The sequence below is a fragment of the Pygmaiobacter massiliensis genome (genome assembly GCF_900199435.1).
Classification (GTDB): Bacteria; Bacillota; Clostridia; order Oscillospirales; family Ruminococcaceae; genus Pygmaiobacter; species Pygmaiobacter massiliensis.
This window is the reverse complement of record NZ_OAML01000003.1, coordinates 1-115,343: the sequence shown is the minus strand read 5'-3', so window position 1 is coordinate 115,343 and position 115,343 is coordinate 1. Positions and strand designations below refer to the sequence as shown.

Below are 115,343 nucleotides of genomic sequence, written 5' to 3'. Positions count from 1 at the left end.
GAAAATTTTCACTGTGCTGACGGCGGTATTTTTGCCCCCCACCCTGATTGCCGGGTGGTACGGCATGAACTTTTCACTGCCGGAGTACGGTTGGTCGTTTGGGTACGGCTACGTGGCATTGCTTACTTTGGCAGTTTGCCTATGCTCGGTGCTTTGGTTTAAACATAAACACTGGTTTTAGCTGTTTATTCATTTTTCCATGCATCTCAACATAAACTCTTTTTGGAAGAGTTAGGTGATGAAAATGTTTTGGTGCATTACAAAAAAACAAACGCGCCGTTTGTTCGCCGGGCTTGCCGGGGCGGTAGCGCTCGCCATTGTGCTGCCCGTTGCGCTGCAAGAGCCACAGGCAGTCGCGGTAAGCCGACAGGAGTGGGGCCTATCGTTCCAAGAAGGCAACGCTGAACCCACGCCCAACCGTTCCGCCGAGGAGCTGCGCCCTTACAATGCGTTTTACCGCGGTGATACCAGCAAAAAGCGACTGTACCTTACTTTTGATGCCGGATATGAAAATGGAAACACTGCGCCGATTTTGGATGCTTTGAAAAAGCACAATGCTCAGGGTGCGTTTTTTGTGGTGGCCAGCTATATCAAAGAAAACCCTGAGCTGATTGCGCGCATGGTGGCCGAAGGTCACATCGTTGGCAACCACAGCTACCATCATCCCGATATGAGCCAAAAAAATAAAGAAGGATTCGTAAAAGAACTAACCGATCTCGAAGCCGTTTTTACAGAGGCCACCGGCCAGCAGATGCAAAAATTCTACCGTCCGCCGATGGGGAAATTCAGTGAAGAAAACTTGACCTGGGCCAATGAACTGGGTTACCGCACCATCTTATGGAGCCTTGCCTATGTAGACTGGAACACTGATAACCAGCCCTCTGCAGAAAAGGCATTCAGCAAGCTGCTGCCGCGCACCCACGACGGGGCCATCGTGCTGCTGCACTCTACCAGTGCCACCAACGCACAGATACTGGATGAACTGCTGACAAAATGGGAGGAGATGGGTTACACCTTTGGCAGCCTTACGGAATTGGGGCAAGCGGCCCCGGCAGAAAATGCGGCGGCGAATCAAACTACACCCGCCGCGTAGGCGCAGCACAAGGGTTGCGGCCTGGCTCGCCTCAGAAGGGCTTTTGCTTTTGCTTTGCATTGCACTGGCAGGCACGGCGGCAGAATTGCTTTATGTTCGCTTTGCGAGCGCTTCACCCGGCAGCACACCGCTGCCCGAACCACCTTACCCATTGCAAACTGCCCCGCCTTATACCATTGCGCTCGACGCCGGCCACGGCGGTATGGATACTGGTGCACAGTCGCTTATTGATGAGGTGATTGTTTGCGACAAAACTGTGGCGGCACTTTATACGCTGCTTTCTACGGACCCCACCTTTACCCCGATACTTACCCGTACCCCAGAGGAAGATCCGCCCATCAAAGACCGGGCTGAAACCGCTACGCTGGCACAAGCCTCTTTGCTCATCAGCGTCCACGCCAACCAGGACGGCAGTCGGCAATCTCATGGGTTCGAATGCTTCCCCACTCCTCCCGGCCGTTTATATTCTGCCGAGTCGCTGCATTTTGCGCAGTGCATCGTCAACAATATGGCATCCGCAGGGCATCGCCTGCGCGGAGAAACCGGTATTCGGTTTGCCTACTATAACGGCAAAAGCAAAAAAATCGTCGACAGCACTGACACCAAGGTGCGCAGCCAAAAGAGCTTCGGCATTGTAGAAAAGGTCGGCTGCCCGGCTGTGCTGGTAGAGCAATGCTTCATCACCAATTACAGCGACGTGGAGAACTGGGCTTCCGACGAAGGCTGTGCCCGTGCAGCGCGGATTTATTATGAAGCGATATGCACTTATTTTGGCACTACACCGCTGCCGAAAACTTAATTGCCAAAATCAACAGACGCGAGAGGGTGCTCTTGCGTCTGTTCTTTTTATTCGGTTTCATACTAAGCTCCTGCGTACCGTTTCAGCTTGTCCTGTTTCATTATTTTTCTTTTACAATAACACGCCTGCGGAAGAGCTGCCGCAGGCGTGTTATTTATAAAGGTACATCAATATTATTTTTTGCTGAGCTTTTGGTGCCAAGTATTAATAGTTACAACGGTCACGCGAAACTTTTTCTTCCCACCAGCCAAACGCGACGCGGCCAGAGGTGAAAACACCGGGGCTTTCCGGATTGGATAAAAAGATGAGAAGCGAGCCGCCGGGAGGAAAAATCAGCTTGCCGTTTTCAGATTCTACCAAGGTAGTTTCAGGTTGCCCACGCCGCACAAATGCCATGGTGCCACCAATGGGGTTGCCGGTTACCTCTCTGGCAAGCTGTAGCTGTACATGGGGCTGCGGTACGGGGTAGATTGCTGTGTTGGAGGGCGTCACAAATTCAGAGTCTTCCGGCGTACCCGGTGCTGAAGCATTAAACCAAAACTGCGCCCGAAAGTTGGAGTCCGAAATGTCAGTCACGGTCCAAACGTTCACAAAAAGATTCACGCCCGAATCGGGCGGATTGTAAAGCTGTGCCCACGCAGAAGTCGCTTCTCCACCTATCTCGTTGCCAAAGGTCAGATTGTCTGCGTAGCCCATAAAATAGCGCCCTTTGACCGATTCATACAGCTCCATCGGAACAATGACTTCTTTGGGCAAGCAGCAAAATCCCCGATCAAAATTTTCGTAATGCATATAATTCCCTTCTTTATGCTATAAAGAGTGCCGCCGTTGTGCTGCGGTCTGGTTCATGTTATTCCGCCCTGTTCCCTTTTGCTATTTGGCCGCTAGCAGTGGATACGCGCCTTGCGACAGTTTGGCCAGACACGAAAAAGAAAAAGCCTCGGGTAAACCGAAGCTTTTTCTTTTAAGGATATATTTCGCAGTTATAGCATTGCCACAAACGGTGCCGCAACTGTGCAGAAAATCGGGTTGAAGATATCCAGCACAATCAACGCAAACGGTGTAAACACAATCCATGCAACGTTGGCGGGGCCATACTCGGCGATAACCGCACGCATGTTTGCCATTGCGTTCGGGCCAGAGCCAAGGCCGATGCCGACATGTGCCGCAGCCATAACAGCAGCGTTGTAGTCGCGCCCGCAGAGCATAAAGGTAGCCAGCCAGACCCACAGGAACATGAGAATGATCTGTGCTGCGAGGATGATGATAAAGGCACCGGCGACAGACGCAAGCTTTGTTACGTCGATGGTCATCATGGTCATCGCAATAAAGAGGTCAAGTGTAACCGAGTTGATGGTGTCTACTTCTGCTTCATTGATTTCGTAGGTGGTATGGTCGAGGATATTGCGGATAATAACGCCGCCGAGCATACAGCCAACAAAATACGGGAACTCGATAGCGGGAATTTTGCCCGCGAGAATTGCTATGTAAGAGCCAAGGCCGGCAGAGATAACCACGAGGCAGACACTGCCCATCATGCTTTTGGCGTTGAGCGGAACAATTTCATTTTCGCTGCTCTTGCTCATATCCACTTCGTTTTTATTCGCAGTAAGACGATATTTGCGAATGAGGAAACGAGATGCCGGGCCACCAATGAGGCTGGCGAAGATCATGCCGAAGGTAGCGCCCATAACGCTGATAACGGTAGCGTTTGCAGCGCCCATCTGCTCATACAGCGGAGCAATTGCACCAGAGGTGCCAACGCCGCCCATCAAAGAAAGCGAGCCGAGGCCAAGACCCAGCAGCGGGTGCAGGCCAAGCAGCTTTGCCAGACCAACGCCCAGCACGTCCTGCGCAAGAATTGAACCGAGTGTCGTTATCATAATGCCAATCAGCAGCTTGCCACCGGCATTTTTTATCAGCCTTGCCGATGCCGTAAGGCCAATGGCGGTGAAAAAGATGTCCATGAAGAACTCTTTTAGAATTTTTACATCAAAAGCAATTGAAACAATACCGGCATTTCTGAGTACCGAAAGCAAAATGCTGATAATCAGCCCGCAAACGATAACCCCGGGGATGCAATAGGTTTGCAAAAATTTGACCCGCTTGACCAACCAACGGCCAAGCAGAACTACGCCCGCCGCAATGGCGCAGCTTTGCATTACGTCAAAAGAAATCTCTAACATACAATCACTCCTTGGTTTAAAACCTTTCCTCAAAACATAAAACACGCTGGTAAAAAGCTTTCAGCTTGCACCCCCATTCGTTTGTGTACCGGGAACCTGTGTTATGGTGATTTCAGTATAATCAATCAGTTTAGAAAGTACAGCTTTAGTAACTAATTAGCGCGTTATGTAACTAAAGTAACAAAACTGCCAAATTATCTTTTGAATATTCGCACAATTTTAAGCACATTGCATTGTACGAGGTTTCCAAAGGCGTTGAATTGCAATCCTTTTTGTTGCTAATTTGGTCGTTTTGTCATGGTTTTCCAAGGTCTTAGCACAAACAAAAAGGCACACGCCTATAAAAAGCATGTGCCTTTTCTGATTCATTTTGTAGCCTAATCGTATGTGCGCAGCAAAGCATTCCCCGCCTCTTTTGCCTGCCTGTAAAAATGCTGCCAGCTCTTTTATTTGCCCTCCAGTTTTTTCTGCACCTCACGGTTTAGCTTGTCGCGCCGCTTTTCGGTGTAGGTTGTGGCATTGCGCAAAAGTTCATCGCAAAACGAAGCAACATCGTCGCCAGTCACCTCAAGTGCGGTTTTCCTTTCCGCTGCGCCTGTTTCAAACAATTCCAACAGCCCCTCTTGTAATGCCACCATATCATAGCCGCTTCCACCACCGGCGTAGCTCCACATATATTCGCACATTTTTTCATATACGAAATTGAAATCTTCGGGCAAAGCTTTGATTCTCGCTAACTGTGCCTTGTATTCTGCCTTGTCTTTTTTGATATTTTTAAGAGAATCAATTCCCTCTGCCATAATATCCATGGTTTTCTTCATCAGTTTCGCCATTCTTATGCCTCCTGCTTTAGGTGGTTTATTGTATCAGATAAAAAGTCCCATCTTTCCCAAAAGTGTTCCAGTTCCTTTCGGCCCGCTTGGTTAAGGGTATAAAATTTGCGTGGCGGCCCCATGTCTGACGGTTTTTTTTCGATATTCAGGAGCTGGCTTTTTTCAAGCCGAACCAAGATGGTATAAACCGTGCCTTCTGCAACATCGGTAAATCCGAGAGTGTTTAAAGCTTTCGTAATTTCGTAACCATAGGTTTCTCTCCGGCCGATAATTTCCAGCACACAGCCTTCTAAGATTCCTTTTAGCATTTCGGTTATGTTATCCAAAATTCCCGCTCCTTTCGTGTTGAGCAAAGCAGTACATCGTAATACTTACTACCTGTATATAGTATAACTAAGTAGTGCTGTCTGTCAATAGAAAAAATAGGAAAGTAAAAAGCCATAGACGAGTAATCTTCTCTTCCATGGCTTTTGTAGTAATTGCTTTTTGCTGGGATATGTCGTTAACGATTTGCTATTTCAGGTCTTCCAATTTACGCTTGGCTTTTTTCAAAATCTTATGCCCGGCGCTGTTGATGTGTTTTCGTTCTATATGCCAAAACAAGTCTGGGCAAAAGAAAAATGTCAGGCATCTCACAAACTTTTGATGCCTGGCATTTTTTGATACACGCTCTCGCGGATTTTACTTTTTGAGTATTCTCTTTAAGTTATTCGGGTCGAGCAATAAATTTACGGTTTCAAATTTCCTTTTATAAAAAACGGCCCAGTTATTAAAAACGCAAGGCAATTCTTTTGCTTTTTGCAACGTATCTACTGGGACCAAAGAAAGAGGCACACTGTTAACTTCACAATACTGTTTCAGCATTTCGATGTTTTGAAGAATGTAAGGGCACTGCATGTCGTAGTAAATCGTCAGCTCGTTGTTTTCAATGGTTTCGACTTTTGCATTTGGCGCAAAACTGGGCATGGTGCCATCAAAGGAAAGAGCCAGCAGCTCATAGCCATTCGGGGTCGCATCCACAACTTCGAAACCAAACTTTTTTGCAAAGGATTGATCGGTAAGCCAGGCTTTTTGCTTTTTTGCGCCGAGCATACAAATGCCGGACTTCCCCTTTGCTTTGGCGTCCGCCACGCAATACTGCAGCATTGCTTTGCCATAGCCTTTGCCTTTATAGCTGCCAGCAGCCCATAGGCAATAAATATAATAGTAGTTATCGCCCGTGATGGGCACCCACGCAGTTTCGAGCGGTGCATATTCAATAAAAACCGCGGCCTTGGCGTCGAGTTTTCTAAAAACATGTCCCTCTTTTAGACGATCCGAAAGCCATTGCCGCTTTGCCTCTACGCCGGGGTGCAGCTTTTTGCTGCGGATAATGCAGCACAAATGCTCGCTGGCAAGATTCTCGGGTGTCAGGTTTACAAAATTAGGATTGAAATCTTCCATTCGGCTACCTCACAAGCATTTTCACTTAAAATTCAGTTGATTTGCCAGCAGAATATAGAAACGATTGATTAGCTTTATTTTATCACACAAAATGAAAAAAGCCATATGTGAGAAAATCGGCTTTTTGATACAGCTGGCTCGGTGCAAAAACTGTTTGGGTCGCCTTAAATCTTTATCGGCAAGGTTTACGTTTTTACTTTAGGAAGCGCTTATCCTATAGTCGATTCGATTTTATCATAAAATTTTTTTAGTTCTTTTAGCAGCGCTTTTGGATTATCCACATTAACTTCGTGCTTTGCGTTTTGGATAAACACCAGCTCGGAGGTACTCAGCTTTTGGGCTAACTGAATTGCCGCTTTTTTGTTTGCATGGTCTTTCGTGCCACAAACTATAAGAGATTTACACATAATATCAGACAAGTGACTGGTAAAATCCAAATCTGCCATGGAGCTGGTTAAACTTATAAAATCATTTTTTGTAAAACCCATATCAGCAAAAAGAGAATTTGGCATAAACCGAAATATTACGTTTTGCAGTTTCAGTAAAATTTTAGGCATTTTATACTGTGTCCCTATTAATGCCAACGAGTTCACTTTATCGGGAAAATCCATTGCGTAGTTTAAAGCAAGAATCCCCCCTAGGGAAAGCCCGCACAAATTCAGAGGCTTCGAAAAGCTGTTGCAATACGCTCGAAAGGCATCATACAGCTTTTCATAGGTTACCTCTTGCTGCTTTAATAATGCTTGCAGATTGGGGCAGTGTGCCTGTTTATTTGCAAAATCCCCAACCACGCTGTCCCAGCTTTTTGCCGTCTGACCCAATCCATGGACGAAAATATATTGCAATGTTCCAACTCCTGTTACATAAATGATTTTGCATATATCATATCATGACAATAAAAAATCGCCAATCTTTCGATTGACGATTTTTTTGGTGCGGATGACAGGACTTGAACCTGCAAGCCTCGCGGCATTAGAGCCTAAATCTAACGTGTCTGCCAATTCCACCACATCCGCATACGACCTATATTTTATCAGTTTTATACCCTGTTTGTCAACTAAACTTTGTTTGACGTAGCCGCTTTTTTTCGCTATACTGTTAACACATCTAATTTTGCCGAAAGGGGCGTTTTGTATGGCGGCACCGCGCAACGCGAACATTAAACAAACCATTTTGGCAACCGCACTGCAGTTGCTGCAAACCACCTCATTTGCCGATATTTCCCTTGCGCAAATCGCGCAGGCTGCCGGCATCAGCAAGGGAACGCTTTATTATTATTACAACAGCAAAGACGATATTCTTTGCGACATTACCGAAAGTTACCTTACCCACCTTGCAGGCGACCTGTTGAGCTGGGTGGATAATAAAGAAAAAGACACCCGGCCCGAGCGTCTTTTCAACTATGTATTGCGCCGCGGCGCGGCCTCTACGTTTGGCAATCTGCGGCTTTATCTCATCGGTGCGGCCGTTTCTGGTGATACTTTGGTGCGTGACCGATTTGTAGAACGATACGATTATTTTCAGACCACACTGACTGCTAAAATTGCAGAGCGCCTGCCCAATGCGGACAGCAATTATTTGGCCTGGCTGCTGCTGACAACAATGGATGGCATGCTGGTACAGGTGCAGCTTCGCTCTCCCGGGTTTGACTTTGATTCTTTTGTAAATAAAACAGTACAGATGCTGCAACAGACCGTTGCACTGATGGTACCGCAAAAATAAAGGACAGCAACCGGCGTTTTGCCGTGCTGTCCTTTTGTTTTTTCTGTTATTCAGCGTTTGCCGATGCCAGGGGTTGCATCTTTAAAACCAGATTCCAGCTGGCCGAGCATACCGATGCTTTTACCGGTACCAATGGCTACACAGTTAATCGGGTCATCTGCAACGCGCGCACCTACCTTGAGCGCTTTGGCAAGGTATACGTCAAGTCCGCGCAGCATCGAGCCGCCACCCGTCAGCAGCAGGCCCTGCTCGAAAATATCGCCTGCAAGCTCGGGCGGGGTTTTTTCCAGCACCTGATGCACAGCTTTCCCCAATTGCTCAATACAAAGGGTAATCGGCTCATACAGGTCTTCGGTCGTAACGGTTTGCCGGCGGGGCAAGCCGGTTTCTACACAGCGGCCTTTGACCTCTGCCGTTTCGGAAAAGCCGATTTCCGGGGTAGCGCACCCAATCTGTCGTTTGAGCTGCTCTGCGGATTTTTCGCCAATGACAAGGCCAAACTTTTGCCGGATGCAGCGTACAATTTCACGGTCCAGCGCATTGCCTGCAATTTTCACCGAGGTTGATTTGACCTTACCGCCCAACGAGATTACCGCAATGTCGGTGGTGCCGCCGCCAATATCGACGACGATATTGCCGCGCGGGCGCATAATATCAAGACCCGAGCCAATCGCTGCTGCGATGGGTTCGTCAATCAGAAAAATCTGACGGGCACCGGCAGCAAGCACCGCCTCTACCGCGGCATCGCTTTCAATACCGGTAAGCACCGCGGGCACGCAAACTGCCACGCGCGGCTTTACGATTTGAGAATCGCACACTTTGGTGATAAAGCGCTTAATCAACTCTTTGGTAAGCATATAATCCGAAATAACGCCGTCTTTGAGCGGGCGTACAGCCGAAATGTGTGCCGGGGTGCGGCCAATCATGCGATAGGCTTCCTCCCCCACGGCCAGAACGCGGTCTGTTTTGGTATCCACCGCAACCACGGTGGGCTCGTTAAGAACAATGCCTTTTCCCTCGATATAAACAATCACACTTGTGGTACCCAAGTCGATACCGATATCATTCTGAGCCAAAATACTTCTTCCTTTCAGTCGGCCGCGCCGGCTTTTTCCTTTACAGTGTAGGCAAAACAAAGGGTATCTACCGCTTTTGCGCCTGCAAGCTCCAGCATTTTTGCACATTCTGCGAGCGTCGCGCCGGTTGTTACGATATCATCGATGAGAAGTACCCGTTTGCCGGCGACCCTCTCTGGGCGTTTGACGCGGAACGCACCCAGTAGGTTTGCTGCGCGGCCCTCCCGCGGCAGGTCATGCTGATACCTGGTTTCGCATTCTTTTACAAGTATATCATTCTCAACCGGGATTGCAAGTATTGCACCCACGGTTTTTGCAAGCAGTGCGGGCACGTTATAACCGCGCCTTGCAAGGCTTTTACGGGATGTCGGCACCGGTACAATTACATCGAACCGCACACCGGGAAACTGCTCTTTTGCGCACTGCGCCATCTCGTTTGCCACCAGTGGCGCAAGGCTGCGCATCCCTTGGAATTTCAGCCGCTGCATCACCCGTTTGGCCACGCCTTCATACCGGCAGCAAGCGGCAAGCGAATCAATGGCACGGCAGCCTGCTTGGCGTGAAAGCAACGCGCTTTCCTCTTCGGTTAAATGGGGCAGCACTTCAACACAGCGCTCGCAGGGGCCGGAAAAGCCGATGACCCGGCCACACCACGGGCAGCGCTGCGGAAACAGCAGATTGCCCACCATCCAGTAAATTCTGTGCATCTACTCCGCCCCTTTCGCTCCGGTCAGCATACGGAATCATCTGCAAGCAATGCGGCAAGGCAGGAGTACCGCAGCATTCTGCGGTCGTTTTCTACCATGCCGCCAAAGGTGGACTTGCTGCCGCAAACCACCAAAAGCTGTTTTGCACGGGTCACGCCGGTATAGATGAGATTGCGGTAGCAAAGCCGTGTGGGGGTATCCCCCGCTGTTGGCAGCACCACCGCCGCAAACTCGCTACCCTGGCTTTTATGAATCGTGACCGCATATGCAATCTCAAGTTCTCGCAGCGCATCGCCGCTGTAAACATAGGTTTTATCATCAATCCGCACCGTCAATGTCTGGGCACGCGGATCTGCCTTTAAAATAATGCCGAGGTCACCGTTAAAGGCACCGGTATTATTCTCGCCGTCGTCCCGGCGGTAAACAATATCGTAATTATTGCGCACCTGCATCACTTTATCGCCTACCCGGTAGGTAACCCCCATATAAACGAGCTGGCCCTTGCCCGGTTCTGCTGGGTTTAAAATCTCCTGCAACCGCGCATTCAGCGTCTGGGTTCCGCATTGACCCATCTTGCTGGGGCAAAGCACCTGGATATCCCGCACGGGGTCCAGCCCGTACGCTTTGGGCAGACGCTGTGCCACAAGGCTGCACACCAAATCTGCCGCAGCAGCATTGCCCGCTTCTAAAAAGAAGAAATCCCCTTCTTTTTCATTGCCTTCCGGCAGTTTGCCCTCTACAATGCCATGCGCGGTGCGGATGATGCGGCTTTCTGCTGCCTGCCGGAAAATATCCCGCAGGGAAACCGTGGGCACCACCCCGGAATCAATAATGTCGCGCAGCACGTTGCCCGCACCCACACTGGGCAGCTGGTCGCTGTCGCCCACAAGGATAATTTTGCACTGAGGGCGCAGCGCGCGCAGCAAACTTTCAAACAGCGGCAAATCCACCATGCTCATCTCGTCGATGATTACAACATCGCACTTGAGCGGGTTTTGCTCGTGGTGGACGAAGCGCAGCCGTTCGCCGCTGCCGTATTCCACTTCAAGCAGCCGATGGATTGTTTTAGCGTCGCGCGCACAAAGTTCACTCATCCGCTTTGCCGCACGCCCGGTCGGGGCCGCCAAAGCCACCCGGTCGCCCTGCTGTTCAAACAATGCAATCATTGCATTAATTGTCGTGGTTTTACCCGTACCGGGGCCGCCGGTAAGCACCATGCAATTTTCGGTAAGTGCCGTTTCAATTGCCTTGCGCTGCAGCGGCGCATATTTCAGCCCGCCGGCAAACTCGAGTAGTCCAATGGCTTTGTCCGGATTCTGCATTTTTTCCAGCGGCATTGCCAGCAGACTTTTTAGATGCGTAGCCACCAGCATTTCACCCCGGAAATATTCCGGCAGATATAGATATTCCTTACCGCCACACTCGTGCGCAACCAGCTCGCCTTCTGACACGGCAATATCAACAACCTCTTCAATCACAATCTGCTCTACGTCGATAAACTTTGCCACCGTAGCCAGCAGTTTATGGGTCGGCAGGCAGCAATGCCCGTTATTCAAGTTGTGCCGCAGAACATAGGCAACACCGGCGCGCACCCGCTGCCCGTTTTCTTTTTCAAAATTCAGCCCGGAAGCAATCGCGTCAGCCTCGCGAAACGGAATCCAAACCGGATCTCCGCAAAGCAGATAGGGGTTTTCGTTCACCATATCCAGCACACTTGGGCCATAATGCTTATACAGCGCAATCGCCTGCTGGGCCGTCACCCCTACCCGCGCAAGGCTGGCAATGGCCTCCCGCACACCAAACACACGGCGGAACTCGTTAGAAGCCGCAATCGCTTTTGCCGTTGTCATGCCCTTTACCTTGGCGAGTGCGTTGGGGTTGTTTTCGATGACAAGCAAGGTATCCTCGCCAAACGTTTCTACAATGCGCCGCGCCGTTACCGGGCCAATGCCGGGCAGCGGGCCGCTGGCGAGGTAACGCAGCACGGCGGCTTCGCCCTGTGGCAGGCGGCAGGCAAACTGCCGGACTTTAAGCTGAAGGCCAAAGGTAGGATGGGTGATATATTCCCCCGCAAGCTCTACCTCTTCGCCCTCAGCTACGCCCGGCATTTCACCCACCGCTGTCACAAGCTCGCCAGCAGCGTCAATTTCTACCACAGCAAAACTGGTCTCGCTGTTTGAAAATACAACGTGTTCTACTGTTCCGGTCAGCGTTTCCGTTTTGCTCACTTCCTTTTTTCATATCTTTTCATGTATCGTGTTCCCGTGCCTCTTTGCCTTTGCAAATCTTTTACCGTTAAGCAAACCAACTGCCGCGTTTTATAAAGGCAAAAGGTTTGTAACGGGTGCTAGAAAGATTGCAAGCAAAGGTGCGCTTACAGCACCTGCTGTAAAAAGGGCGATGTTTCTCTTACTTTATTATAAGTCATCCACAGCCCCGTGTAAATGGAGCCACTCGCCGGTCGCATCGCCCAGTGTTTCTTTTTCGGCAAAGGTAATCGAATCGAACCCGCAGCCGTGCACCGGCAGCGCGCCATCCTTTTCGTTGACAGCGAGGATCTCACATTGCGGCAGGATGCCCCGCAAGGCAAGCGCCAGCTCCACCACATCGCTCACATCTGTGTTTTGTGGTAACACAAGCAACGCCGAAGCGTTGTAAGGCTTATCGCCGCCGCCTGCAAGCATATCTGCCACAAAGTATGCGCCAATTACCGCAAAACCTGTAATCAAAATTACCAGCACTGTGTTCATCTATTTTTCCCGCCTTTCGTTGTGAACTGCCCTATGCTATGCGTTTTGAGCTGTTTTGGTACCCAAAAGGCAGTTTTTTTCACAAAATGGCTGGTTTTTGCAGATGAGCTTTTGCCCAAATGATGTTGCTTTTAACGCAGATGTGGTATAATAGCCGCGGGTTAGCGGTGAGGTTTTTATACTGATTACCAGCCCGCAAAACTACTGTTTATTTTAAAGGCGAGGCGCGCTTTCGCCCGTTTCGTTTGTTACCCCGATAGAAAGTGAAGTCGTTTGATTATGGTCAACTATCAAAAAGAACTGGAAAAACTAATTGCGGCACTGCCTGAGAACACAGCGCCCCCTACGCTTTTGCTGCACAGCTGCTGCGCCCCCTGCTCTAGCTATGTGCTGGAGTATCTTTCTAACCATTTTGCCATTACGGTGGATTACTATAACCCCAATATTTCGCCAGAGACCGAATACCGCTTGCGTGCGGAAGAGCAAAAGCGGCTGATTGAGGCAATGCCTACTCGCTTTCCCGTTCATTTCACCGAAGGGGCCTACGAGCCACAGGTGTTTTATAACGCTGTAAAAGGGCTGGAAAGTTGCCCCGAAGGTGGCGAGCGCTGCTTTGTCTGCTACGAGTTGCGTTTGCGCGAGGCAGCCCTGCGCGCCAAAGAGGGTGGGTATGACTATTTCACTACTACGCTGTCGATTAGCCCGTTGAAAAACGCGGCAAAGCTGGCAGAACTGGGTCAGGCCATCGGCAACGAAATCGGCGTTGCCTACCTGCCGTCTGACTTTAAAAAGAAAGAGGGCTATAAACGCAGTATTGCCCTTTCGCATGAATATGGTCTTTATCGGCAAGATTTTTGCGGATGCGTTTTCAGCAAACAGGAGGCGGAACGCCGCAACTTGGAATAGGCTTTATAAAAATCAAAAAGAGCAGCGCCAAGGCAACCGGCACTGCTCTTTTTATTTTATCAATCTTAATTTTGCTGATTGCGCAAGCCTTGCACCAAAAAGCACACCCCTACCAGAATAATAAGCCCCGTGCAGCTGAACACCAGCGGCATGGGCTGCATACCTGCGTATTGAATGAACTCAACATAAAAGCCCTGCCCGTTGACATGGCTTTTTTGTATCATACCAAAGACGGGCAGAAACATCAGCTCTAACACCAGCATCACAAGCCCTAAGATTATCGTTTTAAAGCCCATGGCCCGCTGCCGGTTTGCGGCGTTGCTTGCTGCTATTTTTTCCAGCCTGCCCTCACCTATTTGCCCCGGCGCGTCGGTTTCGCATTTGCTACAGCTGTTTTTGAGCAATTCGTCGGTAGATATGGAAAACAACTCGCTGAGCAGCACAATTTTACTGGTTTCGGGAATCGCATCGTCCAGCTCCCATTTAGAAACAGACTGACGTGAAACACCGAGCTGTTCTGCCAGTTGTTCTTGCGAGATGCCGGTGGCTTTTCGCAGCTGTTGTATTTTTTCTCCTAAAGTCATGGACTTCACCTCCTGTATTCGTGTTTTTATTCTACCACACAAAAGCCGTGCCGCTACCAAGCCGGGTTTGCAGTTTCGCAACCGGCAGTTGCAGTGCAACTTTTTGGTTTTTTATCCTCAATCGTTTCGTGGCTTTGTCGCACATCTAAGCCAAAAACAGGTTTTCGGACACCACAATATCTTGTTTTGTAATCTTGCGCAAATCAAATATCGGTACCAGCTCTTTTGCGGTACAGGGCTCAGCTGTTTCGGTCAGGCCTGCCATCCATGCCAGCATACCGATTATTTGCTCTGCGGTAATTCCTGATGCCTGCAGCGCCCCAACATCGAAGGCACGCTCTCGTTTAGAAAGTCGCTTTCCGTCTGGCGCAACAAGCAGCGGCAGATGTGCAAACTGCGGCGGCATAAAGCCCAGCAGCCGATACAGCAGCAGTTGCCGCGGGGTGGAAAAAAGCAAATCATGCCCGCGCACTACTTCGGTTACGCCCATCGCGGCATCATCGGCCACCACGGCAAGCTGGTAAGCATATACGCCATCTGAGCGGCGCAGGATGAAATCGCCACAGTCTTCTGCCAGGTTGCTTTTCATCTGTCCGTAAACATGGTCGGTAAAAGTAATGGGGTCGCCGTTCACCCAAAGCCGCTGGGCAGGTGCACGCGCTGCGGCTTTGGCCGCTCGCTCGGCATCGCTTAGTGCACGGCAGTTTCCGCTGTAAATCACTGTGCCGTCGCTCGCATGGGGGGCAGAAGCATCATGCAGCTCACTGCGGCTGCAAAAGCAGGAATAAGTACGGCCCATCGCTTCGAGCCGGGCAAAGCATTCAGCATACCAGGCCGCGCGCTCGCTTTGACGATATGCTGGCAGGTCGCCGCCCTCGTCCCAATCAAGGCCGAGCCACGTAAGGTCACGGATAAGCTGCTCGGTATATTCCGGTCTGCAACGCGCGGGGTCAAGGTCTTCAACCCGCAGCAGCGTAGTGCCGTTTTGGGCGCGGCAAGAAAGCCATGCCATCAGCGCGCAAAATACATTGCCCAGGTGCATGCGCCCGCTGGGGCTTGGCGCAAAACGTCCTTTCATGGATATTCTCCTTTATTTTTATAACAGCACGGTTACTTTGGCACCGTGTTATTTTTGTGTGCTAAAAAAAGATTACCATATTTTTTAAAAATTTTCTATCTGGCTGTTGACAACTGCACATACCCGGTATATACTGTGCATACAGTATATATACAGTAAAACAAAGTACCGGCTCCCCCGCCGGGCTTTGGAGGGGGCAAATTTGGAACTTATCATCAGCAACTCCAGCGGCAAACCCATCTATGAGCAAATCACGGCGCAGATTAAAAATATGGTGCTCTCTGGCGAGCTGGCCGAAGGCGCGGCACTGCCCAGTATGCGGCAGCTTGCCAAAGACCTACGCATTAGTGTGATTACCACAAAACGCGCATATGAAGACCTTGAGCGGGATGGCTTTTTAACCACCGTACCCGGCAAGGGCTGTTTTGTCGCCATTAAAAATCCGGAATTTGTGCGGGAAGAGCATCTGCGCCAAGCGCAGGAAGCACTGCAAACCGCAGTCGATGTCGCCCGCTTGGCCGGCATCACCGCCGGTGAACTGTGCGAGATGCTGACCCTGCTTTACGAGGGCGAATAGCCCATACAGAAAGGAAGCGTATCTATGTCCAATCTTCTTGAACTGCGCGGCGTCTGCAAAGATTACCGCGATTTTCAGCTGAACAACGTCAGCTTTGCTTTGCCGGGCGGCGCAATTATGGGCTTTGTAGGTGAAAATGGAGCCGGTAAAACCACCACCTTAAAGTGTATTCTCGGCCTTGTGCGGCGCGATGCCGGTGAGGTAGAGGTATTTGGCAAACCGCTCAATGTCGATGATGTGGCAGCCAAAGCGCAAATAGGTGTAGTGTTTGATGAAAGCTATTTTCACGATAACCTCACCACCGTGCAGGTAGACCATATGATGGCGAGTATTTTTCGCGATGCGTGGGACGCTGCCTATTTTGAGGCACTGCGCAAACGGTTTGCGCTGCCAAAAGATAAAATCATCAAATCTTTTTCGCGCGGCATGAAAATGAAGCTTTCGATTGCGGCGGCACTCGCCCACCACCCTAAACTTCTTTTGCTCGACGAAGCTACCAGCGGGCTTGACCCGATTGTTCGCGATGAAATTCTTGACGTCTTTCTTGAGTTCATCAGCGATGAGCAACACAGCATTCTGTTTTCCTCCCACATCACCAGTGATTTGGAGAAAATCGCGGATTACGTCACCTTTATCCACAATGGTAAAGTGATGTTCTCTAAAAACAAAGATACGCTAATTTACGAATATGGCATTGCCCGCTGCACCGCTGCACAAGCGGCCAAAGTCGCCTCTTCTGATGTGGCAGTAACCCGTAAAACTGCAATGGGAACCGAATTTTTGGTAACCGACCGCGACAGTTTTCACCGCCGCTACCCCGATGTAGTGCTGGACCGGGTAAGCATTGAGGACATTATGCTGTTTTATGTAAAGGGCCATAAGGAGGACAAATCATGCGCGGTTTGATTTATAAGGATTTATATAATTTAAAAAAATATATGCGTCAGCTTCTTTTAATCATCGCTGTGATGGGCGTGCTGTTCGGCATGCAGGATACCGGTGCGAGCTTTCTTGGCGTTTATACTGTGATGGTTTCGATGATGGTCGTAATAAGCAGCATGAGCTACGATGAATTTGCCAAGTGGGATAAATTTGTGCTGACCATGCCGGTTTCCCGCAAAACGCTGGTGGGGAGTAAATATTTGCTGGGGCTGCTGGTTACCGCTGGCGGCAGCTTGATTGCGATTGCAATTTACCTCGTGATTGGAATCATTACGCGCAAAGGGATGACTTTAGAGGACCTCGTGGGCATTATTGGCTGCTTTTTTGCCTGTTTGCTGATGCTCGGTGTTTTATTACCGCTGCTTTACAAATTTGGTGTGGAAAAAGCCCGCATGATGATTTTATGTGTGGCGCTGTTACCGACATTGGGGGTTATTCTGGTTTCTAAAACAGGTCTGCTGGATAACGGCATCAGCGAAGAGTTTTTGCAGACACTCGCTTTTGTTGCCCCGGTTATTGTCGTGGTGCTTTTTATCGCAAGCTTTTTTCTTTCGGTTTCTATTGTCACCAAAAAAGAGTTTTAATCGCTTTCCTACTCAAAACGATGGCAGTGTTTGCATTCTATTAAAAAGGGTCTTCGCTTTTAGCGAGGGCCCTTTTGTCGTATTCTCATTTTTTGCTCACGCACTTTGCTCAAAACAGCGTTGGCGTCCTATGACTTGCGATTTTCTCATCTCAAGCCAGCTGAAAAAGCCGTAGATGTCGTTAATTAAAAAAACCAAAAAACAGCTGACCATCGAGAAACAGGAGCTGTCCTTGCTTGCGGCAATGAGCCACAAAACAATTAAAACAACATCATTTGCGGCGTACCCAATGGCAAAATATTCGCTTCGTCGCATGGTGAGATAGGCACCAACAAAACTGGTGAAAACCGATACCGTGCTTAGCCATAAAACCGCCGTATCAAATGCCGCGAGAATAAAATAGAAAGCTATTGTCACCGCTGTGCTCAGCCCCAATAAAAACACATATTCTTTTGGCGCAAGCTGATTTACCTTGACTTCGTTTTTGCCCTTTTCAGCCGGATTTTTCATCCATGAAACAATGGCTGCCACCGCAATCGGCGCGGTCATGCCAAGATAGGTAATCATTTCTCCGTAATAGGCAGAGGAGTAAGAAATCAACCCGTATAGCACGCTGAACATAACGGTCAACACCTGCCCCCATACGTTCCCCTTTGCGTTTAAAATCAAAAATGTAGCCCCAATGAGCGATGCGGTAAGCGTAAGATAATTTTTGGATTGAAACAGCACGAATGATGTGGCAATTACAGCAACGGAAGAAAGCCACAGCCCTATTTCAAACTTTGTAAAATATAAAAAAAGTCTGTTCGTTTTCATTATCGCCTCTTTAAAGTGCCCTAGCCCGGGTTAGTTCAATCGATTCTTTTCCTGTGATCTGTTCGATGGTGATTTCGATGCAGCTGAGTGAATTCCACTCTTGCTTAATTTCTTTTTCCACCGATTTTTTATCGTTGTGATATTTAAGACCAAACACCTCTGCGGCGTGGAAGATTTCCTGTTCCTCTTCCAGTTTTCTGGCTCTGCCAAACAAGACGATGCTTCTAAAATAGGTGGTCAGCTCTTCGGCAACCACATCGTCTTTTTCAATCACGCAGAAAGAAACTTTATCGCAGCTTTGGATTGCATCTTGCTTATGCCCGGTTTTAGCACCGTGAAGATAAATTTTGCCGTCTGCGTAAACATAATTTATGGGAATGGTATAGGGATAGCCTTGCTCTCCTATGACACCGAGTACGCCTGTTTTTCCCTTTGCAAGGACTGCCAGCGTTTCTTCGTCATTTAATTGCTGTCTGCTTCTCCTCATTGGTCGGAACATGGTTTTTACCTCTTTTCGATAAAAATAAAAAAGCATCTGGTATGCGTATCTTCAAAGACCTAACGATACGCATTCAGATGCCAAACATCTCTACCCGGTGGTAGTTTTTTTGATTATTATTCTGAGTGTAGCATGAAAGTGACGATTTGTAAAGAAGGCAAGCCGCTTACAAAATGAGAGGTCTTTGGCACTTTGGGTAATCCACAAAAAGCTTTGCAGATATCAGACAAGAGGTTCAAAAAAATAAAAAGCAGCAGCCCAAATAAAAGGCTGCTGCTCTTCTGGTAAAACTTGTTTTCTATAAGCCGGCTTTTGGCAGCTTACAATGCTGCTTTCAGTGCTGCCACGCGGTCGGTCTGCTCCCAGGTTACGCCGAGGTCTTCACGGCCCATATGGCCGTAAGCGGCGAGCTGTTTGTAGATGGGACGACGCAGGTCGAGTGCTTTGATGATGCCAGCCGGAGAGAGGTCGAACACCTTCTGTACAGCTTCTGCAATGGCATCATCTGCCACGGTGCCGGTGCCAAAAGTATCTACCAACACGCTGACGGGCTGTGCCACACCAATGGCGTAAGCAAGCTCTACTTCGCACTTGGTGGCAAGGCCGGCAGCCACAATGTTTTTAGCAACCCAGCGCGCAGCATAAGCGGCACTGCGGTCTACTTTGGTGGGGTCCTTGCCGGAGAAAGCACCGCCACCGTGACGGCCATAGCCGCCGTAGGTATCGACGATGATTTTACGGCCGGTCAAGCCGGAGTCGCCCTGCGGTCCGCCGATGACGAAACGCCCGGTCGGGTTAATATAGTATTTGGTCTCAGCGTCCAGCAGCTCTGCGGGCACGATGGGACGAACGACTTTGTCGATGATGTCAGCGCGCAGCTGCTCCATCGAAACATCGGGAGAATGTTGGCTGGAAACAACGATGGCGGCAACGCGTACCGGTTTGCCGTCGTGGTATTCTACGGTTACCTGGGTTTTGCCGTCCGGACGCAGGTAATCCAGTTCGCCATTTTTGCGCACAGCGGTAAGCTGTTTTGCAAGGCGGTGAGAAAGCGAAATGGGCAACGGCATCAGCTCGGGGGTTTCATCGCAAGCAAAGCCGAACATCATGCCCTGGTCGCCGGCACCGCCGACAGAATCGTTGGTGCCCAGCGCGATGTCAGCGCTCTGCTCATCAATATTGGTGATTACAGCGCAGGTATCTGCATCAAAGCCGAATTTTGCACGAGTGTAGCCAATCTCGCGCACGGTTTCGCGCACCAGACGTGGGATGTCCACATAGCACTCTGTGGTGATTTCGCCCATTACGTGCACAAGGCCGGTAGAAACTGTGGTCTCGCAGGCAACGCGGCCGTTCGGGTCCTTTTCGAGGATAGCATCGAGAATCGCGTCAGAAATCTGGTCACAGATTTTGTCGGGATGCCCTTCGGTTACAGATTCAGAAGTAAAAAAGCTTTTTGACATGGTGATATCTCCTTTTATGTTATTCTGCAAATGAGGTATCACTTTCGGGGTACGCAAAAAAGTAAGCTCGGCGAGTTTTCACCGAGCTTAACACAAGCTTATCTTTCGGTTTGACCCGCAGGATGTAGCACCTTGCAAAAATTGCAGGTTGCCGGGCTTCATAGGGCCTGTTCCCTCAGCCGCTCTTGATAAGTGATATTCAATTTGCACAGTCTATTATACCAAAGGCGACGTTTCTGTCAAGGGGCGCGCATGCGACAAATTGTGCCATTTGGCAAAATTCAGGACATTTGCTGGGTTTCGTTCGGCTCTGCCGCAAATTTTAAGATTGTTTGACGGGCTTTGCCTCGTCCTCTACCGGTGCTTCACCGCCAGCATACTGGTGGATGAAGTGCGAAAGGCGCTTATACACGACAAAGGTGAGCAACGCAACCACGGTGCCTTTGATGAGGTTGAACGGTGCAATGCCAAGCACAATGTAGGTAAACAGGCTGTCGATAGCCGGGTTTACGGTCTGGCACATTCCCAAAACTGCTTCCAGCGGCATGTTGTAAGCGTTTGCATAAAACGGAAGCAACACAAAGTAGTTGGCAAGGCAGCCTACCACAGTAATGACGAATACAGACGCGATGGAAGCGATGCGTGCGCCTTTTTTGCTTTTATGGCGGCGGTAAACCAAGCCTGCTGTGAGCGCGAAAGAGCCGGTGATGAGAAAATCCGCGAGCTCGCCAACGCCTGCTGTCTGGGTGGAAAGCAGATGAATTAGCGCTTTGATAAGCGCCATAACAACGCCCTCGATGGGACCGAGTGCAAACGCGCCAACCATAATGGGCACTGCGCTGATGTCCAGCTTCAAAAACGGGGGCATCAAGGGCAGCGGTACTTCAAAGTACATCAAAATAGTGGCGATGGCTGCGAACAGCGCAATGGTAACGAGCTTGCGGGCACTTGTGCTTTTTCTGGTTTGCATAAAACAAAACCTCCTTAAAAATGAGGTCTGCCGTTGGGGAAGCCTGGCTTTTCTTTGCAATAAAAAACACCCGTCTGCAATAATTGCAAACGGGCGTACTACGAGCGTAAAAAGCCGCAGTTTCTTTCATCCGGACTATACCGTCGGCTCTGGAATCTCACCAGATCAGCACCCAAAAAGGTGGTCGCGGGCTTTCACCGCCGGTGGGGAATTACACCCCGCCCTGAAACAGACTACCCACATTATACCCGCAGATTGTGAAAAACGCAACAGGTTGAACGGCAAAATTTTCGACTTCCGTTTTTTACCGCGGCGCTTCAGCAAACCCGCTTGTCTTCTTACTTTTTTCACATTACTGCGCTTGTCGTAAGAAAAAAAATATGTTACGATGGAAAAACAAAATGCAAAAAACAAGTCGCCTTTTGCCGATTGCAAAAAAGGCGTTTATCTCGCACAAAAGGAGAATCTATGCTCGATTTTATTCAAAAAAATGCAGAACCGCTCATTTCGTTTGGCATTTCTGTGCTTATCTTTTTTGGCTTTTTTCTGGTATCCAAACTATTTCAGTACAAAATGGTACCCGTCTTGCGCCATCTTTTCTCTAAGTTAAAGGGCAATTTTGCTACCCGCTTATTAGAGCGAATCAATCTGCCACTATCCACCTTTTGGCTGCTCATCGGCGCACAGATTGCGCTTTCGCGGTTGTTTCCGCAAAATGTGCTGCCGGTTTCGCTCACTCATATTTTCCGCTCCGGCTATGCTTTGCTGGTGGGCTGGACGGCCTGTAATCTGGTCGACCTCATCCCCATTTTGCCGCAGCTGAACTGGAACAATTCCGAAGCCATAAAAAAAATTCTGCGCCGCATTCTAAAGGCTCTCATTCTTGCATTTGCCGTAGTTATCGTCATTGGCGAGTTTGGCTACGATGTCAACGGTCTGGTTGCTGGCCTTGGCCTTGGCGGTTTAACCATTTCGCTAGCCGCGAAAGATTCGGCTGCCAATATGTTCTCCGGTCTGCTGCTACTGATTGAGCGTCCCTTTGAGCTGGGCGACTGGATTTCCTGCACCGCTGCCGAAGGCACGGTCGAGGATATCTCGTTCCGCTCCACCAAAATCCGTACCTTTGCCAACACTGTTTCGGTGGTACCGAACTCGGTGCTCTGTGCCGGCACCATCACCAACGTCACCCGCATGGAAATGCGGCTTTCCAAATCCACCATCGGCATTACCTACGACACACCGCGCGACAAGATTGAAAAAGTGATTGCCGAGCTGCGAGAAATGCTCACCACCGCACCGGACATTGTTTCTGACACTGTGCAGGTACGGCTTACTGGCTTTGGTGCATCCAGCATTGATGTGCTAGTCCAGTATTACACCAGCGTAACCGCTTACAAAGATTGGCTTGCCGTGACCGAGCGGGTGAATTTCGATATTCTTTCGATTATGCGCAGTAATCAAGTCGAATTTGCCTTCCCCTCCCGCAGCATTTATATCGAAAAAAACGGTCAATAAATTTTGATTTTTCGGCAACAATAGCACTGACTTTTCTGCCGTGCCTTATGCTCGCAACTTTTGCAATTTAAAGGAGCCATTATGAGAACTTTTACCCAGGAAGAAATGGAAAAGCATATCTGCGCATACCTGCACTACATCAAAAACCAGTACGAGGACGAAAAAATCATCTGTATGCTGGATCCGCAATTTGTCTGCTGTGATGTACAGGCACAAAGCCTGACGCTGCGGTTTGAGGTAAAGCCCTGGATGCTAAACGTGGGCGGCACAATGCACGGCGGACTGATTGCCACCGCGTTTGATACCACTTTCGGCACCTTGACCCACTTTTTCAGCCAGCCGCATTTTATCACGACAACCAATCTTTCCGTCACCTACCTCGAGCCGGTGTTTGAATCGGAAACCTTTGACATCACTGTCGTTGCGAACCGTGTGGGTCGAACCCTTGCGGGACTTTCTGCCGAGCTGCGCATCGCAGACCACCGCAGACGCCTGTGCGATACCGCTACGGCTACTTTTATGATTCTGCGTGAAGAATTCCATTTCCCGGAGCAATAAGCAAGCGCTGCATTTTTCAATCAAATAAAACAGGGCATCCCCGTAAATTTGCGAGGATGCCCTGTTTTGATTGCGATGAAAATTAGAAAAACCAAGACGTGGGCAAAAAGAAAAGATACGGCGCAGTAAAAACTGCGAGGGCCAGTGCCACTTTCTTTTTTTCTGTTTTTGGCATCTCTAATTTTTTGAAGCTGATTTTATAGTTGAACAGGTAAATAAAGCATGCCGACAGCACAATACTTGCGGTAACCCACAAAATAGAATAGATACTTTCAAACGGATAATAGGCCACAGCATTTGTTATGTTTTGGTACCACCACTTTCCAAACGCCGTCTCGTAATTAAAGTCAATGAGATTGGAGAGGAACATCAGCACGGTACCGATAAAATCTGCCGCAAAGCCAAAAATCCACACTTTAAAAATCACGCTTTTTACTTTTTGCCAGGTCTGCGGAATTTTCAAATATTTCATTGCACAGAACGTGACGAGAAAATCGATTAAAAAATTAGCCGGCATTATCACAAGCCAGGTAATGGGCACCAGCCATAAAAGCCAAATGGGAAAAATCAGATTATAAAGTTTTACATCTTTTCTTTTCATGGTACACCTCATTCTTTTATGTTTGAAGATTTTTTAAAAAAGTGACAGCCCTGCGTACAGCGGCTGCCACTTTTGTTCTTTAATTGCTTTATTTGCATTTGCCTGATGCGTCAGCTGCTCTGTACCGTTGCGCAGCAAGCTTTCACCGTGGTTGGGTGGTCAACAGCTCCCATACGCGGCTTACTTCTGCTATATTGCGCAGCTGATAAGCCGGCTGTTGGGAATAAGCGCCGTTGTGGCGTGTAACTGAAACCATACCGATATTGATAGTGCCTTTTCCGTCTTTGCCAACAGAAAGCGAAAGTGGCGGCAATGTGTTGCGGTCAAGCACTTCAATTTTGCCGCTTTGCAGCAACATAATCTTTTTGTCAGTAATGACGTATCGTGCACGGTCAAGCTTTCTTTTTTGGGTAAAAAAGCGGCCAAATACCAGGTATAGCCCCATTAAAACAAACATCATGCCCCAAGCCTTAAAAAATAATGGCGCACCGCTTTTTATAGCAGTAATTTCCCAGTAAATCGCAAAGCCGCACCACACAAGGCTGAAGGGAATCATAAACATCTCTTGCCGAGTAAAAAGCCCACCTTTTTCCGGTCGGCCCTGCCAGATGATATATTCTCCCCCTGCAAGATAGGGCTGTGCCCATTCGTACTCTTCCATATCTAGCCTCTCTTACCGCGTTGTTTGGCGGCAGCTCTTATTTGGTATAAATTGTTTCACTCAACGCTGGTCTATCAGCTGCAAATGCAGCGGATGCATTGCTTTTTTCGCTTCGGCAAACAGCAGAGTAAATGTTTTGCCCTGTAACGGCGCTACTGCGTAACCGGCACTCCAGCTCCAGTCGTTTTCGGTTTGGCCTGCAAGCAGCGATAATTGCTCTTCGACGCAAAAAACTGCTTGCTTTGCAAGCTCTTCGTTGCCGGCTTCCGGCAATAACAGAACAAGGTCTGTTTCTCTCATCGGCATAATGAGTGTTTCTGAATCAAAACAACTTTCGAGCTGCTTTTGTACCGGTTCTGCCCAGTTTTCGGGCGCCTCGCGGCAATCGTCACGCAAATCTGCCAGCGTTTGGTTGCGCAGAATCAAAACCGCTGCGCTGGGGTGATTTGCTACCCATGCTTCCGCTTTTGCAGCAGTGCGTACGGCCCCTTGCGCGGCCCGGCGTGCATTATCCCGCACCAGTTTTGCTGTTGCAGGTTCTGCACTAAAGCACACTGTTTTTTGCACCGTCTGTGCGGTTGCCAGAGAGGGATTGCAACCTATCTCTGCGGATAGATTGCAACTTGTCGGTGCATCGCAAAGTGCCGCGGTTTCTTTTTCGTACAACTGTTTCTTTTTGCGTTTTCCTGCCTCTACTGCCTCGTATATCTCTTGCAAAAGGGTTTGTTTACAGTAGGGCTGCATTATCACTGCTTGGAGGTTTAATTTCTCAAGTTGCTGCAAACGCATACCATCGGGCGGTAACGCAGCAAATACTGGGATTGCTTCCAGCTCTGGCAGCATGTTGCGCCAATCCCAAAATTGCCCTGCACAGACTTCTTCTGCCGCCATCTCCAAAAAGATAAGGTCAATTTGGTAAGCCTGCTCTTCCAGTACGCGTTTTGCCTGCTCGCTGGACTCTACCCGAAGCAATGTGCATTCCGGTTGCAGTGCTTGTCGAAGCTTTGCCGAAATTTCACCACCGGCAGAGGCTACCATCACACGCAGTTGTTGCTGCTGGGGAAACTCTCGCGCTCTGCATTTTTTAAGCTCTTCGTCCACTCGCTTTTGTACGGTTACATCGCTGAACAAGCCGAACAACAATGCTCTGTCCCCCACGCGGTCGACATATTGCAGCTGTAGCCGCACCCACATTGTGCTGCCGTCTGCCCGCTGGCGAGCATAAGTACATTCGGTAGAGCTTTTTAAATGAACCGCGCGCCGGAATGCCAGCACAACGGCGGCGCGGCAGTCCTCACGAACCAGCTCAATCGGTCGCTGGATGGAGAACAGCGCATCTTCTTGCCCGAATAATTTATAAACAGCGTTATTCACTCGCACCAGCTCGATTTTGTCATCTGCAAACTCATAGGCTGCTGCCGGCTGAACAAAATTGCCAAACAGGCTGTTTGCTTCCGGGTTTTGCACCCAAAGCTTATCCAGCCGATTTTGTGTGGCTGCGGGCAGAGGCGCAAGCTGGGTTTGCTTTCTTTCGGTGCGCAAAAACAGCTCGTATTCTGAAGCCGGGATGGGCCGTGCAAAATAAAAGCCCTGCACGTAATCGCAGTTGATGCTGCGCAAAAATTCTACCTGCTCGCTGGTTTCCACCCCTTCCATCACTACTGGGATAGAAAGCCATTTTGCCATGCGCACCACCGACGCAATAATATTTTCTCCGCGTCCGGGTGAAGCGCTTTCCGATAAAAAGCGCATATCAATTTTCAGAATATCCACTTCGATATCCTTTAAGATATTGAGCGAGGAATAGCCGCTGCCAAAGTCGTCCATCAGAATTTCAAAGCCTTCTTCGCGCAGCTTCGCCACCGTTTTGCACATAATCTCGGGGCTGTCGGTATAGGCAGTTTCGGTCATCTCAAGCTGCAGCATACGGGGCTCTAACCGGTAGCGGCGCACCAATTCCAGCATAATGCCCACAAAGTCGTGGTGGTAGAGGTTGACCCGCGAAACATTTACCGAAATCGGCTGCGGGTCGAGGCCTTGTTCTTTCCACTCGGCCAACAGCATACAGGCTTGCTCCCAAACGTAATAGTCCAGCTTGGTGATAAATCCATTACCCTCAAAGATAGGGATAAACTCTCCCGGGGAAATAATACCCTTTTCCGGATGACGCCACCGTACCAGCGCCTCTGCCCCGGCGGGCTGATGTGTGCGCAGGTTATATTTTGGCTGTAGGTAAATCTCGAACTGGCGTTGGGCAAGCGCCGTATCCATTTCGCTAATAATCTCCTGTGTGCGTTTGAGCTTGTTGCGCATTTCGTCCGAATACCACACAAAGCAGGAAAGATAACTTTTTTTGCATTCTTTTGCAGCAATCGTGGCATAGTCAAAAAAGGTGCTCACTGGCAATGCATTGTTGATGATGCGGTAAAGCCCAAAGATAGGAACAAGATTATAGTTTAAATGATAACAGCTCAGCGCACCGCGCATTTTGTCTATCATTTCCATAATGTCGATTTCTTTTTGCGCCACGCAGATGCCGAATACGTCTGCTTCTATATGCCCATAGATGCAAAGCTGCATCTGAGCGACCAGCTGCGCAAGCAGCCTTGCCATATAACAAATCAGCCGGTCACCCTCTTGGGTGCCAAAAAAGGAATTGATGAGCTGAAAGCGCTGCACGTCCAGCCGAATAAACACAAAGGATTCGTCCGGATTGCTGCTGAGTATTTCGCGCGCTTTTGTAAAAAAGTTTTGCTTATTGTAAAGCCCGGTCAGCTCATCATATTCGGCAACATACTTCAGTTGCTGAAAAGCGGCCAGTTTACTGCGTACCATTGCATTTTTAAGCCGAAAATTTAAAATTTCTCCATCGCATGGATGGGGCGCAAAGTCCCATGCGCCCATATTCAGCACGCGCTTTTCTTCGCCCTGATGCTCGCTGCCGATAATTGCAATAATCGGCAGCTCCGCAAATTGCAGGTCAGAGCTGATGTGCGAAAGAAATTTGTAGCCATCAGCAGGGTCTACAAATAAATCCAGCACCACCCCCGCTAAAAGCTCTTGTGGCTGGCTGAGAATTTCGAGTGCAGATGCCGCATCACCTGCTTCAATCAGATGGTAATTTACGCTCAGATTTTGGCCAATTATTTTCCTGCTTGTACTACTGTGAGAGATGACAAGAATTGTTGGTCTCGCTCCCATGCACTCTTCCCCTTTCGTCCGGTAAGCCGGTTGAATTTTGCTACTGGAACGATCGCGTTTCCCCCTTACAGCTGCAACCATGGACTTATGTTTTTTTGTTGCTTTCATTATATACTGGTTCATTTATAAAACGCAAGAACGACCATTTACTTTGTTTTTCGACATTTTCCTCTGTCGATACATTAAAGTGCTTGCACACTGGTAAATCATATTCATCCTTTTGTTGAGCAGGGCGTGTGTAAAAGCTGCTATATTACAGCTTTCATAAATGTAATTTATCTGCCAGCCACGGGCTACAATACCTTTAAGGCGCACCGGTGTAAAGGCCACACCAGCTTTTGCAATGCAAAAATTTTTTTGTCAACGCTTACTTTTTTGAAAAACAGCGAAAACAAAAACGTCACATACGAGGGCAATTCCTCATACATGACGTTCTGTGGTGCGCCCGACTGGATTCGAACCAGCGGCCTTCCGGGTCGGAGCCGAACGCTCTATCCAACTGAGCTACGGACGCATATTTTTGATACTATATTATATTACCATAAAATTTGCATTTTGCAAGGGGAATGCCCAGATTCCGCTTTGTTTCCACGGCTAATATAGGGGCAGTTGTTTTCTTCATTGATTATTCGATATTGTTAGGCTATAATGGTATCGTTCTACCAAACAAGAACAGAATAACAGAGGTGACTTTTTTGAATATTTTGGTTGTTGGTGCCGGTAAAGTCGGTTCCAATCTTGCAATGACGCTGGAGACACTGGGACACGATGTTTCTCTGGTAGATGAGAACCCGGAGCATCTGGACGCCGCCACCAACCTGGCACTGATCAACTTTAATGGCCTGTGCATTTGTGGCGTTTGCATTGATGTTGATGTGCTGCGCTCTGCCGGTATTGAAAGCTGCGATGCAGTAGCGGCAGTGACGCCGGATGACAATATTAATATTATGGTGGCCGAGGTAGCGACGCAGTTTTTCGGCATCAAACATGTTTTCGCTCGCATTTATGACCCCGCCCGCGAAAAGGTGTTTGCCGAGCGTCTTGACCTGCAGACCATTTGCCCCACTCGCCTTACCATTGATGCCGTGTTGACCTCTTTGACTAAGGGTAATATTGAAGGCTAAGCGCTGCGAAAAGCGTATAGCTGCTTATTTATGTGACAGAAAGGGTTCACAATTATGCATATTTGTATCGTTGGCGGCGGTAAGATCGGCTTTTATCTCGCCCAAACACTTTTAGAGCACGGGCATGAGCCCGTCGTAATTGAAAGCGAGGAAAGTACTTGTCAGCGGCTTGCCAACAGCCTAGATATCCCTGTGATCCACGGAGATGGCACCTTGATTGAAATTTTACGCATGGCCCGGCTGGAAGAGTGCAAAGCGCTGATTGGTGTGACCGGCCGTGATGAGAATAACTTGATTGCCTGCCAGCTTGCCAAAAAAGTATTCGGCGTGAAAAAAACCGTAGCGAGGGTGAACAACCCTAAAAACGCCCCGGTGCTAAAACAACTTGGTGTAGACATTGCAGTTTCCAGCACCGACAACATTGCCCGTTTGATTGAACGAGAGGTTGAAACCGCGGCGATTCGCCAGCTGATGAGTATTGCTGGCGGAGATGCTTCACTCACCGAAGTGCTTTTGCCGGATAACTTTAAGTTCCACAATAAATCATTGGCAGAGCTCTGGATTCCCGAAGATGCGATTATTATTTTCATCACCAGGGGACAAGAGGTTATCATTCCCCGTGGTAACACAACCCTGCAAAGCGGCGACCACGTAGTTTGCGTAGCAAAAGACACTGCGTTTCATGACCTCACCGAAAGCTGGGGTCTCTCTTAAAAACGATACTTACCCTCCGCAGTTTGCGGAGGGTTTTTTTATCCCTTGGGGCGCGGTATTTCTATTTTTTGCGCATTGCTGTATAATAAGGTATATTCTTGTGTTTTTTCGCAGTCAGAAACGCATATTTTTGCTGCACTGCGACAACGATATTCGAGCGGAGGTCCCACATGAAAGTAAGCAAACAGCTTAAAACAGCGCTGCTGGTTTTTGTCATTCTCGGGGTCTGCATTGCTGCGCTCTCGTTTTTTCAGCCCATACGCGCTGCACACCGTCAGCAAGGCATCACCCTTACCGACCGTGCCGCAACAACACTGGCTTCGGTATCGGTGAAAAATGGGTTTGGCAGCTACACGGTAACGCTGGAAAACGGCGTTTATTTTTGCGAGGCCTTGCGAGGGTTGCCTATCTCTAGCCCGGCATTAGACGAGCTGGCCGAAAACTGCACCTCGCTGCATGCGGTGTCGCGTGTAAAAACACTGAAAGATCTCAGCGAAATCGGCCTTGCGAAACCGCGTGCTACCGTAGAGATTCGATTTACTGATGACACTGACCTTTCGTTTACACTGGGCGCACGCGTGCCCGAAGAAAAGGCATACTATATGCAGCTTTCGGGCAGCGGAGCAGTCTATATCATATCCGAAGCATCCGTAAGCGATTTTCTCGTCGATGTCAGCCACTTTGTCGATTTGTCGCTGGCGGATAATCTCAACGAAGCGGTTGAGCTGCCCGCCCAGATGAGTTTTCATTCTGCAATGGCAGATTTTGTGATAGAGCAGCTGCCCGAAACCACCACTGACGGTTTTGGCAATCATTTTACCCATCGCATTGAAAGTGCAGATGGCAGCGAGGCGGGTTTTGTAGACCCTACTGAATTTGAAAATTATTTTGCACGGCTGCACGAACTGCGCGCCAGCAGCATCGTGCAACTTTTTCCCTCGCCGGAAGAGCTGGCTTCATTTGGGCTTGCGCCGGATAACCCGGCGGGTATCAGCATTTCATTTACCATCGGCAAACAGACTACCACCCTGCGGCTTGGTAATCGCAGCGACGATGTTTACTATGTGTATAAAGATGAAGTCCCGGTTGTTTACACTTTGCCGCTTACCCAGGTGCCTTGGGATAATGTAACCTATTATGCACTGATGAGTCGTTTCGTTGCGGCACCTAATCTCGCACAAATCAGTCACATCGAAGTTTCTTTTCCCGATGGGCAATATGATATTGTAGTAGATGGTCAGACGGCAAGCTGTAACGGCGTTTGGCTCTCTCAGCGTACTTTCAGCGGGCTTTACAAACTTTTGTGCGGCGCGCGTGCCGAGTACGAAATGACGGGCCCTGCAGATTCTACTTTGCCGGAGCTGTCCCTTACCTTTTGGTATACTCAAACCGCAGAAGAACTTGCCACCCGCACCCCTGCGCGCTCTACGACGGTTCGCTTTTTGCCGTATGGTCTGCGCCGGTATGCCATTGAAGTAGATGGTATTGCCCGCTATGCAGTGCGCGCCGCTTACGTTTCAAAAGTAACCGAAACAATGCTTTCTCTGCGTGACGGCATGGAAATCACTTCTGCATGGTTCTAAATCTGCACTTGTCCTGCAATCTTTAGTTTAGCGACTTTTTTACGATTTTGCACAGCTGCTGCCCTTTGGCTATGGCTGCTATGTTTGGGAGGCCCCGATGAAGTGTTATCTTCCTGTTTCTGGCACTCTGCTCGCCGTCCTTTGGTCGGCGGGCTTTTCCGCCGTTGTCGGGATTGCCGTCTGGTTGCTGGTTTCTGTTTTTTGGGGACTGATTGCAGGGTTTGGTTTATTTGCGCTTTTAGCAGTGGTCTGCACATTGCACCGCATTGGCTACTGTGTTGAGGTGCGGGACTACGAGCTGATTTTGAACCGCGGTTTTTTTATGCTTTCGGTACAAAAATTTCCGCTGCGCTTCGTCACTGGTACTTCCCGCATTACTACCCCGCTTTCGCGGCTGCTTGGCGTGGGTATCATTACCGTTTCCACTTCCGGCAGAATTGCGGTGCTAATTGGTCTTTCGCTGCGGGACATTGCGCAGCTTCGCAGTTTTTTAATTGAAAGAGAGGACGGCCTATGAACACTGTGCGGCTGCATCCGCTGCATTTTACAAAGTTTATCCGGTATGGGTTTGTTTTGTGTGTGTTTCCGGTACTGCGTGCGCTATTGGTGTTTGACATTGCTGCCGCTTGGACGGCTTTTACCCAGTCGGCTCTTATTCTAATTGCTGTAACCATACTGGCATGGCTGCTCTGGAACCACTCTGAAATTTCGCTGGACGACACCTGCTTTTCGGCAATGTATGGACTGATTATTCACCGCACCGATACCTTCGCGAGAGATCGCATTAGTGCCGTCGTCGTTTCTCGCCCCATAAGCTACCGTTTGCTGGGCGCGGCAAGGCTGACGCTTTATTTTAAAAGTGAGAAGCCGCTTGCTTCGATTAGTTTTACACTGCCCCGCGCCCAAGCCGAGCGCTTTGCCTGCGAGCTGCTGCCTGCAGTACAAAAACCCAGCGTGTTTGAACCTGCCGGGTTTGACCGCTTTTTGTTTGTTATGCTCTCGGCAAACGTCATTGCCACCAGCATCCTCTCGGTAATGACGGCGTATCGTGTCACCAAAATGCTGGGACAGGATTTCGAGACTGCGGCCATCACCGGGCTGAGCCAGGCTGCGGAACTTTTTTCTGCCTGGCTGCCAGCCGGTGTTTCTGCCCTGGTTACGCTTGTTGTATTTTTTGCACTGCTTTCGGTACTGCGGGGACTTTTTTCTACCACTGGTTTTACGGTTAGCCGCAGCGGCGGTATTTTGGTTTGCCGCGGCGGACTGCTGACCAAAACCGAACGTCGCATTGCTGTTTCGGCCATCAATGCCAGCACCTTGCATATAACGCCCTGGGCACGTATTTTGCGCCGTTACCCTGTGTATATCACCGCTGGCGGTTTTCGCGGGCATGAGCTTCCGCTGATTGCGGTGAAAAAGGGCGATGAGAAATTTCTTACCCGGATACTTCCGGAGTTTTGTCTGCCTGAAAAAAAGATGTGCAACCCTCGCCGTAAAAACTGGGTTGCCTATTTTGGCAAGCCGGGTGGCGTCGCCGGTGCGCTTATCGTTTTGTGGCTTGTTTCACGCTATGCACTGCCTGCGCTTTCTTCGCTGCTCGCGCTTTTGTTTTTCATCAGCCTTGGCCCGGTTATTATTGCAGCGGAAGCATTTTTCCGCGAGGGTATCTGCAAAAATACCAACCGCACCTTCAGCCTTTCTTACAGCCGCTTTTTTACCAGATATTTGGTTTCGCTATATACCAATGACCTTTCGTTTGAATTAAAGATGCATGCGCTTGCTGCGGCCGAAGGCCGCTGCGATTTGAAGGTTCGTACCCCATCGCATATTACCTATCGCCTGCGCGGGCTCGAATACTCTGAGGCAAAACGCCTTAAATTCAACATTTAGTATTTGTTTTACACCCCGATTGGGGGAAAGGATGTCTATTTTCATGATAAAAGCTGTTATTTTCGATTTGGACGGCACACTGCTGGACAGTATTACTGACCTTGCCAATGCAAGTAATACCGCACTGCGCACTCTGGGCTATCCAGAGCACGAGGTGGAAGCCTACAAGCAGTTTGTAGGCGACGGCCGACGCAATCTGATTTTGCGTATGCTGCCCGACAGCGCTGCAAAAGAGGAAAGCATTGTTGCGAAAGCCGAAGCTTTGTTTGACCAAGCTTACCACGATCACATGCTGGACTGTACGGTTCCCTACCCCGGCATTCCTGAGCTGCTTGATTTGCTGCGCAAAGAAAAGCTTAAACTGGCTGTTGTATCTAATAAGCCGGATGAATTTGTGCAGCGCATCGTGGAGGATTATTTCCCCGGTGTCTTTGATGTTGTGTGCGGGCAGATTGGCAGCGTGGTAAAACCCGACCCCGCAGGCGTACATAAAGTATTGTCTGTGCTTGGGCTAAAGCCTTATGAGGCGCTTTACGTGGGTGATTCTGCGGTGGATGTTATGACTGCACGCAATGCAGGTACCGATTGCTGTGGCGTCACCTGGGGCTTCCGTGGTCGCCGGGAGCTGCGGGTAGCAGGTGCCACCCACATTATCGACGCGCCGTTTGAACTAAGCGCTATTGCGCTACCAAGCTCTACAAGCAAAGCGGTCCGCATTTTCAGCCTTTTTGTAGTTGCTGTTATGGTCCTTTGCTTAGTAGGTGTTATTTACAGCCTTGCTACAGGCAATGTAGCCGGTGTTACTGCGGGAATTGTCTTTCCTGTGCTGCTTGGCTTTGCAGCAACCCGTATTATTAAGAAGAAATAAACATTAAGTATAAAAAAGGAGCTATAACTATGGCAAAACCGGAGCGTTTTCGTAAAATTTACTCTCAGGGCACTCTTTCTTGCAAAGAAATATGGATTGACACCGAAACCGGCGTGCAATATTTTGCCTACAATAATGGTTCCGGCGTCGGCCTTTGCCCGCTGCTTGACCGCGACGGCAAACCGGTGATCGGTAATGCACTGGACTTCGAATAATCCCAAATCGTTACTATCTGGTTTTTCATCGCAAGCTATTATACTTATAATCTAAAAACAAAGGGCTGCTCTAGCACAGAGCAGCCCTTTGTTTTTTATCTTTTACTCTTCTGCTGCGCGGTGCGCCCCTTTGGGCTGTAATTGCGCAAGGATGACTGCGCCAAACACAAGAACACATCCTAAGCCCTGCCGAAGCGTGAGCACTTCGTGCAACAGCAAAAAGCCGAACACGACGCTAAAGACGGATTCCAAACTCATGATGAGCGACGCAATCACGGGGTCAGTGTACTGCAGGCAGACAATCTGCGCCGTGAACCCAACACCAACTGAAAGCAGGCCTGCATACAAAAGCGGCAACAGCGCAGCAGAAATCGCAGCAGACGTAGGGCGCTCGATAGTTACCATGAAAATGCCGCTCAAAATTGAGCAGGTCATAAATTCACACACGGCAAATTTGAGCCCGTTAAGGCCTTGGGAGAACTTTTCGATGCAAAGAATCTGTATCGCCCAGAAAATTGCACCCACAAAGTTCAGCACGTCGCCCAGGTTAACCGAAAAGTTTTCGTTTACGCAAAGCAGATAAACACCGACAATCGAAAGCAAGATTGCAAAAACCACCTGCTTATGGATGCGACGGCGGTAAATAACAAAAGCGAAAATAGGCACCAAAACCACGTAAAGCGCCGATACAAAACCGGATTTGCCCACCGTGGTGTGCATAATACCAAACTGCTGCAAAGTTGCACCTAAAAAAAGTGCGACACCGCAAATAAAGCCGCTGGTGATATATTTACGCAGTGGAATCGGGTCTGGCTCTACCCTTTTTTTGCGGGTGAACCAAATCATTGGAAGCAGCACAAGCGTGCCCAGAAAAAAACGAATAGAACCAAAGGTAAAGGCTCCGATATATTCTGCCCCAACGCTTTGGGCGACGAAAGCTGCGCCCCAAATCATTGAACCGATTAGCATCATCAAGTTTGCAAGTGTTTTCTTTGTCATAGTTTCCTCCTGCGCACAGGCCACAGCCACTTTGGCCGCGTAAGTTTTCCACCGGTTGTGCGCTGCGCTGTGGAAAACTTGTCCAAACATTTCTATTGTAGCACTTTTTATACGGGTTGTCCTGTCTGTTTTGCGGCAGGGTTAAAGAGCCTTTGTCCAGCATTTGCAATTTTGTCTTTTACAAAATTTTTAAAACACTTGGTAGCAGACAGAAATCAAAACCGGCACAAAGGCAGAACAAATCATACCGTTTAGCACGGCCAGCACGACCGTTTCTTCATTGGTATATTTAATCATCATCGGTAGGGTGGTATCTTCACTGGTGGCTGCTGCCGGGGCAATACAGCTGTAATAATTCAGCCTTTTGGCAATCAGTGGAATGCTGAAAAAAGAAAAGATTTCCCGCATCAAGTTACTCAAAAAAGCAATGCTGCCAAGCTGTACACCGGCAAGATTGCCCACTGCTACGCCCGCAAGGCTATACCAGCCAAGTCCGCTTACCACCGCCGTGCTTTCTGCCATAGTATACCGCGTCAGCATACTGCATACAATTCCGCCCACAATGGTTCCGAAAATAATGCCGAAAGGAATAATGAAAATTTTAATATGATATTCTTTTATTTTTTGGAGAATTCCCTCTTGTAATCCGACGCTAATGCCCACGAGAAACATCAACATTGCCAGAATCAAACTGCTGTTGGCTTCTACCCAAGTAAGCACTGTGCTGTCTACCCCGCTTAGCCCACATAAAATGCCTGCAACCAATGCTACAACTGCTAAAATTACCACAGTGTCAGTTCTCCTTTTTGTCGTTGTTTTTTTCCATCAGCCAGCGTGTAAGTAAAAATACAAAGATAACGGAAAACACGGTGGGCACTAAAAAGAATAAGAAACTCTGCGCGCCCAAGGTAGAAAGCTCTTGCAAAAAGTTTTCCCGTTTGCCGAGCATAACTCCCATCGAAAAAATTAGCACAATGGTACAGAGCACCTGCAGCTTCTCATTTAGTTTTTTATGTTTTTTCGGAAAGAACCAATTGCCTACCAAAACGCCCAGGCCCATAATCAGTAAAATCTCCATTTTTTTGCCCCCTATCAGAAAAAAACATTTGAACTTACTGCTCAATAAGGCAGCCTGTCCAAATGCTGTTTTACTTTATTTAAGCTTTTTTATAGTCTTTGGTTATCTTATCATAGTTTTTTGCAAAGTGTCAAACCACCAACTGCGCTTTGCCACCGGGTTTTGCTGCACTTGAAAAATTTCAAGCGCTTTCTCGGATTTTCCACATCTTAATAGCAACGTTGTGGAAAACTCTCCGGTTCTATGCTGCTGTTTTTTACCGTAGCATATATTACAAAGGCACATTTTATTTTGCTAAGCTACCTTCAGATAAAAAGAAAAAGCTCTATCTTGCGATAGAGCTTTTATATGGTGACCCGACCGGGAATCGAACCCGGGATACCACCGTGAAAGGGTGGTGTCTTGACCGCTTGACCATCGGGCCATGCAAAGCTTAGATAAAAATGTAAAGCCTCACACCACCCGCTATTGCAAGCGGTACTCTACAAACTTATCTAAACCTTGTTCTGGTAGCGGTAACTGGATTCGAACCGGTGACACTTCGGGTATGAACCGAATGCTCTAGCCAGCTGAGCTATACCGCCACATTTTGCACACACAAAATTGATAGTGCTTAATTATTATATCTATTTTAGTATGGGTTGTCAACAATTTTTTATTTATTTTTTGTAAATGTCATTTTCTGTCATTTTGCTTTTTAAAAGCAAAAAAAGCCCTGCAAAATTGCTCTTGCAGGGCTCTTTTTACACATTATTTGATTATTTTGCTTTTTTCTCAATTGCGTCCATTCCGCCCATGTAGGGGCGCAAAGCTTCGGGGATACGCACGCTGCCATCAGCCTGCAGATTGTTCTCAAGGAAAGCAATCAGCATACGAGGCGGTGCCACCACAGTATTGTTGAGGGTATGCGCGAGATATTTCTTGCCGTCTTCGCCGTTGACGCGAATTTTCAGGCGACGTGCCTGTGCATCGCCCAGGTTGGAGCAGCTGCCAACTTCGAAGTACTTTTTCTGGCGCGGGCTCCATGCTTCTACGTCGACAGACTTGACTTTCAAGTCTGCGAGATCACCGGAGCAACATTCCAAAGTACGGACCGGGATGTCTAAACTACGGAACAGATCAACCGTGTTTTTCCACAGTTTATTGTACCACATAGCGCTGTCTTCCGGTTTGCAAACAACAATCATCTCTTGTTTTTCAAACTGGTGAATACGATAAACACCGCGTTCTTCCAGGCCGTGTGCACCTTTTTCTTTACGGAAGCACGGAGAATAGCTGGTAAGCGTCTGGGGCAGCTGATCCTCTTCGAGGATATTATCAATATATTTACCGATCATGGAGTGTTCGCTGGTACCAATCAGATAAAGGTCTTCCCCTTCGATTTTGTACATCATAGCGTCCATTTCAGCAAAGCTCATAACGCCGGTAACTACATTGGAGCGAATCATGAAGGGGGGCACGCAATAGGTGAAGCCGCGATCAATCATGAAATCACGCGCATAGGAGATAACCGCAGAGTGCAGGCGAGCAATGTCACCCATCAGATAGTAGAAACCGTTACCTGCAACACGGCGAGCGCTGTCCAGATCGATACCGTTGAAGCTCTCCATAATTTCGGTGTGGTAAGGCACTTCGAACTCCGGCACAACCGGCTCGCCAAAACGCTCAACTTCAACGTTTTCAGAATCATCTTTGCCGATGGGCACAGACGGGTCGATGATCTGCGGAATTGTCATCATGATGGTTTTGATGCGCTCTTCCAGCTCAGCCTCTTTTGCCTCCAGCTCTTTCAGACGGTCGGCTTCCTGCGCAACCTTTTTCTTCATCTCTTCGGCTTCTTCTTTTTTGCCCTGGCCCATCAGTGCGCCAATGCTTTTAGAAAGCTTGTTGCGCTCTGCACGAAGTGCCTCTGCCTCGGTGATGATTGCACGGTTTTCTACGTCCAGTGCGATAACTTCGTCCACCAGCGGCAATTTATTGTCCTGGAACTTCTTTTTGATGTTTTCCTTGACGAGTTCAGGGTTTTCTCTTACAAATTTGATGTCCAGCATTATTTTCCTATCTCCTTATTATAATTGCCTAATAAATTAGAAAAAGCGCGTAACTGCTCATCACTATAGAAGTTGACAGACAGTGTTCCCTTTCCCTCTTTATACTGTACTTTAATTTCGGTGCCAAGCACCTCTTTGAGTGCCAGTTCTACCTCGCTAGGCAAACTGGGCTTTGCAAGAATCTGCTCTTTTTTCTCTGTTTTAGGTTCTTTTTGGGCTTTTTTGCAAAGTGCTTCGGTTTGGCGAACATTGAGATTCTGGCGAACCACCAGTTCTGCCACCTGTTTTTGCTGTGCCGGCTCAGAAAGGCTCAGCAATGCTTTTGCATGTCCGGTAGAAATCTGCTTTTTGCTCAGCAGCGTAAGCACCTGCTCGGGCAAATTTAAAAGCCGTAAAGCGTTGGTTACAGCGGGTCGGCTTTTTGCCAGCCTTGCTGCTGCCTGCTCTTGGGTTAAATTGCAGCGTTCAATCAACTGTTTATAGCCAAACGCTTCTTCGACTGGGTCCAAATCTTCACGCTGCAGGTTTTCGATGAGTGCAATTTCCATTGCCTCTGAATCCGAGAGATCTTTGACAATTGCGGGAATCTCGGTTAGCCCTGCTCCACGTGCAGCACGCCAACGGCGCTCGCCTGCGATGATTTGATAGCCGCCTGCGGGGTTAGGGCGCACAGTGATGGGCTGCAACACTCCGTGCTGACTGATAGATGCCGTCAGCTCTGAAAGACTTTCCGGCGCAAAATGCTTGCGCGGCTGGTTTTTGTCCGGTTCAATCTCCGCAATGGGTAATGTACTCGGTCTTACCTCTTGCGGACTGGTGGATTCTGCAAATAAAGAATCCAGGCCGCGGCCAAGACCGCCTTTTTTTCCTGCCAAAAGTGGCTCCTTTCCGAAAACATTTGCGCTTTGCTGCCAAAATAGCAGGTTTTTTCTAAAGCTTCTTTGTAGCGCCCTTGTTTTCTTTGCTTTATTGATTATTCTTCAGCAATTCTGCTGCAAGTTCTGCATAAGATGCCGCGCCTTTAGACGAAGCATCGTAATAGTTCACCGGTGCACCAAAGCTGGGTGCTTCCGAAAGCCGTACGTTGCGAGGAATTACAGTTTTGTATACCTTACTGCCAAAGTGCTTTTTCACTTCTGCTACCACCTGCAGGGTCAGGTTTAGTCTTCCGTCGTACATCGTCAACAGCACACCTTCGATGTCCAAATAGCGATTATACATGCTTTTCACGGTACGCACGGTACTCATCAGTTCCGAAAGCCCTTCCAATGCAAAAAACTCGCACTGAATCGGCACTAAGACCGTATCTGAGGCACACAGACCGTTTAAAGTGAGCAAATCAAGAGAAGGCGGACAGTCAATGAAGATATAATCGTAGTTTTTGTTAAGCAGCGCAAGTCCTTCACGCAAACGTGCTTCACGGCGGTCAAGCATGACAAGTTCAATACCTGCACCGGAAAGCTGAATGTTGGAAGGAATGATATCCACTTTGTATTTGGTGTGCACCACGCATTCTTCGGGCGCGCCATCCCCTGTAAGAAGCTGGTAGACGCTTTTGGTTACGCTTTTTTTCAAAATACCGTAACCACTTGTGGTGTTGCCCTGAGGATCGAGATCCACCAGAAGCACTCGTTTGCCTGCCGCGGCAACCGCCGAAGCAAGATTTACGGCAGTGGTTGTTTTACCTACACCACCTTTTTGGTTGGCAATAGCAATTACTTTTCCCAAAGGCGTTCCGCTCCTTGCATTTTATAATTTTACACACAACGTGCAAGCATTATTATAGCATAGCAGTTCCGCCTTTAAAAGGAGTTTCGTCGCCTTTTTTGCTTTTTAAGCTTCGGTTTGTAGAAATTGTCAGCTTTTTTAGATGATTATGTTGTTCCACGTGGAACATTGTGTTTTTAGGTGCCTATAACCCATTGCATATCTATATCTTTTGCTTTATGTGGCATACACATATAAAGTAATTATTATATAAATGTAACTTTATTTTACGTTAGTACGGAAATTGGATGACGGCATCTTTTTTTAAAGAGCAGTCGCATGATACCGTGTTTAAAACATTTAGAGCATCTTCTTTTTCAGTATTAATAGAGCTAATTTTAAGTGTAGTTAGGGTAAAAAACTATATTAAGCTGAAAGTTTTTCATAAAATGTTTCACGTGGAACAATTTGCTCTCTTTTCCACAAAATGAAGAGGCGACAGCTTATCGCTGTCGCCTCTTCATTGGTGTAAGGGGGTTGATTTTATTTTACTGACGGCCGGGATTATGCAGCAGCGTGCGGAGTGCTACCACTATCCGGGTCAGTCGTCAGACAGTGGGGATGCGCACCACATACTCTATGTATTCTTCTCCATCGGTGCGCCGCATTGAAGCTGCAATTCCTGCGCTTTTCATTAAGCTGATTGCGCGGTCTACGGTGTTTACGAAAATGCGTACATCGCGGACCATTGCTTTTTTGCGTGGTTTTTGAGGTTTTTTATCTTTTAGCAGCAGTTCCACCGCTTTTTCGGTTTCTGCTACAGTTAAATGACGTTTTTCGATTGTTTCAAGAACCCTTGCCCGTTCTCCATCGTGAGGTAAGCGCAGCAAGGCTCGAATGTGGCGTTCGGTCAGGTGCAGCCGCTCACATTCTGTGCGAAGTTCCGGCGAAAGTGTAAGTAAACGGAGTTTATTCGCAAGCGCGCTTTGGGAAATGCCAAGCCGCGTTGCTGCCTGTGTTTGGGTGCAACCCCAAATGCTAATCAGCTGGCGCAAAGCTTCCGCTTCTTCAAACGGGCGCAAGGCCGAACGCTGGAGATTTTCTTCAAGAGAAAGGACTGCTGCCGCATCTGCATCATAATTGGTAATAATGGCGGGTACCTGTGTCATGCCGCACAGTTTGCAAGCGCGCAGGCGGCGTTCCCCTGCTACCAAAAGGTAGTTTTTGTCTTCGCGCTGCACAGTGATTGGTTGCAGCAACCCATTTTCTTTGATGCTGAGCGCCAGTGCTGTCAGTTCCGCTTCGTCGAACTCACGACGTGCCTGCCATGGCGACGGCTCGATTCGTTCGATGGGCAGCATAACTACACCCGCTTTTGCCTGTATTTTTGTAAAAAGCAAAACACACCCGTCCTTTCCTTGTCCCGGCGAGAAAGCGGCGAAAAAAGAGCAAATCTTTGCGAGGTTTTGCTTATTTCCGCACCAAAGCATTCATTTCTGCTTGAAATTGCTTTTTCTTTCTCCCTGCAACAAGAATAGCACAGGTGTGTATAAAACGCTAACATTTTCCTTTTACACGATTCGACTTTTGTGTATTATTTTAAAGGGGCTTTTGCAATTTTGCCACCGTTTCTGGGATAAACAGTCGAAGTTTGCGATATTTTCTTTACTAAAATGAGGCTTCTTTGGGCACCATCGGGGAGTTTTTTCTCTTCTCTGCGCAAAAATTCGCCACCGAGCTTCGACAATGCACCGCCAGATGCCGCTAATTCTGCAGTGTCATCGCTTTTCATCGCAATGAAAACGCCGCCCACTTTTACTAATGGCAAGCAATATTCTGAGAGGACCGGCAACGCAGCAACACCGCGTGCAGTCGCCACATCAAATTGCTCTCTCCATTTTTTACGGGCAGCCTCTTCTGCACGCTCTTTTGCAAATTCTGCTTTAATATCCAGCTTTTCGCAGAGATACTTTAAAAAGTCTACACGCTTGCCCGTCGGCTCCATCAGCGTCAATTCCAGCTCAGGCTTATACAGTTTTGCGACCACACCGGGAAATCCTGCCCCTGTTCCGACATCTACCAGCCTCCCCTTCACTTCGGGCAAAGCAGCCAGTAAAAGGCTGTCAATAAAATGTTTGTTTTCGATGCCTTCGGGGTCAGTGATAGCGGTAAGGTTGACTTTTTGGTTGTATTCCACCAGAAAATCAGCATAGATATCAAGTTTTTTCGCAATTGGGGCAAGGTCAAGCCCGTAGCTTTCTCCCCGTTCAATCAATCGTTTCTGGTCAATCATTGCTGGTCTCCTTTTTTAGGACATTCTTTTTAATTGTAAGTTCAATTGAAAGCACTGCCATATCCGCAGGCGTAACACCGGGAATACGGCTCGCCTGCCCCAAATTAGCAGGCCGAATTTTAGAAAGCTTTTCACGCGCTTCCATACGAAGGCCAGAACATGCGTTAAAGTCAAAATTATCTGGAATTGCAACCTGTTCCTGTCGTTCGAGCGCGCGAATTTTTGCCTGCTGCCGTTTAATATAGCCTTCGTACTTCACTTCAGTCTCCAACTGAGCCGCAACGTGTGTTGTTACGCCCTCTGCAGGGCCTACCATCGAAATAATATCACGATAAGTGATAGAAGGTCGACGAAGCAAATCCAATGCCGGAACCCCCGAAATAAGCGGCGGCTCCCCTTTGGTTTCTAAAAGCGCAGCCGCTTCGGCCGGTTTAATCACTCTTTTTGCAAGACGTTTGAGTTCATTCTGCTTTGCCTGCTGGCTTTCGGTAAAATGTGCCCAGCGTGCGTCATCTACCAAGCCAATTTCACGGCCGATATTTGTCAGTCGCTCATCCGCATTGTCCTGGCGCAGATAAAGCCGGTATTCGCTTCGGCTCGTCATCATACGGTAGGGGTCCATAACACCTTTGGTAACAAGGTCGTCAATTAGCGTGCCAATATAACTGCCTTGGCGCTCTAAAATGACTGGCTCTTTCCCCTGTACTTCACGTGCGGCGTTGATGCCGGCAACCAGACCTTGTGCGGCGGCCTCTTCGTAGCCGGAAGTGCCATTGAACTGGCCCGCACCATACAGGCCTTTCACCTTTTTAAAGGCAAGGCTTGCTGCAAGCTCGGTAGAATCACAACAATCGTATTCGATGGCATAGGCGGGACGCATAATTTCCAGATGCTCAAGGCCTTTAATGGTATGATAAAACGCGTTCTGTACATCTTCGGGCAAACTGCTGCTCATCCCTTGCAGATACATTTCGTCGGTAGTTTCTCCGCACGGCTCGATAAAGATTTGATGGCGGGGCTTATCCCGAAAACGCATGACCTTATCTTCAATCGAGGGGCAATAACGGGGACCAATTCCCTCTATCATGCCGCCGTAAAGGGGCGAACGGTGAATATTATCTAAAATAATACGATGAGTATTTTCATTGGTATAGGTAATATGACAAACGCACTTATTGTGCAGCTCTTCGGTTGTCATAAAGCTGTATGGAACCACCGGCTCATCGCCTGCCTGCACTTCCAGCTCGGTAAAATCAATACTTCTGCGGTTGGCGCGGGCAGGCGTACCGGTTTTAAAGCGGCGCAGAGAAATGCCCGCTTTGCGTAAACTGTCTGAAAGACCTTCTGCCGCGTGCTGTCCATCCGGACCGCTGGCATAGTTGGCATCGCCTACAAAAATTTTGCCTGCAAGGTAAGTACCGGTCGCAATCACTACGGCCTTGGCATCATACTCTGCGTGCAGTCGGGTGCGGATACCGGTCACCTTTTCTCCGTCCATCAGCAAGTCAGTCACTTCGCCCTGTTTCAGCTCCAGATTTTCGGTGCGCTCCAGCAACTGTTTCATATATTCATGGTACCGCTGGCGATCGGTCTGTACCCGCAGCGAATGGACCGCGGGACCTTTGCCAAGGTTGAGCATACGGCTTTGCAAAAAGGTCGCATCTGCGGCAATGCCCATAGCACCACCCAGCGCATCAATTTCTCGCACAAGATGACCTTTTGCCGTGCCACCAATAGAGGGGTTACAGGGCAGGTTGCCCACCCCATCCAGACTCATGGTAAACAGCGCAGTTTTACAGCCAAGTCTTGCCGCAGCAACTGCCGCTTCAATACCGGCATGGCCCGCCCCTACAACGATTACATCATAACTTCCGAGTTTCAATTTTCTCATTTCCTTTCTGAGAGGTCCACAGCAGCCTGTTTTCGTTTCACAAGAAACTGCGGGCTCAGATTCTGCATCAGCAGAAAGCATTGCAGAATATTTTTTATTTTCCACTGACCTTGAAGAGCATGTGGAAAGATTTTTGAGTCGCCATTTTTTCCACACAAATAGTAATTTAGTGTGGAAAACTTGACCTGAACTTGCATATTTAACTTTTTCAAAAGCTTTTATCGTAATAAATTGTTCAAATAATACTTTTTGGACTATTTGCCCACGCAAAACTTTGAAAATACTTCTTCTATTACAGCATCGGTAGCAGATTCGCCAGTCAGCTCGTAGAGTGCTGCAAGGGCATCATCCACACAAACGGATACGGCATCTACGGCAAAGCCTTCTTTGGCAGCTGTAAGTGCTTCTTGTAATGCCTGCTGTGCTGTTTTGGCGCAGGCCAGCTGACGCTGGTTTGCAAGCAGTGCGGCATCGGGGTCAATGTCTGCTGAGATGACCAGTGCACGAATTGCCTCGGCAATTTTTTGCATATCGCTATCCTCTTTAGCAGAAACATAAATGATATTTTTAAAACATTCTGTATAATCAGCAATGTCTATTACTTGAGAAAGGTCACTTTTATTGATAATGGCGAGTGCCAATCGGCCCTTGCAACGCAGCGCCAACTGCTTGTCCTCATCCGAAAGTGGACGGGAACCATCAAAAACCGCAAGCACAAGGTTGGCTTCTTCAAACCGTTGGTTAGAGCGGCGAATCCCCTCCGCCTCAACAATATCTTCGGTCACACGCATACCAGCGGTATCTGCCAGCAGCAGTGTCGTTCCACCCAAGCTGACGTCCTGCTCCACTACATCGCGGGTGGTGCCAGCAACCGGCGTTACAATTGCTTTTTCGCATCCAGCAAGTAAATTCAGTAAGGTGCTTTTGCCAACGTTCGGGCTGCCAACAATCGCAGTGGAAACACCTCGGCGCAAAATGCTGCCTGCCTCGTAATTGTCAATCAGCGCGCATAAAATTTGTTCTGCTCCGGTAAGTGTTTCTATCAAATGCTCGGTCGATAGCTCGTCAACATCTTCTTCCGGGTAATCGGTAAAAGCCGCAATATGCCCTGCAAGCACCGTGAGCGTATCGCTGACAGTATGGATGCGACGATATAGCGCACCTTCAAGCGCAGCATTTGCTGCGGCTGCCCCTTGTTGCGAGGTCGCATTAATCATTTCCATTACCGCCTCTGCCTGGGTAAGCGAGATGCGTCCGGAAAGAAATGCGCGCTTGGTGAACTCGCCAGCAGCTGCTGGTACTGCACCTGCCTCATAACAAGCTTTGAGCAAATTTTCTACCACTGCGGTGCCGCCATGCACCGATAGTTCCACTACATCTTCGCCGGTGTAACTTTTTGGCGCGCGAAAGCAAAGAGCCACCGCTTCATCACAACGTTGCCCATTTCGCACAAAATGCCCGAACAGTGCAGTATAGCCCGCTGCGTTTTGCAGCTGCTTGGATGGATTTATCGGGCGAAACACCTTTGCTCCAATGGCATAGGCTTCCGGCCCGGAAAGGCGGACAACAGCAATGCCTGCTTTGCCGGCTGCCGTTGCAATAGCGGCGATGGTTGTATTCATGGTGGTTCCCCCTGTTAATGAGTTGAAATTTATAAATAATAGCCGGTAGCTGTGTAATGCGTGATGATAAAATGTTTTGCGTCATGAAAACACAAATGCCGCAATATTTTTGATGAGTACGCGCATTAAAATCACACAAACAGCAATTCTCTGTTTTTGCTAAAGTCTTGTTTGAAGTGATGCCGGCTATTTTAAAATGCGTCGATAAGACGCAGAAAAATACTATAATCCCAGCATATTTTACTACAAAACGAGGTCTGCTACAACATATTCTTGCATCCATAAAATACAGTTTGTATTTTATATTTAAAATATATCAAATTAATAGATATTTTAGTTCTATTTTGCCGGTTCATCTCTCTTTTTGTCGTAAAAGCTAAATATATGATGCTGCAAATAACACTCTAATTTTCTATTCTTTCTTTTTGCCGCTTTTACTTTGTGCCAAACATCTGTCAGTAAAATACATCCACAAAAACACAAGAGGTACCCGCGTGATACGGATACCTCTTGTTTCTTATCTGTTTGCGTTTATCAGACAAATGCAATTAAACGACATCTGCCCTACCCTGGCAAATCTTAAAATTCGATTTTGCCGTAGAGCGGCAGATCGATTTTTTCATCCAGCGTAGTGCTGCGCGGAACTGCCACCGGTGCTTCACCGGTCGGTGCTTTGCGCTCCGGGCGATCCTGATGCTGCACTGCCTGACGGGGCTTACCGCCACGGCCTCTGCCACCGCGGTTTCTGCCACCACGGTTACGCTCGCCACCATCCACTGCACCGGGTGCGGTGGAACGAACCACTACGCGGCGGGCTGCGCCTTCGCCGGTAGATTCGCTGGACAGATTCTCCATCTCGCCAATGACGGAATGGATAATGCGGCGCTCATACGGGTTCATCGGCTCAAGCGCCTGGCTGCGGCCGGTCTTTTGCACCTTAGCGCCTACACGGCGTGCCAGTGCTGCAAGGTCCTGCTCGCGTTTGCTGCGATAGCCCGCAACGTCAAGACCGATTTTTTCATAATCTCCACCGGTGCGGTTTGCCACGAGGCCCGCAAGGTAAGAAAGTGCTTCCATCGTTTCGCCGCGGCGACCAATCAGTGCGCCGACCTTTTCGCCTTCTACGCGGATGATGGTTGCTTCACCCTGTTTAACAGCGGAAACAGCGTCAACTTCAACACCCATTGCTGCGATGACTTCTTTCATAAAGGCAACCGCCGCATCGGCTTTTTCGCCGGTAGCAGGCATTGCGGGAGCCTCCGCCTGTTTTTTGGGCTGGGACTCTGCCTGTTTCTGCGGTGCCACTTCCGCTTTCGGGGCCTGCTCTTTTTTAGTAACAGCCTCTTTTTTCGGCTCAGGTTTTTTTACAGAAACTGCGGCCTTGGGTTCTTCTTTCGGTGCCACTACCTCTTCTTCGCCGTAGGTAACACGCACTTTTGCGGGGATGCTTTTGAAAAATTTCTTTACGGGGACTTCCAGTACCTCATAGTTTACTTCATCGCTGGATACACCGAGTTCAGCGCAAGCTGCTTCAAGCGCCTGCTCAACGGTTTTACCTGTTGCGATAATTTCCTTCATGATTTACCATTCCTTTCCGGTCAGCCCGTTAAACAGGCTGCCTGCGCCCTCTGCAACGGCAGCAGAGCGCATGAAACACCACACAAATCAGAATTATTGTTCTTTTTCTGCCTGCTCAGCTTCTTTTGCCATCTCTTGATCTGCAAAAGAAGTTTCGTCTGCAATTTCTGCTTCGGTGTTTACCGGGGCAGGCTCAGCCGCTTTTTCTTCTGCAGGCTGCGCATTATCCAGGCGCTCGGTGCGCTCGTCCGCATAGCGCAGTGCATCCTGTTCGCGGGCAAGCTGCAAACGAATGCTTGCAAGCTGTGCATCAGAAACCTGTTTTTTCTCTTCTTTGCCTTCTTCTGTTTTTACAGTAACCGTTTTCTTTACTTTTTTCTCAGCGCGTTTCGCTTCGATTTCCTGTTTCAGCTGCTCTTTCATCTTCTGGGGATCGTACATTTTTTTGGTAATGAGGCTCTGTACAATCATGAGGACGTTAGAAACGGTGTAGTAAAGGCTGAATGCGACAGGCACGGTAAAGCCGAAGTAGACGAACATAAGGCTCATCAACCAGGGCATGTATTTCATGCTACCCTGCATTTCCTGGCCGCTTGCTTTGGTCATGATGATTTGGCTGAGAATCATGGTTGCAACAGAAAGCACCGGAATGATAACCAGCATGTTAAAGCCGACGGTGGGGATTTTGGAAAGGTCGATGCCGAAGAACATAAAGTTAAAGTTCTGGATGCCTTCGAGCACATCGGGAGAAACAACATTTGCAAAGGTGCCCGGATTCTCCTGTACCATGCTGATGAGGAGGCTCTGTGCACGGAAGCCCTCGCTGGCAGCAATGTTAGCTGCCTGCATCATTGCGTTAACAACCTGGTCGCTAACATGCAGAATGTAGGTAAGGGGTTTGTACACAACGTCAATGATACCGAACATGATTAGGAAGTTTAATGCCATGGGCAAGCAGCCGGCGGTCGGAGAAAATCCGTAATCCTGCTGCAGGCGCATCATTTCTTCCTGCTGTTTCATCTTGTCTTTGGCGTACTTTTTCTGGATTTCCTGCATCATCGGCTGGTAGGCCGACATTTTTGCCATGGATTTTTGCTGTTTGACTGCGAGGGGGAACATCGCAACTTTCAGAACAATGGTAAAGAGGATGAGCGCAAGACCATAGTTCTGGCAGAAGTTATAGATGAACTCCATCACATAGCCCAGAGGGATTGCAATAAAACTGAACATAGCTTCTTCCTATCTGCCGCAAAGCACGGCATAAAATTATTACCACCGCGACCGCAGAATGTGCCTCTGCATCTCAGCGTGGCTTCGTCAATCGGCGCTCGGGGTTTACCCATTTGCCTTTCAGGGGCACAGGGTCAAAGCCGAACGCACCAAAGGGGTTACAGCGCATAATGCGCCATGTCGCGAGAACCAGGCCTTTGGCAGCACCGTGGATCTCTATTGCCTGCATTGCATACTCGCTGCAGGTGGGCAAAAAGCGGCAGTTTCTGCCCAGGTGGGGCGATAAGTAGCGTTTATACGCGCGTATCAGCGCGATGAGCCCGCGCGAAATCATTCGCGCAGCAACTCTGCCGCCGCAAGCTGCTTTTGCATTGCTTCGGCAAGCTCGGTGCTTTTAATGCGGGTTGTGGTAGTACGTGCCACAAAAACCACATCTACCGGCCTGTCCACATCTACGGGCAAAGAGGCAAACGCAGCGCGAATAATACGCCGGGCACGGTTACGCTGTACCGCCCCGCCGATTTTTTTGCTGGTGGTAATGCCAATACGCATGCCGCCCTCTTTGCGGCGCCGCTTAAATACGTACAGCACAACAAAAGGATGCACAAATGCCTTCCCCTTTGCATAAGCACGGGAAAATTCACCATTGCGTTTGAGCGCTGGTTGTGGCATAGGTACACCCCCTTTTTAAAACCCACAGATACGAAAAAAGGCCACCGTAGTGACCTTTTCTGATTAGACAGCCAGTTTCTTTCTGCCTTTGCTGCGGCGGCCGGCGATCACTTTGCGACCAGATTTCGATTTCATACGGCTCAGGAAACCGTGTTCACGAGTGCGCTGCCGTTTTTTGGGCTGATACGTCATTTTCATAAATACTTCCTCCAAAGATGACCGCCCGATGGGGCGTTATTGACTAAAATTTTGTGGTTATAAAAAGTATAACCTTGCAAAATAAAAGTATAACCTAAACGCTTTTGCACTGTCAAGGGCTTTTTCTATTTTTTGCTTTGGCAAATTTTATTTTTTATGAGCTGGGTATTTTTCCTTTTTCCAGCCAAAGCTTCTTTTATATAATTGTTATATATATTAATACTATTAATAAAGGTTGTCACAATTACGAGTTTTGTGGTATAATCATAGGGTACATTTTTGCGCAATTATAGCTTTTTGGGGCTTTGCGCGGCCCTTGTTTTTTATTTTGCAGCGTTTACAAAAGGGGGGTATACCCTGCTTTTTTGCGTTTGGAAGGAGAGTTTACTTTTATGGATTCCTTTGACGAGGTATTTTCCGCGGTCAAAGAATATTGCCGAGAGCGTTTGGTAGATGCTACTTATCGCCTTTTCATTGAGGAACTCCGCCCCATTTCTTTTGAGGGCGGCACTGCGACGATTTCAGTCCGCAGTGATTTTCTCAAAAAAATTCTGATTGAGCGCTACCAGGACCTGATTTCAGAAGGGTTCAATGCGCTTCTCGGCTTTGAGGTGGCACTGGAATTTGTGGTGCCGGAAGCCCCGCCCGAGAAAAAAGACCCGCTGGTGCCCCAGGCCCCGGCAGGCAGCTATGCATTTACCTTCGAAAACTTTATCGTTGGCAGCACCAACAAGTTTGCTCACGCGGCAGCACTTGCGGTTGCATCCAATCCGTCCGGTTCTTACAACCCGCTGTTTATCTATGGTGAAAGCGGACTTGGCAAGACACATTTGCTGAATGCAATCCGCATCGAGATTGGCCGCAGCTTTCCGGATTATAACATCGTCTATGTAGACGGTGAAGCTTTTACCAACGAAATCATCTCTGCCATCCGCGATAACTCGACGGCAGACTTTCACCAGAAATACCGTGCAGCTGATGTTCTTCTGGTCGACGACATCCAGTTCATCGGCGGCAAAGAAAGTACTCAGGAAGAGTTCTTCCATACCTTCAACACGCTGTATAATGCCGGCAAACAGATTGTGCTTGCCAGTGACCGCCCGCCGAAAGAAATCAAGAGCCTGGAAGACCGTCTGCGCACCCGTTTTGAGTGGGGCCTGACCGCCGACATCCAGCCGCCTGATTTTGAAACCCGCGTCGCAATTATTCGCCGCAAGGCAGACCTGTTGGGGCTCAATATCCCGAACGATGTTTCGGAATATATTGCGAACAATCTGAAAAATAACATTCGCCAGCTGGAGGGCGCAGTGAAAAAACTGAATGCCTACTACACGCTGGAGGGGATTCAGCCGGTATTGGGTGCTGCACAGAATGCCATCAAGGATATTTTGAGCGAAAACCAGCCGGTGCCCGTTACCATTGAGAAAATTGTCTCTGAGGTAGCCAGAACTTACAATATCACGCCTGCTGATATTCGCAGCCGCAAGCGCAACAGCAATATTTCTAATGCGCGTAAGGCAGCCATGTACGTGGTGCAAAACATCACCGGCATGACAATGCAGGAAATTGGCAAGGAGTTTGGCGGACGCGACCATTCCACTGTTGTTTATTCGATCAACGAAGTGAAAGAGAAACTGGAAACAGACAGCCGCTTCCGTGAAATTATTGAAGATATTATTAAAAACGCAAAAACCTAATGCAAAGTAAGACAGGCCTTTCTGAAAAAACAATCAGAAAGGTCCTGTTTGCTGATGCACTGCGGGTAGAATATTGTTTTTTCTTTGACAAACAGGCTGAAAGCAAGGCTTTGGTTTGTGTATGCAAAGAATATACACAATATTCATACTCGTAAAAATTTTTACATTTTTTTGCATATTTATGCGTCCCAAAATAGGGTGGTTTTTCAACATTGGTTTCAACTTTAAACATTATTTATTCAACAGCTTTGTTTAAAATTTAAAACCCTGTGGAAAACCACAAGTTGTCCACAATCAATTCAGCAAACTCAAAATCTCTGCTTTCGTTGACAAGCTCTGGGATTGTCCACTCTTTTCCACAAATTCACAAACACTACTACTACTGTTTTTTATTAAAGATAGTTTGTTTGTTTTGCGAACAGAAAACTGAAATGGAGCACAAAAGCCCCAAGCGGAATTGTGGAAAAAGCGAAACGAATGTTTTCGCATAAAAGTTAGCAGAGAGCAAAAAAGTAAGCCTTTGATTTTTTCCGCGCCGGCCCGCGGCAAAACGATAAAATCATAATTCCCATTTTTTACCATGTTGAAAGGAAAGGATCTGATAAGCAGATGAAAATTCAGTGTGAAAAACAAAGCCTTTCGGAGGCAATTGCCGGAGTTTCTAAAGCAGTCACCCAGCGCAGCAATGTAGCCGCTCTTGAGGGTATCCTCTTTACTGCCGAAGGCAATTCGCTAACATTGACCGGCTATGACCTTGAAATGGGCATCACTACCCGCATCGACGCCAAAATTAAAGATGAGGGCTCGGTGGTGTTAAACGCGAAGCTGGTCGGTGACATGGTGCGCCGCCTTCCCTCGGAAATTGTAGAGATTGAATGCGGCGAAACCCTTTATACCACGATTAAAGGTGGTATTACCGAATACAACATTACCGGTATTCCCGCAAAAGAGTATCCCGAACTGCCGGCAGCTGCAATGCCTGCTCGAAACGGTGAAGAGCGCAGCGGCGGTGTAGAGCAGGCTATCTCTATTGATGGCCCGCTTTTAAAAGAAATGATTGACACGACCATTTATGCTGTTTCGCAGGATGACAAAAAGCCCGCGAATACCGGCGAAAAATTTGCGCTGGAGTTGGATAAGCTGACACTGGTAGCTTTGGACGGATTCCGCCTTGCTATCTGTGAGCGTCCCGTCAAAGCAGGGCGCGAAGTAAGCCTTGTTATTCCGGCAAAAACCCTTTCCGAGGTTTCCAAATTGATTGGCGATTCAGAAGAGGCTGTTGTCATCAGCGCAAGCAAACGCTATGTCGTGTTCTCTTTAAAAGGTTACATCATCATCAGCCGCCTGCTGGATGAAGCTTTCCTCGATTACAAACGCACCATCAACCCGGACCACGTGACCCGCGTTGAGGTAGAAGTGAAAAGCTTTATTGAATCGATCGAGCGCGCAAGCCTTATCATCACCGAGCGGCTCAAAAATCCGCTTCGCGTTACATTTGACAAGCAGTTGACCGTGCGCTGCCAGACCGAGCTGGGCAAAGTGATGGATTCTCTGCCCTGCAAGTTTACAGGCGAAATGATGGAAGTGGGCTTTAATAACCGCTATTTGCTCGATGCCCTGCGGTATTCGGGCTGCGATAAAGTAGCGATTGAGCTGACCGGGCCTCTTGCACCGGTAAAGGTTTTGCCGGTAGAGGGCAATGATTTTATCTTCCTTGTTATGCCGGTTCGTTTTAAAAATGACTGATAAAACAGAAAAAGCGCCCAAAAGCGGCGGCTTTTTCGATACATACCTTTTTTAATAGAAAGAAAAGGTGCGAGCAAGAACAAAACGGTGAAAGCCGATGCCTTTTTGAAAATCCCAAAGGAGGATTTTTATGATCGAAAAAGAAACCTGTGCAATCCATACCGAGTTTATTAAACTGGGTGACCTTTTAAAATTTGCTAGCGTGCTGCCCACGGGCGGCGAGGCAAAACTTGCAATTCAGGACGGAGTCGTCTATGTAAACGGAGAGGTTTGCACAATGCGCGGCAAAAAAATTCGTCCGGGCGATAAGGTGCGGATTGAAAATTACGAAGTAGAGGTTGTCGCAGAGTGATTTTAAAAGAACACTGTGTGCGCAACTACCGCAATATTGAAGAAGCGTCGCTCTCCCCTGGCGACCGTCTCACTGTTATCTGCGGCAAAAACGGCCAGGGTAAAACCAATCTGCTGGAGAGCATCTGGCTGCTTTCGGGAGCCAAAAGTTTCCGCGGCGGCAAAGATGGTGATTTGGTTCGCAAAGGCACACCCTTTGCTGAGATTCTTGCGACGGCAGAGGGCGATACCGGTGAGGATATGTTCCGGATTGCCATTGGCGGCGCCGAGGCCGACAAAAAAGGACGGTTTGCTAAAATAAACGGTGTGGATTTTGGGCGTGCAACTAATCTTGCGGGTCATTTTTACGCCATTGTGTTTGCCCCAAACCATCTTTCTTTGGTAAAGGGAAGCCCGGAGGAGCGCAGAAAGTTTTTAGACGCTGCTTTGTGTCAGCTTTATCCTGGCTACCTTGGCATTTATAAAAGGTATCTGCGGGCACTTACCCAAAAAAACGCTCTGCTGAAAGATGCAAGAAGATTTCCAGATGTAGAATATCTTTTAGATTCTTTTGATGAAGAGCTTGCAGCTGCGGGAGCCGAGATGATTGCTCACCGCAAGCGTTACACCGAGGGGCTGTTTGAGGAAGCACAGCGTACCTATCAAAGTATTTCGAGCGGCAGCGAAAGCTGCACGTTTGGATATAGCCCGACAGCCGAAACCGCAGAGGAGCTGCGGACGGTAATTAGGGAAAGACGCCCTGCTGACCTGCGTGCCGGATTCTGCACCGCGGGTCCCCACCGCGAAGATATTGAAATTCGCATTGGCGGTGAGGAAGCACGGGTATTTGCCAGCCAGGGTCAACAGCGCAGCGCTGTACTCAGCTTAAAGCTGAGCGAAGCACAGCAGATTGCAGCTACTACCGGTCAGCAGCCGGTCATGCTGCTCGACGATGTGCTTTCGGAACTGGACAGTGCACGGCAGGATTTTCTGCTTTCTCGCATTGAGGGGCGGCAGGTATTCATCACCAGCTGTGAAGCATCGCCATTTGACCACGTGCAAGGCGCTGTTTACCGCATGGAAGCAGGAACTTTGAGCAAAATAAAGTGAGGAAGTTTGTATGTATCTGCATCTTGGCACCGATGTGATTATTCGCACCCGGGATATTCTCGGTATCTTTGATCTGGATACCTCTACCATTAGCCGACGCACCCGCGATTACTTGAGAAAAGGCGAAATTGAGGGCCGTGTCGTTTATGTAACAAGCGAATTACCCAAAAGCTTTATTGTCACTGCAAACGGGCAGCGTACCACCATCTATATTTCCCAGATTTCAGCCTCTACTTTAAAAAAGAGAAGCGGCTATATCGACGGGATTAAAAATATATAAGGAAACTTTTTTCGCTGGGGACTGAGGCGAAAGATGGTTTCCCCACCGGGCATAGATTTATGCCCCATACTGCTCTATAAAGAGCAAAAGCAAGGAGAATCAGCAGCATGGCAGAAAACGAAAACATGACACAGCACGATTATGACGGCAGTCAGATCCAGGTGCTGGAAGGGCTGGAAGCAGTGCGCAAGCGCCCCGGTATGTATATCGGCTCTACCGGGCCGCGCGGACTGCACCACCTGGTTTACGAGATCGTCGATAACGCCATCGACGAAGCACTCGCAGGTTACTGCAACCACATTGAAGTAACCATTAAAAAAGACGATATCATCGAAGTTACCGATAATGGCCGCGGCATCCCGGTAGACGTACAGCCGAAACTGGGCATTCCTGCGGTTACGGTAGTATTTACTATTTTGCATGCAGGCGGTAAATTTGGCGGCGATAACTCCGGCTATAAGGTATCCGGCGGCTTGCACGGCGTTGGTGCTTCGGTCGTAAACGCACTTTCTGAGTGGCTACAGGTGCGGGTACGCAAAGATGGCCAGGAATATTTCCAGAGTTTTAAGCGCGGCGTTGCGGACGGCGACCTTGAAAAAGTAGGCCCCACCGAAGGACGCGGCACAACCGTTACCTTTAAACCGGACCCCGAGATGTTCGAGGAGCTGGGCTACGATTACGAAACGCTGCTCACCCGTCTGCGCGAAGAGGCTTTCCTCAATGCAGGCGTGCGTATTACCCTTACCGATGAGCGCGGCGAAGAGGTTGTAACCGAAAGCATGTGCTACGAAGGCGGTATCCGCAGCTTTGTTGAGCATATCCATACTCGCCAGCAGCTTACTGTGCTGCATCCGGAACCCATCTATCTGCGCGGCCAGCTCGGCGATTCCATCGCAGAGATTGCTCTGCAATATAACGATAGCTATAAAGAGCTGCTTCTCTCGTTTGCCAATAATGTCCACACCCCGGACGGAGGCACCCACGAAGAGGGCTTTAAAACTGCGCTTACCCGCGTATTTAACGACTTCGGCCGCGAAAAAGGCTACATCAAAGAAAAAGATGATAACCTTGCAGGCAGCGACGTGCGTGAAGGTTTGACCGCTGTTATCAGCGTAAAGCTCACAGAGGCACAGTTTGAAGGCCAGACCAAAGCAAAACTCGGCAACACCGAGGTACGTACGTTGGTTTCCGGCATGGTTTACGACAAACTGAAAGAATTTTTTGAAGAAAACCCCGGCGTAGCAAAGGTAGTTTACGAAAAAAGCATGAATGCAGCCCGCGCCCGCGAAGCTGCAAAACGTGCAAGAGAACTGGTTCGCCGCAAATCTGCGCTGGAAACCAGTCGTATGCCGGGTAAACTGGCAGACTGCCGTGAAAAAGACCCCAGCAAAACCGAAATCTACATCGTCGAGGGTGATTCCGCAGGCGGCTCGGCAAAGATGGGCCGAGATTCTGCAATTCAGGCCATCCTTCCGCTTTGGGGCAAAATGCTGAACGTTGAAAAAGCCCGCATTGATAAAGTGTACGGAAACGAAAAGCTGATGCCAGTTGTTACCGCTTTGGGCTGTGGCCTTGGCGAAGATTTTGACATTAGCAAATTGCGTTATCACAAAGTCTTTATCATGGCCGATGCTGACGTCGACGGCTCACATATCTGCACTTTGCTGCTCACCTTCTTCTTCCGCTTTATGCGCCCCCTCATCGAGGGCGGTTTCGTCTATATTGCACAGCCGCCGCTGTTTAAAATTGCGAAAGGCCAGCAAATACGTTACGCATACAGTGACGAAGAGATGTCGGCGATTTCTGCCGGCATGGGTCAGGGCGCTAAGGTAAGCCGTTATAAGGGCCTTGGTGAGATGAACCCTGAACAGCTTTGGGAAACCACAATGAACCCGGACAACCGCGTGATTGTACAGATCACGGTCGAGGACGCTGCCAAGGCAGATGAGACCTTCACCATCCTGATGGGCGACAAGGTCGAGCCGAGACGCGAATTTATCGAAAAGAATGCAAAATACGTGCGCAATCTCGATGTTTAAACTGCCGCAGCGTTTTGGCAAACCGTATTGGCACAGAAAGGTTTTGGTTGAATAATGACAGAAAACATTAGCATACAAGGCACGAAACTGATCGTGCGTGATATCGACAAAGAGGTAAGAGACGCATTTCTCGACTACTCGATGTCGGTTATTGTGGCACGTGCACTGCCGGACGTACGCGACGGCTTAAAGCCGGTGCACCGCCGCATTTTGTACACGATGCACGAGCGTGGCAATGACCCCTCTCACCCCTACCGTAAATCGGCGGATACCGTCGGTGCGGTGCTCGGTAGTTATCATCCCCATGGTGACGCTTCCGTTTACGATGCGATGGTTCGTTTGGCACAGGATTTCTCGCTGCGCTACCCTCTGGTAGACGGCCAGGGCAACTTTGGCTCGGTAGACGGTGACCCCCCGGCAGCTTATCGTTATACCGAAGCTCGTATGAGCAAAATGGCAGTTGACCTGCTGACCGACCTCGACAAAGATACCATCGACTTTATGCCGAACTTTGACGAGTCGAAACAGGAACCCACCGTGTTGCCCAGCCGTGTGCCGAACCTGCTCATCAACGGCTCTACCGGTATCGCCGTCGGCATGGCAACCAACATCCCGCCCCATAACATTTGCGAGGTCATCGACGCAGTTATCTGCCTGATTGATAACCCAGAAGCAGAGTTGCCGGATTTGATGGAGCACATCAAAGGACCGGACTTCCCCACCGGCGGTATTATTATGGGCCGCAGCGGTATTCGCGCAGCCTATGCTACCGGGCGCGGCAAAATTATTCTGCGCAGCAAGGCAGAGATTGAGGAAAAGCCGAATGGCCGTTTCCAAATTATCGTCACCGAAATTCCGTATATGGTCAATAAGTCCAGATTGCTCGAAAGCATCGCGAACCTTGTAAAAGATAAGCGTATCGAGGGTATCAGTGACTTAAACGATGAATCCAACCGTAACGGTATGCGTATTGTTATTGAGCTGAAACGCGAAGCCAATGCGCAGGTGGTGCTCAACCAGCTTTATCAGTACACCCAGCTGCAAGACACCGTGGGTGTCATTATGCTGGCGCTCGACGGTGGTGTGCCGAAGGTTATGACCCTCAAGCAGATGCTCGAAAAGTACATCCGCTTCCAGGATGAGGTCATTCGCCGCAGAACCGCCTTCGATTTGCGCAAAGCAGAAGAGCGTGCGCATATCCTCGATGGTCTGCGCCGCGCTACCGACATCGTAGACGAGATTATCAAGACCATCCGCGCCTGTAAAGGTGGCCAGGCAGAAGCAAAAGCTGCTATCAAAGAAAAGTTCGAGTTTGACGAGCCGCAGGCCGCCGCAATCGTGGCGTTCCGTCTTGGTCAGCTCGCCGGTCTTGAGATTAAAAAGATTCTGGATGAATTGGGCGAGCTAGAAGGCAAAATTGCAAAATGGAAAGAAATTCTTTCTGATGACGCAAAGGTGCTGGAAATCGTAAAGAGCGAAATTCTTGCACTGCGCGACAAATACGGCGATGAGCGCCGCACTGACATCGCCGCAGTTTCGGGCGAAGTGGACATTGAGGATTTGATTCCCGAAGAAGACTGTGTCTATACCCTCACCCACTTTGGCTATATCAAACGCCAGCCGTCTGATACCTACCGCAGCCAGAAGCGCGGTGGCCGTGGTATTATCGGTATGAACCGCCGTGATGAAGACTTCGTCGAGGAGCTGTTCATCGGCTCTACGCATGACTACATCCTCTTTGTGAGCAATATGGGCCGTGTTTATCGCATCAAGGGCTACGAGGTGCCGGAAGGCAGCCGTCAGTCGCGCGGTACCAACATCGTCAATATTTTGCCGCTGATGCCGGATGAGAAAATCACCAGCATGCTGAAAGTGGCAAAAGATGAGGATGAATCCAACTACCTCGTGATGGTTACCCGCAACGGTATCATCAAACGTACCACGCTGGCAAGCTATCGCAATATCCGTAAGTCGGGCCTTATCGCAATTGGTCTGGATGAGGGCGACCAGCTGGCATGGACCCGTATTACCAGCGGCAAAGATGAGCTGATTGTTGCAACCCACAACGGCGTTGCGATTCGCTTCTCGGAAGAGGATGCACGTCCCCTTTCCCGTATGGCACGCGGCGTAAAAGCCATTACCCTGGACGACGGCGACTATGTTGTTGGCATGGCGATTGCACAGGAAGATGGCGAGCTGCTGACCGTTTCAGAAAACGGCCAGGGCCGCCGCACTCCGATTTCAGAATATCGCCTGCAGTACCGCGGCGGTAAGGGCATCAAAAACTATGCTTCTGAAAAGGGCGGTGCTGTTGCAGGTGTTCGTGTTGTCAAACCGGAGGACGATATCATCTTGATTTCGTCGGAGGGTGTCATCATCCGTATGCATGTTGAGGATATCAATGTGCAGAGCCGCTATGCAGGCGGCGTGCGCGTAATGCGTGTGGGTGAAAACGACAAGGTTGTCACCGTTGCCGCAACTCCTCGCAACGATGAGGAAGACGTTATTTCGGATGAGGACGTTATCGAAGTAGAAGCTACCGACGTCACCGACGCACCGGAAGAATAAGGTTTTCTTATTTCTGCAAAGTTAAAAAGATAAAACAGCGAGGGCTGCCATAAGCAAGCAGCCCTCGCTGTTTTTTATCAAAAAATAAAATCGTCAAAAAGTGGCAATTTATGGTGGACGCTATTATAGAGCAGTGTTATAATAAAAACCGAAAACGTTTTCTTTTTGTATCGGACAAGTCTGTGCAAATACTCTTTTTGCAAGAAAAGGTAGATAACGTACAGCGGGACACAGAGAAAAGCAGCTGTTTTGCCCGCAGGTTTCAATAGGATAGCGAATTGGCCTCGTTACGGTGAAAGCTTTTATTTTTCGCCCACTTCGTCTTCACATATCTTTAACATTCGCAGTTTATAATTTTTTTAGCATGTTAAAAGCAGCCGAAAGGCGCAATAAGAGGAGTTTGATAGTATGAAAAAAGTATCCACTGCCCGTATGGTCGCTTCCGCAATTTTCTCGGTCGTTTTCCTTGGCGAAGTATTCTTGCTCACCAGCCTGCTCAATAGTATGCCATTCTCCAGCCTTTCCATCGCACACACGCTGGTGATTCTCGGTGTAATGCTTCTGCCGGTAGGTGCAATTCTCGTTTCGCTGCCGGCCTTTGAGAAAGCGTCTGTGCGCTGGGGTTTCACTTATGCAGGTGTATTGTATGTCTGCCTTTTCGCCCTGCTGTATCAGGCAGCCGGCCAGATCTACTCTTTCGGTCTGGGCAGCCAGGACACCACTTTGGCTTATGGCCTCGTAGCGGGCAAAGTTGTCGTGCTCCTCATTGCACTGCTGCTTGCTTCTTATGAGAAAAAAGCCAAGCAGGAAGCTGCTGAAGAAGTAATCGAAGCTGTTGTCGTTACCGATGACTGCGCAGAGTGCACAGCAGAAGAGCTGACCAACGAAGAAGCTGCTGAAGTTTTGGAAGCAACCAAAGCAGAGTAATCGCTTTACCAATGCTGTTGCGGCAGTCGGTAAAAAACTGAAACAAACAAGCCATACCCGGTTTTGGGTATGGCTTTTGTTTACGTTAAAATTACTTTTAGCCAAAGCAATGGACACAACTTTTTTTAAAATTTCTGGCCGCCTGCATTACCTGCGTCTCATCCCTTAGAAGGCAAGTAAACGGGCAGCAATAGCATTATGGTATCAAGCACAGGCAGGCCAGTTGCCCCAATGTGCCCATAACAAGCGGGCTACTGATAAAACCTTAGGCTTACAGCAAATCAGGCGCTGAAGTTTGCCTGCCAGATATGGATGCCGATGCCAAAAAGAGAATGCAGCTTTTAATATTTCGGCTTTGGTTTAAAGCTTGCGCACTCGGTGTGGCCGGCGTCCAGGGCTTTTGTGTCAGAGCAAGAACAGATGGAAATACGGCTCAGCGCACAGCAGGGCTCACAATCACAGTGGTTGGCGCACTCATCAATTGTGCACTCAATTGCATAGTTGGGATTGCTGCGGTTCATATAAGGCCTCCTTTGCAGATGATACGATAAAAAAAGTATGGGCAAACAAGGGCTTTGTATGCACACCCAAACAAGCCTTCTAACATAGAATAAGGAGGAGCGTGGGCAATAGGGCAGAAACGCCCCGCCTGCGCGATATGGGTGGGGCCTCACCACCGAAAAAAGCCGGATCATTTTCCGGCTTTTTTCGCAGAAGAAAATAGGACAAGGCAGAATTCCACATTTTTTTGTGGAAAAAAGATTACGTAAATCAGCCAAAAAAAGACGAGCTAAAAAAGTTTTCAACATCTAAATTCACAGTCTGTTGAAAACTTTTCGACAAAAAAAGCGTGCAGGGAGAACTGGCTCCGAGCACGCTTTTTAACTTATTTTATTGAGTTACCACAAAGGTATCTGCATCCTGTAAAATAATCGTAACAGATACTTCTTGACCATTGGATTTGTTTACTACAAGGATCATCTGGTCGCCGGGTTTGTTCTTTTCCAGCTCGCGAATCAAATCTTCGCTTTCGCTCAGCACAACGTTATTAGCTTTTACCAGCACGTCGCCGCGAGTGATGCCCGCCTGGAAAAGATTGCTCTTTTCGCTGATCTGAGTGATATAAAGACCTTGTATCGGCAGCCCGTACATCGAGCCGGTGGTTGCATTCAGCGGAACAATCGTTACACCGAGCTGGGCGCGGTCTTTTACATGGCCATAGCTGATAAGGTTATCGAGAATCGGCTTTGCCTCATTGATGGGGATTGCGAAGCCCATGCTGTCAATCTCAGAGCCGACAAGCTTGGAAGAGTTGATGGCAATGACCTGACCGGAAGAGTTGAGCAGCGCACCGCCCGAGTTGCCCGGGTTGATGGCAGCGTCTGTCTGAATCAGGTTGATGCCGATGCTGGTGGAAACCTCACGGTCCAGACCGGAGATAACACCGCGGGTAACGCTGTTGTAGTAGCCGCCTGCATTGCCCATGGCTACCACGTCGTCACCAAGGTTGCATTTGGTGCTGTCGCCAAATTCAGCAGGTACCAGGTTTAGCCCGTTGGGGTCTACCTTGACCACTGCAAGGTCGGTGCGGCTGTCGGAGCCGATGACTACGGCGTTATGCTCAGAGCCATCCGAAAGAACGACGGTAACTGCCGCCGCATCTGAAACAACATGTGCGTTGGTAATAATGTAGCCGTCGGTGTTCAGCACGATGCCAGAAGCTTCGCCGATTTTTTGCACCTGCTGTGCAGAGTAGATATTGATGCCAACCACGCTGGGCATTGCTTTTGCAGCAATCTCACTGGTAGAAAGGCCTTCTTCTTTAATAGCCGGAGAAATCACGACATGCTCTTCACCGCCTGTCGGATTAGCTGTGCTGTCAGGCTGTGCGGTAAGCTGATAGACCGCGATGCCAAGACCGGAAATAGTGCCGATGCCAAGTACCAGCAAAAGGCTGATAAGCGCGATAATTTTGCCGCTTCCTCGTTTTTTTGGGGGCTTTTGAAAATTGTGATAACTATATTCGGGGACGGGACCACCCGGCTGCGCAGAGGAGGCCGATGTGGTGAATTCATCCCTAAATTCGCCATTGTTAAAGTCTGCCATGTGCAAACACCTCTCATATATATTTTCAACACGGGCGGAGCCACAATGTGGAAAACTTCCGCCGTTGTTTTCTTGAGCTTAGTGTATCCGAGAATTGTGAAAAAAGTTTGTGGGAACTGTCTGAATTTTGTTGTGCACAAAGCTTTTATAAGGCAAGCACAGTTGCAAAACCCAGTGCAAGGCAATGCTTTTACTTGCGGTTTGGCTTTTCCGGTTTGCCCGCAGGCAGCGTAAATAAGAACTTGGTGTTTTCACCGGGCACACTTTCGACCCAGATTTTACCGCCGCTGCGGCTGATGAGTTGCTTGCAAATGTGCAGGCCAAGCCCGCTACCCTGAGCGTGCAGGCCGCGGCTGCGGTCTGCCTTATAAAAGCGGTCAAACACATAGGGCAATGCATCTTCGGGGATTCCCTCGCCTGTGTTCATGATACCCACGGTGACAAAGCCCTGACGGGATTCTACCGAAATATCAATGGTGCCGCTGTCTGGCGTAAATTTAATGGCATTGTCTACAATGTTGTAAAGCACCTGATGCACAATGTCACGGTCCGCATAAACCCAGGTTTTTTGCGGGTTAAAACCGGTCAGCCGAATACGGCGTTCAATAAACTGCTGCTCGCGGCTAAACATGATGGAGCTGATGGTATCCCACACATCATAGTTTTCGGCCGAAACTACATATTCGCCAGTTTCAAGTTTTGTGATGTCCAGCATGCTGCGGGTCAACCGGGAAAGCCGGCCAACCTCCTGCGAAACAATGCCGAGATAGTGGTCGCGCCGCTCTTCGGGAATCGTCCCGTCCAGCATACCGTCGACGAAGCCTTTGATGGTCGTCATTGGGGTGCGCAGCTCGTGTGCGATATTGCCCATAAAGCTCTGGCGTGAGGTGTCGATGGCCTCCAACTTGGTTGCCATATTGTTAAAGGTTTCGGCAAGCTGGGCAATTTCTCCGTCGCCGTCCACCTCAACACGCGCGGTAAAATCTCCGTTGCCGAAGCTTTGTGCCGCTTCGCTGATTTTGCGCAGTGGGTTTGTCATACGGCCGGTGAGGAATACCGAGAAAATACTCGAGAGCAGCAGCATAACGCCTGAAGCCACGATGAAGAGCGAAAGCATATCTTCCAAAAAGCGGGTTAAGCTGGATGCATCGGAGGAGGCAAAAACATAGCCCACAATGCTGCCTTGGCTGTTGACAAGCGGAGCACCCGCGGTGTAAAAGCGACTTTCAAACATCCCGCCCAACTGGCCAAGCTCAGTATACTTACCGTCGGTAAAGGTCTGGTTGAGTACACGGTCGGGCACAATGGCTGTTTTATTTAACCAGCGCTCAGCACCGTAGTTAGAGGTGACGACATTGCCATAATTATCGGTAATAAAAACAATGCTGCTGGTAGATTTTGCAATGATGGTGGTCGCCTGCTGCATAGCAGGTGCATTCACCTCGGCAAGTTCGGTGCCGCCCAGTTGAGAGCGAAACAAATCGCCCACGTTTTGTACATTGGAGAGCAGCTTGTTTTCACTTTCGGTGCGAAAGTAGCTGGTGGAAAAATAGAGCAGGCAGATGCCCATACAAAGAATGCTGGAAATTAGCAAAATAGCAGTAGAAGTAAAAAATCGGCTACTGATGCTTTTGTTCATCGGTTAGGGACTCCTTTCTGTGCGGAAAGCTCTACCCTGCCCTGCCGGCAAAGGTTGCAGCACCGCAAAAATCAGGAAGCGGAATCCTTGACTTCAAATTTGTAGCCAACGCTCCAGACTGTTTTGAGGCTCCATTGGTCGGATACACCCTCCAGTTTTTCGCGCAGGCGTTTTACGTGCACGTCAATGGTACGGGAATCGCCGTAATACTCAAAGCCCCATACTTCATCCAACAGCTGGTCGCGGTTAAATACGCGGTTTGGGTGGCTGGCAAGAAAATAAAGCAGCTCCAGCTCTTTCGGCGGTGCATCTACCACCTTGCCACCAACTTTCAGCTCGTAGCGGGTGAGGTCAACGCTAAGCTGATCAAAGCTGATGACCTTGTTTTCTTCCTCGGCAGTGCCGGAATTGCTGGTGTAACGGCGCAACACGGCTTTGATGCGGGCCACGACCTCTTTGGTGTCAAACGGCTTTACAATATAATCATCCGCGCCAAGTTCAAGGCCAAGCACCTTATCAAAGGTTTCGCCTTTTGCTGTCAGCATAATGACGGGCACGTTGCCCAGTGCGCGAATACGGCGGCAGGTTTCCCAGCCATCCATACGCGGCATCATAACATCAAGCAGCACAAGGTTCGGTTTTGCATCGGCAAAAACCTCTAGTGCCTGTTGCCCATCATAGGCCAGCGTGGTTTCATATCCTTCTTTTTCTAAATAAAGCCGAAGCAGCTCGCAGATATTTCTATCGTCATCAACGATTAGAATTTTTACTTTATCCATGTTTTTCCTCCTGTGGTGCTGTTTTCATGATTCCATTATAACCAAAAATTGTGAACAAAAAAACGTTTCGGGCCGATTACTCCACCTGCGGGGCAGAAAGGGAGAGCCCCTGTTTGCCGCAAAAATCTAGAAATAGAGCCGCGTATTCTTCAGGGCAGCAAATACTTAACTCGCCATGCTGCTTGCCATCTGCAATGTACAGGGTACTGGACGGAATCGCGTTATGCAGCAATTCGGCAGAGCGACGCATGATGTTACGCTCTTTTTCACCCACGATAACCAAAGTTTTTGCCGTTACTTTGGCAAGGCTGCGCTCCAGGTTGTAACTGCCGTTGGAAACGGTGATGTTGACCAGCGAAGCTTTGCTCATTTTTTTACTGTCCGAGAAGTAATCCTCAAACAGTTCAGGTGGCAGGCAGAGCGTTTTTGCCTGTGCTTTTGCAAACCAGCGCTGTTTTACCAGCCCATAACAAAGTGCATAGGTGGGGCCTGCTAAACTGCGTGCGCCGGGAATCGGCAAACAGAGCGCGCTTTCAATCAGTGCAACATCGGTAACGGCGGGGCGCAGCGAAAGCACCTCTACCGCAATTTGCGCCCCCAGCGAAAGCCCGCCCAGTGCAAAGATGTGACCGCCGCAATGACTGTCGATGAAATCAAGCAGCTTTTGGGCAGAATCTTCAATCGAAATAAAGGTTGTCTCCGCGTCCATTCCATGTCCGTCGAGGATAGGGGTCAGCACACAAAAGTGCTCATGCAAGCGGTGGCGTAACGCTGCAACCGACCAATCAGAAAGGCCGCCGCCATGCAGCAGAATGACTACGGGGCGGCCAGCCTCGGGCATTTGAGGAAAACGCATAAAACCATTCCACCCTTCTTATTAAACAGGCAATGCTAACAAAAAAACTCTTTCTTTCATTAAAACACTGAACTGTTTGAAACACAAGCAAAAACACACGATTTGCTGACACTTTGCAGTGCTAAAAAATAAGCGAAAAAGCCAGAGCCAAAAAACAGACCAAAACAAGCGGAAAAATCTGCCCAAACCAGTGCGCGAATATTTAAAAGCAAGAACTGTAAAAAGCGTAAAAAAGCCGCCGCTTTGCCACAAGCGACGGCGATTATGATGATCAAAGAAGGAGTAAAGTAAAAGAAAAGCGCAGGGCTAGCCTTCCACGCCTTTGTATTGTGTTTTCACTTTTGCTGGCAGCATCACGGTGGCTGCCTTTTGAGGGCACAGATTTACGCAGCGGTAGCATAGCATACATTGGTTTAGCTGAACAGGCCGCTTTTCTTGCAGCACGAGGTTTTGCGCCGGGCATTTTTTTACACACAGGCCGCATCCGGTGCAGCTTTCATCCGCGCAAAAAGAGGAGGCCTGCTTGCGTTCCACGTCCGGCCAAAATTTATTTTGTACATAGCCGAGCCACTGAGAGCCCAGTGACCACCCGCGCAAAAATACTTTTCCGCTTTTAATATTGCTGCACACGCGCTGCATTTTTGCATCTGCCTTTGCCTTTTTGCGAACACGCTCTTTTTCCGTAATCGGGAAAAGTGAAAAATTGCTGATATTATTTGGCATATTAAAATGTTCCGCATAGATGACGTGGGATTGCGGCACGAGCCGTGCAAACGCCTTCGCGCCATCTCCGGAAAACATCATCTGAGAGCAAAAAATAATCAGCTTTTTTTGTTCCAGCAGACTGCGGTGCTTTGCGGCAAAATCCCGCATGATTTTGGGAACGCAGGAGCCGTATATAGGGTAACAAATGGCGATGATGTCCTGCTTTTGAAAAACAGCTTCAAAATCAATGGCTTCTTCAATACTGTAACATTCGCATTCCATCTGCCGAGCAAATAATTTTGCCAGATATGCAGAATTACCTGTGCCCGAAAAATACACAATTACCATGGTAGCCCCCTTAGGTTGCGGTTTATGGCGTTATTTTTATAAAAAACATCATATGCAAATGCTGCTTTTTCATGTTTGTGGCCAGCTCCGATTATACGCTGCGCTTATAGAGAATTCAACCGAGGCTCAACACAATACCGCGCCAGCCGCAAAGATGCGCGGCCTTTCGCCAAAAGTCGGCACTTGCAAGCGGGCAGCGTTTGACCTATAATAATACCGTATGTTTTTGCGTAATTTGAACACAGGAGTTGTGACATTATATGAAACTCGGTATTGTGGGTTTGCCGAACGTCGGCAAAAGTACCCTTTTTAATGCTATCACCAACGCAGGTGCAGGTGCGGCAAACTACCCGTTCTGCACCATCGAGCCGAACGTCGGCGTGGTTGCTGTGCCCGATGTGCGTTTGGACAAGCTGGCAGAGATGTATCACCCGAAAAAATACACCCCGGCCACCATTGAATTTGTAGACATTGCAGGCCTGGTAAAAGGCGCTTCCAAAGGCGAGGGTCTCGGCAACAAGTTCCTCAGCCATATCCGCGAAGTGGATGCCATCATTCATGTTGTGCGCAGCTTTGATTCCGGCGATATTATCCACGTCGACGGCAGCGTAGACCCCGCTCGCGACATCGAGACCATCGATACCGAGCTGATTCTTTCGGATATCGAAATCTGCGAGCGCCGTTTGGAAAAAGCAAAAAAGGCAATGAAGGGCGGCGACAAAGCCACCGCTTCAGAGGCTGCTTTTGTTGAGCGACTGATTGCACACCTTAGCGAGGGCAACAATGCCCGCGGGTTCGAGGTGGAAAATGACGATGAAGCTGCACTTTTGGCAGACATTCACCTGCTTTCTGCAAAACCGGTAATTTACGCCGCAAACCTTTCGGAAGATGATTTGCTGGGTGGCATTGAAGCAAACGCTTACTACCCGCGTGTGCAGGAGATTGCAAAGGCAGAGGGTGCAGGCTGCATGCCGATCTGTGCTAAAATTGAAGAGGACGTTGCAGGGCTTGCACCGGATGAGAAAAAAGAATTTCTCGCAGAGCTTGGGCTCGAAGCTTCCGGCCTGGATAACCTGATTCGCGAGAGCTATTCGCTGCTGGGTCTGATTTCTTTCCTCACCGCCGGTGAGCCGGAAGTGCGCGCATGGACCATCAAAAAAGGCACCCGCGCACCCCAAGCAGCAGGCAAAATTCACTCCGACTTCGAGCGTGGCTTTATCCGCGCTGAGATTGTTGCGTTTGACGACCTGATGGCTTGCGGCAGCTTGACCGCAGCCAAAGAAAAAGGCCTTGTGCGCAGCGAGGGCAAAGAATACGTGATGAAAGACGGCGATGTAACGCTGTTCCGTTTCAACGTTTAAGCAGTAACTGTCACAGGCGGGCAGAGGCAGCAGTTGCCCCGCCCGCCTGTCTTCTTTTTGCGCTGCCGTGCTGCGCGGTGTGCGAATCAAACAAACGCAAGCGCACCGGCCAAAAGCCGTGGTGCAACAACAGAAAGGATTGGCTGACACATGGTAAAAACCATTGGTATTTTGGGCGCAATGCCCGCAGAAGTCGCATTGCTTGCGGCGAAGCTAGGCAAAGAGCAGAAAAAGCGCGTAGGCGGCGTTGATTTTTATGAAGGCACATTGCATGGCAAAGAGGTTGTGCTTTGCTGCGCCGGTATGGGCAAAGCCAATGCGGCCGCAGCTACACAGCTGCTGGTTACGGCTTTTGGGGCAGAGGCAATTGTGTTCTCTGGTATTGCAGGCAACATGACCAGCCGTATTGGCATTGGCGATGTGGTGGTGAGCGACAAGGTAACTTACCACGACGCAGAGCTTTCGATGATTTCGCAGAATTACCCGAACCTTACCGAGTATACGGCAGACCCTGCGCTGATTCATGCAGCAGAAGAGGCCTGCAATGAGGCGGGCGTGCACCACATTGTGGGCAAAGTAGCAACCGGCGACCAGTTTGTGGGCGACACTGCTACCAAAAACCGCATCAAAGCTTTTTGCGACCCTGCCTGCGTAGAGATGGAAGGTGCAGCCGTGGCACACATTGCAGCTAAAAATGACGTGCCGTTTGTAATTATCCGCGCGATGAGCGACAACAGCGACGAGGCTGGTGCCGAGCTGCTGGTAGGCAAAGAGTTTGATATTCGGGAATATTGTAAAACCGCCAGCGAAATTACCGAAGGCGTGATTAAAAAGCTGTAATAAGCGATTTATTAGAAAAAACAAAAGCTGTCTGCGGGTCAGTTCTTCCGACTGGCGTAGACAGCTTTTTTCATCTTTTGCCCACTACTTTCATACACTAAAGTAAAAGGGGGCGCCGCTGATGAACAAAGACCGTGCAGTAAAGATTATTTTTAGCGTGCTTACCGTCGCTTTGTGGCAATGGCTGGCGACTGTATGCGTAACAAGATAGCTGTTAAAAGCTGCAAGTTATGGAAAACTCTGAAAATGTGGATATATTAAACAATAAAATGGAATATTATAAAATTAATTTATACAATATATCTAGAATGTCTGCGTAAAGTCCATCAAACTTGCCAATAGTATTTTTGCTCGAATTTGCTATAATAAAGGCAAGAAAAGAAAGCAAAAGCGTCAAACAACACCGGCAGATGCCACAGGTAAGTCCTCCCGCAAATGCAGGGGGCCAAGGTGGTAACAAAAGTTTTGAGACGCTTGCCAATTTTCAAAACTGGAAAGGGGTGATACCGGTGAAAGTATATTTGAGGCCCGACCATGGAGAGCCGGGTCACCACGCTGCAGAACGGCAGTAGAGCCTGTGAAGGGGCGAAAGTTACCGTTTATTAAAACGAAGCGGCGCAAGGCCAGCAACCACCGTCATACGACAGGACAAAACCAGCCGTTCTGCACGGGGTGAAACCCACCATATCGGACGCGATGTCCAGAAAATCAATATAGATTTGAAAGAAAGGTTTTACGCCAATGTACTAGTGTAAAGGCAAACCCAGAATTTCTATAAAAGAAAGGGAAAGACCAATGTACTAGCATAAACGCAAAGCTCGCTGAGTTAGTTAGCGTAAGATTCTAAATTGATTGAGGAAAGTCCAATGCAGTAAAAATAGCAACCGGCTGCCCAGTAGGGCAGCCGGTTTTCTTTTTGTAAATCAATTTTGAAATACAAAAAAGTAAAAAGGTCAGCAGATTTATACGTATTCGAAAAACGCTGTGAGTAAAAAGAAATATCTGAAAAGCACACAGTAATCAACGGAAAAAGTGTCGGCTGTCCAGCATCATGTAAATAGAGCCAAACGCGTTGAACAGCAGCCCAAAGGTACAGAGGTCTTTTTCCCACCAGCGCACGGGTCGTTGCGGTTCTCTTGCTAAAAACAGCAGTGCATAAGGCAAAAGGTCTACGGTGTACCGTGCGCCAAATTGCCAGCCGCCAAAAGTTTTATGCACACAAAGGGCTAGCAGATTCAGTGTAAAGCCAGCAACGGCAGCCCAGCGCAGCAGGTGCAAAGGTTTTGGCGCAGGACGCGCCAGATGAATAAAAAAGATAATAAAAACAGGGTTTGCAAGCAAAAACAAAAATCCGTCAAAACGTGGAAATTGCAGTGCCAGGCCGCTGTTTAGCGTAACGGGGCGAAAGATATTGCACAGATTTTGCCATAAGTAAACCAAGTTGAATTGGCCGTGAGTGCTTTGTACAAATTCCGGCAGAAAGTTATGCCCAAACTCGAAAGGACTGCCGAACCGGGCAAAATTGTACCACATCAAAACAGCCGCTATAAGGGCAGTGCCCAGCAGACCAGGCCAGAGGCTTTGCAAGAATGTGTAGTGGCTTTTCCCCGCCAGGCGGTCTTGCCGATAGAATAATAAAAAGGTAAGAATCAAAAAAAGCGCAGAAAAAGGCCGACAGCCGACCGCAAGCGCAAAGCAAAAAAGCGATGAAGATCTGCGATTTGCAAAAAAAGCGGCAACACCCCAGCAGCACAGCGCGAGGTTAAGCAGCTGCGCCTGGTTCCACACGCCGCCCATGCGGGCAAGTTCCAGACCATTGCCTGCAAAAACAAGGGCAGTGGCCCAAAAAGTAGAAATTTCTGCCGAATGCCCGGTAATGCAAAACGCACGGTATACCCCTGCGGCGGCGCAGACGAGATAAATGGCACAAAGTAGGTTCGCTGGCACCGATGCGGCACCCACCAATGCTACAAACGGCAAACAAACCACCGAAGGCAATGGCGGAAACGAAACATAATAGCGGCCGTCAAAAATCGCCAGTTCCAGCCAGCTATAATGGGCGCCGGTTTCCAAATCCATCCGCCCGGTAAGCCAGCTTTGCGCCTGCAAAGAGTAACTGTCGTAGATATTAGGGGCAAGCAGAGTACCGCCGGCAAGCGTATGGTAGCAGAGCAGCCAAACCGCAAAGAAAAACACGATCTGCGCAAACGGGTGCGGGCCATGCTGTTTTAAAAACGGCTTGTGCATCTCGTCACCTCCCGGCAAATCGTGTTTGTTTTATTTAGGCTTGTCCCGCATGCCTATTCTCACCACATTCCCGCGCATATGGGAGGAATATCATTTGAAAATAGGAGTGGCTCACCTTGCAGGTCGAACAATTTAAAATTCGCCTTTTTCGCGCAGCATCGCCAGGCGGTAGTAGGCGGCAATGGTCTTGCCGTCGTTGATTTTCCCTGCTGCAATCATCTCGGCAACTTTCGCAAAGGGGATTTTCTCCACGGTCACAAATTCATCCGCATCTAGGTTTTGCGAGGACTGATGCAGGTTTTTGGCAGCATAAAGATAAATCGTTTCGGTGCAGTAGCCACAGGTGGGCAAGAAAGTGCCGAGCGAAATATAATCGTCCGCAGTGATGCCAGCTTCTTCGGTCAGCTCGCGCTTTGCGGCATAGAAGGGGTCTTCCCCTTTTTCCAGCTTACCCGCGGGTAGTTCGAGAATTTCGCGCTCGTAAGCGTGGCGGTACTGGCGCACAAAATACAGCTCGTCTTTTTCGTTCAAAGCGGCGATGCAGGCACCGCCATTGTGATGGACGACCTCTCGCGTGGATTCCTCTCCGTTTTCAAGCAGGACAGTGTCGCGGGTGACGTGAATCACACGGCCGGTAAAAATCTCCTCGCGGGAGATGAGTTTTTCAGTATGAGGCATAATGCAAACAACCTTTCATCAGGATAAATAAAAAAGCGGGAGGGCGCTGCCGTTCTCCGCTTTTTTATGTAGATTAAAAGATGCAGCAGAAAAAAGCTGCACTAAGAAACAGCGACAGGTAAGCGGCAAAGCACCCGCTCAATGCGGCGCTCGCCCGAGGAAAGTACAGTAAATTCTACGCCGCCATAGGTAACAACGATTTCTTCGTTGGGGGCAGGGAATCGACCCAAACGTTGTAAAATCATGCCTCCTACCGAATCGAAGTCCTCGTATTCTTCGCGCTCCGGCGGGTCTAAGTCAAACTCTTCAAAGATATCATCAAGGTCGGTGGAGCCATCGGTTTCAAAGCCGCCATCAACTGCGGTAAGCTCCTCTTCCTCATTGTCAAACTCATCCTGAATGCTGCCGACAATCTCTTCCAGAATGTCTTCCATCGTAATGATACCGGCAGTGCCGCCATATTCGTCTACCACTACGGCAATCTGGGTATGCTTTTGTTTAAACTCCAGCAAAAGCTCGCGCGCATGGCAGCTTTCCGGCACAAACATAGCGCTGCGCATATAGCGGCTTACCGGCTCATCTTCTTCGCCCGGATGCTCTACCAAAACCAACAGGTCTTTGATGTGCAGGATACCTACGACATCATCGAGATTTTTACGGTAGACCGGAAAGCGGGAAAACCCTTTTTCCAGCGCGGTAGCGATAATCTGGCGGGCCGGGGTGGTTTCCTCAACCGCTTCCATTTCGGTGCGGTGGGTCATAATCTCCCCTGCTTCCAAATCATCCAGCTCAAACACAGCCGAAATCATTTCTTTTTGGGTTTCATCAATAAAGGAGCCTTCCTCGGCATCGTCCACGAGATCCAGAATTTCTTCTTCGGTAACGGGACTTGCGGCGGAAAGGCTGCGCAGACGAAAATACAAAAGGGGCAGAAAGCAGACGATACGGCCGAGCAGCCGTGCAGGCACAGCCAGCAGAGCAGACGGGGCACGCCCCACCCGCAGACGACCAGCGGCCAGCGCAGGCACAATTGCAAACAAAGCAATTACCAGCACAAGCAACCGTGCCCAAAGCACAAGCGGCGCAAACCAGCGAAGCCCGGCCCAAAGAGCAGCGGCACCAAAAAGCGCAGTCAGCGTCCAAAGCCCCGCAAACAGGTCAGAAACACCCAGCAACTCTTCACCGGTTTCATCGCGGTCCAGACTGGCAAGCATTTTTACGCAAACCAGAAAAAGCGCGAAGGAGAAGAGAAACAGTAAGGGGGCAAAAGCGGGAGAAGCAAAAAGAGAGGTGATACCTCGGTCAGGGTCCATAAGGGCGACGTTCCTTTCTTACAAAAAAACTTTGCTGCGGCGCGGCAGATGCAGACATTATATGCACGAAGTAAGCCGCCGAAAACAGCATTTTAAAGCTTTGCCTATTACACCTATATATTAAAGAAGGCAAATCTGCATCAAGAATACTAGATTTATAACTATATGTCAATGCGGCTAAGGTGGCGACCTTAGCGGGTTCTTTGCGTGTGGCAGAGAGATTGGCACAGAAATTGCGAAGAAAATGAGAAAATCAAACAGCAATTAGCGCTTTTGCGACATAAAAAGTAAAGCAAATTTGGCAAAATAATACCACGATACGGAATGCTTTCTGCCATAGTGAAAAAAGTATTTTGCAAAAAGAAAATTTAACGGAAAGGGTCCTTTACTTTTGTAGAATAACTATGAAATTGTACAAAAATGAGCTTGGTGTTATTTACTTATCAAGCGAATGTGCTACAATTAAAGATGCGAGAAATCAATCCGCGCTATAAATTTTTTAGGGAGGAAACTAAAAAATGGTAAGAGCTAAAAAGAGTATGGATGGCAATACCGCCGCCGCGCACGTAAGCTACGCGTTCACGGAAGTTGCCAGCATCTACCCCATCACTCCGTCCAGCCCCATGGCCGACAGTGTTGACCAGTGGGCCGCAGCGCACCAGAAAAACATTTTTGGTAGCGAAGTAAAGGTGATGGAGATGCAGTCCGAGGCCGGCGCAGCCGGCACAGTACACGGCAGCCTGGCAGCCGGTGCACTGACCACCACCTACACCGCATCCCAGGGCCTTCTGCTGATGATCCCGAACATGTTCAAGATCGCCGGCGAGTTGCTGCCCTGCGTTTTCCATGTATCGGCACGTACCGTTGCTACCCATGCACTGAACATCTTCGGTGACCACAGCGACGTTTATTCCTGCCGTCAGACCGGCTTCGCAATGCTTTGCGAGTCTAACCCGCAGGAGATTATGGACCTGGCCCCGGTTGCACACCTTGCTTCCATCAAAGGCCGTGTTCCTTTCATCAACTTCTTTGATGGCTTCCGCACCTCCCACGAGATCCAGAAGATCGAAGTTTGGGATTACAAAGACCTGGGCGAAATGGTCGATATGGATGCAGTTGCTGCATTCCGTGCACGTGCACTGAACCCGGAACACCCGACCATGCGCGGCTCTCACGAGAATGGCGATATCTTCTTCCAGCATCGTGAAGCTTGCAATAAATACTATGATGAGCTGCCCGCTATCGTTGAAGACTACATGAACAAAGTCAACGAGAAGATTGGCACCAACTACGGCCTGTTCAACTACTACGGCGCACCGGACGCAGAGCGCGTCATCATCGCAATGGGCTCCATCTGCGACGTTGCTACCGAAGTTATTGACTACCTGACCGCAGCAGGCGAAAAAGTCGGCCTTGTTATGGTTCGTCTGTATCGCCCGTTTGTTGCTGAGAAACTGGTTGAGGCGCTGCCCAAAACTGTCAAGAAAATTGCTGTTCTGGACCGTACCAAAGAGCCCGGCGCGCTTGGCGAGCCCCTCTACCTCGACGTTGTTGCAGCATTTGCAAAATGCGGCGTAAAAGCAACCACTGTTGGCGGCCGCTACGGCCTCGGCTCCAAAGACACCCCGCCTTCCAGCGTGTTTGCTGTCTATAAAGAGCTGGAAAAAGACGAGCCGAAAAACGGCTTTACCCTCGGCATCGTCGACGACGTTACCGGCTACTCTCTGCCCGAAGAGGCTGCACCGGATACCGCACCTGCTGGTACTGTTTCCTGCAAATTCTGGGGCCTGGGCGGCGACGGCACCGTTGGCGCAAACAAAAACTCCATCAAAATCATCGGCGACCACACCGATAAATTTGTTCAGGCATACTTCCAGTATGACTCGAAGAAAACCGGCGGCGTAACCGTAAGCCATCTGCGCTTTGGTGACAAGCCCATTCGTTCGAGCTACTATATCAATAAAGCAAACTTTGTTGCATGCCATAACCCCTCTTACGTCACCAAGGGCTTCAAAATGGTTAACGACGTAAAACCGGGCGGCAGCTTTATGATTAACTGCCAGTGGACCCCGGAAGAGCTGGAGCATCACCTCACCGCTGAGGCAAAACGCTATATTGCGAACAACAACATCCAGCTTTATACCGTAAATGCAATCGACAAAGCAATCGAGATTGGCATGGGCAAACGCACCAACACCATTCTGCAGTCTGCCTTCTTCTGCCTGTCCGGTGTTATGCCGAAAGAGGACGCCATCAAATACATGAAAGAGGCGGCTCACAAATCCTACGCTAAAAAAGGCGACGCAGTTGTTAACATGAACTATGCTGCAATCGACGCCGGCGCTACCGCTTACGTCAAGATTGAAGTACCCGAAAGCTGGAAAAACGCTGTTGACGAAGCAGACAACAGCAAGCTGGAAGGCCGTGAGGCTCTCGTTAAACAGGTTAAGAACCTGCTGAACCCGATTGATGCAATGAACGGCGACTCTCTGCCCGTTTCCGCATTCGTTGATCACGTGGACGGCACCTTTGAGCAGGGCGCTGCCGCTTACGAGAAACGTGGCGTTTCCGTCACTGTTCCCGAGTGGGATCCGACCAAGTGCATCCAGTGTAACCAGTGCTCCTTCGTTTGCCCGCACGCAACCATCCGCCCCTACCTGATGAACGAGGAAGAGGTCAAGGCTGCACCCGCTGGCATGAAGATGGCAGACACCAAGCCGAAGGCTGGCGAGTTCAAGTTCGCTATCGCGATCTCTCCGCTCGACTGCATGGGCTGCTCCTCCTGCGCAAACATCTGCCCGGCCCCCGGCAAGGCACTTACCATGGTTGCAATGGAAAGCCAGCTCGAAGAGCAGAAATCCTTCGACTATGCAGTTGCGAACGTCTCCAAAAAAGAAGGCAGCAACAAATACACCGTCAAAGGCAGCCAGTTCGAGCAGCCGTTGCTTGAGTTCTCTGGCGCTTGCGCAGGCTGTGCTGAGACCAGCTACGCAAAACTTATCACCCAGATGTTCGGTGAGAGAATGTACGTTTCCAATGCTACCGGCTGCTCCTCTATCTGGGGTGGTACCGCTGCAACTTCTCCGTACACTGTCAACCGCGAGAGCGGCCACGGCGTAACCTGGGCAAACAGCCTGTTTGAGGATAACGCAGAGCACGGCCTCGGCATGCACATCGGCCAGAAGGTCCTGCGTGAAGGCCTCATCGCTAAGGTGAAAGAGCTTGCTGCAACTGCAGAGGGCAAACTGAAAGAGACCTGCGACGCTTACCTCGCGACTCTGGATGACGGCGACGAGAACGCACTGGCCACCAAGGCATTGGTTGCTTCTCTCGAAGCTGCACCTGCAAGCGACCTCGTAAAAGAGATCCTTGGCAAAAAAGAATTCCTCGCTAAGAAATCCGTCTGGATCTTCGGCGGCGACGGCTGGGCATATGACATCGGCTTCGGCGGCCTTGACCACGTGCTTGCTTCCGGCGAGAACGTCAATGTTATGGTCTTCGATACCGAGGTATACTCCAACACCGGCGGCCAGGCTTCCAAAGCAAGCCAGATCGGCCAGGTTGCACAGTTTGCTGCAGCTGGTAAAGCCATCGGCAAAAAAGACCTTGCTCAGATTGCAATGTCTTACGGTTATGTCTACGTTGCACACATCGCCATGGGCGCTGATTACAACCAGACTGTAAAAGCCCTGAAAGAAGCAGAAAGCTACAACGGCCCGTCCCTCATCATCGGTTATGCACCCTGCGAAATGCACGGCATTAAGGGCGGCATGAGCAACTGCATGGCAGAGATGAAGAAAGCTGTTGCTGCTGGTTACTGGCACAACTACCGCTTCGACCCGCGTGCAAAAGTAGAGGGCAAACCGGCCTTCGTTGTCGACTCCAAACAGCCGACCGAGAGCTATCTCGACTTTATCAAGTCTGAGAACCGCTATGCACGTCTGCAGATGGCCTTCCCCGAGAGAGCAGAAGCTCTGTTCAGCAAGGCTGTCACCGAAGCAGAAGATCGTTACGATTACCTCAACCGCCTTGCAGAGCTTTACAAATAAGCTTGCCTGACGCCGGGTAACCTGCGAATTATGCAAAAATAAAAAGAGCGCTCACATTTTGTGGGCGCTCTTTTTGTAAACAAAAGTAAAATAGCAAAACGCTACCATCGGCTTTGAAGACCGCCTGGATCCATCTTTTTTTCAAAACTGCTTCTCTTTTTCTTATTGGCCGGATAGATTTAAAATGATGGTGTTTTTTGGTGTGCGCAAAGGAGCAGATAGATGAGAGTATTGGTGTTGATTGCCCTGATGGCGGTATTGCTGTTCTCCTCGTGTGGGATTTCTGGCGAACAATTGTCTTCCGGCAGTTCTTCTTCCGTTTCTGTGGCGGTGGAGGGAGAAGTGCTGGGTCCCACCTTGCCACCGCTAGGGCCGGGCACTACCAGTGGAAAACTGGAGGAGCACTTTCACCCATTGATGCCGCCGGAGCAAGCGCTGCCGGACGGTGTGGTGACAACGGAAACGCTGGAAAAAGAGGTGCCGAATGTACTGATACTCTCCATCGAATTGCCCGGCCTTGCGCCAAGCTATGCACAAGCAAAAAGGCTCAACGGTCAAATCCGGGCAGATTACGCGGTCTATCTGGATGCAAAACCAGAGGACTATCCAAACCTTATCTGCGGTTACGTATTCCCTGTTTGCGAAATTCGTTACCGGGTTTATAATTTAAACGGAATTTATGAATTTTGTGTATTTACAGAATTTTATTCGGCACTGGGCTCTGGGGTGGAAAGCGGAGTGCGCCGCTATTACTATGACACGAACAAAGATAAGATGCTGACCGAAACAGAATTTTTTGACGTTTTGGGTTATACGCCAGAGCGCATTCGGGCGGAAATGCAGCAGAAATATGGTTTTACGGAGGAGGAAATGCCGCCTTATTTGGAGCCCTACGTTTGTCAGCAATTTTTCTTTGATGAAAAGGGTACACTGATTATTCGGACGCAGCCGGATGGAGAAGAATAGCTTTTCTTTTAGCGCAACAAGAGTAAAACAGAATATGCTCTCGCGGCAGGCCGATTGCAACAAGCAGTCACCTGCCGCAATTTTTACGCTGATGTGGAGCGGCGGAGCAAAGACAGCACGTGATAAAAAAGCACGGCGCAGCAGCAAGAAAAAGAAACATAAAATTTAGCTGCATAAAGGGCAATCCTCTATCTCTTTTGCGAAAAAAACGGTATAATAAAAATGTTGGCCTTTCCACAAGATACAAAAACACCTGGCCTAAAAAGTAAAAAAGAGCCGCCCTGTTTTACAAGGGGCAGAGATAAAGAAGGAGCCCGAAGTGATGAAAACGGAAAAGCTTCAATCGATCTTATTAGATCTGCTTTATGATGTTATCGGCAGTACCCTTTTTTCTATCGGCATTTATACCTTTGCGAAAAGCAGCGGATTTGCAACCGGCGGCTTTTCCGGCCTTGGGCTTATTCTAAACTATATTACGGGTCTTCCCATCGGTATCATTACCTTTTTGCTCAATATTCCGGTTATCATACTCAGCTATCGCATGCTGGGCAAACGGTTCCTGGTGAAAAGTATCCGTACGATGATTATTCAAACCATCATTCTGGATATGGTTATTCCGAAGTTTCCGGCTTACACCGGTAATCAGCTGCTGGCATCTATTTTCTGCGGCGTATTCGTGGGTGCGGGCATGGTGCTTATTTTTATGCGTGGCTCTTCTACCGGTGGCAGCGATTTTCTGGTGCTTTCGCTGCGCAAGCTACTGCCCCATATGTCGATTGGCCAGTTTAACCTGTTGCTGGACGGCGTAGTACTCGCACTTGGCGGCGTAGTATACGGCAATATTGATGCGATGCTTTACGGGTTAATCTCCACCTATGCCTGTGCACAGGTAATTGACCGGGTAATGTATGGTGCAGGCAGCGGAAAGCTCGCTTTTATCGTAACCCGAGACGGAATGGAAACTGCCGGGCAAATCAGCAAGGTGCTCGGTCGTGGCTCCACGCTTGTCAAAGCAATCGGCACGTTTTCTGGCACGCCGCACGACCTGCTGCTTTGCGCTTGTAGCCGCAACCAGATTTTTAGGGTGCGCAGTCTCGCCCACCAGGTAGACCGCGATGCTCTGGTTATGATTTCGGAAGTAGACGAAGTATACGGCGAGGGCTTTAAGCCGCCACCGGAAAACTGAGTTTTTATCAAATAAAAGAATCACCAAAGGACGGCTGCTTATGTTAACACAAGAATTACTGCGCACTCTGATGATCGTTTGCCCGCTGGTTTTCGTTGCTGGATTTGTAGATTCGGTTGCGGGCGGCGGCGGGTTGATTTCTCTTCCAGCGTATCTTTTTTCCGGGCTGCCGATTCATATCGCTTACGGCACCAACAAGTTTTCGAGCTGCTGCGGCACAGCAGTTGCCACTGCCAAATATTTGCGCAGTGGGTACATAAGCGCCCGGGTGGCACTGCCGTCCGCACTCAGTGCCCTGGTGGGCAGCTGGATTGGCTCTAAGCTGGTGCTGATTTCGAGCGAACGCTTTTTACAGATTTGCTTAATGTGCGTTTTGCCGGTGGTTGCTGTGTTTTTGCTGTTTAACCGCAATTTCGGCAAAGAAACCAATGCTCGCACCTATTCGCAAAAAAGCCTGATGACGCGTGCAATTTTGATTGGCCTGGTGATTGGCTGGTACGACGGCTTTTTTGGTCCCGGCACAGGCACTTTTCTTGTAATTGCCTTTACCGGGCTGATGGGAATGACCTTGACCAATGCAACCGGCAACACCAAAGTAGTGAATCTTGCTTCTAACGCGGCGGCGCTGGCTACTTATCTGGTAGGCGGTGCGGTGCTGCTGCCGGTGGCAATTCCTGCGGCCATTTGCAATATTGCGGGCAACTACCTGGGTGCATCGCTGGCCATTAAAAAAGGCTCTAAATTTATCCGTCCGCTTATTTTTTGCTCAATCGGATTACTGATGGTCAAAATTGTGGGAGACTTTTTCTGATACTCTTTGTTATATTTTGGATAAGAATAACCGCGACTTTCACGGCGCATCCCAAACATAAGGTTGGGTGCGCCGTTTTTATATGCTGGGTTTATATAAAATAGAACCCGCTGTAAGAAAAACACAAGCTGCAAAAGAGAGAAATTTGCCGGTTAGCAGGTGTGCAGATTGTCAAAAAAACGCATTGTCAAGGACTTTTTGTAAAATTGCAACATTTGTTCAAAAAATGAATATTCGGTTGTTTTAGTACTCATTTTATACTACTGCTAACCCGCATAAAGATAAGGGAAAGTATGGAAAATGATTTACAAAGCGTATAGAATTGCTTTCCACGGAATGTTGAAAACTCTGTTGAAAATGTTGATAAGTGCGGTTTTCAATAGATAGTTTTCCACAATCAGCCATTTTAGGGGCAAGTAAGAACAACTGATTGTTGAAATCTCGGTTGAGATGGTGGAATGTTTTTGCATAAGAGCCTTTACTTCAAATGTCCATAATCCTGTATATCGAAGACGGGTAACGCAAAAAAGTGGAAATTTGCACCGAAAGGTGATAAAATAAAAGTGACCACAAATCCATATGAAAAGGGAGGTTCTCGTTATGAAAATGATTACCGCTATTGTGAATAAAGAGGACGCCGGTGCGGTTTCTTCCGCGCTGACCAAAGCGGGTTACATGGTGACCAAGCTGCCCACCACCGGTGGCTTTTTGTTGGCAGGCAACAGCACGCTGATGATTGGCACCGAGGACGAGAAGGTCGACCGGGCGATTCAGATTATTTCTGACCACTCGAAACAACGCAAAGAGATTGTGCCTTCTACAGCTTCGTACGGCATTGGCGTAACCACAGCTTACCCGCTGGAAGTTACAGTGGGCGGTGCGACTGTTTTTGTCACCAACGTTGAGCGTTTTGAAAAGCTGTGATGTTGGACGCACTGCTGGGCAATGATGCGCTGAAAGCCGACCTTACCGCTGCGCTGCGGGAGGGCCGGCTTCCGCATGGTGTGCTACTTTGCGGCGCAGCAGGGCTTGGGCGCAATTTTGCCGCCCACCTGCTGGCTGCGGACTACCTCTATCCTCAAGGGGGCAGTGGTACGGCGCGCGTGCTGGAAGGCGCTTCGGAAGAATGCCTTTTGCTCTCGCCAGAGGGCGCGGGTAATATCATCCCGGTGGACAAGGTGCGCGAGGTGCGCGGCCGGGTACAGACCACCAGCCTTTTAACCGATGGCCGCGTGGTGCTGATTCGCGACGCACACCGAATGCAGGCTCCTTCAGCCAATGCATTGCTGAAATTACTTGAAGAGCCGCCGGAAGGCCTGCTTTTTGTTTTAACGACCGACAGCGAGGCTTCGATTTTGCCGACGATACGTTCGCGGTGCGCAGTATACACTCTCTCCCCCGTGCCGGTGCGAACCTGTGCCGAGCTGCTGGCGAAAGAGGGGGTCTCGATGGAGGCTGCTCGCTTACTTTGCGCGGTTTATGGCGGCGCAATTGGCAGCTGCCTCAAGGCACGCACCAAAGAGCGCCTTGCCAGCCTTGCGGATGCGCGTGATTTGCTGAATGCAGCGGTGCAAGGGCAAAGTTATACTTTGCTGCGATTGACAACACCGCTTACCAATAAAAAAGAACGAGAGCCGATTCGGCAGTTTTTGCAGGATACGGCAGATATGGCGGGCGCTGTACTTTCGGGTGTGGCGGTACCGCAACTTACCATTACGCCGCAACAAGCCGCGACGCTGCTGCCCCCCATACAGGAGGCGATGGCACGGCTTGCAGCCAACGGCAACGTAAAGCTGCTGCTGACGCTTTTATGCGCGCAGCTTGCCGGAGATGCGGTGTTTCTTCCCTCTTGAATCTTTGCCCGAAATTTTGCCGCAGGGCAAAGGCATGACACCTTCCCCGCGGCGGCAGCGGAAAGGAAATAACCAGAATTATGGTGAAAGTTGTAGGCATCCGCTTTAAAACAGGCGGAAAAGTGTACTATTTCGACCCGGGCGAGCTGCCGCTGAAAAAAGAGGAGTTTGTCATTGTCGAAACTGCCCGCGGCACCGAGTGCGGCGAGGTAACCCAGGCTGTGCATTCCGTACCGGATATTAGCATCACCAAGCCACTGAAGCGCGTAGTGCGCATGGCAGACGATGTGGATGTGCGCAAAATGCGGCAAAACCGCGAAGACGAAAAGCGCGCCTTTACCATTTGCGAAGAGCGCATTGCCAAACATAAGCTGGAAATGAAGCTTATCGACGTGGAGTATGCGTTTGACCGCAGCAAAATTTTGTTCAACTTTACAGCTGATGGACGTGTGGATTTCCGCGAGCTGGTCAAAGACCTTGCCGGTGTATTTCGCACTCGCATCGAGCTGCGCCAAATTGGCGTGCGCGATGAAAGCAAGATGCTTGGTGGTCTTGGCATTTGCGGGCAGCCGTTTTGCTGCAACCGCTTTTTAACGGATTTTCAGCCGGTTTCCATCAAGATGGCAAAAGAACAGGGGCTTTCGCTTAACCCCACCAAAATCAGTGGCAGCTGCGGCCGCCTGATGTGCTGCCTGGCATATGAGCAGAATGCGTACGAGTATCTCAACAGCATTACTCCCACTGTCGGCAGCTATGTAAAAACGCCGGACGGTGAGGGTACGGTGTGTGAAACCAACCCTATCTCCGGCAATATTAAAATTCGTCTGGACAAAACGCCGGAGATCCCTAAGCCCTACACTCGCGAAGAAGTCGAGTTGCTGCGTGCTGCTTCACGCAGAGCAAGCGAAAAAAAGCGCCGTGGTGGCGATAAAAAGAAACCGGCACCGGCACCCAAAGAAGAAAAATAACCAAATTTTTTGGTGCGGGCTTGAGGTAGATGTTGATACTGCCCGATGAACGTCCGGTTTTGGCAAAATGCCCCAGACTTTCGGCCAAAATTGCGGCTTGCGCCCCTTTCCGAAAGTGTGTTAAATTTGTAACAGGGCGTAAAAAACAGTTGATTATTTTGCGTTTTGTGTTAGAATAAAATAAATTGGAGGTGTAAACAAATGGCATACAAAATTTCTGATGGCTGCATTTCCTGCGGCACCTGTGCAGGCGAATGCCCGGTAGGCGCAATCGCTGCTGGCGATAGCATTTATGTAATCGACGCTGGTGCTTGCATCGATTGCGGTACATGTGCAGGCGCTTGCCCTGTTGGCGCGATCCAGCCGGAATAATTGATCAAAAAAATCAGGGTGGGCATCAGCTCACCCTGATTTTTTTGCTTGCTTTGTGCAGAAACTTTTCTGTACAGCTACACCTTTACCAAAACCAAACAAAACGAAAAGGAACGACCCATGCCCGAAACAACAACAGCAACCGAATATCTCGCAAACGGAACCGCCGTGCGGGTTACACAAAAACACCGGTTTGGTACCGATGCTATGCTGCTAAGCGCATTTTGCGGCGTGCACAGGGACTGGTCCGCCTGCGACCTTGGTAGTGGCTGCGGCATTATTCCGCTGCGCTGGCACGATATGGGCCACCGTGGGCGCGCCGTTGGCGTAGAGCTTTCGCCTGAGGGTGCACAGCTGCTACGCGAGGCCGCAGAAGAGCTGGGGCATATCACCTCGGTTTGTGCTGACCTGCGCACGCTACAGCTGGAGGGCAATTTTGATGTTGTATCCTGTAACCCGCCCTACTTTACGGGAGGATTTCGTTCCCAAAAGCCGGGGCGCAGCGAGGCCCGACACGAAGTTACCTGCACGGTTGCAGACGTAGCAAACACGGCTGCACGGCTATTGAAAGATGGCGGCAGGCTTTGCCTTTGCAACCGACCTGAGCGCCTGTGTGATTGTATGGCAGCAGCAAGGCTGGCAGGGCTGGAACCCAAACGCCTGCGTTTTGTGCGCCAGCGGGCTGACCTGACTGAAACACCTTGGCTGTTTTTGTTGGATTGCCGCAAGGCGGGCAAGCCGGGGCTTCACCTGCTGCCAGACCTTGTAGTAGAAGATGAAACAGGTGGATTTTCGGCAGAGATTCTTCAAATTTACGGAAAAAAGGAGGCCTTGTAATGGCCGGTACTTTATATATTGTGGCAACCCCAATCGGTAACCTCAGCGATATGACGCCGCGCGCGGCAGACACCTTTGCCAAAGCCGATTTTATTGCCGCCGAGGATACTCGCGTTACCTTAAAATTGCTGAACCATCTCGGGCTGAAAAAGCCGATGGTGAGCTATTATGAGCACAACCTCAAAGAGCGGGGCGAGATGATTCTTCGCCGGGTCGAGGCTGGCGAGTCCTGTGCGATGTGCTCGGATGCGGGCATGCCTGCCGTAAGCGACCCGGGCGAGCTGCTGGTGCACGATGCACTGGCCCGCGGCATAACGGTGGTGCCGGTGCCGGCAGCTTCGGCTGCGGTTACGGCACTTGCTGTTTCTGGCCAGCCGACAGGGCGCTGGTGCTTTGAAGGTTTTTTGCCGATGAACAAGCGTCAGCGGCGAGAGCGGTTAGAAGAAACTCGCACCGAGCAGCGCACGATGATTTTTTACGAAGCGCCGCACAAGCTGCCCTCTACCCTCACCGATATGCTGGCCGCTTACGGTGATCGCAGCGTAACCATCTGCCGTGAGCTGACCAAGCTGCACGAGCAGATTTGGAAAACCACACTGGGCGAAGCGCAGGTATTTTATCAGGAGAACGCACCGCGCGGCGAGTTTGTGCTGGTGCTGGCGGGTGCGGAACCAGAAGAGCCGGAAGAACAAACCCTCGATGATGCCATTGATCTCGCCGAAGCGCTGGCTGCCGGTGGGCTTGCGGTTTCGGCAGCTTGTAAAGAGGCCGCTGCAAAAACGGGCTTTCCCAAAAGCGAGATTTACCGCGCGCTAACCCAGCGCCGCGAAAGCTGAAAATTTCCATAAAAGCCGAAGCGCACAGCTGCGGCTAAAAGAGGGATAAAACGCGATGAAACTTTTAATCGTCTCAGATACTCATGGCAATCTGCTTGCGCTGGAAGAGGCCGTCAAGCGGGAGCAGGACGCAGAATTTGTGCTGCATCTCGGCGATGGATTGTACGACCTTGAAGCGGTGCGGCACACCATGCGCTGCCCTCAGGCCTACCCCGTGCGCGGCAACTGCGACTTTGACCGCACGATGCCATCTGAACGGCTTTGCGGCTTTGGCGGCAAGCTGATTTTCTTCACGCATGGCAACGGCTACGAGGTGAAGATGACAACCGGCGCATTGCTCTCTACCGCAAAGCAGCGCGGTGCAGACATTGCGCTGTTTGGGCATACGCATCTGCCCTATTACGCTTATACCGACGGTGTTTACCTGTTCAATCCCGGTGCACTTTCGATGTCGCAGTCCGGCCGATGCACCTACGGCACACTGATGCTGGAAGAAGGCAAAGAGCCTGTTTTCACTCATCACGAGCTGTAACAAAGGAGGAGCGTATGAAGATTGTCATTTTGCACGGCCAGAGGCATAACGGCAGTACCCGCCATATTGCAGAGCAGGTGGTTGGGTTGGTGGCAGGCCCTGCAGACGAAATAGAGCACTTTTATTTTGTAGAAAATAAAGCTTGCGTTGGATGTTTTGGATGTATTTTGCACGGAGAAGAAGCCTGCCCGCATTTTGAAGAAAACCAGCCTGTCCTTGCAGCATTGCACGAGGCGGATTTGATTGTTTTGGAATCGCCCTGCTATTGTATGGGGATCAGCGGGCAGCTCAAGATTTTTCTGGACCATATGGCCTGGCGTTGGATGGTGCATCGCCCAGACAAAACGATGTTCCATAAAGTGGGTCTGGTGGTTTCTACTGCTGCGGGTGCCGGCGCCGGCAAGGTAACCAAAGATTTGGCCCAGCAGCTTTTTTATTGGGGTGTACCAAAGGTATATCGTATCGGACTTAGTGTCAATGCTGCAAGTTGGGAAGAGGTTTCCCCCAAAAAACGTGCCGAGATTGATCGCCAAGCGGCAGCCTGTGCAGCAAAACTGCACCGCGAGCTGATGCGCGGCCCCCGGGTGGGACTACGCACGAGAGTAGTTTTTTCTGCTATGCGTATGAGTCAAAAAGGCAACCAATGGAACCCGACCGACAAGACGCATTGGCAGCAGGCCGGATGGTTGGGCAACGCGCGACCCTGGAAAGAGTAAAAGAATACATAAAAAGCGAAACCGCCCAGCTGCGTGTTTCGCTTTTTTCAATCATACAAAAAATGAGTAATGGAAGAGTTTTATGATGAACCAACTTGCAAATGTAATCACCTCTACCCGTTTTTTCTTTGCAGTGATTATGGTGTGCGCAGAGCCTTTTTCGGGGCTGTTCTGGGCAGCATACGCAAGTGGAGGATTGAGCGATATCTTAGATGGAGTTGTTGCGCGGCGGCTGAACCAGCAAACCGAGCTTGGCGCAAAGCTGGATAGTTTTGCAGATATCGCTTTTGGATTTGCGCTTTTTATTTTCGCAGTAAAAAGCAAAGTGCTGCCCCGGTGGATTTGGATGTTTGCGGCCATTATCTTTGTGTTGCGCGTTTTTGCTTATGGCGCAGGATATTATAAATATGGCACCTTTTCTTCGCTTCATACCTATTTGAACAAAGCCACCGGGCTGCTGATTTTTTTGTTTCCAGTAGCCTATATGCTGTTCGGGATGACAGCTACGGGGCTGCTCGTCGGAGCACTGGCATTTGCTTCTGCTGTGGAGGAGTTGATTCTTACCTTAAAAGAGCCAACACTGAACCGGAACCGAAAAAGTATGTTTATGAAGTAGCTACTGATGCATCAGTGTGCGAAAAAATAAAAGGCACCATCGAGAAAACAGTCGGTGGCGCCTTTTGATTTTGTAGAAAAGTATGTAACCGCAGCACAGGCCGTGCAGTATATGCTCCATTGTGGGTATGCACACCCGCAAATCTCTGCAAGAGCAAGCCACACAGATAAGGCCTTGCCAGTGACGCGCTGCAAGCTAGTTCATCCACAGGGTCATCAGTGGTACGGCAAGCCCAACTAAGCTGACGAAAGCGTAGCTTTTGTTTTCCGAGTCTTTGAGATAAAAGCACATCCCGCCCATCGAAATGAGAAACGGAATGGCGACAGCAAAAGCTTTGGGCATAAAGTTTTGGCGCGCGCCGCCAGAGCCGATTTGCATCGCCACCTGAGGCGGTAATACAGCCCACTGCACGATGAGCCAAAGGATAGATAGCACCAGCACTGTGATAAAAAGCAAAAGTTTTTTCTTTTTTGTATCCATATAAATTCTCCTCACAGATTATCAGCATATCATTTAGAAGTCTATCTAATTATATGCTGTTGCTTTTGCTGCGTCAAGTATTTTATAAAAGACAAAACCGGCATTGCCCGTGGTAGGCAATGCCGGTTTCTATTTGGCTTTAATGTGGACTTATGAGAAACAATTAAGCAAGCTCTTTGGTAACAACGGTAACGCCGGTGTCAACATTTGCTTCGCCTTTAAAGGTGCCAGCCAAAACTTCAGCAGCGGTCATCATGCCGTCGTGGCCCATAACGTCGGGGTTCTGAGCCATGGTGCACAGCAGATAGCCGTCTTTGATGAGGGTGAGGATTGCGTCGGATTTATCGAAGCCAGCGCCGATGATTTTGCCGGAACCGTCTTCTTTGATGGCATTGCCAACACCAACGGTAGAGCCTTCATTTGCGCCGAACAGGCCAACGCAGCCCTGAGCGATGAAGTTGGTTGCAGCGTCCTGAGAGCGGGAAGCATCGCCGTCGCAGTACTGGGTCTCGAGCAGCTCGAAATCAGTGCCTTCGAAAGCAGCGCGGAAGCCCTCTTCGCGAGCAACGGTGGAAGCGGTAGCGGTGTTAACAGAAACGATGCCGATTTTGCCAGAGGTGGTGCCAGCATCTTTGAGTGCTTTAATCAGCTCGGTGCCAGCGGTGCTGCCTGCTGCCTTGTTGTCGGTAGCAAGGGTCTGCTCTGCGTCAAAGTTAGCGGGAGAGTCAACGTAAATGATTTTTACGCCAGCGTCAGCAGCTTCCTGCAGGGCAGAGGTAACAGCGTCGGGGCCGTTTGCTGCAAGCAGCAGAGCCTGTGCGCCGTCAGCAACAGCATTGTTGATGAGCTCAATCTGTTTTGCATCGTCTTTCACGTCGGGTGCAGACCAGGTGTAGTCAATTTTCACGCCTTTGTCAGCCAGCTCTTTTACAGCTGCCTGGCAGCCTGCGTTAACATTAACCCAGTGCTGATCCATCTGGTCCATGGTGATTAGATAAACTTTGTAGCTTTCGCCTGCAGCAGCTGCAGAAGAAGCCGGTTTGGAAGCAGCGGGTGCAGAAGATGCGCTGCCGCCGCAAGCGACGAGACCAAGGGCCATCGCGCAAGCAAGAACGAGTGCAAGTGTCTTTTTCATTGTTCAATAACCTCCGTTTTTTCCTTTTTCGAACGGTGGGAAAACCGTTCTTCATCAATCAAAGCAAATTGCTTTAATTACAAGCTTGGGGCGGCGTTTATGCCTTGGTGGCAGCCGCAGGGGAATCCAGTTTCTTCTTGCGGGGTTTGCCGGTACGGACGATAACGTCCATGAGTACCGAAACAACAACGATAACGCCGATGACGATGTTACGGATAGCAACCTGTGCGCCCGCAAACTGCAGACCATTCTGCAATACCTGCCAAATCGAAGCGCCGATGACGGTGCCGAGCAGAATGCCCTGACCGCCGAGAGTGGATACACCGCCGATAACCGAGGCAGCAACCGCATACATCTCGTAAGCGTTGCCGGCGTCCATGGTGCCGGTGCCGGTGGTTGCGCAGGTGATAAGGCCAACGACGCAGGCACAGAAAGCGCTGACGATGTAAGCTTTGGTGGTGGTAGCGATGACATTTACACCGGAAAGCTTTGCAGCGTCGATATTGCTGCCAATGGCGTAGATGTGACGGCCCGTACGGGTTTTAGAGAGCAAGAAGTTGAAAAACAGCCACAGTACAATGGCAATCAGCACGCCGGAATACAGCGTGAAATCGCCTGCCTGGAACACTTTACCGGCATAGAAGAACTTCTGGAAACCCTTTGCTTCTGCGCCGATGAAGTTGGTGTTGTAGTTGTTATTGGAAATCTGTGCAATGCCGCGGGCAATTGTCATGGTGCCGAGCGTTGCGATGAAAGGCGGGAGTTTACAGCGAGCAACCAGCTCGCCGTTGATGACACCGATGACCAGGCAGCAGACCATTGTGATCAGTACTGCGACCCACGGGTTAACTCCTTTGGTCATCAAGGTGGCAGAAATCATACAGCTCATGCCGATGACCGAACCAATCGACAAGTCGATATTGCCGGTGATGAGAACATAAGACTGGCCGATGCCGATGATAAGAATGGGGACAATCTGCCGCAGCAGGTTGCCGACGTTACGGCTGGAGAAGAAGGTGGGGTTCAAGATGCCGAACACCACACAAAGCACGATAAGGCCGCAGGTGACAGTGACTACCTGGCCCATGCCGCGCACCGACATCATTTTTTTGATGGGGCTCTGTTTTGCAGTTTTTTCCATGATACTGACCTTTCCTTTCTGGGACTGCGCTAACACTCAGGACTGAGTGACGCCGACTTTGGCTTCAAACTGGGTGGCATATTCCAGAATTTCGTTCTGGGTTGTCTGCTGCGCATCGACTTCGCCGGTGATGCGCCCGTCACACATAACAATAATGCGGTCTGCGATGCCCATGACCTCCGGCATTTCGGAAGAAACGAAAAGCACGCCAATGCCCTGCTGCTTGAGCTCATTCATCAGGTTGTAAATCTCAACCTTTGCAGCAACGTCGATACCGCGGGTCGGCTCATCAAAAATAACCAGACGAGAGTTGCGTGCAAGCCATTTTGCCACAACTACTTTTTGCTGGTTGCCGCCCGAAAGGCTGCCGGCATCTACCTCTGCGGTAGGCAGTTTGATGCGCAGGTCTTCAATGGCTTTCGCGGTCATGACTGCTTCTTTCTTTTTATCTACAACGCCCAGCGGGTTGCAAAGAATATCAAGGTTTGGCAGTGCGATATTATCGCGAATCGAAAGCTTGGTGCAAAGGCCGTCTTTTTTGCGGTCTTCCGGGGCAAGCACGATGCCTGCCTTAATCGCATCTTCGGGGCAGCGAATGTGGATGGCTTTGCCGTCCAGCAGCACTTCGCCCGAATCTTTGGCGTCAATGCCGAAGAGTGCGCGGGTGGTTTCGGTGCGGCCTGCGCCCATCAGCCCTGCAATGCCGACGATTTCGCCCGCTCGTACATTGAAAGACACGTTGCGCACCATGCGCCCGGCATTGAGGTTTTTAACTTCAAGGATGGTGTCTCCCAGTGTTGCTTCTACCCGGGGAAATTTTTCTTTGATTTCGCGGCCGACCATATTTGAGATGATTTCGCTCATCGTGAAATCTTTAAAATCGCCGCTGGTGATGTATTTACCGTCCCGCATGATGGTGACGCGGTCGATGATGTGCTGCAACTCTTCCAGACGATGTGAGATATAAACAATGCCGCAGCCCTCGCTTTTTAGCTTGCGGATAATCACGAACAAATCGTCAATCTCTTTGCTGGTCAGCGCTGAGGTGGGTTCGTCCATAATCAGAACTTTGGCATCGGTGGAGATTGCTTTTGCAATTTCGACCATCTGCTGTTTTGAAACCGCAAGGTCGCCCACGATGGTGTTGGGGTCAATGTCAATGTTTAAGCGGTCGAGCGCTGCTTTCGCCGCCGCGTTCATCTCTTTGGTGGCAAGTCGCCCGCCGTGGGTAATCTCTCGGCCGAGGAAAATGTTTTCGGCTACCGAGAGATGCTGGCACATATTGAGCTCCTGATGGATAATTGCGACACCCAAGGCCTGTGCTTTCTTCGGGTCCATATCACTTACGGCTTCTCCAAAAATCAGCATTTCGCCCTCATCGCGGGTGTAAACGCCGCTGAGGATTTTCATAAGGGTGGATTTACCGGCACCATTTTCGCCGAGTAACGCCATGACTTCTCCGGATTTCAGCTCAAAAGATACATCGTCCAGCGCCTTAACGCCCGGGAAGCTTTTGCTGATATGCCGCAGCTCTACAATCGTTTGCTGCATCAGATTCACCGACCTTTCTTGTTTTGCAGGTTCAGTATATCATTCTGGGCAGGGGTGTGCACAGGGGTCAGAATTTGGTTAAGGGGGGACAAATTTTTGAAGTTGCGCTTACCCATCGTCTGGTTGCACAACAAAATGATTTGCGCATTGTGCGTTTTGCTTTTTGAGCATAAAAAAACCGGCTGCCTGCGCAGCCGGAGAAAGATGCGAAAAGCCAAAGAGGGCAACAGGAGAAAAGGTTGCTGTGCGTTTTTTAGTGAGGCGGCAGATCGGCTAGCTCCGCAAAATCTTTTTGCGAATATTCGCGGCACAGCCTGCCGTTTTCCACCAGCAACAGCCGGTCAGCCACCAGCAGACAGTCTGAAAGGTTAACTGCGAGCAGCACCACGGCGATGCCCTTTTTTTGCAACAGATGAATTAAATCAATAATATGTCGCCGCAGGTACATATCGGCGCCCGAAAACGGTTGCACACAAAACACAATGCGGGGGTTATACAGATGGACGCTGTAATAGACGAGGTCGATGAGGTCGCGGGTATGCAGCAGGTCGATATTTTCGAGGTAGACAAAATCCCCGACAAACTGACGATACTCCTGCGCTACATTTTCGCGCAGCGTATGCCGTCGCCAAAGGTCGGGGCTTTTGCGCGCTGCGGCAAAACAGAGGTTATCGAGGTAACTCATCTCATGAAACAGCATGGTTTTTGCAGGATATTCGGTAATAAACGAAACCGGAGGGCAAGTTTTATGAGCAGCCAGTGAGGTGCCGTCCAGCAGAATTTCTCCAGCGGCAGGCGATTTTTCGCTGTTCATTACCGTAATCAAGTCATCAAAAATGCGGTTATCCATATCGAGCAGCGCCAGGCATTCGCCATGCCGCACCGAGAGCGAAAGCCCTTGCAACGCACCAAAACAGACGCCGGAGAGCCGCAATACTTCGGCTTCGTCGGTGGCGTCCCCTGGTGGGGGCAATTCGCGAGTGAAATCCAGCGAGTACCGCCACAGCAACTCGTTGGAAAAATCGCGCCGGTCCAGCACCCGCAGAATATGGCCGCTGCGCATCAGCGAGATGCGCTCGCAAACGGTAAACGCCTCTTCGTGATGGTTGCAAATGTAAAGGAATGCGATGCCTGCGGTGCGGGCATAATGGCGCATTAACCGGTGGAATTTTTGCAGTTCCATTGCACTGATGGCGGTGCTGATATCGCGCACGACAATCAGTTTTACGCCGGTAACTACGGCGCGCAGCAGTTCTACCACGCAGCTTTCGTACCGCGAAAGCCGCGACACGGGATCGCTTGCATGAAAAGAAAGATGCAGCTCTTCGGTAAATTGTCGTAGCTGCATTTCAAGCGTGTGCGGATTGATGAAATATTTTTTAAAGCCCCGTCGCAGCACAAAAATATTATCAGCAACGGTGAGGTCCTGCACAAGGTGGCTGCGCGGTTCAATAATTGCCACCGCGTTGCGCCCGCCCGCACTGTGCCGGTAGTTGTTTACCAGTGTTTCACGAAAGTAGATATAACCGTAATGAATCGGCGCGTTTTGGGTGATGACACGCAGCAATGTATCGCGCCCATGCGCGTTTTGGCAAAGCAGGCCCATAATTTCGCCCGCGTAAACATTCAGGTTAAAATCGTCCAGCTTGGTCATGCCGTCATCAATTAGGGTGACATGGCTCATGCGCAAAATTTCCTGTTTCATACACGGCTCCCGTCTTTTGCGCCGGCCCGCAGCCGGGGCAGGGTGAGCACCGCGTCGGTACCAATGCTCTCTGCGCTGTAAATGCAAAGGCCGTACTCTTCGCCAAACAGCAGCTTAATACGGTTGTTAACATTGGGCAGTGCAATGCCGCCCTTGCGCTGATGGCTGTCTGCCATGTAGTCTAGCGAACCGCCGCCCAGCTTTTTGTTCAGGGCCGCAAGCGAAGTGTTGTCCATTCCCACGCCATCGTCAGAAACAGTAATGAGCAGGCGTTTTTCGGTGCCTTCCACCTTAATGCGCACACGCCCCTTGCCCACTTTGCACTCAATGCCGTGGATAATCGCATTTTCAACGATAGGCTGCAGCGTCAGTTTGGGCAGCTGGCAGCAAAGCAGTTCCGGCTTGTCCTCTTCTTCCATCTCGACAACCAAATCGAGCCGGTCGCCAAAGCGGTATTTTTGAATGAAGAAATAGTTTTCGATATTTTCAAGCTCATCCTCCAGCGTAACAAGGTGCTCAAGGTTAGAGATGGTATAGCGGAAAAAGGTCGAGAGTGCTTCGGTCATATCGGCAACATTTTCAAGCCCCGCGCAAAGGGCTTCGCCGCGAATACCCTCAAGCGTGTTATATAGAAAATGGGGGTTGATTTGGTTTTGCAGTGCCAGATATTGCGCCTGCTTTTTGGTAGCGCTTAAAAATTCCGAATTGTTTAAAAACTTGCCCAGCCGGGCGATGGCCTTGTCCATTTCGGGGCTGACCGGGTAACGCAGGTCAAAAACACCCTCAACGGTGTATTCTGCCGAGAATAATTGCAGCATGCGCTCGGTTTCATAAAACGGGGCAATCAGACCGAAATACAGATAGAGCTGTAACAGTACAAACAGGCAGGTAAAAAGCACCGGCAGCAGGACCGAAAGCTGCATAGCTGAAAACAGCAACCAAATGACATAGAGCAGCAAAACAGAAAACAGCTCCAGCAGAAAAACCACCCGAAAAGCCCGGGTGGAAAGATAATTCTTTTTTTGAGGCTTCATGTAAGGCGCTCCTTTCCCGCAAGGTAATCGCGCGGCAAAACACAATATGTGGGCAGCTTTTGCGGTTAAGAGTAAAGTTTGCGGAACTCGCCCGGCTTAATGCCAGTCGATTTTTTAAAGGTTTTGGTGAAGTATTTTAAATCCAGATAGCCTACGGCCTCGCAGATTTCAGCAACCGAAAGCTTGCTTTCGCGCAATAATTCTTTCGCTTTGGCAATGCGTACTTCTGCAAGGTATTCTGTAAAGTTCTGACCGCACTCTTTTTTAAACAGAGAGCTGAAATAAGACGGGTTGAACCCGGCAATCCCAGACACTTCCTCCAGCGTCAGAGGCTGCGCGAAATGTTCCTGGATATATTGCTTTGCGGTACGAATCGGGCGGGTATCAGCAGCACGGCGCTCAGCGGCGACTGCATCCAGAGAAGCGGCGGCAGTTTCTCGCAGCAAGCGGAACAGTCCCGTTGCAGAGCCGCAAAGGTCTGCACGGGCAGAAAACTGCTCTTCGGTCAAAATCTCCGGCAGGTGAAAATCCAGCCGGTCGAGCCGGCGCAGATAAAGTGCATAGGCTTGCCTGGCGCCTTGCAGCACCGCTTCGCCGGAAAATCCGTCTGCGAGCAGATTATCTGAAAATTGTGCGAGTGCATCCAAGACTGCTTGTTGGTCAAGAATTTCCAGCCCGGCGTCAAGGCCACGTTCCAGCTCACCAAGGCGTGCGCGCAGCGGATGAGCATTTTCATCACGCGGGGGTGCAATCAGCAGCTGACCGCAGCCGGAAACCAGCCTCTGTGCGACAGCGCGCCCGGCAGATTCAAACGAATCGGCGATTTTATCCGGCGTTTCTACCGCATCGCCCAGCCCGATGGTAATCGTTGCCCCTGCTAGAAAGCTGTTCTGCATTGTCAGTTCGCCCAGCGCGTTTTTTAATGCACGGCGCAGTTCTTCACGCTGGTCTGGAGCAAAGTTGAGCACCCCGTAAGCACGAGAACCCTGAAAGCAGATTTCGGTATCATAGCAAAACGGACCCGCCGCTTCACGGAAAAGAGCAGACGTCTTTTCTTCCAGCAAGCTTAGTGCGCCAGAAGAAAAAGCCGAGAACTCGCAGTCCAGCTTGATGATAAATGCGGCAAAAAGCCCGGGCTGCATGGCATAATGGTAGTCTTGATTAAGCTCGCCGAGCGTATGGGGTACCGGGGTTTCGGCAAGCAGGTCTGCAAACAGGCCGCTGCGCAGTTTATCAATGTCACTCTGCAACCGCAGCCGCAGACGTTCTTCGGTAGAAATCTGCTCGGTACGGCGCAGGTGGCGGGCGCGCATCTTCTCAAGCGTGGCAGAAAGCTCGGCCTTTTTGATTGGCTTGAGCAGGTAGTCCCCCACACCGGATTTAATCGCAGTTTGCGCATATTCAAAATGACGGTAGCCGCTGATGATAACGAATTCAAGCGCTTCGTTTTCTGCTTTGGCACGGGCAATCAGTTCCAGACCGTCACAACCGGGCATACGGATGTCGGTAATCATCAAATCTGGCCCAAGGCTGCGCACTTTTTCAAGTGCTTCGATGCCGTTGGCTGCCGTGCCAACAATCTGCATATCAAAAGAAGCCCAATCCACCAAATTGCAGATGAGCTGGCAGACTTTCTCTTCATCATCTGCGATCAGCACCTTGATCATTGCGCGGTCCCCTCGCTTTCGGTGTGATATTGAGCAATCATCAGCGCTGCAATATCGCCTACGCTGTCGCCGAGTGCAGCGGGCAACACCTGGCACGCGGCCAACGCCTCTGGCAGACATTCCTTCTCCAGCACCGACTTAGCCGCGGGCCAGAGGTACGGATGGCAGCGGGCAAAAATGCTGCCGATGACAATTTTTTCAGGGTTTAAAAGGTCGATAAGCACCGCAAGACCCTGCCCCAACCGCTCGCCGGAATGGCGCAGCACCGAAAGTGCGGTTGCGTCCCCCACGGCAGCCGCAGCCCCAACCGATGCCGCAGTAATTCGGTTTAACTCATCTACGGTTTTGCAAAAAGCGGGTGCCAGCCCGCGGCGCAGCGCACTGCGGGCGTACTCTTGCCCCAGCCGGGCAATGCCGCCGCCGCTGCAAAAGCCCTCAAACGAGCCACGCTTGCCATAACCGATAGGGCCGTCCTCTGCCAGGCGGATATGTCCCAGCTCGCCTGCCATATCGCAGGCACCCTCATAAAGCCGACCGTTTAAAATAAGGCCGCCGCCAAGGCCGGTGCCAAAGGTCATGAAAATCATCGAATCTGCACCCTGCCCTGCGCCCATCTTCCATTCAGCCAGGGCACAAGCGTTCGCATCGTTACAGAGCCATGCGGGCAGACCGGTGGCCTGCTGCAACTTTTCTACGATTGCAATTTCATCCCAACCGGGCAAATTGGGCGGCGAGAGGATGAGTCCCCGCCTGCTCGACAGCGGCCCGCCGCAGGAGATACCAATACCGGCCGCCGGCGCCGAAAGCGTGGCGGTGAGTTCCAGAATATCTGCAATAAGGCCTTCTATCATTGCATTGGGTGTATATTCGGCAGTGGCGCGCGGCGTGCACTTTTGCAGCACCTGCACCCCCTGCCCGTCGGCTTCGCCGAGGCAAACGGCACATTTGGTGCCGCCGATATCTACACCGATTAATTTTTTGCTCATAGTACCCTCCTTGTACGGCGAAAACGAAGCCTGTCCGCCGTGCCGGTTTTAGTTTATAAAAGCCGTATGGCTTTATGTGCGTTGTTTTAAGCCGTGCTTCTGATTAGGATGTACCTTGATGTGCAAGGATAAAGCAGAAACAGCTAGCGGTTTTGCATTTATCATAAGGGATTTTTTTTTATTTTACAAGAATTCTCTCAAAAACCTCTTCCAAAATGCGTAAAACGGCGGTTCTACTTGATTATTTTCTGCCCGCGCGATACAATAAAGTGTCAATTCTGTTTTATAATACAAAGAAGAAACCGCAGATAAAACCACGGGTGCGCGCCAGAACGCGTAGCTTGTTTGCAGATTTTTTGCTGCAGTGGGTGCGCCTGCTTTTATTGGTGGTTCTATAAGCGACCATTATTTTGGTTTGGAGGAATACCCGAAGTGTCTAAATACGAACAAGAAATCAAAAAGCGCCGCACGTTCGCGATCATCAGTCACCCGGACGCCGGTAAAACGACCCTGACGGAAAAGTTCTTGCTGTACGGCGGAGCCATTCAGCTGGCCGGTACCGTTAAGGGCAAAAAAACACAGCGCGCCGCCGTGTCGGACTGGATGGAAATCGAAAAGCAGCGTGGCATTTCGGTCACCAGCTCGGTCATGCAGTTTAACTATGACGGCTTTTGCATCAATATCCTCGATACCCCGGGCCATCAGGATTTCTCGGAAGATACCTATCGCACGCTGATGGCGGCAGACTCAGCCGTTATGGTCATCGATGCTGCAAAGGGCGTAGAACGTCAGACCGAAAAGCTGTTTAAGGTTTGCTTGATGCGCGATATCCCCATCTTCACCTTCGTCAATAAGATGGACCGTGAGGCAATGAACCCGTTTGATTTGCTGGAAGATATCGAGCAGAAACTGGGCATTCGCACCTACCCGATGAACTGGCCTATCGGCTGTGGCAAAGAGTTTAAAGGTGTTTACAACCGCCACGATCGTGAGATTCTCTCCTATACCGAAACCGGTAGTGCCCTGGGCGGCCAGCACAAACTGGCAATTACCAAAGCAACGCTGGGCGACGAGAAGCTGGACGGGCTGATTGGTGCAGACCACCACGCACAGCTGGCAGAGGATATTGAGCTGCTGGACGGTGCAAGCTATGATTTCGACATGAACGAGATTCGCCATGCGAAACTTTCGCCCGTATTTTTCGGCAGTGCGCTGACCAACTTTGGTGTAGAGCCGTTTTTGCAGGAATTTTTGAAGATGACCACCCCGCCCCTTGCCCGCCATTCGGACGAGGGTGAAATTGACCCAATGAGTGATAATTTCTCGGCGTTCGTCTTTAAAATTCAGGCCAACATGAACAAGGCACACCGTGACCGTATTGCGTTTATGCGTATTTGCAGCGGCCGGTTTGAAAAAAATATGGAAGTGCTGCACCAGCAGGCTGGCCGTAAAGTTCGCCTTTCGCAGCCGCAGCAGATTATGGCGTCAGAGCGCGAAATGATTGAGGAAGCCTATGCCGGTGATATTATCGGCGTATTTGACCCGGGCATTTTTGCGATTGGCGACACCCTTTGCATGCCGAACGAAAAGTTCCGGTTTGAGGGCATCCCCACCTTTGCGCCAGAGCATTTTGCGCTGGTACGCCAGATTGATACGATGAAGCGCAAACAGTTCATCAAAGGCACCGAGCAGATTGCAAACGAAGGTGCGATTCAGGTGTTCCGTGACCTCGGTGGCGGCATGGAAGAGGTTGTGGTTGGTGTTGTTGGCCAGCTGCAGTTTGAGGTTTTCGAATACCGACTGAAAAACGAGTACAACGTAGATATTCGTATGGAGCATATGCCTCACCAGCACATTCGCTGGATTGAAAATGAGGACATCAACCCTAACCATCTCACCCTTAACTCAGACACGAAAAAGATACAGGATATGCACGGAAACAAACTGCTGCTTTTCACCAACAGTTGGAGCGTGCATTGGGCACTTGACCACAATGAGGGCCTGCGCCTTGCGGAGTTTGGCAAAAACTAAACCCAAAGACTATATTATACAACCTGAAAATGCCTGCCAACTGGTAACACAGCGGCAGGCATTTTTGTGATATATTGCGCAATCAGCGGAAAAAATTTTTGAGTAAGCGCAGAAAACCGTATAATTCAGATGAAAGAATTAGATAGTAATATCATGGATTTGATTTGCTTTATTTAATTGAATAGGAAATAAACCGATAAAAATAAAAAAATAACAAAGAATAGGAAAAAGAAGGAAAAAATTATAAAATAAGCGAATTTGCAATGAAACAAAAAGGCATAAAAGAGAAAAGAGAAGAAATAATAATCCATGTTTCGAGTTGCAAAAACTCAAAATCGTATATTTTTAGCTAAGTTCCACATAATACACCTAAAAGTTTCATAACCATGGGCGGTTGACGCAAAACCTAGCAATATAGTATGATATAAACAATCGCCCAACTTGGGGCGGCCCAACAACAAAGATAAAGTAAGGAGAAACAACACACATGAAAAAAGTATTTGCACTTGCGTTGGTATTGGTCCTGGCTCTGAGCCTCGTAGCTTGCGGCGGCAGCAAAATTGCTGACGGCACCTACACTGCTGAAGCAGCAGAAGCATCCCACGGCTGGACCGAGAAACTTACCGTAACCTATAAAGACGGCAAAATCGCCGATGTCGATTTTGATGGCTTCGACGAGACCGGTGCTCGTAAAAGCGAGAAGAGCGCTGAAGAGTATCCGATGACCCCGGCAGCTTCTGAGTGGATTCCTCAGCTTGAGGCAAACATCAAAGCTACCTCTTCCCCGGATAAGGTTGCTGCTGTTGCAGGCGCTACCAACTCTTCCGCAAACGCTAAAAAACTTTATGCAGCCGTACTCGAGGCAGCTAAAGCTGGCAAAACCGAGGTTGTCGTTGTCGACCTCAGCAAATAATTTTTAGTTTGCTATCATCAAAAAACCCGTGCCCTATAAGGCACGGGTTTTTATTTTATCTTTTCTCAAAACTTGCTGTATTTTCGCTTTATGTTCGCTCTGCTGCGGTTGCAGTGAAAAGCCGCGCCAAACCGGCGCGGCTGACTGTGTGGCATAAAAGGTAGAAAAGAAGGATTACTCCTCTTCTGCAAATTTACCGAGGACAGTTACTTCATAGCTGTGGGTGCGGCTTTCGCCCGGCGCCAGTGCAATACTGAAATGCTTTTCTTCAAATACGCCGTTTTCGCCATCCATATCCGGCATGCCGTGCCACGGTTCCAGACAAATAAAGGGGGCGTTTGCAAATTCTTTGCTCCACATTGCAAGCACGGGGAATCCTTCGTATTCCATCCGTACGCCAATGCCGGTTTTCGGATTTTGCAGGGTGATGATGCTGTTCTGCGGCTGCATCAAAAACAGAGTGCCAAGGTCAAACAACGAGTGCTCTACCGCAAATTCGCTCGAGGAATCGAACAACAGCTCTGCCTTGATGGGCTGCGGGGTGGCAGAACAGCTGTAAGGCATCAGCAGCACGCATTCTTTGTCCGGCCAGGAGATTTCAAAATCCTCAAAATTGCCGTCTGCCATAGGGCAGCAAAAACCGGTATGGCCGCCGATGCAGTAGTGCATCGGTACATTGCCGATATTTTCTACACGATAACTTGTAATAAAGCCATGTGTGGTGAGTTTATGAGTGATAAAAAGCGCAAACTCAAACGGATAAGCTGCGCGTGTTTCTTCGTTGGCGCGAGCCACAAAAGTGACATTGTCTTCGCTTTGCTCTGCAATTTCATAATCTAAATGGCGGGCAAAGCCGTGCTGGCTTAATGGGTAGGGCGTACCGCCGATGCGGGTGCTGTTGTTGGCGACAGCGCCCACAATGGGAAAAAGCACGGGGCTGCGGCCGGGCCAGCTGGTCTCGCTGCCGCCCCAAAGCACCTGCCGGCCATCTTCTGCAATGTAAGAAAAAAGCTCTGCGCCGTGGCTGTCTGCCCGCGCGGTAACGCAGCCTTTCGTCAAGGTAATCTCCATATATATAACAAACCTTTCTTTATCAAACTCATCGCGGCCGACGCAAGGGCACGGATGCTGTTGCGGGCTGAACTATTTCGATTATGCCACGGGGACTGTGCCGTTGTCAATCGCGTTTTTTTGCGAAATTAGGCGAGTATAATAAGTTATAAAAAATTTTTTTGTGAAGAATAGGGGAGAACGGTTGACGATAGTGACAACTTGTATTATAATTTAAGTTGTCATTTAAAAAGAAGAGAAATCAAGAAAAAGAAAGGATACTGACCATGAAAAGATGGATTGCATTACTGCTTTGCCTGCTGCTTTGCCTTGGGCTGTTTGCAGGCTGTGGCAGCAAAAAGCAGGATACCATCGTGTTTGCGGATGCAGGCTGGGATTCCAGCAAGTTCCACAACGCGGTAGCGGGTCTGATCGCAGAATCCGTATATGGCTACACCTGGAGTGAGACCACTGGCAGTAGTACCGTACTGCTGGAGGGTATGAAAAAAGGCGAAATTGATGTGTTCATGGAGATGTGGACCGACAATATCGCTTCTTACGATGAAGATATTGCAAACGGCCGCATCCAAGAGATGGGCACAAACTTTGACGATAACATGCAGGGCTTTTATGTGCCCCGCTATGTTATTGAAGGAGACCCCGAGCGCGGCATAGAGCCGATGGCTCCTGAGCTGCGCAACGTTGCAGACCTTGCAAACTACGCCTCGCTGTTTAAAGATGAAGAGCAGCCGAGCAAAGGCCGCATTTATGGGGCCATCCCGGGCTGGGAGATAGATAACGTAATGTATAAGAAATACCAACATTACGGTCTGGATAAAAACTTTGTCTACTTCCGCCCCGGTTCGGACGCATCACTGTCGGCTGCGATTACGAGCGCCTATGAAAAAGGCGAGCCTATCGTTGCTTATTATTGGGAGCCGACCTGGCTGATGGGCAAATATGATTTTGTATTGCTGCAGGATGCCCCATATGACCCTGTTGGCTTTGCAGAGGGTAAAACGGCATGCCCCGCAGTTAACGTCACAATTTCCACCAGCAATGCTTTTGCTGAAAAGAACCCGGAGTTCTGCCAGTTTCTCTCGAAATACCGCACCAGCAGCGCGCTGACGAGTGAAGCACTGGCTTATATGCAGGACACCGGTGCCAACTATGTAGATACCGCAAAGTGGTTCTTGGGTGAACACCCGGAGCTGCTGGAGCAATGGCTTGCACCTGACGATGTAGAAAAGGTGCAGGCGGCCATTAATGGCAACGCTGTGGCAGATAAAAACAACTGGTTCCTCAACTTCCCGTTTACGCTGAATATTGACCTGGAGGCTATCGACAATGCTGTGCGTGATTTCTCTGTGCGCACCAGTGGCTTCTTCGGCAGCATCAAAGCCGGACTTACTGCGCTGATTGGCGGCATCGAGTCGCTGCTCAACCTGCTGCCCTGGTGGCTGCTGCTTGCGCTGGTATTCCTCGGCGGATGGAAACTTTGCGGCAGTGTTCGCACTGGCATTGTATATGCAGTGCTCCTATTTGTGGTAGGCTTGTTTGGTCTATGGAGCCTAATGAACGAAACGCTTGCCATTGTGCTTGCCAGCGTAGTGATTTCGCTATTGCTCGGTCTGCCGATTGGCATTCTGATTTCCTCCAGTCGGCGCGCGAACAATATCATGCGTCCAATTCTTGACACGATGCAGACGATGCCTGTCTTTGTTTATCTGATTCCGGCGATCCTTTTCTTTGGTCTTGGCAAAGCACCGGCAGTTATCGCCACCACTATTTATGCTATCGTGCCGGTTATCCGTCTTACCAGCCACGGCATCCAGCAAGTGGATGCAGAGGTGGTAGAAGCGGCGCGCAGCTTTGGCTCGACCCGTTGGCAGACCCTTTATAAAGTACAGATTCCGCAGGCATTGCCTACCATTATGACAGGCGTAAACCAGACACTGATGATGGCAATGGCAATGGTCGTGACCTGCTCGATGATTGGCGCATCTGGTCTTGGCATGGAAGTGCTCGTCAGCGTTAACCGTATCGAAATCGGCCGCGGTATCATCGCAGGCACAGCGGTAGTAATTGTTGCCATCGTGATGGACCGCATCACCCAGGGGCTTGCAAAGCGCAGTGAGGAAAAGAACAACAGCAACTAGCGCAGCGGCAGCGGCAGCTTAGCCGCTGATCCCCTTACCGGCAAATGCCGGCACGATTTCCAGAAAGGAAGGGTCTGAACGATGGAAACTAAAAATAATATCATTCTGCGGGCAGAGCATGTCTGCAAATTATATGGCGCCAATAAAAATGAGGCCGCAAGGCTGATGGAAGAAGGCGGCGACCGCAATACCGTAAAACAAAAAACCGGCGTTACAGCCGCTATTTGGGATGTAAACTTTGAGGTGCAGCGCGGCGAAATCTTTGTCATCATCGGGCTTTCGGGCAGCGGTAAATCTACCTTTGTACGCTGCCTGAATATGCTCAACCGCCCTACCAGTGGCACTATTCGGTTTGAAAACAGTGATATTGGCAAGCTGAACAAAAAAGAGCTGATGGACTACCGGCGGGATAAAATCTCGATGGTATTCCAGAACTTTGGCCTGATGAGCCACCGCGATGTGCTGGGCAACGTTGCCTATGGGCTCGAGGTCAAAGGCATCTCAACCATTGAGCGTGAGAAAAAAGCGATGGAAATGATCGACATGGTTGGGCTTTCCGGCTGGGAGCATCAGCCGGTGTCGGCGCTTTCCGGCGGTATGCGGCAGCGCGTCGGCATTGCCCGCGCACTCGCCAATGACCCCGAAATTTTGCTGATGGATGAACCGTTTTCTGCGCTGGATCCACTGGTGCGCGCAGACATGCAGTTCGAGCTGATGGGGATTCAGCGCAAGCTGGGTAAGACGATTGTCTTTATTACCCACGACATTAACGAAGCGTTTAAGCTGGGCGACCACGTTGCCATCATGCGGGACGGCCGCGTCATTCAGGTAGACACGCCCGAGCAGATGAGCGCCCACCCAGCGGACGACTATGTGCGGCAGTTTATCGGCAGCGCGGACCGCACCAAGGTGCTCAGCGTACGTCATATCATGGTAACCCCCAGCTGCGTGGTGCGTCTTGGCGAAGGCCCGAATCACGCCATCCACGAGATGCGCCGTGCAGGTGTTTCTTCTGCTTATGTTGTTGGCGACAAGATGAACCTTGCTGGCCTGCTTACCATCGACAGTGCTGTCGAGGCCATTAAGCAGGAGCGGACGATACAGGACATGATGATTACCGAATTGCCGACCACCTCCCCCGACACCCTGATTGGCGATGTGCTGCCGATTGCAGCAGAAGCAAAATTCCCCATCAGCGTTATCGGGGAAGATGGTGCGTTAAAAGGCATCGTCACCAAAGCATCGGTGCTTTCCAGCATGGTAAGCTCACCGAACGAAGAAAACTAACCTTATCTAATCAAACAAAAAACGCACGCCCTTTCAGAGCGTGCGTTTTTTGTTGGCAAAAGCTTTTGTAAACCGAGAGCATCTGCTACAATGAAGGTGGGAAAATACGGCTTACGTGTTGCGGCGACAGCCAAATACAGGAGGACTTACCGTGTTTTTAGAAAAGAATCGAAAAAAAGTAAGGTTAGGATTTTTTCTTTGTGCGATACTTACAGGCGCACTGTTCGGCCGCGTACTTAGCGCTTCTGATACCAGCGCAGGCGCCGCTATAGGACTAACCATACCTGCAATGTGCGGGGTGGTATTTGCCGCTTGTGTGGTTAACTGGCTTTGGTACCGCGCATTTTTAAAAGAAGTAGATAACCTTGCACCAATTTTAAAAGAGCAAAACGATCCTGACCGCTATATTGCAGAGATAACCAAACGGCTGAAGGGAAAAAAATCAGCACAAACAATTGCGTTGCTGCAAATGAAAATAGCCGGTGCTTACTCACAAAAGCGAGAATTTGAGCAAGCACGAGAGTGTTTGGCAAAGGTGCAGCCGCAAAAACTGCACGGGCTGGTGCGTGTGGCATATCAGCTGCAACTCATACAGACACTGCTGGCGCAGCAGGAAACAGAAAGTGCGCTCGCGCTTTTAGAGCAAAACCAGACAGAATTTTTAAAACTGCAAAAAACCGAACTGCTGGGGCCGTCTATTGCGCTGGTGCTGGTTTGGGAACAGGTGCAGCTTGGGGACGCGAAAGCGGCAGAGACGCTTCTTGCAGCGGCACAGGAGCAGTTTAAAACGAACCCCGAAGCAGCGGCGTGTTTAACAGAGGCGCAGGCGTTGTTGCCGCACACGCCTGCAGAAGGCCCCTATAGCCCGGATACCGGCGATTAAGGAGAAGCACAGAGGAAGAGAGGCCCTGGCACGACGAGTGCGACACACAGGCCTTGACGGCGGTGTACGCGATATAGGCATAAAAGCGAGAGGCGGCAGGCAAAAGCGATTTTTTATTTGTCCTAAGCCCACCCATGAAAATAGGATCACGCAAGGCTGCTGAAACAGGTGAAAAAAGAAAACTCCGCAAAGCCCATTGGGTTGCGGAGTTTTTATTTTGTTTTAAAACATAGGAGCGTGGAGTTTGGCTCAAAAGCGGATGCGCTGTATTACAGTGCGATGTGCATTGCCTCTTTGACTTCGCGCATGGTTTCGTTGCCGATGAGATTCGCTTTTGCGCTGCCCGCCATGATAATATCACGCACTTCGCCGAGGTGGCTTTCATAATAAGCACGTTTTTCACGGAACGGGTCCAGCAGGCCGTTGAGTACGGCAGCAAGCTGCTTTTTGCAGGCGACACAGCCGATGCTGGCGCTTTTGCACATCTCGCAGATGTTGGCGTGCTCGGTGGGGTTAAAGATTTCATGGTATTTGCTGACCACGCAAACGTCGGGGTGGCCGGGATCTTTGACCGAGATGCGGGTGGTATCGGTCAGCGCGCGCTTCACCTTTGCTTCAACGGTGGCGGCATCGTCCGAAAGATAGAGTGCGTTGCCCAGGCTTTTGCCCATTTTGGCATTGCCGTCCAAACCTACAAGGCGGCTGCATTTGCTGAGCATCGCCTGCGGTTCGGGCAAAGAGGCACCGTACAGCTCATTGAACCGGCGCACAATTTTGCGGGTCAGCTCCATATGGGGCAGCTGGTCCTCGCCCACCGGCACAAGGTCTGCCTTGCAGAAAGTGATGTCTGCCGACTGGCTGACCGGGTAGCCGAGAAAGCCGAAAGACAGATCGTCATAGCCGTAGGCTTTTGCTTCCGTTTTAATGGTGGGGTTGTGGCGCAGGGTGTTGACCGAAACCAGCAAGGAGTAGAACTCGGTCAGCTCTGCGATGGCGGTAATCTGGCTCTGCTGCAAGATGGTGACTTTTTCAGGATCAAGGCCGACCGAAAGGTTATCGATTGCGACCTGATAGATGCTGTCGTGAATCAGCTCGGGCTTTTCAAAGTGGGTTGTAAGTGCCTGAATATCCGCAAGCAGAATAAAGGTGTCGTAATCGTTTTGCAGTGCAACACGGCTTTGCAGGCTGCCCACGTAATGCCCCAGATGCAGCCGTCCGGTGGTGCGGTCACCGGTGAGAATGCGTTTTTTCTGTTCCATACTATAAATCTCCTCCAGTTTGGTTGTGGCCGCCCGCCGGTCACCGAAAAAATAAAAAAAGCACCCATCCCTGCGGGACAGATGCTGTAAGCTCTGGTTTGCCACCCATAAGTGGTATTACGCATACACGGGATATGCGCCCCGGGGTAACGGTCGGGAGCTGCCGTCAGCGCCTACTGCCCCTGCGGGGGTTCGGGCTGCCCTCTTGAGGCCATTCGCCGTGCGGCGCTGCACCGCCCTTACACTCTCAGCGGCTCGCTTTTGCATCGTACATCACGGTTACTCTTCTCAATCAGCGGTTTTACCTGATAGTTCAAAGTATAGTGCCTTTGAGGCCAAAAGTCAACTGAGCGCCGCGGCAGACAAAACTTTCCACACTGTTATAAAATGCTGGTGAAAGCGAAAGCTGAAACAAAGAAAAAAGGCAAACAACCGAAGTTGTTTGCCTTTTGGTGCGCTGGAAGGGACTCGAACCCCTGACCTACTGGTTCGTAGCCAGTCACTCTATCCAGCTGAGCTACCAGCGCATAAGCATCTCGAAGATGCGAGTATTATAATATCATAGTCTTGGACAAATGTCAAATGTTTTTTGCAAAAAAATCAGAATTTTTTCGCGGCGCGGTATTTGTGTTTCGCATTAAACTTTGTTATAATATTCTACATTATCTATAAATACAAAAGGCGAGGTATGACCAATATGGAAAATGTCATTATGGGTGGCGTAGTGCTGGCCATTGTCTTTGCGCTTATCATGTGGTTCTTTAAGGCTCAGACAGAGGACAACAGCAACAACGAAAACGTGAAAAAACAGCGCGAAGATGACGGCGTAAGCAAAATGCTTGCCGCCCTTGCGCGCTATGCATCACTGCACGATTTCACCCTGATTACCCCCGCGAAAGTCCAAAGCGGCGAAAAATCCACCGATCTGGATGCGCTGCTGGTAACCTATGCAGGCGTTGTCGGTATTAAATGTATCGGCTACAACGGCCAGATTTATGCAAACCCCGGCGATGCAACCTGGCTGCGTGTTGCAGGCGAACAGCGTACCGAGTTTACAAACCCGTTTGACCAGCGTGCCGCCGATGTACGTGTACTGCGTGACGTGCTTGCCAATGCAAAACAGCGCACTGTTAAAATTGAGTGCCTGACTGTTTTCACCTCAAAAGAGGCTTCGCTGGCTGTACCTAAGAGCATGGCAGTGCTGCGCAGCAAGGACCTGACAAGCCTGCTGGGCAAAGAGAAATACCTGGCCGACAACGGTGTGGATAAAACCGCAGTGGTGGAAGCGCTGAAAGCCGCAATGCAGTGAACCCTGCAAATAAAAAAGTAAAAACCCGAAAAGGAAGCAACGGCTCCCTTTTCGGGTTTTCTTTTTATATTATGTTTTGTCTGGCGCAGATGCTTGCGTCGCGGCTGCGGGCGACAGAAGCAAAATGCAAGATTGCCCCACAGGGCTTGTTGTTCCGTTTGCAAAAACAGCCAAGAGGCGTTAAGAACTCTAACCGGGAATGGTTACGCGAAGCAGCAAAGTATGGGGAAAACCAAACGCAATACGCTGTACCCTGCCTTGCCCATAAAAATTGTAAAGCCCCGCAGCGTAGGCTGCAGGGCTTCACGGGGTGTGTTTTGGTGTGAGGAGGAATCATGTACAGAAATTCGGTTGCGGCTTCCGTTTCTGTGACTTTATTATATCGTTTACATACGGCGTTGGTGTTAATAGCTTGTGAATAAAAAATGAATTGTTGTGAACAAAAAATGAATTTATAAAACACAAATTTTTCAATATATTTTAAATATTTAGTCAAAATATTGAAAAAAATGTCGATTTTAATTATAATTATCCTAATAATGGAAGAAAAGCCAGGAAGCGAGTAATCGAATATGAGGATTGGCTCAGTAAAATTCTTTAAAAGATTGATCCTTACAGTGGTTGCACTGATGATTCTTATCCCTGTTTCTATCAGTATTGGTCTGGGGGTAGAAGTGCACCAGCGCGGCCAGGAAATTGGCCGTCTTTCAGGAGAGCTGGAGACTGTTTCGAACGAGCTGCTGGAAACACAGCTTTCGAATGAAAAAATACTCGCGACCAATGAGAAAATTGCACAGGGCCTGCGCCAGGACAGCCCCACTTACCAAAGCCTTTACCCCGATATGTGTGTAGAAGCGCCCGTGCTGTACCGCGATATGCCCAAAACGGTTTATCTTTCTTTTGACGATGGGCCTTCTTCGGTGACAGAGAAAAACCTTGATGTTTTAAAAGAAAAACAGGTGCCGGCCACCTTTTTCGTAACCGGGGCAAACAGTGAAGCGAACCCCGATATTCTCTGCCGTATTGTTGCAGAGGGGCATACGCTTGGGGTACATACTTATTCACACAAGTATGATGACATCTATGCTTCGGTAGAAGCATACCTTGAGGACTTTTATAAAATTTGGAACTATGTTTATGAAACCACGGGAGAGAAGCCGACGGTATTTCGCTTTGCAGGGGGCAGTATTAATACCTATAACCGCGGCATTTACCAAGACATTGTAGCAGAAATGCTGCGCCGCGGGTTTACCTATTATGATTGGAATGTCAGCAGCGGCGATGCTTCAAAAAGTAGCACTGCTCCTCAGATTTTGCACAATGTAATTGACCATATCGAGCGCCACGACAGTGCCATTGTGCTGATGCACGACCGCGAAGACAATACACTGACCAGCAGCGTTTTGGCGGAAATGATAGATTCTATTTCGGCAAGTGGATACCGCTTTAGCCGACTAAGAAACGATATTCGACCTGTTACTTTTGCTTACGGCTATTGACGTGGCATAGATTTTGAGGAGGAAAAAGGGCTTATGGGTGCAAAGGATAATTTTTCTCAGGCAATGAAAGAACTACTGAACCCGATGGGAGAACCCGAAACAATCGAGAACGAAAAAGAGGCAGTACAGGCGCCCGTAGTGGAACGCCCGGTACGGGAAAGCATGCCGCTGCCGGAATCCCCGCGGCCGGTGCAAAGCCCGGTAAGCCTGCGTACTACAATGACCACCATTGCGGAGGATGCTGTGATTGTAGGCGACTTGCATACTCGCGGCGATGCCAACCTGCTCGGCAACGTTAAGGGCAGTGTGTCGGTTGCGGGCGATGCAGAGGTTTCTGGGCGCGTTGTCGGCAATGTACAGGCAAGCAACCTTGTGCTTTTGGGCAGTGCGATTAAAGGCGATGTGCAGAGCAGAGGCCAGCTGACAGTGGATGAGGATGCCTTAATTTTGGGCAATGTCCGCGCAATGGATATTGACCTGAGCGGCCGTGTACGGGGCGATTTGAATGCTACCGGAAACACGCGGCTGAATGCCAGCGCAGTTGTGGTGGGCAATATTTACTCGGGCACCATTAAGATGGAGAACGGCGCGCGCGTACAGGGCGAGCTGCACATTACCAAACTTGAGCAGGCGGAAACCGCATTCAAGGATGCTGATTTTGACATCTCTTTGGATTTCTAACAAAGCTTTACAGCGCAAAAGCGAGAGCAAGCCGCTCTCGCTTTTTTCTATCTATAGCTGCTGCGCAGGAAAAAGAAAAAAATAATGCAGTATCGCTTTTCGGCACAGTAGTGTTGTGCTACAATAAAGTATTATGACATAACGCCCCGCGGTGGCGTAAACCAAGCAAGCGAGTATGCAGCAAAGGCGGCATACTCACAAACGGGAGGATTTTGTGGAGCGGATCAAAAACAATTTTTTACTGGAGAAGAATTTTTTTAAAACGGTGTTTGCTATTGTGCTGCCCATTGCAGCACAAAATGTAATCAGCTTTGGTGTTAACGTGATGGACAGCGTGATGCTGGGCAGCCTTGGCGACGTTGCTATTTCTGCGGCAAACTTAGGCGGGCAGCCGTTTTTTCTGTTAATGGGGTTTGGCTTTGGGCTTTCTTCGGGCGGCAGCGTGTTGATTGCACAGTATTGGGGCAAAAAAGACATGGCGCGTATTCGTAAGGTCATGAGCCTTTCGATGAAATTTGTGTTTGTGATGGCAGTGTTGTTTACGCTGGTATGCACACTGATGCCATCAGCGGTAATGAGACTGTTTACGCCCGACCTCGAGATTGTTACAGCGGCTGCTTCTTATCTACAGCTTGCGGCACTGGCATATTTGCCTTATAGCATCTCGAACAACTATATTATGAGCCTGCGCGCCGTAGAGCAGGTGAAGATCTCGGCTGCGATTTATGGTGTCAGCTTTTTTGTAAACGTATTTTTCAACTATGGGTTTATCTTTGGCAAATTTGGCTTCCCCGCGCTGGGTGTGCGCGGTGCTGCGGTGGGCACAGTACTTGCCCGTTGCACCGAGCTGCTGCTTGCCCTTTTGTATATGTATTTCGGCGAAAAGCGCGTGCACTTCCGGCTACGGCACGTAATGGAATTTGACAAAGAACTGTTGCCCGATTATATTCGCCACAGCTTACCTGTGGTTGGCAACGAGCTGCTTTGGAGTTTTGGCGTTACGGTAATCAGTGCTATTTTAGGGCATCTCGGCAGCGTGTATGTGACGGCGAACAGCATTGCTTCTGTCGCAAACCAGCTGGCATTGGTGTTTGTTGCCGGGGTTGCAAACGCCGCAGCGGTACTTACCGGTAAAACCATCGGCGAAGGCAACCGCGAACGCACCCGCAAGGTTGCAAATACACTGCTTTTTATGGCGGTGTGCATTGGATGCATCAGCTGTGTGCTCTTGCTACTGGGCCGGGCACCGTTTCTTTCGCTTTACAAGGTCAGCCAGCAGGCTTACGACGCGGCCTGGCATATCCTCACCGTGGTGGCGCTGGTACAGCTTTGCGCCGGGTATGAAATCACCTGCGTGGTGGGCGTGCTGCGCGGTGGTGGGGATACGCGCACTTCGTTCATCATCGATTGCGGCTGCCAGTGGCTGATTGGCATTCCGCTGGCACTTTTTGCGGGTTTTGTGATGGGATGGCCTGCACATCTCGTATATCTGTGCATGAGAATGGAGTCGCCTGCAAAAGCGATTTGCTGTGCGCTGCGTATTCACAGTGGCAAATGGGTACGCAAGGTGACACTCGACTAAACTGGCGGTTGCCGGAAAGGACACTTGGGACTTGAAAAAACGTATCCTCTCCCCTGTTTTGCACTGGTGGAGATTTTGCCCAGCGCTACACACGGTAAGCGCCGTGTCGCTGGGGGTGCTCTGTGCTTTTTGGATAGTGCGCCGCCACCCTAAGATGGTGGAATGGTTGTTGCAGCATTTCGTAACTCCCCTGCAGCGTGGCATTTCAGGTTTCTGCGCTCATCTGCCCTTTTCGGTGGCAGAGCTGACCTGGGTACTGCTAGCAGTTGCTGTTTTTGCAGGGCTGGTTTGGTTTGGCGTAGGTCTGTTTCGTGCGCAGGACCGCTGGTTGCTCTGCTACCGCGCCTTTGCAGCTGCGGCTGCGATGATACTCGCAATCTATGCGGGCTTTTGCCTGCTTTGGGGCGTTTATTACTACAGTACCTCGTTTGAGGAAAAAAGCGGCTTAAAGGCACAGCCAGTTTCGGCACAGCAGCTTTATAATGCTACGGCGTACTTTATCGATGGGATGAATCGCACGGCACAGGCTGTTCCCCGCGATGCCAATGGATGTGCTGATTTTGATACAGCGGGGTTGCTTACGGCGAGCGATAGCATTTATGAAAAGCTGACGGAGGAATATCCGTTTCTCGCAGCGCCCGTGCGTCGGCCCAAGCCGGTATTTGTCTCTCGTGCGTTGAGTGCATTTCACTTTACCGGCTTTTTCTTTCCCTTTACCGGAGAAGCCAATATTAATACAGATTTTCCCGATGCGCTGCGCCCGGCGGTCATTGCGCACGAGATGGCACATCAGCGTGCCATTGCCCCGGAGCAGGAGGCCAACTTTGTTGGCATACAAGCGGCAATTACCAGTGGAAATCCTATCTACGCCTATTCCGGCTATTTACAGGGATATATTTACCTTGCCAATGCATTGCTGCAAGCAGACCCGGATGGTTGGCAACAGCTGATGCCGACCATCTGTGCCGAGGCAAATGCCGACTTGATAGCGAATAACACCTATTGGGCAAAATACAGCACGCCTGTTTCAGAAACAGCGCAGAATGTCTATGACGGCTTTTTAAAAAGCTATGACCAGCCGCTAGGCCGCAAGAGTTATGGGGCCTGTATCGACCTGCTCTGTGCGTATTATTTCCCCGAAAATGCTTAGCCTGTGGGCACGGAAGCACCCGGCGAAAAAACAAATAAAAAGCAGCGGCAGACGAAATCTACCGCTGCTTTGTTTTTACTGTAAGTTTGCCATGAGAAAAGGCAAGTGATATACTGGCGAAAGAAGTTATCCCCGTTTTTAATGCAGCAGAAAGAAGATGAATTTTGGAGGGCCTGACGATGCGGAAGAGAATAGACAGTATGTTAAACCTTTTAATTGGTAGTACTCTTGGTGTTTTTATTGGGAAGAGTACCTATGACTTTTGGGATTACAAATCGCATCCGATGATTTACGAGATTCAGTCTGCCCCATGGTATACTGCCATATTACTTTATGGCGCAGTGTGCGCGTTCATTTTGCTGGTGGCAGTGATTGCAAAATTTATTTTAAAAAGGAAACAAAAGCATCAATGCTGTGATGAATAAAAGGGATTGATGAAAATAAAAAAGCCTTGAATCGACGTTTTGTCAGTTCAAGGCTTTTGCTGTTTTATAACTCCGCGTCGATTTTAAGGGGCTCCTGAGAAGGTTTACCATCAATATGGCTAGTTACCCGCTGAATAATCATATCCAGCGCTACGAGGTTTCTGCCGCCTTCCAGCACAATGATATCGGCAGCGCGCTTGCTCGGCTCGACAAACTGCTCATGCATTGGCTTAACGGTGGTAAGATACTGCTCGACGACCGAATCAAGGCTGCGGCCACGCTTTTTGACGTCGCGCATAATCCGGCGTAAAATTCTAACATCCGCGTCGGTATCTACAAAAATCTTAATGTCCATCAAACTGCGCAGTTCGCAGTTTTGGAAAATCAGAATCCCCTCCACGATAATGACTTTGGCGGGGCGTACCTCTATGGTTTCGGCAGAACGGTTATGGATTGTGTAATCATACACCGGACAATGAATCGCCTTCCCGGCTTTGAGGGCAAGCAGATGCTCGGTCATCAGATCGGTGTCAAAAGCATCTGGATGGTCGTAGTTGAGCAGGCAGCGCTCTTCATAGGGCATCTCATCGTGGCGTTTGTAGTAGTTGTCGTGGTAAATCACGCTTACGTCATCGCCAAAATGCTCTTTCAAGCGGTTGGTTAAAGTGGTTTTGCCGCTTCCGGTACCTCCTGCTATGCCAATCACCATTACGTCCATAAGCAAATCCTCCGGTGGTAGTTTGTTTTATCTTATTTATTATAAGCCCAAAAACTCGACAAAACAACTGCAATCTCTTGCCAAACAAGAAAAGAGAGCCGCCCCGCAGGGCAGCTCTCTAAATAATAAGCAAGCAGGCACGCGGTGCACAAGTTGCACCATGAGCAGTTTCTGCTTTTTGCAGGATATTAGAGTTCAGGTTTCTGCTCGGGTGCCACAGTGTTTTCCGAAGCGGATTCAGCCACAGGCTTTGCTGCCGTGTTGCGATAGAGCACCGGGTAAAGGGCGCGGCACAAAATGCCGGAGATGAGCCAGCAGACAGCGGCTTCTACCAGGCCTTGCAGGCCGACAAACAGCGCCACAAAGGAAAACGGGTTGGTCGCGCCGAGCACATTTACGATGTTCTGGATGTAATCGGTCTGGTAAAAACAAAGCACCAGACTGGTCATAAAGAACAGCGTATTGAAAAGCGGGGTGACCAAAGAGGTCAGAGCGAACGAAAACTCACGCGGTTTTTCTTTTGCGCCCAGGTTGCTGGCCTGGAACACGACGCCGCCGAGCCAGCCGGCAAGGATGCGCGGCCCAACGCAGACAAGAAAAGTAAAGAATGGGTTAATTGACAGCAATGCTGCGCCAAATGGGCTGGTTCCGAAACAGGTGGAGAAGCTCGTCAGGCCGAATACACCGCCCAGAATGGCGCCTGCGGCAGGTCCCAGCAAAATAGCGCCAATGGTCACCGGAACCATTAAGAAAGTAATCTCAAGACCGGCAGGCTTCATGTAGCCAAGCGGGGTGTAGGCGAAGATTAGCTCTACTGCAATCAGCAGGCCAAGCTGCACCAGGCGAAGGGTTTTCGTGCTTTTTTTCATTTCAAATTCCTCCTTGCTGCTGTTCTGCCCTCAGACAATAGGTTGCCCCAACAGATACAGCGCAAACATGATTTACGGGCAATGCCCGCCGGGGTGAAATGCCCCGTGGTATGCAGGCCTCTGGCAAAACAGAGGTTACACCGATTTGGTATTGCGGCGGTAGAGCGCGGCAAGCCCGTCGCAGATAAGGTTTGGCTCGCAAATAATCTCATGATGGCATTGGCTGGCAATCTGGCGAGAGAAGTCCCCTGTCGCGACCACAGTAGGCTTTGCGCCCAGCAATACGGCAAAGCGCTCAATCAGCCCGTCCAGCATGCAGGCGTTGCCGAGGATAAGCCCGGCCTCCATACTGGCCACCGTGTTGGTGCCTGCGATGGTGGTGGGGATGTGTTCGAGATCTATCTGCGGAAGCTGTGCTGCATGGGTCGTGAGTGCTTCCAGAGAAAGCCGAATACCCGGAGAAATGCAGCAGCCGATGACGGCGCCGTCTTTATCGATGCCCATAGCAGAGATGGCAGTGTCAAAATTAATCACCACATTCGGTGCCGGGAATTTTGCGCGCACTGCAGCGGCACAAGCTACAAGATCTGCTCCAAGTTGGGCAGGATTATCTATTTTAATATTCAGGCCGGTTTTCAGTCCCGGGCCGACAGTGAGGATGCGCACCTTGTGTAAAAGTAAAATGGCATCTTTTAAACTGCTGGTAAGTGCAGGAGCAACACAGCTGATAATAGCGCCGGTCAAATCCTCACAAGAGACTCCGTAGAGAGAAAGAACGTTCTTTAACTGAATCGCATATTCATCTGCGGTCTTCATAGGGTCGGTGCGTAGCTGAGAGCGAAACAGCATTTTATTGTTTTGGTATACAGCGAGCAACATATTAAAGTTACCGATATTAACGGTAAGCAGCATTGCAAAAACCACCTTTCTCTCCCCCATCAGGGCGGGCAAGTCATATGATACACCAGGTAAGAGAAAAGCGCAAGGGTGAAACATGCAAGGAAATGGAAGAGATTCTGTATGCTTAATATAGTATTTATTATATATATTACATTATATAAACCCAGAAAAAAGGCACTTGAAACGCTGTCAGAAAAGAAATCAAAAAAACTTCAAAAAACTTGAAAAAAGGTGTTGACTTTAAGATGGTGGCATGGTATTATATATGAGCTGCTCCGGTGAGCGGCTGACACGAAAGGCGAGCGGGCCTGGAGGAAAAACGAAGTAAAGAAACGAGCCTA

At 49.7% G+C, this 115,343-nt stretch carries 107 protein-coding genes, 5 tRNA genes and 2 riboswitches (1 of these 114 running past the window's edge); of the genes, 51 read left to right on the top strand and 61 right to left on the bottom strand.

Annotation, left to right across the window (positions count from 1 at the left end):
- The 3 genes from C1A11_RS05045 to C1A11_RS05035 form a co-directional block, all read left to right on the top strand.
- A protein-coding gene (locus C1A11_RS05045) for a CorA family divalent cation transporter (protein WP_102049424.1) crosses the window boundary here: on the top strand, positions 1–181 show its 3' portion. 650 nt of this gene lie to the left of the window's left edge; the window shows 181 of its 831 coding nt (coding positions 651–831); the start codon falls outside the window, past its left edge; its stop codon occupies positions 179–181.
- A 63-nt stretch (positions 182–244) separates the two neighbouring features.
- Complete coding sequence (locus C1A11_RS05040) at positions 245–1,093, top strand: polysaccharide deacetylase family protein (protein WP_102050988.1); 849 nt, start codon at positions 245–247, stop codon at positions 1,091–1,093.
- 49 nt (positions 1,094–1,142) lie between these two features.
- On the top strand, positions 1,143–1,892 hold the full coding sequence (locus C1A11_RS05035; RefSeq protein WP_180950253.1) for an N-acetylmuramoyl-L-alanine amidase family protein: 750 nt from the start codon (positions 1,143–1,145) through the stop codon (positions 1,890–1,892).
- Positions 1,893–2,096: 204 nt separating this feature from the next.
- On the opposite strand, the gene C1A11_RS05030 is transcribed toward C1A11_RS05035, so the two are convergent.
- The 7 genes from C1A11_RS05030 to C1A11_RS05000 form a co-directional block, all read right to left on the bottom strand.
- Positions 2,097–2,684 carry a DUF6143 family protein gene (locus C1A11_RS05030; RefSeq protein WP_102049420.1) on the bottom strand — a complete coding sequence of 196 codons (588 nt, stop codon included), beginning with the start codon at positions 2,682–2,684 and terminating at the stop codon, positions 2,097–2,099.
- 191 nt (positions 2,685–2,875) lie between these two features.
- Positions 2,876–4,078 (bottom strand): sodium/glutamate symporter, encoded by a 1,203-nt coding sequence (locus C1A11_RS05025; RefSeq protein WP_102049418.1) that lies wholly within the window; start codon positions 4,076–4,078, stop codon positions 2,876–2,878.
- A 446-nt stretch (positions 4,079–4,524) separates the two neighbouring features.
- Entirely contained in the window at positions 4,525–4,911 is a 387-nt protein-coding gene (locus C1A11_RS05020; RefSeq protein WP_242965839.1) for a DUF1048 domain-containing protein, read from the bottom strand.
- Between the two features lie 2 nt (positions 4,912–4,913).
- Positions 4,914–5,237: a PadR family transcriptional regulator gene (locus C1A11_RS05015; RefSeq protein ID WP_102049416.1), complete on the bottom strand. Its 324-nt coding sequence runs from the start codon at positions 5,235–5,237 to the stop codon at positions 4,914–4,916.
- A 355-nt stretch (positions 5,238–5,592) separates the two neighbouring features.
- Entirely contained in the window at positions 5,593–6,354 is a 762-nt protein-coding gene (locus tag C1A11_RS05010; RefSeq protein WP_102049414.1) for a GNAT family N-acetyltransferase, read from the bottom strand.
- 209 nt (positions 6,355–6,563) lie between these two features.
- Positions 6,564–7,199 carry an alpha/beta fold hydrolase gene (locus C1A11_RS05005; protein ID WP_102049412.1) on the bottom strand — a complete coding sequence of 212 codons (636 nt, stop codon included), beginning with the start codon at positions 7,197–7,199 and terminating at the stop codon, positions 6,564–6,566.
- An 86-nt stretch (positions 7,200–7,285) separates the two neighbouring features.
- Positions 7,286–7,370: transfer RNA gene (locus C1A11_RS05000), tRNA-Leu, on the bottom strand.
- A gap of 118 nt (positions 7,371–7,488) precedes the next feature.
- On the opposite strand from C1A11_RS05000, the gene C1A11_RS04995 reads away from it, so the two are divergent.
- Positions 7,489–8,076 (top strand): TetR/AcrR family transcriptional regulator, encoded by a 588-nt coding sequence (locus C1A11_RS04995; RefSeq protein WP_102049410.1) that lies wholly within the window; start codon positions 7,489–7,491, stop codon positions 8,074–8,076.
- A 50-nt stretch (positions 8,077–8,126) separates the two neighbouring features.
- Here C1A11_RS04995 and mreB read toward each other — a convergent pair whose 3' ends face one another.
- From mreB to C1A11_RS04975, 4 genes are all read right to left on the bottom strand, one after another.
- Positions 8,127–9,152: a rod shape-determining protein gene (mreB, locus tag C1A11_RS04990; protein WP_102049409.1), complete on the bottom strand. Its 1,026-nt coding sequence runs from the start codon at positions 9,150–9,152 to the stop codon at positions 8,127–8,129.
- 14 nt (positions 9,153–9,166) lie between these two features.
- Entirely contained in the window at positions 9,167–9,859 is a 693-nt protein-coding gene (locus C1A11_RS04985) for a ComF family protein (RefSeq protein ID WP_102049407.1), read from the bottom strand.
- Positions 9,860–9,882: 23 nt separating this feature from the next.
- Entirely contained in the window at positions 9,883–12,087 is a 2,205-nt protein-coding gene (recD2, locus tag C1A11_RS04980) for an SF1B family DNA helicase RecD2 (RefSeq protein ID WP_102049405.1), read from the bottom strand.
- A 189-nt stretch (positions 12,088–12,276) separates the two neighbouring features.
- Positions 12,277–12,609, bottom strand: a complete 333-nt coding sequence (locus tag C1A11_RS04975; protein ID WP_102049404.1) for a hypothetical protein — start codon at positions 12,607–12,609, stop codon at positions 12,277–12,279.
- A gap of 279 nt (positions 12,610–12,888) precedes the next feature.
- On the opposite strand from C1A11_RS04975, the gene C1A11_RS04970 reads away from it, so the two are divergent.
- Positions 12,889–13,515, top strand: coding sequence for an epoxyqueuosine reductase QueH (locus C1A11_RS04970; protein ID WP_102050986.1), 627 nt, complete (start codon positions 12,889–12,891; stop codon positions 13,513–13,515).
- Positions 13,516–13,580: 65 nt separating this feature from the next.
- Here C1A11_RS04970 and C1A11_RS04965 read toward each other — a convergent pair whose 3' ends face one another.
- Positions 13,581–14,099, bottom strand: a complete 519-nt coding sequence (locus C1A11_RS04965; RefSeq protein ID WP_102049402.1) for a helix-turn-helix domain-containing protein — start codon at positions 14,097–14,099, stop codon at positions 13,581–13,583.
- A 145-nt stretch (positions 14,100–14,244) separates the two neighbouring features.
- On the bottom strand, positions 14,245–15,177 hold the full coding sequence (gluQRS, locus tag C1A11_RS04960) for a tRNA glutamyl-Q(34) synthetase GluQRS (RefSeq protein ID WP_102049401.1): 933 nt from the start codon (positions 15,175–15,177) through the stop codon (positions 14,245–14,247).
- 202 nt (positions 15,178–15,379) lie between these two features.
- On the opposite strand from gluQRS, the gene C1A11_RS04955 reads away from it, so the two are divergent.
- Genes C1A11_RS04955 through C1A11_RS04945 form a run of 3 tightly spaced genes read left to right on the top strand, consistent with a single transcriptional unit; the run spans position 15,380 to position 17,280 of the window.
- On the top strand, positions 15,380–15,754 hold the full coding sequence (locus C1A11_RS04955) for a GntR family transcriptional regulator (protein ID WP_102049399.1): 375 nt from the start codon (positions 15,380–15,382) through the stop codon (positions 15,752–15,754).
- Positions 15,755–15,778: 24 nt separating this feature from the next.
- On the top strand, positions 15,779–16,660 hold the full coding sequence (locus C1A11_RS04950) for an ABC transporter ATP-binding protein (protein WP_102049397.1): 882 nt from the start codon (positions 15,779–15,781) through the stop codon (positions 16,658–16,660).
- Positions 16,648–17,280, top strand: a complete 633-nt coding sequence (locus C1A11_RS04945) for an ABC-2 transporter permease (RefSeq protein WP_102049395.1) — start codon at positions 16,648–16,650, stop codon at positions 17,278–17,280. Before C1A11_RS04950 ends, C1A11_RS04945 begins: the two co-directional genes overlap by 13 nt.
- Positions 17,281–17,376: 96 nt before the next feature.
- Here the strand turns inward: C1A11_RS04945 and pnuC are convergent, their stop codons facing one another.
- The 4 genes from pnuC to C1A11_RS04925 all read right to left on the bottom strand — a co-directional run bounded on the left by pnuC (position 17,377) and on the right by C1A11_RS04925 (position 21,028).
- Complete coding sequence (pnuC, locus tag C1A11_RS04940) at positions 17,377–18,096, bottom strand: nicotinamide riboside transporter PnuC (protein ID WP_102049394.1); 720 nt, start codon at positions 18,094–18,096, stop codon at positions 17,377–17,379.
- Positions 18,097–18,106: 10 nt separating this feature from the next.
- Complete coding sequence (locus tag C1A11_RS04935; RefSeq protein ID WP_102050985.1) at positions 18,107–18,595, bottom strand: pyridoxamine 5'-phosphate oxidase family protein; 489 nt, start codon at positions 18,593–18,595, stop codon at positions 18,107–18,109.
- Positions 18,596–18,915: 320 nt separating this feature from the next.
- Complete coding sequence (gene metK / locus C1A11_RS04930; protein ID WP_102049392.1) at positions 18,916–20,058, bottom strand: methionine adenosyltransferase; 1,143 nt, start codon at positions 20,056–20,058, stop codon at positions 18,916–18,918.
- Between the two features lie 95 nt (positions 20,059–20,153).
- Positions 20,154–20,253: riboswitch (SAM riboswitch) on the bottom strand.
- Between the two features lie 127 nt (positions 20,254–20,380).
- Complete coding sequence (locus C1A11_RS04925) at positions 20,381–21,028, bottom strand: ECF transporter S component (protein WP_102049390.1); 648 nt, start codon at positions 21,026–21,028, stop codon at positions 20,381–20,383.
- A 114-nt stretch (positions 21,029–21,142) separates the two neighbouring features.
- A riboswitch (FMN riboswitch) is annotated at positions 21,143–21,263 on the bottom strand.
- Between the two features lie 233 nt (positions 21,264–21,496).
- On the opposite strand from C1A11_RS04925, the gene C1A11_RS04920 reads away from it, so the two are divergent.
- Both C1A11_RS04920 and C1A11_RS04915 read left to right on the top strand, forming a co-directional pair.
- Positions 21,497–22,543, top strand: a complete 1,047-nt coding sequence (locus tag C1A11_RS04920; protein ID WP_102049388.1) for a mechanosensitive ion channel family protein — start codon at positions 21,497–21,499, stop codon at positions 22,541–22,543.
- A gap of 81 nt (positions 22,544–22,624) precedes the next feature.
- Positions 22,625–23,101: a PaaI family thioesterase gene (locus C1A11_RS04915; RefSeq protein ID WP_102049386.1), complete on the top strand. Its 477-nt coding sequence runs from the start codon at positions 22,625–22,627 to the stop codon at positions 23,099–23,101.
- Positions 23,102–23,183: 82 nt separating this feature from the next.
- Here the strand turns inward: C1A11_RS04915 and C1A11_RS04910 are convergent, their stop codons facing one another.
- The 4 genes from C1A11_RS04910 to C1A11_RS04895 form a co-directional block, all read right to left on the bottom strand.
- Positions 23,184–23,702 carry a hypothetical protein gene (locus C1A11_RS04910; RefSeq protein ID WP_102049384.1) on the bottom strand — a complete coding sequence of 173 codons (519 nt, stop codon included), beginning with the start codon at positions 23,700–23,702 and terminating at the stop codon, positions 23,184–23,186.
- Positions 23,703–23,844: 142 nt separating this feature from the next.
- Positions 23,845–24,363, bottom strand: coding sequence for a hypothetical protein (locus C1A11_RS04905; RefSeq protein ID WP_102049383.1), 519 nt, complete (start codon positions 24,361–24,363; stop codon positions 23,845–23,847).
- A gap of 60 nt (positions 24,364–24,423) precedes the next feature.
- Positions 24,424–27,564, bottom strand: coding sequence for an EAL domain-containing protein (locus C1A11_RS04900; RefSeq protein ID WP_180950252.1), 3,141 nt, complete (start codon positions 27,562–27,564; stop codon positions 24,424–24,426).
- Positions 27,565–28,001: 437 nt separating this feature from the next.
- Positions 28,002–28,078: transfer RNA gene (locus C1A11_RS04895), tRNA-Arg, on the bottom strand.
- A 181-nt stretch (positions 28,079–28,259) separates the two neighbouring features.
- Between C1A11_RS04895 and C1A11_RS04890 the strand changes: the two genes are divergently transcribed.
- From C1A11_RS04890 to C1A11_RS04860, 7 genes are all read left to right on the top strand, one after another.
- Positions 28,260–28,688: a potassium channel family protein gene (locus C1A11_RS04890; RefSeq protein ID WP_180950251.1), complete on the top strand. Its 429-nt coding sequence runs from the start codon at positions 28,260–28,262 to the stop codon at positions 28,686–28,688.
- 54 nt (positions 28,689–28,742) lie between these two features.
- Positions 28,743–29,402, top strand: coding sequence for a potassium channel family protein (locus tag C1A11_RS04885; RefSeq protein ID WP_102049378.1), 660 nt, complete (start codon positions 28,743–28,745; stop codon positions 29,400–29,402).
- Between the two features lie 170 nt (positions 29,403–29,572).
- Positions 29,573–30,985, top strand: coding sequence for a DUF4340 domain-containing protein (locus C1A11_RS04880; RefSeq protein WP_102049377.1), 1,413 nt, complete (start codon positions 29,573–29,575; stop codon positions 30,983–30,985).
- A gap of 97 nt (positions 30,986–31,082) precedes the next feature.
- A complete protein-coding gene (locus C1A11_RS04875; RefSeq protein ID WP_102049375.1) occupies positions 31,083–31,502 on the top strand; it encodes a hypothetical protein in 420 nt (139 codons plus the stop codon).
- The gene (locus C1A11_RS04870; protein ID WP_102049374.1) at positions 31,499–32,875 is read left to right on the top strand and encodes a PH domain-containing protein; all 1,377 of its coding nucleotides are present in this window, start codon (positions 31,499–31,501) and stop codon (positions 32,873–32,875) included. Before C1A11_RS04875 ends, C1A11_RS04870 begins: the two co-directional genes overlap by 4 nt.
- Positions 32,876–32,918: 43 nt before the next feature.
- On the top strand, positions 32,919–33,743 hold the full coding sequence (locus C1A11_RS04865; RefSeq protein ID WP_102049372.1) for an HAD family hydrolase: 825 nt from the start codon (positions 32,919–32,921) through the stop codon (positions 33,741–33,743).
- A 29-nt stretch (positions 33,744–33,772) separates the two neighbouring features.
- Positions 33,773–33,958 (top strand): DUF6440 family protein, encoded by a 186-nt coding sequence (locus C1A11_RS04860; protein WP_102049370.1) that lies wholly within the window; start codon positions 33,773–33,775, stop codon positions 33,956–33,958.
- A 102-nt stretch (positions 33,959–34,060) separates the two neighbouring features.
- On the opposite strand, the gene C1A11_RS04855 is transcribed toward C1A11_RS04860, so the two are convergent.
- The 17 genes from C1A11_RS04855 to rpmH all read right to left on the bottom strand — a co-directional run bounded on the left by C1A11_RS04855 (position 34,061) and on the right by rpmH (position 49,277).
- Positions 34,061–34,957 (bottom strand): DMT family transporter, encoded by an 897-nt coding sequence (locus tag C1A11_RS04855; protein WP_180950250.1) that lies wholly within the window; start codon positions 34,955–34,957, stop codon positions 34,061–34,063.
- 189 nt (positions 34,958–35,146) lie between these two features.
- Complete coding sequence (locus tag C1A11_RS04850; protein ID WP_102049366.1) at positions 35,147–35,746, bottom strand: LysO family transporter; 600 nt, start codon at positions 35,744–35,746, stop codon at positions 35,147–35,149.
- Between the two features lie 4 nt (positions 35,747–35,750).
- Positions 35,751–36,035, bottom strand: a complete 285-nt coding sequence (locus C1A11_RS04845; protein ID WP_102050984.1) for a LysO family transporter — start codon at positions 36,033–36,035, stop codon at positions 35,751–35,753.
- A 349-nt stretch (positions 36,036–36,384) separates the two neighbouring features.
- Positions 36,385–36,459: transfer RNA gene (locus C1A11_RS04840), tRNA-Glu, on the bottom strand.
- Between the two features lie 83 nt (positions 36,460–36,542).
- Positions 36,543–36,619, bottom strand: a tRNA-Met gene (locus C1A11_RS04835).
- A gap of 174 nt (positions 36,620–36,793) precedes the next feature.
- The gene (serS, locus tag C1A11_RS04830; protein WP_102049365.1) at positions 36,794–38,086 is read right to left on the bottom strand and encodes a serine--tRNA ligase; all 1,293 of its coding nucleotides are present in this window, start codon (positions 38,084–38,086) and stop codon (positions 36,794–36,796) included.
- Complete coding sequence (locus C1A11_RS04825) at positions 38,086–38,961, bottom strand: ParB/RepB/Spo0J family partition protein (protein ID WP_102049363.1); 876 nt, start codon at positions 38,959–38,961, stop codon at positions 38,086–38,088. The genes serS and C1A11_RS04825 overlap by 1 nt, the downstream gene beginning before the upstream one ends.
- 91 nt (positions 38,962–39,052) lie before the next feature.
- Positions 39,053–39,814: a ParA family protein gene (locus C1A11_RS04820; protein ID WP_102049362.1), complete on the bottom strand. Its 762-nt coding sequence runs from the start codon at positions 39,812–39,814 to the stop codon at positions 39,053–39,055.
- Between the two features lie 587 nt (positions 39,815–40,401).
- Positions 40,402–41,193, bottom strand: coding sequence for a ParB/RepB/Spo0J family partition protein (locus tag C1A11_RS04815; RefSeq protein ID WP_242965838.1), 792 nt, complete (start codon positions 41,191–41,193; stop codon positions 40,402–40,404).
- A 194-nt stretch (positions 41,194–41,387) separates the two neighbouring features.
- Positions 41,388–42,086 carry a 16S rRNA (guanine(527)-N(7))-methyltransferase RsmG gene (rsmG, locus tag C1A11_RS04810; protein ID WP_102049361.1) on the bottom strand — a complete coding sequence of 233 codons (699 nt, stop codon included), beginning with the start codon at positions 42,084–42,086 and terminating at the stop codon, positions 41,388–41,390.
- On the bottom strand, positions 42,079–43,977 hold the full coding sequence (gene mnmG / locus C1A11_RS04805; protein WP_102049360.1) for a tRNA uridine-5-carboxymethylaminomethyl(34) synthesis enzyme MnmG: 1,899 nt from the start codon (positions 43,975–43,977) through the stop codon (positions 42,079–42,081). Before mnmG ends, rsmG begins: the two co-directional genes overlap by 8 nt.
- A 254-nt stretch (positions 43,978–44,231) precedes the next feature.
- On the bottom strand, positions 44,232–45,599 hold the full coding sequence (gene mnmE, locus C1A11_RS04795; RefSeq protein WP_102049356.1) for a tRNA uridine-5-carboxymethylaminomethyl(34) synthesis GTPase MnmE: 1,368 nt from the start codon (positions 45,597–45,599) through the stop codon (positions 44,232–44,234).
- 579 nt (positions 45,600–46,178) lie between these two features.
- Positions 46,179–47,177, bottom strand: a complete 999-nt coding sequence (jag, locus tag C1A11_RS04790; RefSeq protein WP_242965837.1) for an RNA-binding cell elongation regulator Jag/EloR — start codon at positions 47,175–47,177, stop codon at positions 46,179–46,181.
- Positions 47,178–47,270: 93 nt separating this feature from the next.
- The gene (locus tag C1A11_RS04785) at positions 47,271–48,407 is read right to left on the bottom strand and encodes a YidC/Oxa1 family membrane protein insertase (protein WP_102049353.1); all 1,137 of its coding nucleotides are present in this window, start codon (positions 48,405–48,407) and stop codon (positions 47,271–47,273) included.
- A 73-nt stretch (positions 48,408–48,480) separates the two neighbouring features.
- Positions 48,481–48,741 (bottom strand): membrane protein insertion efficiency factor YidD, encoded by a 261-nt coding sequence (gene yidD / locus C1A11_RS04780; RefSeq protein WP_102049352.1) that lies wholly within the window; start codon positions 48,739–48,741, stop codon positions 48,481–48,483.
- Positions 48,738–49,079 (bottom strand): ribonuclease P protein component, encoded by a 342-nt coding sequence (rnpA, locus tag C1A11_RS04775; RefSeq protein ID WP_102049351.1) that lies wholly within the window; start codon positions 49,077–49,079, stop codon positions 48,738–48,740. Before rnpA ends, yidD begins: the two co-directional genes overlap by 4 nt.
- Before the next feature lie 63 nt (positions 49,080–49,142).
- Positions 49,143–49,277, bottom strand: coding sequence for a 50S ribosomal protein L34 (rpmH, locus tag C1A11_RS04770; RefSeq protein WP_102049349.1), 135 nt, complete (start codon positions 49,275–49,277; stop codon positions 49,143–49,145).
- 392 nt (positions 49,278–49,669) lie between these two features.
- Between rpmH and dnaA the strand changes: the two genes are divergently transcribed.
- The 8 genes from dnaA to C1A11_RS04725 all read left to right on the top strand — a co-directional run bounded on the left by dnaA (position 49,670) and on the right by C1A11_RS04725 (position 59,974).
- Complete coding sequence (gene dnaA, locus C1A11_RS04765) at positions 49,670–50,974, top strand: chromosomal replication initiator protein DnaA (RefSeq protein ID WP_102049347.1); 1,305 nt, start codon at positions 49,670–49,672, stop codon at positions 50,972–50,974.
- Positions 50,975–51,583: 609 nt separating this feature from the next.
- Positions 51,584–52,720 carry a DNA polymerase III subunit beta gene (gene dnaN, locus C1A11_RS04760; RefSeq protein WP_102049346.1) on the top strand — a complete coding sequence of 379 codons (1,137 nt, stop codon included), beginning with the start codon at positions 51,584–51,586 and terminating at the stop codon, positions 52,718–52,720.
- A gap of 130 nt (positions 52,721–52,850) precedes the next feature.
- Positions 52,851–53,072, top strand: coding sequence for an RNA-binding S4 domain-containing protein (locus C1A11_RS04755; protein WP_102049344.1), 222 nt, complete (start codon positions 52,851–52,853; stop codon positions 53,070–53,072).
- Positions 53,069–54,160: a DNA replication/repair protein RecF gene (recF, locus tag C1A11_RS04750; protein WP_102049343.1), complete on the top strand. Its 1,092-nt coding sequence runs from the start codon at positions 53,069–53,071 to the stop codon at positions 54,158–54,160. The genes C1A11_RS04755 and recF overlap by 4 nt, the downstream gene beginning before the upstream one ends.
- A 10-nt stretch (positions 54,161–54,170) precedes the next feature.
- Positions 54,171–54,440: an extracellular matrix regulator RemB gene (gene remB / locus C1A11_RS04745; protein WP_102049342.1), complete on the top strand. Its 270-nt coding sequence runs from the start codon at positions 54,171–54,173 to the stop codon at positions 54,438–54,440.
- Between the two features lie 107 nt (positions 54,441–54,547).
- On the top strand, positions 54,548–56,479 hold the full coding sequence (gene gyrB, locus C1A11_RS04740; RefSeq protein ID WP_102049339.1) for a DNA topoisomerase (ATP-hydrolyzing) subunit B: 1,932 nt from the start codon (positions 54,548–54,550) through the stop codon (positions 56,477–56,479).
- A 54-nt stretch (positions 56,480–56,533) separates the two neighbouring features.
- Positions 56,534–59,047, top strand: coding sequence for a DNA gyrase subunit A (gene gyrA / locus C1A11_RS04735; RefSeq protein WP_102049337.1), 2,514 nt, complete (start codon positions 56,534–56,536; stop codon positions 59,045–59,047).
- A gap of 408 nt (positions 59,048–59,455) precedes the next feature.
- On the top strand, positions 59,456–59,974 hold the full coding sequence (locus C1A11_RS04725; protein ID WP_102049334.1) for a hypothetical protein: 519 nt from the start codon (positions 59,456–59,458) through the stop codon (positions 59,972–59,974).
- Between the two features lie 341 nt (positions 59,975–60,315).
- Here the strand turns inward: C1A11_RS04725 and C1A11_RS04720 are convergent, their stop codons facing one another.
- The 6 genes from C1A11_RS04720 to C1A11_RS04690 form a co-directional block, all read right to left on the bottom strand.
- On the bottom strand, positions 60,316–60,495 hold the full coding sequence (locus C1A11_RS04720; RefSeq protein ID WP_102049332.1) for a DUF1540 domain-containing protein: 180 nt from the start codon (positions 60,493–60,495) through the stop codon (positions 60,316–60,318).
- A 370-nt stretch (positions 60,496–60,865) separates the two neighbouring features.
- Positions 60,866–62,080 (bottom strand): S1C family serine protease, encoded by a 1,215-nt coding sequence (locus C1A11_RS04715; protein WP_102049330.1) that lies wholly within the window; start codon positions 62,078–62,080, stop codon positions 60,866–60,868.
- Positions 62,081–62,270: 190 nt separating this feature from the next.
- Positions 62,271–63,719 carry a sensor histidine kinase gene (locus C1A11_RS04710; RefSeq protein ID WP_102049329.1) on the bottom strand — a complete coding sequence of 483 codons (1,449 nt, stop codon included), beginning with the start codon at positions 63,717–63,719 and terminating at the stop codon, positions 62,271–62,273.
- Between the two features lie 71 nt (positions 63,720–63,790).
- Positions 63,791–64,498, bottom strand: a complete 708-nt coding sequence (locus C1A11_RS04705) for a response regulator transcription factor (protein WP_102049327.1) — start codon at positions 64,496–64,498, stop codon at positions 63,791–63,793.
- A 76-nt stretch (positions 64,499–64,574) separates the two neighbouring features.
- The gene (locus tag C1A11_RS04700) at positions 64,575–65,354 is read right to left on the bottom strand and encodes an alpha/beta fold hydrolase (protein WP_102049325.1); all 780 of its coding nucleotides are present in this window, start codon (positions 65,352–65,354) and stop codon (positions 64,575–64,577) included.
- 306 nt (positions 65,355–65,660) lie between these two features.
- Positions 65,661–66,407: an EFR1 family ferrodoxin gene (locus C1A11_RS04690; protein WP_102049322.1), complete on the bottom strand. Its 747-nt coding sequence runs from the start codon at positions 66,405–66,407 to the stop codon at positions 65,661–65,663.
- A 260-nt stretch (positions 66,408–66,667) separates the two neighbouring features.
- On the opposite strand from C1A11_RS04690, the gene ychF reads away from it, so the two are divergent.
- Both ychF and C1A11_RS04675 read left to right on the top strand, forming a co-directional pair.
- Positions 66,668–67,768 (top strand): redox-regulated ATPase YchF, encoded by a 1,101-nt coding sequence (ychF, locus tag C1A11_RS04680; protein ID WP_102049318.1) that lies wholly within the window; start codon positions 66,668–66,670, stop codon positions 67,766–67,768.
- A 150-nt stretch (positions 67,769–67,918) separates the two neighbouring features.
- On the top strand, positions 67,919–68,608 hold the full coding sequence (locus C1A11_RS04675) for a 5'-methylthioadenosine/adenosylhomocysteine nucleosidase (RefSeq protein ID WP_102049316.1): 690 nt from the start codon (positions 67,919–67,921) through the stop codon (positions 68,606–68,608).
- Between the two features lie 1,020 nt (positions 68,609–69,628).
- Here the strand turns inward: C1A11_RS04675 and C1A11_RS04660 are convergent.
- From C1A11_RS04660 to C1A11_RS04650, 3 genes are all read right to left on the bottom strand, one after another.
- Positions 69,629–70,855, bottom strand: coding sequence for a hypothetical protein (locus tag C1A11_RS04660; protein ID WP_102049311.1), 1,227 nt, complete (start codon positions 70,853–70,855; stop codon positions 69,629–69,631).
- 132 nt (positions 70,856–70,987) lie between these two features.
- The gene (locus C1A11_RS04655) at positions 70,988–71,533 is read right to left on the bottom strand and encodes an NUDIX hydrolase (protein ID WP_102049310.1); all 546 of its coding nucleotides are present in this window, start codon (positions 71,531–71,533) and stop codon (positions 70,988–70,990) included.
- Positions 71,534–71,634: 101 nt separating this feature from the next.
- Positions 71,635–72,846, bottom strand: coding sequence for a hemolysin family protein (locus tag C1A11_RS04650; protein WP_102049309.1), 1,212 nt, complete (start codon positions 72,844–72,846; stop codon positions 71,635–71,637).
- Positions 72,847–73,364: 518 nt separating this feature from the next.
- Between C1A11_RS04650 and nifJ the strand changes: the two genes are divergently transcribed.
- The 13 genes from nifJ to C1A11_RS04580 all read left to right on the top strand — a co-directional run bounded on the left by nifJ (position 73,365) and on the right by C1A11_RS04580 (position 86,588).
- A complete protein-coding gene (gene nifJ / locus C1A11_RS04645; protein ID WP_102049307.1) occupies positions 73,365–76,895 on the top strand; it encodes a pyruvate:ferredoxin (flavodoxin) oxidoreductase in 3,531 nt (1,176 codons plus the stop codon).
- A 222-nt stretch (positions 76,896–77,117) separates the two neighbouring features.
- A complete protein-coding gene (locus C1A11_RS04640; protein ID WP_102049305.1) occupies positions 77,118–77,861 on the top strand; it encodes a hypothetical protein in 744 nt (247 codons plus the stop codon).
- Between the two features lie 322 nt (positions 77,862–78,183).
- Positions 78,184–79,047: a YitT family protein gene (locus tag C1A11_RS04630; RefSeq protein ID WP_102049300.1), complete on the top strand. Its 864-nt coding sequence runs from the start codon at positions 78,184–78,186 to the stop codon at positions 79,045–79,047.
- Between the two features lie 40 nt (positions 79,048–79,087).
- Positions 79,088–79,858: a sulfite exporter TauE/SafE family protein gene (locus C1A11_RS04625; RefSeq protein WP_102049299.1), complete on the top strand. Its 771-nt coding sequence runs from the start codon at positions 79,088–79,090 to the stop codon at positions 79,856–79,858.
- Positions 79,859–80,458: 600 nt separating this feature from the next.
- Complete coding sequence (locus C1A11_RS04620) at positions 80,459–80,782, top strand: cyclic-di-AMP receptor (RefSeq protein WP_102049297.1); 324 nt, start codon at positions 80,459–80,461, stop codon at positions 80,780–80,782.
- Positions 80,782–81,711, top strand: a complete 930-nt coding sequence (locus C1A11_RS04615; protein ID WP_102049296.1) for a hypothetical protein — start codon at positions 80,782–80,784, stop codon at positions 81,709–81,711. Before C1A11_RS04620 ends, C1A11_RS04615 begins: the two co-directional genes overlap by 1 nt.
- A gap of 80 nt (positions 81,712–81,791) precedes the next feature.
- Positions 81,792–82,679 (top strand): PSP1 domain-containing protein, encoded by an 888-nt coding sequence (locus C1A11_RS04610; RefSeq protein WP_102049294.1) that lies wholly within the window; start codon positions 81,792–81,794, stop codon positions 82,677–82,679.
- 201 nt (positions 82,680–82,880) lie between these two features.
- Positions 82,881–83,051 (top strand): DUF362 domain-containing protein, encoded by a 171-nt coding sequence (locus C1A11_RS04605; protein WP_102049292.1) that lies wholly within the window; start codon positions 82,881–82,883, stop codon positions 83,049–83,051.
- Between the two features lie 120 nt (positions 83,052–83,171).
- The gene (locus tag C1A11_RS04600) at positions 83,172–83,888 is read left to right on the top strand and encodes a tRNA1(Val) (adenine(37)-N6)-methyltransferase (protein ID WP_102049291.1); all 717 of its coding nucleotides are present in this window, start codon (positions 83,172–83,174) and stop codon (positions 83,886–83,888) included.
- Positions 83,888–84,724: a 16S rRNA (cytidine(1402)-2'-O)-methyltransferase gene (gene rsmI, locus C1A11_RS04595; protein ID WP_102049290.1), complete on the top strand. Its 837-nt coding sequence runs from the start codon at positions 83,888–83,890 to the stop codon at positions 84,722–84,724. Before C1A11_RS04600 ends, rsmI begins: the two co-directional genes overlap by 1 nt.
- 55 nt (positions 84,725–84,779) lie before the next feature.
- Positions 84,780–85,256, top strand: a complete 477-nt coding sequence (locus C1A11_RS04590) for a metallophosphoesterase (RefSeq protein ID WP_102049289.1) — start codon at positions 84,780–84,782, stop codon at positions 85,254–85,256.
- Positions 85,257–85,270: 14 nt separating this feature from the next.
- Positions 85,271–85,972, top strand: a complete 702-nt coding sequence (locus C1A11_RS04585; RefSeq protein WP_102049287.1) for a flavodoxin family protein — start codon at positions 85,271–85,273, stop codon at positions 85,970–85,972.
- A gap of 82 nt (positions 85,973–86,054) precedes the next feature.
- Complete coding sequence (locus C1A11_RS04580) at positions 86,055–86,588, top strand: CDP-alcohol phosphatidyltransferase family protein (protein WP_102049285.1); 534 nt, start codon at positions 86,055–86,057, stop codon at positions 86,586–86,588.
- 195 nt (positions 86,589–86,783) lie between these two features.
- On the opposite strand, the gene C1A11_RS04575 is transcribed toward C1A11_RS04580, so the two are convergent.
- From C1A11_RS04575 to C1A11_RS04540, 8 genes are all read right to left on the bottom strand, one after another.
- Complete coding sequence (locus C1A11_RS04575; protein WP_102049283.1) at positions 86,784–87,068, bottom strand: hypothetical protein; 285 nt, start codon at positions 87,066–87,068, stop codon at positions 86,784–86,786.
- Between the two features lie 163 nt (positions 87,069–87,231).
- Positions 87,232–88,203, bottom strand: coding sequence for an ABC transporter substrate-binding protein (locus tag C1A11_RS04570; RefSeq protein ID WP_102049282.1), 972 nt, complete (start codon positions 88,201–88,203; stop codon positions 87,232–87,234).
- 97 nt (positions 88,204–88,300) lie between these two features.
- Positions 88,301–89,344, bottom strand: coding sequence for an ABC transporter permease (locus tag C1A11_RS04565; RefSeq protein WP_102049280.1), 1,044 nt, complete (start codon positions 89,342–89,344; stop codon positions 88,301–88,303).
- Between the two features lie 36 nt (positions 89,345–89,380).
- Positions 89,381–90,895 carry a sugar ABC transporter ATP-binding protein gene (locus C1A11_RS04560; RefSeq protein ID WP_102049278.1) on the bottom strand — a complete coding sequence of 505 codons (1,515 nt, stop codon included), beginning with the start codon at positions 90,893–90,895 and terminating at the stop codon, positions 89,381–89,383.
- Positions 90,896–91,148: 253 nt separating this feature from the next.
- Positions 91,149–92,600, bottom strand: coding sequence for an ATP-binding cassette domain-containing protein (locus C1A11_RS04555; protein ID WP_102049277.1), 1,452 nt, complete (start codon positions 92,598–92,600; stop codon positions 91,149–91,151).
- Positions 92,597–93,634: a sensor histidine kinase gene (locus tag C1A11_RS04550; protein WP_102049276.1), complete on the bottom strand. Its 1,038-nt coding sequence runs from the start codon at positions 93,632–93,634 to the stop codon at positions 92,597–92,599. The genes C1A11_RS04555 and C1A11_RS04550 overlap by 4 nt, the downstream gene beginning before the upstream one ends.
- Before the next feature lie 65 nt (positions 93,635–93,699).
- Positions 93,700–95,301, bottom strand: a complete 1,602-nt coding sequence (locus C1A11_RS04545; RefSeq protein WP_102049274.1) for a response regulator transcription factor — start codon at positions 95,299–95,301, stop codon at positions 93,700–93,702.
- Positions 95,298–96,287, bottom strand: a complete 990-nt coding sequence (locus C1A11_RS04540) for an ROK family protein (protein ID WP_102049273.1) — start codon at positions 96,285–96,287, stop codon at positions 95,298–95,300. The genes C1A11_RS04545 and C1A11_RS04540 overlap by 4 nt, the downstream gene beginning before the upstream one ends.
- Positions 96,288–96,719: 432 nt before the next feature.
- On the opposite strand from C1A11_RS04540, the gene C1A11_RS04535 reads away from it, so the two are divergent.
- Both C1A11_RS04535 and C1A11_RS04530 read left to right on the top strand, forming a co-directional pair.
- A complete protein-coding gene (locus tag C1A11_RS04535; protein WP_102049272.1) occupies positions 96,720–98,318 on the top strand; it encodes a peptide chain release factor 3 in 1,599 nt (532 codons plus the stop codon).
- 487 nt (positions 98,319–98,805) lie between these two features.
- The gene (locus tag C1A11_RS04530; RefSeq protein WP_102049270.1) at positions 98,806–99,231 is read left to right on the top strand and encodes an FMN-binding protein; all 426 of its coding nucleotides are present in this window, start codon (positions 98,806–98,808) and stop codon (positions 99,229–99,231) included.
- A 174-nt stretch (positions 99,232–99,405) separates the two neighbouring features.
- On the opposite strand, the gene C1A11_RS04525 is transcribed toward C1A11_RS04530, so the two are convergent.
- On the bottom strand, positions 99,406–100,302 hold the full coding sequence (locus tag C1A11_RS04525; RefSeq protein WP_102049268.1) for an aldose 1-epimerase family protein: 897 nt from the start codon (positions 100,300–100,302) through the stop codon (positions 99,406–99,408).
- 266 nt (positions 100,303–100,568) lie between these two features.
- Here C1A11_RS04525 and C1A11_RS04520 point away from each other — a divergent pair, with 266 nt between their 5' ends.
- The 3 genes from C1A11_RS04520 to C1A11_RS04510 all read left to right on the top strand — a co-directional run bounded on the left by C1A11_RS04520 (position 100,569) and on the right by C1A11_RS04510 (position 104,610).
- Positions 100,569–102,440: a glycine betaine ABC transporter substrate-binding protein gene (locus tag C1A11_RS04520; RefSeq protein WP_102049266.1), complete on the top strand. Its 1,872-nt coding sequence runs from the start codon at positions 100,569–100,571 to the stop codon at positions 102,438–102,440.
- An 81-nt stretch (positions 102,441–102,521) separates the two neighbouring features.
- Entirely contained in the window at positions 102,522–103,727 is a 1,206-nt protein-coding gene (locus tag C1A11_RS04515) for a quaternary amine ABC transporter ATP-binding protein (protein WP_102049264.1), read from the top strand.
- Positions 103,728–103,878: 151 nt separating this feature from the next.
- A complete protein-coding gene (locus tag C1A11_RS04510; RefSeq protein WP_102049263.1) occupies positions 103,879–104,610 on the top strand; it encodes a hypothetical protein in 732 nt (243 codons plus the stop codon).
- A 269-nt stretch (positions 104,611–104,879) separates the two neighbouring features.
- On the opposite strand, the gene trpS is transcribed toward C1A11_RS04510, so the two are convergent.
- Both trpS and C1A11_RS04500 read right to left on the bottom strand, forming a co-directional pair.
- Entirely contained in the window at positions 104,880–105,869 is a 990-nt protein-coding gene (gene trpS, locus C1A11_RS04505) for a tryptophan--tRNA ligase (RefSeq protein ID WP_102049261.1), read from the bottom strand.
- A 450-nt stretch (positions 105,870–106,319) separates the two neighbouring features.
- Positions 106,320–106,396: transfer RNA gene (locus C1A11_RS04500), tRNA-Arg, on the bottom strand.
- Positions 106,397–106,557: 161 nt separating this feature from the next.
- Here C1A11_RS04500 and C1A11_RS04495 point away from each other — a divergent pair.
- The 6 genes from C1A11_RS04495 (at position 106,558) to C1A11_RS04465 (ending at position 112,515) form a co-directional block, all read left to right on the top strand.
- Positions 106,558–107,178, top strand: coding sequence for a nuclease-related domain-containing protein (locus C1A11_RS04495; protein WP_102049259.1), 621 nt, complete (start codon positions 106,558–106,560; stop codon positions 107,176–107,178).
- A 572-nt stretch (positions 107,179–107,750) separates the two neighbouring features.
- Positions 107,751–108,677, top strand: a complete 927-nt coding sequence (locus C1A11_RS04485) for a polysaccharide deacetylase family protein (protein WP_102049255.1) — start codon at positions 107,751–107,753, stop codon at positions 108,675–108,677.
- Positions 108,678–108,710: 33 nt separating this feature from the next.
- Complete coding sequence (locus tag C1A11_RS04480) at positions 108,711–109,358, top strand: bactofilin family protein (RefSeq protein WP_102049253.1); 648 nt, start codon at positions 108,711–108,713, stop codon at positions 109,356–109,358.
- Positions 109,359–109,572: 214 nt separating this feature from the next.
- A complete protein-coding gene (locus tag C1A11_RS04475; RefSeq protein WP_180950249.1) occupies positions 109,573–110,940 on the top strand; it encodes an MATE family efflux transporter in 1,368 nt (455 codons plus the stop codon).
- Between the two features lie 31 nt (positions 110,941–110,971).
- Positions 110,972–112,090: a DUF3810 domain-containing protein gene (locus tag C1A11_RS04470; protein WP_102049250.1), complete on the top strand. Its 1,119-nt coding sequence runs from the start codon at positions 110,972–110,974 to the stop codon at positions 112,088–112,090.
- Positions 112,091–112,290: 200 nt separating this feature from the next.
- Positions 112,291–112,515 (top strand): hypothetical protein, encoded by a 225-nt coding sequence (locus C1A11_RS04465; RefSeq protein WP_242965836.1) that lies wholly within the window; start codon positions 112,291–112,293, stop codon positions 112,513–112,515.
- 64 nt (positions 112,516–112,579) lie between these two features.
- Here the strand turns inward: C1A11_RS04465 and udk are convergent, their stop codons facing one another.
- From udk to C1A11_RS04450, 3 genes are all read right to left on the bottom strand, one after another.
- Positions 112,580–113,233, bottom strand: a complete 654-nt coding sequence (gene udk, locus C1A11_RS04460) for a uridine kinase (protein WP_102049247.1) — start codon at positions 113,231–113,233, stop codon at positions 112,580–112,582.
- Positions 113,234–113,421: 188 nt separating this feature from the next.
- Entirely contained in the window at positions 113,422–114,102 is a 681-nt protein-coding gene (locus C1A11_RS04455; RefSeq protein ID WP_102049246.1) for an ECF transporter S component, read from the bottom strand.
- Positions 114,103–114,237: 135 nt separating this feature from the next.
- Positions 114,238–115,014: a type III pantothenate kinase gene (locus C1A11_RS04450; protein WP_180950248.1), complete on the bottom strand. Its 777-nt coding sequence runs from the start codon at positions 115,012–115,014 to the stop codon at positions 114,238–114,240.
- Between the last annotated feature and the right edge of the window lie 329 nt (positions 115,015–115,343).

Coding starts and splice junctions, on each gene's coding strand:
- C1A11_RS04580 (WP_102049285.1), top strand. CDS start 86,055: ATGATGAACCAACTTGCAAATGTAATCACCTCTACCCGTTTTTTCTTT.
- C1A11_RS05040 (WP_102050988.1), top strand. CDS start 245: ATGTTTTGGTGCATTACAAAAAAACAAACGCGCCGTTTGTTCGCCGGG.
- nifJ (WP_102049307.1), top strand. CDS start 73,365: ATGGTAAGAGCTAAAAAGAGTATGGATGGCAATACCGCCGCCGCGCAC.
- rsmG (WP_102049361.1), bottom strand. CDS start 42,086: ATGATTGACCAGAAACGATTGATTGAACGGGGAGAAAGCTACGGGCTT.
- C1A11_RS04545 (WP_102049274.1), bottom strand. CDS start 95,301: ATGATCAAGGTGCTGATCGCAGATGATGAAGAGAAAGTCTGCCAGCTC.
- C1A11_RS04920 (WP_102049388.1), top strand. CDS start 21,497: ATGCTCGATTTTATTCAAAAAAATGCAGAACCGCTCATTTCGTTTGGC.
- C1A11_RS04615 (WP_102049296.1), top strand. CDS start 80,782: ATGTTGGACGCACTGCTGGGCAATGATGCGCTGAAAGCCGACCTTACC.
- udk (WP_102049247.1), bottom strand. CDS start 113,233: ATGGACGTAATGGTGATTGGCATAGCAGGAGGTACCGGAAGCGGCAAA.
- metK (WP_102049392.1), bottom strand. CDS start 20,058: ATGTCAAAAAGCTTTTTTACTTCTGAATCTGTAACCGAAGGGCATCCC.
- C1A11_RS04610 (WP_102049294.1), top strand. CDS start 81,792: ATGGTGAAAGTTGTAGGCATCCGCTTTAAAACAGGCGGAAAAGTGTAC.
- C1A11_RS05010 (WP_102049414.1), bottom strand. CDS start 6,354: ATGGAAGATTTCAATCCTAATTTTGTAAACCTGACACCCGAGAATCTT.
- C1A11_RS04965 (WP_102049402.1), bottom strand. CDS start 14,099: ATGACTTTAGGAGAAAAAATACAACAGCTGCGAAAAGCCACCGGCATC.
- C1A11_RS04480 (WP_102049253.1), top strand. CDS start 108,711: ATGGGTGCAAAGGATAATTTTTCTCAGGCAATGAAAGAACTACTGAAC.
- C1A11_RS04660 (WP_102049311.1), bottom strand. CDS start 70,855: ATGCACAAGCCGTTTTTAAAACAGCATGGCCCGCACCCGTTTGCGCAG.
- C1A11_RS04630 (WP_102049300.1), top strand. CDS start 78,184: ATGAAAACGGAAAAGCTTCAATCGATCTTATTAGATCTGCTTTATGAT.
- mnmE (WP_102049356.1), bottom strand. CDS start 45,599: ATGAATACAACCATCGCCGCTATTGCAACGGCAGCCGGCAAAGCAGGC.
- C1A11_RS04975 (WP_102049404.1), bottom strand. CDS start 12,609: ATGAACACAGTGCTGGTAATTTTGATTACAGGTTTTGCGGTAATTGGC.
- C1A11_RS04915 (WP_102049386.1), top strand. CDS start 22,625: ATGAGAACTTTTACCCAGGAAGAAATGGAAAAGCATATCTGCGCATAC.
- C1A11_RS04905 (WP_102049383.1), bottom strand. CDS start 24,363: ATGGAAGAGTACGAATGGGCACAGCCCTATCTTGCAGGGGGAGAATAT.
- C1A11_RS04755 (WP_102049344.1), top strand. CDS start 52,851: ATGATCGAAAAAGAAACCTGTGCAATCCATACCGAGTTTATTAAACTG.
- mnmG (WP_102049360.1), bottom strand. CDS start 43,977: ATGAGAAAATTGAAACTCGGAAGTTATGATGTAATCGTTGTAGGGGCG.
- yidD (WP_102049352.1), bottom strand. CDS start 48,741: ATGATTTCGCGCGGGCTCATCGCGCTGATACGCGCGTATAAACGCTAC.
- C1A11_RS04585 (WP_102049287.1), top strand. CDS start 85,271: ATGAAGATTGTCATTTTGCACGGCCAGAGGCATAACGGCAGTACCCGC.
- C1A11_RS04710 (WP_102049329.1), bottom strand. CDS start 63,719: ATGAACAAAAGCATCAGTAGCCGATTTTTTACTTCTACTGCTATTTTG.
- C1A11_RS04655 (WP_102049310.1), bottom strand. CDS start 71,533: ATGCCTCATACTGAAAAACTCATCTCCCGCGAGGAGATTTTTACCGGC.
- C1A11_RS04465 (WP_242965836.1), top strand. CDS start 112,291: ATGTTAAACCTTTTAATTGGTAGTACTCTTGGTGTTTTTATTGGGAAG.
- C1A11_RS04520 (WP_102049266.1), top strand. CDS start 100,569: ATGAAAAGATGGATTGCATTACTGCTTTGCCTGCTGCTTTGCCTTGGG.
- gyrA (WP_102049337.1), top strand. CDS start 56,534: ATGACAGAAAACATTAGCATACAAGGCACGAAACTGATCGTGCGTGAT.
- gluQRS (WP_102049401.1), bottom strand. CDS start 15,177: ATGAAAGGACGTTTTGCGCCAAGCCCCAGCGGGCGCATGCACCTGGGC.
- rpmH (WP_102049349.1), bottom strand. CDS start 49,277: ATGAAAATGACGTATCAGCCCAAAAAACGGCAGCGCACTCGTGAACAC.
- C1A11_RS04950 (WP_102049397.1), top strand. CDS start 15,779: ATGTCCAATCTTCTTGAACTGCGCGGCGTCTGCAAAGATTACCGCGAT.
- pnuC (WP_102049394.1), bottom strand. CDS start 18,096: ATGAAAACGAACAGACTTTTTTTATATTTTACAAAGTTTGAAATAGGG.
- C1A11_RS04525 (WP_102049268.1), bottom strand. CDS start 100,302: ATGGAGATTACCTTGACGAAAGGCTGCGTTACCGCGCGGGCAGACAGC.
- C1A11_RS04870 (WP_102049374.1), top strand. CDS start 31,499: ATGAACACTGTGCGGCTGCATCCGCTGCATTTTACAAAGTTTATCCGG.
- C1A11_RS04565 (WP_102049280.1), bottom strand. CDS start 89,344: ATGGAAAAAACTGCAAAACAGAGCCCCATCAAAAAAATGATGTCGGTG.
- C1A11_RS04495 (WP_102049259.1), top strand. CDS start 106,558: ATGACCAATATGGAAAATGTCATTATGGGTGGCGTAGTGCTGGCCATT.
- C1A11_RS04860 (WP_102049370.1), top strand. CDS start 33,773: ATGGCAAAACCGGAGCGTTTTCGTAAAATTTACTCTCAGGGCACTCTT.
- C1A11_RS04855 (WP_180950250.1), bottom strand. CDS start 34,957: ATGACAAAGAAAACACTTGCAAACTTGATGATGCTAATCGGTTCAATG.
- gyrB (WP_102049339.1), top strand. CDS start 54,548: ATGGCAGAAAACGAAAACATGACACAGCACGATTATGACGGCAGTCAG.
- C1A11_RS04515 (WP_102049264.1), top strand. CDS start 102,522: ATGGAAACTAAAAATAATATCATTCTGCGGGCAGAGCATGTCTGCAAA.
- C1A11_RS04650 (WP_102049309.1), bottom strand. CDS start 72,846: ATGGACCCTGACCGAGGTATCACCTCTCTTTTTGCTTCTCCCGCTTTT.
- C1A11_RS04560 (WP_102049278.1), bottom strand. CDS start 90,895: ATGCAGCAAACGATTGTAGAGCTGCGGCATATCAGCAAAAGCTTCCCG.
- C1A11_RS04725 (WP_102049334.1), top strand. CDS start 59,456: ATGAAAAAAGTATCCACTGCCCGTATGGTCGCTTCCGCAATTTTCTCG.
- C1A11_RS04970 (WP_102050986.1), top strand. CDS start 12,889: ATGGTCAACTATCAAAAAGAACTGGAAAAACTAATTGCGGCACTGCCT.
- C1A11_RS04555 (WP_102049277.1), bottom strand. CDS start 92,600: ATGAAACAGGAAATTTTGCGCATGAGCCATGTCACCCTAATTGATGAC.
- C1A11_RS05020 (WP_242965839.1), bottom strand. CDS start 4,911: ATGGCGAAACTGATGAAGAAAACCATGGATATTATGGCAGAGGGAATT.
- C1A11_RS04450 (WP_180950248.1), bottom strand. CDS start 115,014: ATGCTGCTTACCGTTAATATCGGTAACTTTAATATGTTGCTCGCTGTA.
- C1A11_RS05030 (WP_102049420.1), bottom strand. CDS start 2,684: ATGCATTACGAAAATTTTGATCGGGGATTTTGCTGCTTGCCCAAAGAA.
- C1A11_RS04995 (WP_102049410.1), top strand. CDS start 7,489: ATGGCGGCACCGCGCAACGCGAACATTAAACAAACCATTTTGGCAACC.
- C1A11_RS04865 (WP_102049372.1), top strand. CDS start 32,919: ATGATAAAAGCTGTTATTTTCGATTTGGACGGCACACTGCTGGACAGT.
- C1A11_RS04885 (WP_102049378.1), top strand. CDS start 28,743: ATGCATATTTGTATCGTTGGCGGCGGTAAGATCGGCTTTTATCTCGCC.
- remB (WP_102049342.1), top strand. CDS start 54,171: ATGTATCTGCATCTTGGCACCGATGTGATTATTCGCACCCGGGATATT.
- rsmI (WP_102049290.1), top strand. CDS start 83,888: ATGGCCGGTACTTTATATATTGTGGCAACCCCAATCGGTAACCTCAGC.
- rnpA (WP_102049351.1), bottom strand. CDS start 49,079: ATGCCACAACCAGCGCTCAAACGCAATGGTGAATTTTCCCGTGCTTAT.
- serS (WP_102049365.1), bottom strand. CDS start 38,086: ATGCTGGACATCAAATTTGTAAGAGAAAACCCTGAACTCGTCAAGGAA.
- C1A11_RS04900 (WP_180950252.1), bottom strand. CDS start 27,564: ATGGGAGCGAGACCAACAATTCTTGTCATCTCTCACAGTAGTACAAGC.
- C1A11_RS04985 (WP_102049407.1), bottom strand. CDS start 9,859: ATGCACAGAATTTACTGGATGGTGGGCAATCTGCTGTTTCCGCAGCGC.
- C1A11_RS04570 (WP_102049282.1), bottom strand. CDS start 88,203: ATGAAAAAGACACTTGCACTCGTTCTTGCTTGCGCGATGGCCCTTGGT.
- C1A11_RS04785 (WP_102049353.1), bottom strand. CDS start 48,407: ATGTTCAGTTTTATTGCAATCCCTCTGGGCTATGTGATGGAGTTCATC.
- C1A11_RS04935 (WP_102050985.1), bottom strand. CDS start 18,595: ATGTTCCGACCAATGAGGAGAAGCAGACAGCAATTAAATGACGAAGAA.
- C1A11_RS04910 (WP_102049384.1), bottom strand. CDS start 23,702: ATGAAAAGAAAAGATGTAAAACTTTATAATCTGATTTTTCCCATTTGG.
- C1A11_RS04540 (WP_102049273.1), bottom strand. CDS start 96,287: ATGAGCAAAAAATTAATCGGTGTAGATATCGGCGGCACCAAATGTGCC.
- C1A11_RS04880 (WP_102049377.1), top strand. CDS start 29,573: ATGAAAGTAAGCAAACAGCTTAAAACAGCGCTGCTGGTTTTTGTCATT.
- ychF (WP_102049318.1), top strand. CDS start 66,668: ATGAAACTCGGTATTGTGGGTTTGCCGAACGTCGGCAAAAGTACCCTT.
- C1A11_RS04550 (WP_102049276.1), bottom strand. CDS start 93,634: ATGAAGCCTCAAAAAAAGAATTATCTTTCCACCCGGGCTTTTCGGGTG.
- C1A11_RS04605 (WP_102049292.1), top strand. CDS start 82,881: ATGGCATACAAAATTTCTGATGGCTGCATTTCCTGCGGCACCTGTGCA.
- C1A11_RS04705 (WP_102049327.1), bottom strand. CDS start 64,498: ATGGATAAAGTAAAAATTCTAATCGTTGATGACGATAGAAATATCTGC.
- jag (WP_242965837.1), bottom strand. CDS start 47,177: ATGAAGGAAATTATCGCAACAGGTAAAACCGTTGAGCAGGCGCTTGAA.
- C1A11_RS04530 (WP_102049270.1), top strand. CDS start 98,806: ATGAAAAAAGTATTTGCACTTGCGTTGGTATTGGTCCTGGCTCTGAGC.
- dnaN (WP_102049346.1), top strand. CDS start 51,584: ATGAAAATTCAGTGTGAAAAACAAAGCCTTTCGGAGGCAATTGCCGGA.
- C1A11_RS04455 (WP_102049246.1), bottom strand. CDS start 114,102: ATGAAAAAAAGCACGAAAACCCTTCGCCTGGTGCAGCTTGGCCTGCTG.
- C1A11_RS04690 (WP_102049322.1), bottom strand. CDS start 66,407: ATGGTAATTGTGTATTTTTCGGGCACAGGTAATTCTGCATATCTGGCA.
- dnaA (WP_102049347.1), top strand. CDS start 49,670: ATGGATTCCTTTGACGAGGTATTTTCCGCGGTCAAAGAATATTGCCGA.
- C1A11_RS04575 (WP_102049283.1), bottom strand. CDS start 87,068: ATGGATACAAAAAAGAAAAAACTTTTGCTTTTTATCACAGTGCTGGTG.
- C1A11_RS04925 (WP_102049390.1), bottom strand. CDS start 21,028: ATGCAAACCAGAAAAAGCACAAGTGCCCGCAAGCTCGTTACCATTGCG.
- C1A11_RS04720 (WP_102049332.1), bottom strand. CDS start 60,495: ATGAACCGCAGCAATCCCAACTATGCAATTGAGTGCACAATTGATGAG.
- C1A11_RS04640 (WP_102049305.1), top strand. CDS start 77,118: ATGAGAGTATTGGTGTTGATTGCCCTGATGGCGGTATTGCTGTTCTCC.
- C1A11_RS05025 (WP_102049418.1), bottom strand. CDS start 4,078: ATGTTAGAGATTTCTTTTGACGTAATGCAAAGCTGCGCCATTGCGGCG.
- C1A11_RS04675 (WP_102049316.1), top strand. CDS start 67,919: ATGGTAAAAACCATTGGTATTTTGGGCGCAATGCCCGCAGAAGTCGCA.
- trpS (WP_102049261.1), bottom strand. CDS start 105,869: ATGGAACAGAAAAAACGCATTCTCACCGGTGACCGCACCACCGGACGG.
- C1A11_RS04625 (WP_102049299.1), top strand. CDS start 79,088: ATGTTAACACAAGAATTACTGCGCACTCTGATGATCGTTTGCCCGCTG.
- C1A11_RS04715 (WP_102049330.1), bottom strand. CDS start 62,080: ATGGCAGACTTTAACAATGGCGAATTTAGGGATGAATTCACCACATCG.
- C1A11_RS04620 (WP_102049297.1), top strand. CDS start 80,459: ATGAAAATGATTACCGCTATTGTGAATAAAGAGGACGCCGGTGCGGTT.
- C1A11_RS04590 (WP_102049289.1), top strand. CDS start 84,780: ATGAAACTTTTAATCGTCTCAGATACTCATGGCAATCTGCTTGCGCTG.
- C1A11_RS04875 (WP_102049375.1), top strand. CDS start 31,083: ATGAAGTGTTATCTTCCTGTTTCTGGCACTCTGCTCGCCGTCCTTTGG.
- C1A11_RS04600 (WP_102049291.1), top strand. CDS start 83,172: ATGCCCGAAACAACAACAGCAACCGAATATCTCGCAAACGGAACCGCC.
- C1A11_RS04845 (WP_102050984.1), bottom strand. CDS start 36,035: ATGGAGATTTTACTGATTATGGGCCTGGGCGTTTTGGTAGGCAATTGG.
- C1A11_RS04945 (WP_102049395.1), top strand. CDS start 16,648: ATGCGCGGTTTGATTTATAAGGATTTATATAATTTAAAAAAATATATG.
- C1A11_RS04700 (WP_102049325.1), bottom strand. CDS start 65,354: ATGCGTTTTCCTCAAATGCCCGAGGCTGGCCGCCCCGTAGTCATTCTG.
- C1A11_RS04485 (WP_102049255.1), top strand. CDS start 107,751: ATGAGGATTGGCTCAGTAAAATTCTTTAAAAGATTGATCCTTACAGTG.